Origin of the sequence: Microbacterium lacus (assembly GCF_039531105.1) — a bacterium.
Taxonomy (GTDB): Bacteria; Actinomycetota; Actinomycetes; order Actinomycetales; family Microbacteriaceae; genus Microbacterium; species Microbacterium lacus.
Genome location: NZ_BAAAPK010000001.1, coordinates 171,700 through 284,494, shown reverse-complemented (window position 1 = coordinate 284,494; position 112,795 = coordinate 171,700). Strand labels below are relative to the sequence as shown.

The 112,795-nt window shown below is 67.0% G+C and carries 115 protein-coding genes and 1 pseudogene (1 of these 116 cut by a window edge); 64 read left to right on the top strand and 52 right to left on the bottom strand.

The genetic code is table 11. The features are described from left to right. The 4 genes from ABD197_RS01360 to ABD197_RS01345 all read right to left on the bottom strand — a co-directional run. A protein-coding gene (locus ABD197_RS01360) for an SDR family oxidoreductase (RefSeq protein ID WP_344050821.1) crosses the window boundary here: on the bottom strand, positions 1–541 show its 5' portion. 215 nt of this gene lie to the left of the window's left edge; only the first 541 of its 756 coding nucleotides appear in the window; its start codon is at positions 539–541; the stop codon falls past the left edge of the window. 76 nt (positions 542–617) lie between these two features. After that, on the bottom strand, positions 618–1,496 hold the full coding sequence (sigJ, locus tag ABD197_RS01355; RefSeq protein WP_344050819.1) for an RNA polymerase sigma factor SigJ: 879 nt from the start codon (positions 1,494–1,496) through the stop codon (positions 618–620). 20 nt (positions 1,497–1,516) lie between these two features. Beyond that, positions 1,517–2,728 (bottom strand): MFS transporter, encoded by a 1,212-nt coding sequence (locus ABD197_RS01350; RefSeq protein ID WP_344050817.1) that lies wholly within the window; start codon positions 2,726–2,728, stop codon positions 1,517–1,519. Positions 2,729–2,756: 28 nt separating this feature from the next. Further along, positions 2,757–3,086, bottom strand: coding sequence for a hypothetical protein (locus ABD197_RS01345; RefSeq protein ID WP_344050816.1), 330 nt, complete (start codon positions 3,084–3,086; stop codon positions 2,757–2,759). Between the two features lie 230 nt (positions 3,087–3,316). Here ABD197_RS01345 and ABD197_RS01340 point away from each other — a divergent pair, with 230 nt between their 5' ends. From ABD197_RS01340 to helR, 3 genes are all read left to right on the top strand, one after another. Further along, positions 3,317–3,739: a YciI family protein gene (locus tag ABD197_RS01340; RefSeq protein WP_344050815.1), complete on the top strand. Its 423-nt coding sequence runs from the start codon at positions 3,317–3,319 to the stop codon at positions 3,737–3,739. 7 nt (positions 3,740–3,746) lie between these two features. After that, positions 3,747–4,994 (top strand): RNA polymerase sigma factor, encoded by a 1,248-nt coding sequence (locus ABD197_RS01335; RefSeq protein WP_344050814.1) that lies wholly within the window; start codon positions 3,747–3,749, stop codon positions 4,992–4,994. 112 nt (positions 4,995–5,106) lie between these two features. After that, positions 5,107–7,323 carry an RNA polymerase recycling motor ATPase HelR gene (gene helR, locus ABD197_RS01330; protein WP_344050812.1) on the top strand — a complete coding sequence of 739 codons (2,217 nt, stop codon included), beginning with the start codon at positions 5,107–5,109 and terminating at the stop codon, positions 7,321–7,323. A gap of 3 nt (positions 7,324–7,326) precedes the next feature. Here the strand turns inward: helR and ABD197_RS01325 are convergent, their stop codons facing one another. Then, positions 7,327–7,908 (bottom strand): N-acetyltransferase, encoded by a 582-nt coding sequence (locus ABD197_RS01325; protein ID WP_344050810.1) that lies wholly within the window; start codon positions 7,906–7,908, stop codon positions 7,327–7,329. Between the two features lie 207 nt (positions 7,909–8,115). Between ABD197_RS01325 and ABD197_RS01320 the strand changes: the two genes are divergently transcribed. The 5 genes from ABD197_RS01320 to ABD197_RS01300 all read left to right on the top strand — a co-directional run bounded on the left by ABD197_RS01320 (position 8,116) and on the right by ABD197_RS01300 (position 12,771). Next, on the top strand, positions 8,116–9,135 hold the full coding sequence (locus ABD197_RS01320; RefSeq protein WP_344050808.1) for a TerC family protein: 1,020 nt from the start codon (positions 8,116–8,118) through the stop codon (positions 9,133–9,135). 222 nt (positions 9,136–9,357) lie between these two features. Next, complete coding sequence (locus ABD197_RS01315) at positions 9,358–10,644, top strand: hemolysin family protein (protein WP_344050806.1); 1,287 nt, start codon at positions 9,358–9,360, stop codon at positions 10,642–10,644. Between the two features lie 170 nt (positions 10,645–10,814). Then, positions 10,815–11,576 carry a hypothetical protein gene (locus ABD197_RS01310; RefSeq protein WP_344050804.1) on the top strand — a complete coding sequence of 254 codons (762 nt, stop codon included), beginning with the start codon at positions 10,815–10,817 and terminating at the stop codon, positions 11,574–11,576. Positions 11,577–11,581: 5 nt separating this feature from the next. After that, positions 11,582–12,343, top strand: coding sequence for a YqjF family protein (locus tag ABD197_RS01305; protein ID WP_344050802.1), 762 nt, complete (start codon positions 11,582–11,584; stop codon positions 12,341–12,343). Then, positions 12,340–12,771 carry an SRPBCC family protein gene (locus ABD197_RS01300; protein WP_344050800.1) on the top strand — a complete coding sequence of 144 codons (432 nt, stop codon included), beginning with the start codon at positions 12,340–12,342 and terminating at the stop codon, positions 12,769–12,771. Before ABD197_RS01305 ends, ABD197_RS01300 begins: the two co-directional genes overlap by 4 nt. On the opposite strand, the gene ABD197_RS01295 is transcribed toward ABD197_RS01300, so the two are convergent. Then, positions 12,768–13,805 carry a zinc-binding dehydrogenase gene (locus ABD197_RS01295; RefSeq protein ID WP_344050797.1) on the bottom strand — a complete coding sequence of 346 codons (1,038 nt, stop codon included), beginning with the start codon at positions 13,803–13,805 and terminating at the stop codon, positions 12,768–12,770. The two genes, ABD197_RS01300 and ABD197_RS01295, sit on opposite strands and share 4 nt — an antisense overlap. Positions 13,806–13,877: 72 nt before the next feature. Between ABD197_RS01295 and ABD197_RS01290 the strand changes: the two genes are divergently transcribed. After that, complete coding sequence (locus ABD197_RS01290; protein WP_344050795.1) at positions 13,878–15,272, top strand: GMC family oxidoreductase; 1,395 nt, start codon at positions 13,878–13,880, stop codon at positions 15,270–15,272. 82 nt (positions 15,273–15,354) lie between these two features. Here the strand turns inward: ABD197_RS01290 and ABD197_RS01285 are convergent, their stop codons facing one another. Next, on the bottom strand, positions 15,355–16,596 hold the full coding sequence (locus ABD197_RS01285; RefSeq protein WP_344050793.1) for an NAD(P)/FAD-dependent oxidoreductase: 1,242 nt from the start codon (positions 16,594–16,596) through the stop codon (positions 15,355–15,357). A 56-nt stretch (positions 16,597–16,652) separates the two neighbouring features. Between ABD197_RS01285 and ABD197_RS01280 the strand changes: the two genes are divergently transcribed. The 3 genes from ABD197_RS01280 to ABD197_RS01270 all read left to right on the top strand — a co-directional run bounded on the left by ABD197_RS01280 (position 16,653) and on the right by ABD197_RS01270 (position 18,329). Then, positions 16,653–17,240, top strand: a complete 588-nt coding sequence (locus ABD197_RS01280; RefSeq protein WP_344050790.1) for a uridine kinase family protein — start codon at positions 16,653–16,655, stop codon at positions 17,238–17,240. An 82-nt stretch (positions 17,241–17,322) separates the two neighbouring features. After that, positions 17,323–18,000 carry an acyl-CoA synthetase gene (locus tag ABD197_RS01275; RefSeq protein ID WP_344050788.1) on the top strand — a complete coding sequence of 226 codons (678 nt, stop codon included), beginning with the start codon at positions 17,323–17,325 and terminating at the stop codon, positions 17,998–18,000. Next, positions 17,997–18,329, top strand: coding sequence for an amino acid transporter (locus ABD197_RS01270; RefSeq protein WP_344050786.1), 333 nt, complete (start codon positions 17,997–17,999; stop codon positions 18,327–18,329). Before ABD197_RS01275 ends, ABD197_RS01270 begins: the two co-directional genes overlap by 4 nt. Before the next feature lie 33 nt (positions 18,330–18,362). Here ABD197_RS01270 and purB read toward each other — a convergent pair whose 3' ends face one another. Further along, positions 18,363–19,751: an adenylosuccinate lyase gene (purB, locus tag ABD197_RS01265; protein ID WP_344050784.1), complete on the bottom strand. Its 1,389-nt coding sequence runs from the start codon at positions 19,749–19,751 to the stop codon at positions 18,363–18,365. Positions 19,752–19,904: 153 nt separating this feature from the next. Between purB and ABD197_RS01260 the strand changes: the two genes are divergently transcribed. Next, positions 19,905–22,592 (top strand): ExeM/NucH family extracellular endonuclease, encoded by a 2,688-nt coding sequence (locus tag ABD197_RS01260; RefSeq protein WP_344050781.1) that lies wholly within the window; start codon positions 19,905–19,907, stop codon positions 22,590–22,592. Positions 22,593–22,608: 16 nt separating this feature from the next. Here the strand turns inward: ABD197_RS01260 and ABD197_RS01255 are convergent, their stop codons facing one another. Next, positions 22,609–23,118 (bottom strand): low molecular weight protein-tyrosine-phosphatase, encoded by a 510-nt coding sequence (locus ABD197_RS01255; protein ID WP_344050779.1) that lies wholly within the window; start codon positions 23,116–23,118, stop codon positions 22,609–22,611. Positions 23,119–23,232: 114 nt separating this feature from the next. On the opposite strand from ABD197_RS01255, the gene ABD197_RS01250 reads away from it, so the two are divergent. Next, positions 23,233–23,544, top strand: coding sequence for a hypothetical protein (locus ABD197_RS01250; RefSeq protein ID WP_344050777.1), 312 nt, complete (start codon positions 23,233–23,235; stop codon positions 23,542–23,544). Continuing rightward, positions 23,541–24,902, top strand: a complete 1,362-nt coding sequence (locus ABD197_RS01245) for a hypothetical protein (protein ID WP_344050775.1) — start codon at positions 23,541–23,543, stop codon at positions 24,900–24,902. Before ABD197_RS01250 ends, ABD197_RS01245 begins: the two co-directional genes overlap by 4 nt. On the opposite strand, the gene ABD197_RS01240 is transcribed toward ABD197_RS01245, so the two are convergent. After that, the gene (locus ABD197_RS01240; RefSeq protein WP_344050773.1) at positions 24,874–25,266 is read right to left on the bottom strand and encodes a phage holin family protein; all 393 of its coding nucleotides are present in this window, start codon (positions 25,264–25,266) and stop codon (positions 24,874–24,876) included. The genes ABD197_RS01245 and ABD197_RS01240 overlap by 29 nt on opposite strands. A gap of 52 nt (positions 25,267–25,318) precedes the next feature. On the opposite strand from ABD197_RS01240, the gene ABD197_RS01235 reads away from it, so the two are divergent. From ABD197_RS01235 to ABD197_RS01145, 19 genes are all read left to right on the top strand, one after another. Next, the gene (locus ABD197_RS01235) at positions 25,319–26,431 is read left to right on the top strand and encodes a histidinol-phosphate transaminase (protein ID WP_344050771.1); all 1,113 of its coding nucleotides are present in this window, start codon (positions 25,319–25,321) and stop codon (positions 26,429–26,431) included. A 5-nt stretch (positions 26,432–26,436) separates the two neighbouring features. Beyond that, complete coding sequence (locus tag ABD197_RS01230) at positions 26,437–27,588, top strand: thiamine pyrophosphate-dependent dehydrogenase E1 component subunit alpha (RefSeq protein ID WP_344050769.1); 1,152 nt, start codon at positions 26,437–26,439, stop codon at positions 27,586–27,588. Further along, positions 27,585–28,571 (top strand): alpha-ketoacid dehydrogenase subunit beta, encoded by a 987-nt coding sequence (locus ABD197_RS01225; RefSeq protein ID WP_344050767.1) that lies wholly within the window; start codon positions 27,585–27,587, stop codon positions 28,569–28,571. Before ABD197_RS01230 ends, ABD197_RS01225 begins: the two co-directional genes overlap by 4 nt. Before the next feature lie 113 nt (positions 28,572–28,684). Continuing rightward, positions 28,685–30,037, top strand: a complete 1,353-nt coding sequence (locus tag ABD197_RS01220; protein ID WP_344050765.1) for a dihydrolipoamide acetyltransferase family protein — start codon at positions 28,685–28,687, stop codon at positions 30,035–30,037. Positions 30,038–30,214: 177 nt separating this feature from the next. Further along, positions 30,215–30,979, top strand: a complete 765-nt coding sequence (locus ABD197_RS01215; protein WP_344050763.1) for a cation-transporting ATPase — start codon at positions 30,215–30,217, stop codon at positions 30,977–30,979. Between the two features lie 34 nt (positions 30,980–31,013). Continuing rightward, complete coding sequence (locus tag ABD197_RS01210; RefSeq protein ID WP_344050761.1) at positions 31,014–31,676, top strand: DUF2461 domain-containing protein; 663 nt, start codon at positions 31,014–31,016, stop codon at positions 31,674–31,676. Between the two features lie 124 nt (positions 31,677–31,800). Then, the gene (locus tag ABD197_RS01205; RefSeq protein WP_344050759.1) at positions 31,801–32,787 is read left to right on the top strand and encodes a metal ABC transporter substrate-binding protein; all 987 of its coding nucleotides are present in this window, start codon (positions 31,801–31,803) and stop codon (positions 32,785–32,787) included. Beyond that, on the top strand, positions 32,784–33,626 hold the full coding sequence (locus ABD197_RS01200) for a metal ABC transporter ATP-binding protein (protein ID WP_344050757.1): 843 nt from the start codon (positions 32,784–32,786) through the stop codon (positions 33,624–33,626). Before ABD197_RS01205 ends, ABD197_RS01200 begins: the two co-directional genes overlap by 4 nt. Beyond that, positions 33,623–34,513, top strand: a complete 891-nt coding sequence (locus ABD197_RS01195; RefSeq protein WP_344050755.1) for a metal ABC transporter permease — start codon at positions 33,623–33,625, stop codon at positions 34,511–34,513. Before ABD197_RS01200 ends, ABD197_RS01195 begins: the two co-directional genes overlap by 4 nt. Positions 34,514–34,609: 96 nt before the next feature. Then, positions 34,610–35,020, top strand: coding sequence for a Fur family transcriptional regulator (locus ABD197_RS01190; protein WP_344050753.1), 411 nt, complete (start codon positions 34,610–34,612; stop codon positions 35,018–35,020). Then, positions 35,007–36,029, top strand: a complete 1,023-nt coding sequence (locus ABD197_RS01185) for a permease (protein WP_425560991.1) — start codon at positions 35,007–35,009, stop codon at positions 36,027–36,029. Before ABD197_RS01190 ends, ABD197_RS01185 begins: the two co-directional genes overlap by 14 nt. Before the next feature lie 10 nt (positions 36,030–36,039). Next, the gene (locus ABD197_RS01180; RefSeq protein ID WP_344050751.1) at positions 36,040–36,801 is read left to right on the top strand and encodes a TIGR03943 family putative permease subunit; all 762 of its coding nucleotides are present in this window, start codon (positions 36,040–36,042) and stop codon (positions 36,799–36,801) included. Continuing rightward, complete coding sequence (locus tag ABD197_RS01175; protein ID WP_344050749.1) at positions 36,791–38,197, top strand: hypothetical protein; 1,407 nt, start codon at positions 36,791–36,793, stop codon at positions 38,195–38,197. The genes ABD197_RS01180 and ABD197_RS01175 overlap by 11 nt, the downstream gene beginning before the upstream one ends. After that, positions 38,194–38,880, top strand: a complete 687-nt coding sequence (locus ABD197_RS01170) for a DNA-3-methyladenine glycosylase (protein ID WP_344050747.1) — start codon at positions 38,194–38,196, stop codon at positions 38,878–38,880. The genes ABD197_RS01175 and ABD197_RS01170 overlap by 4 nt, the downstream gene beginning before the upstream one ends. Positions 38,881–39,022: 142 nt before the next feature. Beyond that, positions 39,023–39,259 (top strand): 50S ribosomal protein L28, encoded by a 237-nt coding sequence (rpmB, locus tag ABD197_RS01165; RefSeq protein WP_344050745.1) that lies wholly within the window; start codon positions 39,023–39,025, stop codon positions 39,257–39,259. Continuing rightward, the gene (gene rpmG, locus ABD197_RS01160) at positions 39,259–39,429 is read left to right on the top strand and encodes a 50S ribosomal protein L33 (RefSeq protein ID WP_018173550.1); all 171 of its coding nucleotides are present in this window, start codon (positions 39,259–39,261) and stop codon (positions 39,427–39,429) included. The genes rpmB and rpmG overlap by 1 nt, the downstream gene beginning before the upstream one ends. Positions 39,430–39,433: 4 nt before the next feature. Next, the gene (gene rpsN / locus ABD197_RS01155; RefSeq protein ID WP_344050743.1) at positions 39,434–39,739 is read left to right on the top strand and encodes a 30S ribosomal protein S14; all 306 of its coding nucleotides are present in this window, start codon (positions 39,434–39,436) and stop codon (positions 39,737–39,739) included. 266 nt (positions 39,740–40,005) lie between these two features. After that, the gene (locus ABD197_RS01150) at positions 40,006–40,293 is read left to right on the top strand and encodes an HU family DNA-binding protein (RefSeq protein ID WP_344050741.1); all 288 of its coding nucleotides are present in this window, start codon (positions 40,006–40,008) and stop codon (positions 40,291–40,293) included. 157 nt (positions 40,294–40,450) lie between these two features. Beyond that, entirely contained in the window at positions 40,451–42,457 is a 2,007-nt protein-coding gene (locus tag ABD197_RS01145; RefSeq protein WP_425561025.1) for a bifunctional copper resistance protein CopD/cytochrome c oxidase assembly protein, read from the top strand. A gap of 9 nt (positions 42,458–42,466) precedes the next feature. On the opposite strand, the gene ABD197_RS01140 is transcribed toward ABD197_RS01145, so the two are convergent. Beyond that, positions 42,467–43,513, bottom strand: a complete 1,047-nt coding sequence (locus tag ABD197_RS01140) for a BTB/POZ domain-containing protein (protein ID WP_344050739.1) — start codon at positions 43,511–43,513, stop codon at positions 42,467–42,469. A 112-nt stretch (positions 43,514–43,625) separates the two neighbouring features. Between ABD197_RS01140 and ABD197_RS01135 the strand changes: the two genes are divergently transcribed. From ABD197_RS01135 to ABD197_RS01125, 3 genes are all read left to right on the top strand, one after another. Next, positions 43,626–44,984 (top strand): ATP-dependent DNA helicase, encoded by a 1,359-nt coding sequence (locus tag ABD197_RS01135; protein WP_344050737.1) that lies wholly within the window; start codon positions 43,626–43,628, stop codon positions 44,982–44,984. Positions 44,985–45,085: 101 nt separating this feature from the next. Beyond that, a complete protein-coding gene (locus tag ABD197_RS01130) occupies positions 45,086–46,372 on the top strand; it encodes a serine hydrolase domain-containing protein (RefSeq protein ID WP_344050735.1) in 1,287 nt (428 codons plus the stop codon). A 10-nt stretch (positions 46,373–46,382) separates the two neighbouring features. Next, positions 46,383–47,258: an EamA family transporter gene (locus ABD197_RS01125; protein WP_344050733.1), complete on the top strand. Its 876-nt coding sequence runs from the start codon at positions 46,383–46,385 to the stop codon at positions 47,256–47,258. Positions 47,259–47,263: 5 nt separating this feature from the next. Here the strand turns inward: ABD197_RS01125 and ABD197_RS01120 are convergent, their stop codons facing one another. The 4 genes from ABD197_RS01120 to ABD197_RS01105 all read right to left on the bottom strand — a co-directional run bounded on the left by ABD197_RS01120 (position 47,264) and on the right by ABD197_RS01105 (position 51,381). Further along, positions 47,264–48,310 carry a helix-turn-helix domain-containing protein gene (locus ABD197_RS01120; RefSeq protein ID WP_344050731.1) on the bottom strand — a complete coding sequence of 349 codons (1,047 nt, stop codon included), beginning with the start codon at positions 48,308–48,310 and terminating at the stop codon, positions 47,264–47,266. 66 nt (positions 48,311–48,376) lie between these two features. Further along, positions 48,377–49,348 carry an alpha/beta hydrolase gene (locus ABD197_RS01115; RefSeq protein WP_344050729.1) on the bottom strand — a complete coding sequence of 324 codons (972 nt, stop codon included), beginning with the start codon at positions 49,346–49,348 and terminating at the stop codon, positions 48,377–48,379. 128 nt (positions 49,349–49,476) lie between these two features. Continuing rightward, positions 49,477–50,043, bottom strand: coding sequence for a peptidase M23 (locus tag ABD197_RS01110; RefSeq protein ID WP_344050727.1), 567 nt, complete (start codon positions 50,041–50,043; stop codon positions 49,477–49,479). A gap of 759 nt (positions 50,044–50,802) precedes the next feature. Continuing rightward, positions 50,803–51,381, bottom strand: coding sequence for a hypothetical protein (locus tag ABD197_RS01105; protein ID WP_344050725.1), 579 nt, complete (start codon positions 51,379–51,381; stop codon positions 50,803–50,805). 134 nt (positions 51,382–51,515) lie between these two features. Here ABD197_RS01105 and ABD197_RS01100 point away from each other — a divergent pair, with 134 nt between their 5' ends. From ABD197_RS01100 to ABD197_RS01080, 5 genes are read left to right on the top strand one after another with little or no spacing between them, the layout of a single operon-like run. Continuing rightward, complete coding sequence (locus ABD197_RS01100; RefSeq protein ID WP_344050723.1) at positions 51,516–52,181, top strand: AAA family ATPase; 666 nt, start codon at positions 51,516–51,518, stop codon at positions 52,179–52,181. Continuing rightward, entirely contained in the window at positions 52,178–52,600 is a 423-nt protein-coding gene (locus tag ABD197_RS01095; RefSeq protein ID WP_344050721.1) for a hypothetical protein, read from the top strand. Before ABD197_RS01100 ends, ABD197_RS01095 begins: the two co-directional genes overlap by 4 nt. After that, entirely contained in the window at positions 52,597–53,628 is a 1,032-nt protein-coding gene (locus tag ABD197_RS01090; RefSeq protein WP_344050719.1) for a hypothetical protein, read from the top strand. The genes ABD197_RS01095 and ABD197_RS01090 overlap by 4 nt, the downstream gene beginning before the upstream one ends. Next, positions 53,625–53,924, top strand: coding sequence for a hypothetical protein (locus ABD197_RS01085; RefSeq protein ID WP_344050716.1), 300 nt, complete (start codon positions 53,625–53,627; stop codon positions 53,922–53,924). Before ABD197_RS01090 ends, ABD197_RS01085 begins: the two co-directional genes overlap by 4 nt. A gap of 3 nt (positions 53,925–53,927) precedes the next feature. Beyond that, positions 53,928–54,179: a hypothetical protein gene (locus ABD197_RS01080; RefSeq protein ID WP_344050714.1), complete on the top strand. Its 252-nt coding sequence runs from the start codon at positions 53,928–53,930 to the stop codon at positions 54,177–54,179. A gap of 46 nt (positions 54,180–54,225) precedes the next feature. Here ABD197_RS01080 and ABD197_RS01075 read toward each other — a convergent pair whose 3' ends face one another. The 3 genes from ABD197_RS01075 to ABD197_RS01065 are packed head-to-tail and all read right to left on the bottom strand — an operon-like array spanning position 54,226 to position 56,025. After that, positions 54,226–54,780 carry a recombinase family protein gene (locus ABD197_RS01075; protein WP_344050712.1) on the bottom strand — a complete coding sequence of 185 codons (555 nt, stop codon included), beginning with the start codon at positions 54,778–54,780 and terminating at the stop codon, positions 54,226–54,228. Continuing rightward, the gene (locus tag ABD197_RS01070) at positions 54,777–55,778 is read right to left on the bottom strand and encodes a zeta toxin family protein (protein WP_344050710.1); all 1,002 of its coding nucleotides are present in this window, start codon (positions 55,776–55,778) and stop codon (positions 54,777–54,779) included. The genes ABD197_RS01075 and ABD197_RS01070 overlap by 4 nt, the downstream gene beginning before the upstream one ends. A gap of 1 nt (position 55,779) precedes the next feature. Further along, a complete protein-coding gene (locus ABD197_RS01065) occupies positions 55,780–56,025 on the bottom strand; it encodes a hypothetical protein (RefSeq protein ID WP_344050709.1) in 246 nt (81 codons plus the stop codon). 434 nt (positions 56,026–56,459) lie between these two features. Here ABD197_RS01065 and ABD197_RS01060 point away from each other — a divergent pair, with 434 nt between their 5' ends. The 5 genes from ABD197_RS01060 (at position 56,460) to ABD197_RS01040 (ending at position 59,635) form a co-directional block, all read left to right on the top strand. Further along, the gene (locus tag ABD197_RS01060; RefSeq protein WP_344050707.1) at positions 56,460–56,636 is read left to right on the top strand and encodes a YegP family protein; all 177 of its coding nucleotides are present in this window, start codon (positions 56,460–56,462) and stop codon (positions 56,634–56,636) included. A 384-nt stretch (positions 56,637–57,020) separates the two neighbouring features. Further along, positions 57,021–57,572 carry a hypothetical protein gene (locus ABD197_RS01055; protein WP_344050705.1) on the top strand — a complete coding sequence of 184 codons (552 nt, stop codon included), beginning with the start codon at positions 57,021–57,023 and terminating at the stop codon, positions 57,570–57,572. A 464-nt stretch (positions 57,573–58,036) separates the two neighbouring features. Next, entirely contained in the window at positions 58,037–58,363 is a 327-nt protein-coding gene (locus ABD197_RS01050) for a hypothetical protein (RefSeq protein ID WP_344050703.1), read from the top strand. Positions 58,364–58,505: 142 nt separating this feature from the next. Next, positions 58,506–59,105, top strand: a complete 600-nt coding sequence (locus ABD197_RS01045) for a hypothetical protein (RefSeq protein ID WP_344050701.1) — start codon at positions 58,506–58,508, stop codon at positions 59,103–59,105. After that, a complete protein-coding gene (locus ABD197_RS01040) occupies positions 59,105–59,635 on the top strand; it encodes an RNA polymerase sigma factor (RefSeq protein ID WP_344050699.1) in 531 nt (176 codons plus the stop codon). The genes ABD197_RS01045 and ABD197_RS01040 overlap by 1 nt, the downstream gene beginning before the upstream one ends. A 537-nt stretch (positions 59,636–60,172) precedes the next feature. Here the strand turns inward: ABD197_RS01040 and ABD197_RS01035 are convergent. The 15 genes from ABD197_RS01035 to ABD197_RS00965 form a co-directional block, all read right to left on the bottom strand. Beyond that, positions 60,173–62,236: an amidase gene (locus ABD197_RS01035; protein ID WP_344050698.1), complete on the bottom strand. Its 2,064-nt coding sequence runs from the start codon at positions 62,234–62,236 to the stop codon at positions 60,173–60,175. Beyond that, a complete protein-coding gene (gene fgd / locus ABD197_RS01030) occupies positions 62,233–63,252 on the bottom strand; it encodes a glucose-6-phosphate dehydrogenase (coenzyme-F420) (RefSeq protein WP_344050695.1) in 1,020 nt (339 codons plus the stop codon). The genes ABD197_RS01035 and fgd overlap by 4 nt, the downstream gene beginning before the upstream one ends. Positions 63,253–63,268: 16 nt before the next feature. Further along, on the bottom strand, positions 63,269–64,777 hold the full coding sequence (locus ABD197_RS01025; RefSeq protein ID WP_344050693.1) for a CoA-acylating methylmalonate-semialdehyde dehydrogenase: 1,509 nt from the start codon (positions 64,775–64,777) through the stop codon (positions 63,269–63,271). Between the two features lie 84 nt (positions 64,778–64,861). Further along, positions 64,862–66,190 (bottom strand): aspartate aminotransferase family protein, encoded by a 1,329-nt coding sequence (locus tag ABD197_RS01020; protein WP_344055770.1) that lies wholly within the window; start codon positions 66,188–66,190, stop codon positions 64,862–64,864. 4 nt (positions 66,191–66,194) lie between these two features. Beyond that, a complete protein-coding gene (locus ABD197_RS01015; protein WP_344050690.1) occupies positions 66,195–67,223 on the bottom strand; it encodes a TIGR03842 family LLM class F420-dependent oxidoreductase in 1,029 nt (342 codons plus the stop codon). A gap of 71 nt (positions 67,224–67,294) precedes the next feature. After that, the gene (locus ABD197_RS01010; protein ID WP_344050687.1) at positions 67,295–68,095 is read right to left on the bottom strand and encodes a ribokinase; all 801 of its coding nucleotides are present in this window, start codon (positions 68,093–68,095) and stop codon (positions 67,295–67,297) included. A 205-nt stretch (positions 68,096–68,300) separates the two neighbouring features. Next, positions 68,301–69,737, bottom strand: coding sequence for a dihydropyrimidinase (hydA, locus tag ABD197_RS01005; protein ID WP_344050685.1), 1,437 nt, complete (start codon positions 69,735–69,737; stop codon positions 68,301–68,303). 77 nt (positions 69,738–69,814) lie between these two features. Continuing rightward, complete coding sequence (locus ABD197_RS01000; protein WP_344050683.1) at positions 69,815–70,579, bottom strand: carbohydrate ABC transporter permease; 765 nt, start codon at positions 70,577–70,579, stop codon at positions 69,815–69,817. A 57-nt stretch (positions 70,580–70,636) separates the two neighbouring features. Continuing rightward, positions 70,637–71,560, bottom strand: coding sequence for a carbohydrate ABC transporter permease (locus tag ABD197_RS00995; RefSeq protein ID WP_344050682.1), 924 nt, complete (start codon positions 71,558–71,560; stop codon positions 70,637–70,639). Positions 71,561–71,575: 15 nt separating this feature from the next. Next, positions 71,576–72,901 (bottom strand): ABC transporter substrate-binding protein, encoded by a 1,326-nt coding sequence (locus tag ABD197_RS00990; RefSeq protein WP_344050680.1) that lies wholly within the window; start codon positions 72,899–72,901, stop codon positions 71,576–71,578. A 221-nt stretch (positions 72,902–73,122) separates the two neighbouring features. After that, positions 73,123–74,025: a LysR family transcriptional regulator gene (locus tag ABD197_RS00985; protein ID WP_344050678.1), complete on the bottom strand. Its 903-nt coding sequence runs from the start codon at positions 74,023–74,025 to the stop codon at positions 73,123–73,125. 71 nt (positions 74,026–74,096) lie between these two features. Continuing rightward, the gene (locus ABD197_RS00980; RefSeq protein ID WP_344050676.1) at positions 74,097–75,020 is read right to left on the bottom strand and encodes a pseudouridine-5'-phosphate glycosidase; all 924 of its coding nucleotides are present in this window, start codon (positions 75,018–75,020) and stop codon (positions 74,097–74,099) included. Positions 75,021–75,055: 35 nt separating this feature from the next. Continuing rightward, positions 75,056–75,862 carry an AIR synthase related protein gene (locus ABD197_RS00975; protein WP_344050674.1) on the bottom strand — a complete coding sequence of 269 codons (807 nt, stop codon included), beginning with the start codon at positions 75,860–75,862 and terminating at the stop codon, positions 75,056–75,058. A gap of 70 nt (positions 75,863–75,932) precedes the next feature. After that, on the bottom strand, positions 75,933–76,814 hold the full coding sequence (locus ABD197_RS00970) for an eIF2B alpha/beta/delta subunit family protein (protein ID WP_344050672.1): 882 nt from the start codon (positions 76,812–76,814) through the stop codon (positions 75,933–75,935). A 98-nt stretch (positions 76,815–76,912) separates the two neighbouring features. Next, a complete protein-coding gene (locus ABD197_RS00965) occupies positions 76,913–77,887 on the bottom strand; it encodes a nucleoside hydrolase (protein ID WP_344050671.1) in 975 nt (324 codons plus the stop codon). Positions 77,888–78,358: 471 nt separating this feature from the next. Here ABD197_RS00965 and ABD197_RS00960 point away from each other — a divergent pair, with 471 nt between their 5' ends. After that, entirely contained in the window at positions 78,359–78,955 is a 597-nt protein-coding gene (locus ABD197_RS00960) for a recombinase family protein (protein WP_344050670.1), read from the top strand. A 235-nt stretch (positions 78,956–79,190) separates the two neighbouring features. Here ABD197_RS00960 and ABD197_RS00955 read toward each other — a convergent pair whose 3' ends face one another. Continuing rightward, positions 79,191–81,434 carry a hypothetical protein gene (locus ABD197_RS00955; protein ID WP_344050669.1) on the bottom strand — a complete coding sequence of 748 codons (2,244 nt, stop codon included), beginning with the start codon at positions 81,432–81,434 and terminating at the stop codon, positions 79,191–79,193. A gap of 629 nt (positions 81,435–82,063) precedes the next feature. Between ABD197_RS00955 and ABD197_RS00950 the strand changes: the two genes are divergently transcribed. Next, complete coding sequence (locus ABD197_RS00950; RefSeq protein WP_344050668.1) at positions 82,064–82,441, top strand: hypothetical protein; 378 nt, start codon at positions 82,064–82,066, stop codon at positions 82,439–82,441. 143 nt (positions 82,442–82,584) lie between these two features. On the opposite strand, the gene ABD197_RS00945 is transcribed toward ABD197_RS00950, so the two are convergent. Then, complete coding sequence (locus ABD197_RS00945; RefSeq protein WP_344050666.1) at positions 82,585–82,941, bottom strand: hypothetical protein; 357 nt, start codon at positions 82,939–82,941, stop codon at positions 82,585–82,587. A 45-nt stretch (positions 82,942–82,986) separates the two neighbouring features. Next, on the bottom strand, positions 82,987–83,109 hold the full coding sequence (locus tag ABD197_RS00940) for a hypothetical protein (protein ID WP_344050664.1): 123 nt from the start codon (positions 83,107–83,109) through the stop codon (positions 82,987–82,989). Positions 83,110–83,239: 130 nt separating this feature from the next. Between ABD197_RS00940 and ABD197_RS00935 the strand changes: the two genes are divergently transcribed. The 3 genes from ABD197_RS00935 (at position 83,240) to ABD197_RS00925 (ending at position 85,836) form a co-directional block, all read left to right on the top strand. Beyond that, complete coding sequence (locus tag ABD197_RS00935; RefSeq protein ID WP_344050662.1) at positions 83,240–83,644, top strand: DUF6869 domain-containing protein; 405 nt, start codon at positions 83,240–83,242, stop codon at positions 83,642–83,644. A 559-nt stretch (positions 83,645–84,203) separates the two neighbouring features. Further along, positions 84,204–84,431, top strand: a complete 228-nt coding sequence (locus ABD197_RS00930) for a hypothetical protein (RefSeq protein WP_344050660.1) — start codon at positions 84,204–84,206, stop codon at positions 84,429–84,431. 193 nt (positions 84,432–84,624) lie between these two features. Then, positions 84,625–85,836, top strand: a complete 1,212-nt coding sequence (locus ABD197_RS00925) for an STAS-like domain-containing protein (protein ID WP_344050659.1) — start codon at positions 84,625–84,627, stop codon at positions 85,834–85,836. 329 nt (positions 85,837–86,165) lie between these two features. Here the strand turns inward: ABD197_RS00925 and ABD197_RS00920 are convergent, their stop codons facing one another. From ABD197_RS00920 to ABD197_RS00905, 4 genes are all read right to left on the bottom strand, one after another. After that, on the bottom strand, positions 86,166–87,659 hold the full coding sequence (locus tag ABD197_RS00920) for a GH39 family glycosyl hydrolase (protein WP_344050657.1): 1,494 nt from the start codon (positions 87,657–87,659) through the stop codon (positions 86,166–86,168). Positions 87,660–87,698: 39 nt separating this feature from the next. After that, the gene (locus ABD197_RS00915; protein WP_344050655.1) at positions 87,699–88,862 is read right to left on the bottom strand and encodes an FAD-dependent monooxygenase; all 1,164 of its coding nucleotides are present in this window, start codon (positions 88,860–88,862) and stop codon (positions 87,699–87,701) included. Positions 88,863–88,973: 111 nt separating this feature from the next. Then, positions 88,974–90,275, bottom strand: a complete 1,302-nt coding sequence (locus ABD197_RS00910) for a C-glycoside deglycosidase beta subunit domain-containing protein (protein WP_344050653.1) — start codon at positions 90,273–90,275, stop codon at positions 88,974–88,976. 117 nt (positions 90,276–90,392) lie between these two features. After that, complete coding sequence (locus ABD197_RS00905) at positions 90,393–91,175, bottom strand: nuclear transport factor 2 family protein (RefSeq protein WP_344050652.1); 783 nt, start codon at positions 91,173–91,175, stop codon at positions 90,393–90,395. A 144-nt stretch (positions 91,176–91,319) separates the two neighbouring features. Between ABD197_RS00905 and ABD197_RS00900 the strand changes: the two genes are divergently transcribed. Together ABD197_RS00900 and ABD197_RS00895 are read left to right on the top strand one after the other, a co-directional pair. Further along, on the top strand, positions 91,320–91,880 hold the full coding sequence (locus ABD197_RS00900) for a TetR/AcrR family transcriptional regulator (protein ID WP_344050650.1): 561 nt from the start codon (positions 91,320–91,322) through the stop codon (positions 91,878–91,880). A 582-nt stretch (positions 91,881–92,462) separates the two neighbouring features. Continuing rightward, positions 92,463–93,446: a helix-turn-helix domain-containing protein gene (locus ABD197_RS00895; protein ID WP_344050648.1), complete on the top strand. Its 984-nt coding sequence runs from the start codon at positions 92,463–92,465 to the stop codon at positions 93,444–93,446. 118 nt (positions 93,447–93,564) lie between these two features. Here ABD197_RS00895 and ABD197_RS00890 read toward each other — a convergent pair whose 3' ends face one another. Continuing rightward, positions 93,565–94,530 (bottom strand): alpha/beta hydrolase, encoded by a 966-nt coding sequence (locus tag ABD197_RS00890; RefSeq protein ID WP_344050646.1) that lies wholly within the window; start codon positions 94,528–94,530, stop codon positions 93,565–93,567. Between the two features lie 719 nt (positions 94,531–95,249). On the opposite strand from ABD197_RS00890, the gene ABD197_RS00885 reads away from it, so the two are divergent. Then, a complete protein-coding gene (locus ABD197_RS00885; protein WP_344050644.1) occupies positions 95,250–96,056 on the top strand; it encodes a thermonuclease family protein in 807 nt (268 codons plus the stop codon). A gap of 119 nt (positions 96,057–96,175) precedes the next feature. On the opposite strand, the gene ABD197_RS00880 is transcribed toward ABD197_RS00885, so the two are convergent. After that, complete coding sequence (locus tag ABD197_RS00880) at positions 96,176–97,087, bottom strand: hypothetical protein (RefSeq protein WP_344050642.1); 912 nt, start codon at positions 97,085–97,087, stop codon at positions 96,176–96,178. 314 nt (positions 97,088–97,401) lie between these two features. On the opposite strand from ABD197_RS00880, the gene ABD197_RS00875 reads away from it, so the two are divergent. From ABD197_RS00875 to ABD197_RS00865, 3 genes are read left to right on the top strand one after another with little or no spacing between them, the layout of a single operon-like run. Next, positions 97,402–98,022: a hypothetical protein gene (locus ABD197_RS00875; RefSeq protein WP_344050640.1), complete on the top strand. Its 621-nt coding sequence runs from the start codon at positions 97,402–97,404 to the stop codon at positions 98,020–98,022. Further along, positions 98,003–98,317: a hypothetical protein gene (locus ABD197_RS00870; RefSeq protein ID WP_344050638.1), complete on the top strand. Its 315-nt coding sequence runs from the start codon at positions 98,003–98,005 to the stop codon at positions 98,315–98,317. The genes ABD197_RS00875 and ABD197_RS00870 overlap by 20 nt, the downstream gene beginning before the upstream one ends. Continuing rightward, positions 98,314–98,988, top strand: coding sequence for a hypothetical protein (locus ABD197_RS00865; RefSeq protein WP_344050636.1), 675 nt, complete (start codon positions 98,314–98,316; stop codon positions 98,986–98,988). The genes ABD197_RS00870 and ABD197_RS00865 overlap by 4 nt, the downstream gene beginning before the upstream one ends. Positions 98,989–99,288: 300 nt before the next feature. Here the strand turns inward: ABD197_RS00865 and ABD197_RS00860 are convergent, their stop codons facing one another. The 3 genes from ABD197_RS00860 to ABD197_RS00850 form a co-directional block, all read right to left on the bottom strand. Continuing rightward, complete coding sequence (locus ABD197_RS00860) at positions 99,289–100,008, bottom strand: potassium channel family protein (RefSeq protein ID WP_344050634.1); 720 nt, start codon at positions 100,006–100,008, stop codon at positions 99,289–99,291. 299 nt (positions 100,009–100,307) lie between these two features. Beyond that, positions 100,308–100,598, bottom strand: coding sequence for a helix-turn-helix domain-containing protein (locus ABD197_RS00855; RefSeq protein ID WP_344055769.1), 291 nt, complete (start codon positions 100,596–100,598; stop codon positions 100,308–100,310). Between the two features lie 520 nt (positions 100,599–101,118). Further along, entirely contained in the window at positions 101,119–101,829 is a 711-nt protein-coding gene (locus ABD197_RS00850) for a hypothetical protein (RefSeq protein WP_344050632.1), read from the bottom strand. Positions 101,830–102,145: 316 nt separating this feature from the next. Here ABD197_RS00850 and ABD197_RS00845 point away from each other — a divergent pair, with 316 nt between their 5' ends. Continuing rightward, on the top strand, positions 102,146–102,523 hold the full coding sequence (locus tag ABD197_RS00845) for a hypothetical protein (RefSeq protein WP_344050630.1): 378 nt from the start codon (positions 102,146–102,148) through the stop codon (positions 102,521–102,523). Positions 102,524–102,838: 315 nt separating this feature from the next. Here ABD197_RS00845 and ABD197_RS00840 read toward each other — a convergent pair whose 3' ends face one another. After that, positions 102,839–103,855 (bottom strand): hypothetical protein, encoded by a 1,017-nt coding sequence (locus ABD197_RS00840; protein ID WP_344050628.1) that lies wholly within the window; start codon positions 103,853–103,855, stop codon positions 102,839–102,841. Between the two features lie 103 nt (positions 103,856–103,958). On the opposite strand from ABD197_RS00840, the gene ABD197_RS00835 reads away from it, so the two are divergent. Next, a complete protein-coding gene (locus ABD197_RS00835; protein ID WP_344050626.1) occupies positions 103,959–104,258 on the top strand; it encodes a hypothetical protein in 300 nt (99 codons plus the stop codon). Positions 104,259–104,494: 236 nt separating this feature from the next. Here ABD197_RS00835 and ABD197_RS00830 read toward each other — a convergent pair whose 3' ends face one another. The 3 genes from ABD197_RS00830 to ABD197_RS00820 all read right to left on the bottom strand — a co-directional run bounded on the left by ABD197_RS00830 (position 104,495) and on the right by ABD197_RS00820 (position 107,266). After that, positions 104,495–105,367 carry a hypothetical protein gene (locus ABD197_RS00830; RefSeq protein WP_344050624.1) on the bottom strand — a complete coding sequence of 291 codons (873 nt, stop codon included), beginning with the start codon at positions 105,365–105,367 and terminating at the stop codon, positions 104,495–104,497. A gap of 202 nt (positions 105,368–105,569) precedes the next feature. Continuing rightward, a complete protein-coding gene (locus ABD197_RS00825) occupies positions 105,570–106,475 on the bottom strand; it encodes a hypothetical protein (RefSeq protein WP_344050622.1) in 906 nt (301 codons plus the stop codon). 146 nt (positions 106,476–106,621) lie between these two features. Then, positions 106,622–107,266, bottom strand: a complete 645-nt coding sequence (locus tag ABD197_RS00820; protein WP_344050619.1) for a hypothetical protein — start codon at positions 107,264–107,266, stop codon at positions 106,622–106,624. 312 nt (positions 107,267–107,578) lie between these two features. Between ABD197_RS00820 and ABD197_RS00815 the strand changes: the two genes are divergently transcribed. Further along, positions 107,579–107,845, top strand: a complete 267-nt coding sequence (locus ABD197_RS00815) for a hypothetical protein (protein WP_344050617.1) — start codon at positions 107,579–107,581, stop codon at positions 107,843–107,845. A 45-nt stretch (positions 107,846–107,890) separates the two neighbouring features. Here the strand turns inward: ABD197_RS00815 and ABD197_RS00810 are convergent, their stop codons facing one another. After that, complete coding sequence (locus tag ABD197_RS00810) at positions 107,891–108,316, bottom strand: DUF4279 domain-containing protein (RefSeq protein ID WP_344050616.1); 426 nt, start codon at positions 108,314–108,316, stop codon at positions 107,891–107,893. 165 nt (positions 108,317–108,481) lie between these two features. Between ABD197_RS00810 and ABD197_RS00805 the strand changes: the two genes are divergently transcribed. From ABD197_RS00805 to ABD197_RS00790, 3 genes and pseudogenes are all read left to right on the top strand, one after another. After that, a complete protein-coding gene (locus ABD197_RS00805; RefSeq protein ID WP_344050614.1) occupies positions 108,482–109,312 on the top strand; it encodes a hypothetical protein in 831 nt (276 codons plus the stop codon). A gap of 248 nt (positions 109,313–109,560) precedes the next feature. Next, positions 109,561–110,477: pseudogene (locus tag ABD197_RS16695) on the top strand (DUF3800 domain-containing protein). Between the two features lie 88 nt (positions 110,478–110,565). Continuing rightward, positions 110,566–110,703 (top strand): hypothetical protein, encoded by a 138-nt coding sequence (locus ABD197_RS00790; protein ID WP_344050612.1) that lies wholly within the window; start codon positions 110,566–110,568, stop codon positions 110,701–110,703. A 365-nt stretch (positions 110,704–111,068) separates the two neighbouring features. On the opposite strand, the gene ABD197_RS00785 is transcribed toward ABD197_RS00790, so the two are convergent. Both ABD197_RS00785 and ABD197_RS00780 read right to left on the bottom strand, forming a co-directional pair. Continuing rightward, positions 111,069–111,575, bottom strand: a complete 507-nt coding sequence (locus ABD197_RS00785; protein ID WP_344050610.1) for an RNA polymerase sigma factor — start codon at positions 111,573–111,575, stop codon at positions 111,069–111,071. After that, positions 111,572–112,222 (bottom strand): hypothetical protein, encoded by a 651-nt coding sequence (locus ABD197_RS00780; protein WP_344050608.1) that lies wholly within the window; start codon positions 112,220–112,222, stop codon positions 111,572–111,574. The genes ABD197_RS00785 and ABD197_RS00780 overlap by 4 nt, the downstream gene beginning before the upstream one ends. Between the last annotated feature and the right edge of the window lie 573 nt (positions 112,223–112,795).

Here is a 112,795-nt window from a genome sequence, read left to right as displayed (position 1 = left end):
TCGCCCGCCCCCGCGGCGCACCCTCGGCGAGCATGACCAGGTGCTCGGCGACCTCGCGCGCGGCGACGGGTCGCGTGAGCGTCTTCGGCACGATGGTCAGCGGGCCGAGCGTGGTCTGGCGCGCGATCTGCTGCGCGAACTCGTGGAACTGGCTCGTGCGCGCGATCGTGTGCGGCACGGCGGATGCCGCCACCAGGCGCTCCTGCGCGAGCTTGCCCGCGTAGTAGGACGTGTCGATCCCGTCGATGCCCACGATCGAGAGGGTGATGTGATGACCGGTGCCGGCACGCGCTCCGGCGTCGAGGAGCTGCGTGGTGCTCCGCTCGAAGAAGGCGACCGCCTTCCGGGTCGACAGTGTGGTCGCGTTCACCGTATCGATCACGGCATCCGCTCCCCGGAGGCCCGCGTCCAGACCCTGTCCCGTCAGCACGTCGACCCCGACGCTGCGTGACAGCACCACCACCTCGTGTCCGCGTCCGCGAGCCGTCTCGACGACATGGCGGCCGACGGTGCCGGTTCCTCCGGCGACGGCGATTCTCATGCTGCTCCTCCTGAGGCGACGGGACCCTCCCGAACCACCTCACTGATCTGACGACGCAGCGCTGCGAAATGTGAGGTCAGTCGGCTTCGAGTGGCATCCATGCGGTGAGCTTTCGCGGATCCATGACGATCCACACGTCGGTGATCCGCGCATCCTCGACGTGGAACGCCGTGATGCCGACCAAGGTGTCCCCGGCCAGCATCCCGTACGCGAGACCGTCGGCAGTGCGAAGCTCCTCGAATCGGATGTCGGGCTGCTTCTGCAGCACGCCCAGTAGGTACCGCGCGACCCGGTCCGACCCCCGCACGACATTGGGTGCCACGCGCACCACGTCGCCACCGTCCGCGCGGGCCTCGACCTCGGGGGCGAGGGTCCGCAGCAGTGCGGTGATATCACCCTCCCGCGCCGCGACCTGGAACGCGCGCACCACGTCCTCGTGCTCGCCGGGCTCGACGACTCGCGTGCGTCCGGCCCGGACGCGACGACGCGCCGCGGTGGCGAGCTGCCGGGCTGCCGGCGCGGAGCGTCCGATGATCTCGGCGACCTCCGCGAAGGGCACGGCGAAGACATCGTGCAGCACGAAGGCGACGCGCTCCAAGGGAGTCATCGACTCGAGCACCAGGAGCAGCGCCGTGTTCACCTCATCGTCGCGCACCGCGTGCTCCAGAGGGTCCGCCGGCGTCCCTTCGGCGAACAACCCGGCCGGTACCGGCTCGGGCAACCACTGCCCCGACGACTGCTCCCGGCGCGCGTGCGCCGACCCGATCAGGTCCAGAGCGATGCGGGAGGCGACATGGGTGAGCCAGGCGGCGGGAACCCGGATGGCGTTGCGCTCTCGATCATCGAGTCGGTACCAGCGGATATAGGTCTCCTGGACGATGTCCTCGGCGTCCGCCAGCGTCCCCGTCATCCGGTAGGCGAGGGAGAGGAGTCGTCGACGCTCGTGGACAGCCACGTCGGAAGGCTCGGATGCGTTCATTCGGCCGACGCTCCGGACCGATGGCGCAGAGGAGAGAGGCTGAGCGCGACCGCCGCGAGGGCGAACACGACCGTGACGCCCGCCAGGACGGGTGCCTCGCCGACCGCGCCGGCGAGGACGCCGGCGAGCAGCGCGCCGACAGCCGCCAGAGTGCGGTTCGCCGATCGTCGGAACGCGTTGGTGCGCCCGAGCAGCTCGTCAGGAGTCTCCCTCTGCCAGAAGCCCATCTCGTGGGCGTTCTCCACGCCGGCAGCGAGGCCCTGAACGGCGAGTCCCGTGAAGAGGAGAGGCAGCGCGATCGGGGTCGTCGGCGCCACCAGAACGAGCAGCCAGGCGAGCGGATACGCCCAACGAGAGAAGATCACGGCGCGACCGGAACCGAGCCGGCGCCCGACCGCGGGGGCCAGGGACGCGCCGACCAGACTCGCGAGACCGAAAACCGTGAACAGCAGACCGAAAGCGAACGGGGAGAGTCCGAGGGTGCGCAGCGCCAACAACGACAGCACGGTCAGGGCCGCACCGTTCGCGAGGAACCACATGTGGGTGGACACGGCGAGCGGCGTCAGCGTGGGGTGGCGGTAGGCGAAGCGCAAGCCTTCGCCGATCTCGGTCCAGAGCTTGCGCCGCGGCGCGCTCGCGCGCGGCTCGGTCACCTTCACCCCGGCGACGAGCACCGCTTCGATCAGGTAGCTCACGGCATCCACGGCGATCGCGATCGGGGCGCCGAGCAGACCCACCAGGCCGCCGCCCAGGGTCGGGCCGAGAGTCTGGGCGGCGGCATCCGTCTGGTCCAGACGCGCGTTCGCCGTGACCAGGTCCTCTCGGCGGACGAGCCGGGGGAGCAGCGACTGCGTGGCCGCGAAGCCGAACACCGAGAACGACCCGAAGGCGAGCAGAGCGAGCACGAGCATCCAGATCTGCAGCACACCGGTGAGCCACAGCACCACGATCGCGCCGAGTGAGAGCGCGCGGCCGACGCTCGCCCAGATGAGCGTCTGCGTGCGCCTCCACCGGTCGACGTAGACGCCGGCGAACGGGCCGAGGAGACCGTAGGGCAGGAACTGCGCGGCGCTCACGAGGCCCACCTGCAGCGGCGAAGCACCCAGCACCTGAACGACGAGCACCGGCATGGCCACCGCAGTGACCGCGGTGCCGAACGAGCTGGTCGCCGCTGCCGCCCAGTACCGCGCGAACGCCCCGGTCTTCACCCTCCGTGCTCGTCTCCCCGCGAGACGGTCATGTGGACGGGCCGATGAAGATCGCCGCGATCGGCAGCAGGAGCAGGATGCCGAGCACGCCGCCGACGATCGACAGCACGAACCGCGTGCCGCGGCGCACCGCGACGATCACACCGATGATCGCGAGGACGAGGGCGATGACACCGGCGACGCCGAGCACGGGGATCAGGATGATGCCGAGCCACCAGATCGCATTCATCTCGGGGATCAGCCCGATGAGGAAAACCAGGAGCGACGGTACGAGCGCCAGGCTCGCGACGACGATCGCGATCAGGCCGAGGACGTCGAGGCGGCGCTTCTGCACGGGGGCGGCCGGGGGCGTCGTCATGTCGGTGAACTCCTCTGCGGCGCGGGCTTGCTCTGCGATCCTATGGGCGGGAGGCGGCGCGCTGGCAGGAGGAAAGCTCGGCTCCGAACCCCGCGCGCAGGTTCTCCTGACAGCGCCGCAAGAAATCTTCAGGGCCGATGTCGATTCCGCCCCACGCCGATCGACGCAATAGTGAGAGGGCGAACAAGAGCCCTCGGAGCGAAGCGCAGAGGCGCTGAGAAGGAGTCGAAATGAAGCACATGCTGATCATGCGGGCGACGCAGGAAGCCGTGGACAACTACGAGAACATGGACTTCGAGGCCGTCATCAACGCGATGGGCGCGTACAACGAGGCCCTGATGAAAGCCGGCGTCATGGTCGGCGGTGACGGCCTCGCGCCTGAGCCGGGCTACGTCGTGGAGTTCACCGCGGAGGAGCCCGTCGTCAGTGACGGCCCCTACGGCGAGGTGCACGAGCTGTTCAACGGCTTCTGGATCCTGCAGACCTCGACCGCCGAGGAGGCGCTCGAGTGGGCCAAGCGCTGCCCGCTCGGACCCGGCAACAAGCTCGAAGTGCGTCGCGTGACCGACGAGTCCGACTTCGCGGACTACGCGGACAACGAGTACATCCAGAAGGAGAAGGAGTGGCGCGCCGAGGAGGCCGCCAAGGCGTGACCTCGGCATGACCGACGAGACCCGCCGCGAGGTCGAGGCCGTCTGGCGCATCGAAGGCATCCGGATCGTCGCATCCGTCGCCAAGATGACCGGCGATCTCGGCCTCGCCGAGGACGTCGCGCACGATGCCGTACTCGAGGCGCTGCGCGCGTGGCCCGCCACAGGTGTCCCGAGCAATCCGGGCGCCTGGCTGACCGCGGTCGCCAAGCGCCGCGCGATCGACTCGTGGCGCCGGCGCGGCGCGCTGGATGACCGGTACCGGCAGATCGCGCACTCGCTGGACGCGGCATCCGACGACGAATGGATGCCGATCGACGACGACGTGCTCCGCCTCGTCTTCACCGCGTGTCACCCCGTCCTCTCGCGCGAATCGCAGGTCGCGCTGACGCTCCGGGTCGTGGCGGGGCTGTCGACCGACGAGATCGCGCGCATGATGCTCACGAGCGTCCCGACCGTGCAGGCGCGCATCACCCGGGCGAAGAAGTCGCTCGCGGCGGCGAATGTGCCGTTCGAGACGCCGGATCCGTCGGAGTGGAAGGCGCGGCTGACGGCGGTGCTGGGCGTGATCTATCTCGTCTTTACCGAGGGCTATGCCGCGACCGGGGGCGACCGGTGGGTGCGGCCGGATCTCGCCGACGAGGCGATCCGCCTCGGCCGAACGGTATCCGTGCTGCTGCCCCACGAACCCGAACCGCTCGCGCTGGTCGCGCTCATGGAATTCCAGCGCTCGCGGTTCGCCGCGCGTGAGGAGCGCGACGGCACACCGGTGCTCCTGGCAGACCAGGACCGCCGCCGCTGGGACCACGGCCAGATCGCGCGCGCGAACCTGCTGCTCGCCCGCGCCGACGCCGCCGCGGCTGCGCGTCATGTCGGTCGCGGCGCCTACGCGCTGCAGGCGGCGATCGCGCAGTGCCACGCGATCGCGCCGAGCGTGCAGGAGACCGACTGGGCGCGGATCGTGCTGCTGTACGACGTCCTCGGCCGCATCGCGCCGAACCCGATCGTGGAGCTCAACCGTGCGGTCGCGGTGTCGATGGCGTCGGGCCCGGCAGAAGCCCTGGCGATCGTCGACGCTCTCGAGCAGTCCGGCGCGCTGCCGGGCTCGCACCTCGTGCCGAGCGTGCGCGGCGAACTGCTCTCGCGACTCGGTCGCGCGGACGAGGCCCGGTCGGAGCTGCTGACGGCTGCGGCGCTCACCGCGAACGAGGCCCAGCGGCAGGTGCTCACCGCGAAAGCAGACGCCCTGCGCGGGTGACCTGTCCTCCCTCTCCATTATCCCGCGAGGAGGGGGGCTTGCGGCAAGACCCCCTCCTCGCGCGAGAATCGCAGGTCGCGCGGGTAATCCGCGCGCCAGACAAGGGGGCCGGATGCCGCATTCCACCGAGACCGACGAGATCTTCGCCCTGCCGCCCCGGCTGCATGCCAAGGCGACCGATGCGCTGATCGGAGACGATCGGAGGCACTTCGCCCACGTCGCAGCCGCCCTTGCCCAGACCCGCGCGGACGCGGAGGTCCGGCTCGCCGCGGCGCGTCGGGCGCCTGCCGGCTCCGGACAGCGGGCACTCGAGCGCGACCTCGACGTGCAGCGACTCAGCGCACGCGCGCGGGTGCTCGGCCGCTTCGGCGTCGACGTGTGCATCGGCAAGATGGTCGATGTCGAGGGTCGCGCCTCGTACATCGGCCGGTTCGGCCTGGCCGATGACGACGAGGACCGGCTGCTGACGGATTGGCGGGCGCCGGCATCCGAGCCGTTCTTCGCCGCGAGCGCGCTGCACCCCATGGGGCTTGCGCTGCGCCGCCGCTACCGATGGAGCGGCGGGCGCATCGTCGACTACTGGGACGAGGTGTTCGCAGCGGACGGCGTCGATCACTCGGCGGCGCTGGACGACGAGTCGGCCTTCATCGCGAGCCTCGGAGCGAGTCGGTCGGCGAAGATGCGCGATGTGCTCGCGACGATCCAGACCGATCAGGACGCGATCATCCGGGCGGGCGCCCGCGGTGCGCGCGTCGTCGACGGCGGTCCCGGGACGGGCAAGACCGTCGTCGCCCTGCACCGGGCGGCGTACCTGCTGTACGCGGATCCGACGCTCGCCGGCGCGGGCGGTCTGCTGTTCGTCGGGCCGCACCGGCCGTATGTCGACTACGTCGACGACGTGCTGCCGGGCCTCGGGGAGGACGGTGCCCTCGTATGCGCGATCCGCGATCTCGTGCCGGACGCGGGTCCGGTCGGACGCGAGGAGGATCCGGCCGTACGGAGGGCGAAGGAGAGTGCCGTGCTGGTCGACGGGATCGAGGCGGCGGTGCGGCTGTGGCAGCGGCCGCCCGGTCGTACACTCGCGATCGACACCGCCTGGGGCGATGTCGTCATCGGTCCCGCGGAGTGGGCGGAGATCTTCGAGGCCGATGACGGCGCCGCGCACAACACCGTCCGCGCGCAGGCGTGGGAGCGGCTGATCGACCTGCTCACGGAGCGCGTCGACGACCTCGCAACGCCTGCCGACGACCGGTGGAGCGACGGATGGGGCGACGCGTCGAGGCCTCGGGAGCGCGACTTCGACGCGTACGGACGGGATGCCGGGCAGGAGGAGTCCGTGCGCGAGGCGCTCGAGAGCGACGAGGCGATACGTGCGGCGTTCGACCGGATGTGGCCGCTGCTGGACCCGGACGCGCTGCTGCGGGGACTCCTGTCGTCGGCCGACATGCTGCGACGATGCGCGTCCGGATTCGGGGAGGCCGGCATCCGCGCGCTCGTCGACGCACCGGCGGCGTGGACCGACGTCGACGGACCGCTGCGGGATGCCGCCCGCTTCGCCGTCGGAGACCCGCGGGCGCACGTGCGGGCGGAGCGGGCGCGGCGCGAGGCGGCTGCGGAGGAGCGCGTGCGGGCGGACGTCATCGGCGATCTGATCGCCGCCGACGACGGCGACCTGAGGATCATGTCGATGCTGCGCGGGCAGGATCTGCGCCGGACGCTCGCCCGTCGTGACGCGGCGCCCGATGACGTGCTCGCCGGGCCGTTCGGGCACATCGTGGTCGATGAGGCGCAGGAGCTCACCGAGGCGCAGTGGCGAATGGTGCTGCGGCGGTGTCCGTCGCGGAGCCTCACGATCGTGGGCGACCGGGCACAGGCGCGCGCGGGCTTCGCCGAGTCGTGGACCGAGCGTCTGTCGCGCATCGGCGTCGACCGGGTCACGGTGTCCACGCTCGGGGTGAACTACCGCACCCCCGAAGAGGTGATGGAGGTCGCGGGGCCGGTCATCCGCGCCGCGCTGCCGGACGCGAACGTGCCGGTCTCGATCCGCCGGACGGGGGTGCCGGTGCGGCGCGCTCGCCGCGACGAGCTGTCGGCCATCCTCGACGCGTGGGAGGAGCGGTCGCCGGACGGCACGGCGGTCGTGATCGGGGATGCCGACGCCTCACCGCGCGAACGGGTGCGCGTGCTCACGCCCGAGCTGGTCAAGGGCCTCGAGTTCGATCTCGTCGTGCTCGTGGATCCGGAGTCGTTCGGCCCGGGTCTGACCGGCGCGGTCGACCGGTACGTGTCGATGACGCGCGCGACCCAGCAGCTCGTGCTGCTGTCCTGACCGTCAGGCGAACGCGACGTACGGGCCGGGCTTGTCGGGTTCGATGAACCGGAAGGCCGGCGTCAGGCCCGCCCGTTCGAGGAGTCCGACCTGGTGGGTGAAGAGCTCGTTGGTCACGAACACCGTCCGCGCCGCCTTCCACTCGTCGCGGAACCACGGCCGCAGCGCTGCGAGCAGCCGTGCGTCCGTCCCGGTCGCGGCGCGGGTCGCCCGGACCCAGAAGTAGACGACGGCATCCTGCACGAGCCACATCTCTCCGGTCAGCGGGGTGACCGTCGCCTGCGCGAGGAAAGACGCCGTCGGGGCGAAGACGTAGACGCATCCCAGGCACTCGGAGTCCGACGGATCGACGACCGTGAACGTGAAGGCGCGGCCCTCGGCGTGCCGGCGCTCGAGGTCGACGAGGTCCTCACGGTTCGCCTCGACGGTGAAGTCCTCCGCGGGCCAGCTCGACTGCTCCCACACGCGCAGATCGGTGCGCGTCTCCATCACCGCCGCGTGGTCGCGCGCGGCGTCCGCGGCGGTGATCGGGCGCAGGGCGAACTCTTCGGTCGCCAAGGATCTCGGGACGAGCGGGAACGGCATCCGACCACCCTCGCACGTTCGGCACTCAGACGGTTCTCAGGAAGAGGCCCATTCGGGCGCATAGAATCGTCGCACCAAGGGGAGTACTCCGACACGGCCGGCTCGTCATTACGGATGCGATCGCATCCCGGGCCCCCGGTCCTCGATCTCGAGGATGGAGAAGACCTTGGCGCTGAATCGTCAACGCCAAGGATGGGAACCCCTGCTGTGAACGTCACTCCGCTCGTCTGGATCATCACGATCGCGGTCACGATCGCCTTCTTCGTCTACGAGTTCTACGCGCACGTCCGCAAGCCCCACGAGCCGTCCATCGGCGAATCGGCGCGCTGGTCAGCCTTCTACATCGGCCTCGCGCTGCTGTTCGGCGTGGGCATCGGCATGGTCTCCGGCTGGACCTACGGCGGCGAGTACTTCGCCGGCTACCTGACCGAGAAGGCCCTGTCGATCGACAACCTCTTCGTCTTCCTGATCGTCATGGCCGGCTTCGCCGTGCCGAAGATCTATCAGCAGAAGGTGCTGATGATCGGCATCGTGATCGCGCTCATCATGCGCGGTGCGTTCATCGCCGTCGGTGCCGCACTCATCGAGAACTTCTCCTGGGTGTTCTGGATCTTCGGCGGTCTGCTGCTGTTCCTCGCCTACCGCCAGGCGTTCGCGCACGGCGAGTCCGACCCCGCGAACGGCAAGTTCATGCGGTTCGTGCGGCGCCACCTGCCGGTCAGCGACGAGTACAACGGTGACAAGCTCACCGTCGTGAAGGACGGCCGCCGCTTCGTCACGCCGATGCTCCTCGTGATCGTCGCGATCGGCTTCGTCGACCTGATCTTCGCCGTCGACTCGATCCCCGCGATCTACGGACTCACGAACGAGGCGTACATCGTGTTCACCGCGAACGCCTTCGCTCTCATGGGGCTGCGCCAGCTGTTCTTCCTCATCGGCGGGCTGCTCGAGCGCCTCGTGTACCTCGCACAGGGACTCGCGGTCATCCTCGCCTTCATCGGCGTGAAGCTGCTCATCCACGCGCTGCACAAGAACGAGCTGCCGTTCATCAACGGCGGGGAGCCCTGGAAGGTCATCCCCGAGATCCCGATCTGGGTTTCGCTCCTGTTCATCGCCGGCACGATCGCGGTCGCAACCGTCGCGAGCCTGATCAAGACCCGCAAGGACCGCATCCGCGAGCCCGAAGAGGTCACCGAGCAGATCGCCGAAGCGCGCGACCCGCGCTAGCCGTCTGCAGAACTCCACGGATTCGAGCCGTCCGAGCCGGATCGCGCCGCAGATCGGCGCCGACGCTACCGGATCCGTGGAGTTCTGCATCCCTTCCCCACCCACCCCGTTCACCGCCCAAGGAGACCCCGTGAACACCGCGCGCCGAACCGACGCGTCCGCAGATCCCGATAGACCCGGTGCCGGGATGACCCCCGGCACCACCGGATCGGAGCATGACCGATGACCGCCGACCTGCTGTGGAACATCGGCCTGGTGATCCTGTTCGTCCTGATCGGCGGCGTCTTCGCCGCGACCGAGATGGCCCTCGTGACGCTGCGCGAGAGCCAGATCAACGCGATCTCGGCCCGCGGTCGCCGGGGCCGGAAGGTCGCGGATCTGGCCCGCAACCCCAACACGTTCCTCTCGGCGGTGCAGATCGGCGTGACCGTCGCCGGGTTCGCCTCGGCGGCGTACGGCGCGACCTCGATCGCGCCGTCCGTCGCGCCGCTGTTCGTCTGGCTCGGCGCCGCGGAGCCGCTGGCGCTGACCCTCGCGACCCTCGTGCTCACCCTGGTGATCGCCTACCTCTCGCTCGTGCTCGGCGAGCTCGTCCCCAAGCGCCTCGCGATCCAGCGCAACGCGCAGTTCGCGTACGCGATCGCGCCGGTGCTCGACGGCTTCGCCACCGTCATGAAGCCGGTCATCTGGCTGCTGTCGGTGTCCACGAACGCGCTCGTGCGCCTGCTCGGCGGCGATCCGCACAAGACCGCCGACGAGATGAGCGACGAGGAGATCCGCGACATCGTCGCGAGCCACCAGGGTCTTCCGGAGGACGAGCGCCGCATCCTCGATGACGTCCTGTCCCTCCGCGGCCGTCAGATCAGCGAGGTCATGCGACCGCGCCCGGAGGTCGTCGCGCTCGACGAGACCGCCACGATCGCCGACGCCCTGGTGCAGGTGCGCGATCTGCCGTTCTCGCGGTTCCCGGTGTCGGATCGCTCGATCGACGACATCACCGGTTTCGTCCACGTGCGCGATCTCTTCGAAGCGGACGACCCGGGCGAGCCGATCCAGCGGATCGCGCGGCCGATCGCGTACGTGCCGGCGACCGCGCGCGTGCTGCCCACACTGACCCGCCTGCGTGCCGGCGGACATCAGATCGCCGTCGTCGTCGACGAATACGGCGGCACCGACGGCATCGTGACGCTCGAGGACCTCGTGGAGGAGGTGGTCGGCGAGATCTTCGACGAGTACGACACCGCCGCCGACCCGGCGACCTCCGGCGGCGAGGTGGACGGACGGTTGAACCTGCAGGACTTCGAAGAGCTCACCGGCCTCCAGCTGCCGCGCGGCGCGTCCGACACGATCGCGGGCTTCGTCGTGGAGCAGCTCGGACGGCTCGCCGTCGTCGGCGACACGATCGAGGTCGAGGGCGGGACGATCCAGGTGACCGAGCTGGATCGGCGCCGCATCGCCGCCGTGCGGGTGGCGCACCGGGCTCCGGTCGCCGAGGACGCCGCCGGCTGACCCAGCCCGCGTGTGCGCAACTCCTCAGATCTCGGCCGATGCAGGTGGATTCCGGCTGTCCAGCCTCTTCTGCGTCGCGCTCCGAGGAGTTGTGCACGGCCGCGCGCGCTGACCCGGGCGACCGGCAGTCTGGGTACGCTCGAAACCCACGCCGCGCACGAGGAGGCCGGATGACCCGCACGCTCCGGACGGACGCCGTGACCGCCGTCGTGCTCGCGGTCACCGCCGTCGCCGTGCTCGTCGTCGGACAGGGGAAGCCCTGGCTCGCGCTTCCGGTGACCGCGACCTTCGCGCGCCCGCCCGAAGCGCCGGTGCGCTCGTCTGCGGAGCTCGCGCTCGCCGGGGCATCGGTCCCGGTCGCCGACGTCCAGCTGCCCGTCGCCGTCGCCGTCCTCCTGCTCTTCCTCGCGGCGATGCGGCTGCTCTCGCTCGTCCCGACGGTCCGCATCCGACGCGGGCGGGCGAGGGATGCCGACCACCACGCGTCCCGCTGGATCGAGTACTCGCAGGTGGGCGGCGTCGCCACGTTCCTGGTCGCCCAGCTCAACGGCATCACCGAGGTGACCTCGCTCGTGCCGCTCTACGCACTCGGCGCGACCGGTGGGCTCTTGCTGTCGCTGCACGACCGGCGGACCGCGACCGCACGCGCGGGCCTCTGGGCCTTCGGCTTCGGGTCCGCCGTCGCCGTGGTGCCGTGGGGCGTGATCGCGTTCGCGCAGATCGGCGGGACGATCGTCGGCGTGGGGGTCGGCATCCCGACCCGGATCATCACGATCGCGGCCCTGCTCGCGATCGCGGCGGTGTGGGTGGGGGTGTGGGCCCTCGGACGGGGCGAGCGCTCGCCCGAGGTCGGCGGGCGCGTCGACCGGATGCTGGCCCTCACGATTCCGCTCGCGCCGCTCGTCCTGACCGTCGCGGTGCTGGTCGGGTGACGGCGATGACGCTCAGCTCGGACGCCCCGGCCCTGGCCGGGCGTGCGGTGATCGCGCAGCGGTGGAGCGGCGCGGTGTTCGTGCACTGGCGCGTGCCGCCGGAGACGGTGGAGAGGATGCTGCCGCACGGGGTGCGCCCGGACACGTTCGACGGGTCCGCGTGGGTCGGGCTCGTGCCGTTCGTGCTGTCGGACTTCCGTTTCCTGCCGCTCCCTCCTGTGCCGCTCCTCGGCACGTTCGCCGAGATCAACGTCCGCACGTACGGCATCGATGATGCCGGGCGACGGAGTGTCGTCTTCCGCACGCTCGAGGCCGAGCACCTGCTCCCCGTGCTGGCGGCGCGTGTCCTGTTCGGCCTGCCGTACCGCTGGGCGCGCATCGGCGTGCGTGCGAGCGATGACGTGATCGAATACCGGTCGCGCCGTCGCCGCGTCGACGGGCGCGCGACCGGCCCCGGCACCCGCATCGCCGTCCGGGTGGGTGACACCCCTGTCGACACCCCGCTCTCGCGCTTTCTGACCGCCCGCTGGGGCTTCCACGAGACGCACCTCGGTCGCACGCGGTGGGCGGCGAACGAGCACCCGGCGTGGCCTCTCGTGGATGCCGACCTCCTCGCCCTCTCCGACGACCTCGTCTTCGACGCCGGGTTCGGCGAACTCGCCGGCAGGGCACCCGATTCGGTGCTGGCGATGCCGGCCCGGCACCCGGGTTTCCTCACGAGCTTCGCCGCGCCCGTCATCGTCCCGACCTCGAAAGGACACCGATGATCACCGTCGTCGAGACCGTGCAGATCGCCCACCCCGCCGAAGGGGTGTTCGCCTTCATCGCCGAGCCCACCAACCGGCCGCGATGGGACGAGACCGTCGTGTCGGAGGAACTGACCTCGGATCCTCCGCTGCGCGCCGGCAGCACGCTGCGCTCGCAGCTGCGGGCGATGGGACGGGAGGTGGAGTTCCACTGGCGCGTCACGGCGTACGAGCCGCCGCGGCTCATGTCCTTCGTGAGCACCGAGGGGCCGCTGGAGACGTCGCTGGTGCTCCAGCTGGCGGCGTCCGAGCAGACGACGCTGCTGACGGCGACGATCGAGGCGACCCCGTCGGGGATGATGCGGCTGTTCGAACCGGTGATCGGCGAGGGCGTGCGCAACAACCTCGCGACCGGGCTGGAGCGGATGAAGGCGCTGCTGGAGGCCTAGAGCACGATCACCGTCGTACCCGCTGCGGTCGACGGCGCGGACATCGCGACGAGCGCGGCGGGGGCCTCATCGAGGGTGATCGTGCGCCCAAGAAGGGCGGCAGGATCGAGGATGCCGCGCGCGATCTCATCGAGCATCGCCGGGTACTCGTGCGCGGACATGCCGTGGCTGCCGAGCAGTTCGAGTTCGAGCGCCAGGATGCGGCCGAGGTCGACCGCGGGGTCGGCGTCCCGGCCGGCGAGGAGCCCGACCTGGACGTGCCGACCGCCGGGGCGCAGGCAGCCGAGCCCGTGCCGCACGAGCTCGGCGCGGCCGATCGCCTCGATCACGACGTGGGCGCCGCCCGAGGTCGCCGAGCGGAGGCGCTCGTCGAGGCCGGGTGCTGCGGCCTGCAGGAGCTCCGCCGCTCCGAGGCGCCCGGCGAGCTCGAGCGCCGCCGGAGACACGTCGACCGCGACGACACGTGCGCCGCGGGCGCGGGCGACGAGGATCGCCGCGAGACCGACGCCGCCGCATCCGAAGACCACGACCTCCTCGCCGGGCGCCACCCGCGCGCGGTTCGACACCGCGCGATAGGCGGTGGCGAAGCGACAGCCGAGTCCTGCGGCGGTCGCGTCGTCGATCTCATCCGGCACCGCGACGAGGTTGACGTCGGCGTGGTGCACGACGACGCGCTCGGCGAAGGATCCGTCGCGGTCGAAACCCGCCTGGGTCTGCTGCGGACAGATGCTCTGACGGCCCTCGAGGCAGGTCGGGCACGTGCCGCACGCGTTCACGAACGGCGCGGTGACGCGCGCGCCCGGAGCCCAGTCCCGGACGTCCGCGCCGACGGACTCGACGACGCCGACGTATTCGTGTCCCGGAATATGGGGGAGGGCGACCGTCGAGTCGTGCCCCTGCCAGGCGTGCCAGTCGCTGCGGCACACGCCCGTCGCCGTCACGCGGATCACCGCCCCGTGCGCGGGAGGCGTGGGGTCGGCGACCTCGACGACGACGGGGGTCTCGGTGAAGGTCGAGAAGCGGACGGCTCGCATCCGGTCATCCTCGCACGGCTCGCGCGGGCGTCGCGGTCGGTCGGAGTCGCCCCGATCGGGCATCATGGCACGGTGGATGCTGAACTGCCGCGCGTGGTCGTGGTCGGTGCCGGCAGTGCAGGGTGTGTGCTGGCGGCGCGAATCGCCGATCGCTACGACGTCACGCTGATCGAGGCGGGCCGACCCGTGACGGCGGGACGCGCCGACCGGGCGCTCGACGCCGCGGTCGCGCACCCCGAGACCTGGGCGCTGCCCGCGCGACTCACCGACGACATCGCGGGCCGGGCGCGGCCCGGGCGCGCGGTCGGCGGGTCGTCCGTGGTCAACGGCGGGTACTGGCTGCTTCCCGATGCTGTCGACCTGGAGGCGTGGCATGACGCGGGCGGCGACGCATGGGATCCCGATCGGGTGCGGGCGGTGATGCGCGACCTCGGCGACCGGATGCAGGCCCACCCGTCGCCGGCGACGCACCCGGTCGCGCGTGCGTTCGCCGATGCGGCGGGCGGAAGCGCAGTGGCTGTGCCGACCACGATCGTCGGCGGTGCCCCCCGGACGGCGGCCGAGGCCTTCCTCGATGACCGCGTGCACGTGCGCAGCGACTGCCGGGTTCTGCGGGTCGTGTTCGCGGACGGCCGCGCGGTCGGCGTCGAGGTCGCGGACGCCGACGGCGAGCTGTCGGTGATCGACGCCGATGAGGTCGTGCTGTGCGCGGGCGCCTTCGGCACGGCGCGCCTGCTGCTCGCGTCCGGCCTCGGTCCCGCCGGAATGCTGCAGGTCGACTCGGTGGCCGACCTGCCGGGTGTGGGCACCGGGTTCAGCGATCACCCCACGGTGTGGGTCGAGTGGATGCCGCGCCCCGGCGCCCCCGTTCCAGGCCCGCGTCCCGAGGACGAGCACGGAGCGTTCCCGGTCGCGCTGCGGATCGGCGCGGACGGGGGCGCGGGGGACGCGCTCGAGATCCTCGCCTGCACGCAGCCGCCCGCCCCCGAGCCGGATGCCCGCACGCTCGGGCTCATCGTCGGGCTGCAGCGCCCCCGCTCGCGCGGGACGGTGCGTCCGGCATCCGCTCACCCGCTCGCCGCACCCGCGATCGCGTACCACTACCTCGAGGACGAGGCTGATCGGGCCGCGTTGCGGTTCGGAGTGCGCCGCGCGGTTGGGATCCTCGCCGCGCCGGCGTTCGCCGAGCTCGTGGAGGAGCTCGCCGACCTCGATCCGGCCACTCTGGACGACGATGCTCTGCTGGACGCGTGGATCGTCCGGCACCTGGGCAGCGCCGCGCACACGTGCGGCACCGCGCCGATGGGCGCCGCGGACGACCCGCTTGCGGTCGTGGACGGCGCCGGGCGGGTCCGGGGTGTGCCGGGTCTGCGCATCGCCGACGCGTCCGTGCTCCCCGTCGTGCCCTCGTGCGGGCCGGTCGCCGCAGTGATGGCCGTCGGCGCGATCGTCGCCGACCAGATGTAGCCCCCTGCCGCGCGCGAGAGGGCACGAATGCACCTCTCGCACGGCGTGTTGCCCTACAAAGGTGCCCTCTCGCGGGGAGCAGTCAGGCGCGGAGCGCGGCGAGCACTCGGTGCGCGACCCGGTCGCCCGAGACGAGGGCGCCCTGGATCGACGCGGTGTCCCGGTGGTCGCCGGCCACGAAGACACCCGGGGCGAGGCGGGCCGGCGAGGTCACCCGCAGCGGCGGATCCTGCGCGGGCAGGGCGTCGGGGATGTCGTCCCGGCGCAGCAGCCGCCAGTCGGCGACGCTCCGCCCCCAGATGAACGCGAGGTGCCGGCGCACTTCCGGCTCGGTCGCGCCGGGCATCAGGCAGGTCGCCTCGATCAGGTGCATGCCGGTCGGCGCATACGACGGCGCAGTGCGGGTCATCACCACCGTGTTCACGACGGGCCCGGACCGTACCCCGTCGACGCTGAGGAGAGCGGATGCCGAGGGCGGCGCCTCCGCTGCGAACCACCACGTCTGCAGGCCGCGGGTCCGCGGCCGCGGCACGTCGAGCAGGTCGGACACGGCATCCGGCCCCACCGCGACGACGACTGCCCGGGCCGTGCGAGGGTCCCCGCCGTCCACCGACACCTCGACACCGCCCGGCTGGGCTCGGACGCCGTCCACCCGGCGATCGAGGCGGATGCCGCCCCCCGCCGCCCGCACGGCCTCGGCGAGCTGATCCGGCAGAGCGCGGATCCCCCGAGCCGGTACTCCGGGCCGGCCGAGGACGAACATCCGCACCAGGAGCTGCGCGAACGCGTCCGACGTCGCGCCGGAGTCGTCCGCGAGGACACCCGCGAGGAACGGCTCGAGCACTTCTGCGCGCAGCGCTCCGCGGAGCCCCGCGCGGTCCCACCCCTCGCGCAGCGACCGATCTGTCCCGCGGAGCGCCGAACGCGGGCGCAGCAGCACCGGGGCGATCCAGCGGGCCAGGGCGGCGGCATCCGGCACGCTCACCAGGCCACTGCGCAGGGTCGGCACCACGCGCCCGGGATGGCGCAGAGGGTGGTGCAGCTCAGTCACCCCGTGCGCGCGGCGCACGCGCACCCCGACCGGGAAGGACCGCATCTCCAGCGCATCGACGTCGACCCAGCGCCGGACCGCCGGATAGGCGGGGTTCAGCACCTGGAAGCCGCGGTCGAGCAGGAAGCCGTCGACGCGGTCGGTGCGCTGCCGACCGCCCACGTCGTCGGACCGCTCGAGCACCACGACGTCGACGCCCGCGGCGGCGAGCCGGACCGCGCAGCGAAGCCCCGCGAGCCCGGCACCGACGACGATCACCTCGTGTGCGTGCATGATGCTCACCATATGCCCGCACCGGCACATGCGGCCCGGCCTGGCAGGATGGTCCGATGCCCGACCACGACATCGTCGCCGCGATCACCGACGCGGCGCGCACGTCGGACCTCGAGGGTGTGCGGCTCATCGGGATCGACGGGCCGTCCGGCGCGGGCAAGTCCACCATCGCGCGCGCGGTCGCGCACGAACTGGACGCCCCGATCGTCGAGATCGACGACTTCGTCTCGTGGGGGAACTTCGCGGGCTGGTGGCCGAGATTCGACGCCGAGGTCGTCGAACCGCTTCTGGCCGGCCGCACGGCGCGATATCGGGTGCGCGACTGGCAGGGCGACGAGTTCGGCGACGGCCTCGCCGGATGGAAGAGCGTCGAGCCGGCGCCGTTCGTGATCTTCGAGGGCGTGACGTGCACGCGTCGCGCGGTCGCGGACCGGCTCGCGGTGCGGGTGTGGGTCGACGCGCCCGCCGATGAGCGGATGCGGCGCGGCATCGCCCGCGACGGAGAGAGCCACCGTCACCTGTGGGAGCGGTGGATGCCGGAGGAGGCCGCGTTCTTCGCCGCCGACGGCACAGCCGCGCGCGCGGACGTCGTCGTGGACGGCACCGCGGGCGCCCGTGCCGCCGACGGCACCCGCCGGACCTGACGCCGCCGGCACCGGCTGCCGGGTGCACCGCACGCCGTAGACTGGACGGCGTTCCCACACCCGCTCCGCAGCAGGAGATCCCGTGACGAAACCGTCCGCCACCCGCAGTTTCGAACTGCGCCACGTGCAGCTCGCACGTGCGGCGTTCGCGGCGATCGCGGCGATCATGGTGACCTTCTCCTCCGACCACTCCGCCGTGATCGGCCTGTCGATCTTCAGCGGCTTCGCGCTCGCGACAGGCCTCGTCCTCATCGCGGCCGGCTGGCTCGTCTACACGGTCGACACGCGCTGGCCGTCGGTGGCGGCCGGTTCGCTCTCGGTCATCGCGGGCCTCGCGGCCGGCGTCGCGCAGTTGCGCACCGACGCGATGTTCTTCGTGATCCTCATCTCCTGGGCGCTGCTGACCGGGTTGATCGAGGCGATCGTCGGTGCGCGCGGCCTGCGGGAGGCGAAGGCTCTGCCGAAGACGGCTGCCGCCCGCACGGCATCCCGCGACGGCATGACGGTCGGCATCCTGACCCTCGTCCTCGGCGTCGCGCTCATGTTCGTGCCCGGATTCCCGGCACTGCAGTACACGATCACCGAAGCCGATCAGACGTTCACGCTCACCGCGATCATCATCGGGGTCGGCCTGTTCGGCGGCTACGCGGCGATCCTCGCCGTGTACCTCGCGATCGCGGGACTCTCCCCGCGCCGCGCGGTCGATGCCGTCGACGCCGAGCCGCTTCCCGCCCCCGAACACGAGAGGGGCTCGGCATGACCGACGACAAGCCCACCCGCCGCGACCTCATGAAGCCCGTCCAGCTGCTCGGCCTGGCGTTCGGCTCGGCGCTGTTCGCCGGGATCGTCACGCTGGTCTCGATGGGCTTCTTCCAGCAGCGTGGCCCCGAGCAGGCGCCCGCCGCGCTTCAGCTCGCCCTGATCGTCGCCGGCATCACGTTCATCGTCGTGCTCGTGATGGTCGCCCTCATGCTCCTGGCGGTGGACCCGGCGCAGGTGAAGAAGCAGATCGACACTCCGGTGCTGCTGCCGAAGGACAAGCCGGCCGACGGCACGGGCCCGGACGCCGCAGGTTCGACGAAGCGCTGAGTCGCCCGTCCTCCTCGCGAGCCCGGCCCGGCCTCAGCGCGCTGCGACTTCGTCGACCAGCGCCGAGGCCAGGCCCGTATAGGTCGCGGGGGTCAGCGCGAGCAGGCGCTCCTTCGCGGCATCCCCGATGTCGAGGCCCCGGACGAATTCCGCGAGCTCCGGCCCGCCGACACGGCGGCCGCGCGTGAGGTCCTTCAGCAGCGCGTACGGGTCGGTGATCTGCGAGCGGCCGGCGGCGATCTCGGCGCGGACGACGGTCTGGATCGCTTCGGCGAGCACCTCCCAGTTGCCGTCGAGGTCGGCATCCAGCACCGGCTGCGCGAGGGCGATCTCGCCGAGGCCGCGCTGGAGGTTGTCCAGGGCGAGGAGCGAGTGGCCCAGGCCCACGCCGATGTTGCGCTGCGTCGTGGAGTCGGTGAGGTCGCGCTGCAGGCGCGAGGTCACGAGCGTCGCGGCGAGCGTCGCGAGCAGCCCGCCCGAGATCTCGAGGTTGGCCTCGGCGTTCTCGAAGCGGATCGGGTTGATCTTGTGCGGCATCGTCGAGGATCCGGTGGCGCCGGCGACCGGGATCTGCGAGAAGTAGCCGAGGGAGATGTAGGTCCACACATCCGTCGCGAGGTTGTGCAGGATGCCGCCCGCATGGCGCACGCGGTCGTAGAGCTCCACCTGCCAATCGTGCGATTCGATCTGGGTGGTCAGGACGTTGAATCCGATGCCGAGGCCCTCGATGAAGAGGCGCGACAGCTCGGGCCAGTCGACGTCGGGCTCGGCGGACAGGTGCGCCGACCATGTTCCGGTGGCCCCGGAGAACTTCGCCAGATACTCGGATGCCGCCACCTGCGCCGCGACGCGCTCGAGGCGCCAGACGAAGACCGCGAGCTCCTTGCCCATCGTGGTCGGAGTCGCGGGCTGGCCGTGCGTGCGGGAGAGCATCGCGGCGTCGCGGTGCTGCTCGGCCAGGCGACGGAGCGTGTCGATCACACCCTGCAGCTTCGGCAGCCACACCCGGGTCACGGCACGCTGGACCGTCAGGGCGTAGGAGGCGGAGTTGATGTCCTCGCTCGTGCACGCGAAGTGCGTGAGCTCGGCGATCCCGTCGAGTCCGAGGGCGGACAGCCGGTCGCGGACGAGGTATTCGACGGCCTTCACGTCGTGGCGCGTGACAGCTTCCTTCTCGGCGAGCCAGTCGATCTCGGCCTGCCCGAAGTCGCGGTAGAGCCCACGCAGGCTCTCCTTCTCGGCATCCGTCAGCGGGGACGTGCCGAACAGCGAGCGGTCCGTGAGCGCGATGAGCCACTCGACCTCGACCTCGACGCGGGCCTGGTTCAGGCCCGCCTCGGAGAGGTACTCGGAGAGGGCGCCCACGGCACCGGCGTACCGGCCGTCGAGCGGGCTGAGCGGCTGCGGAGGGAGGGAGGTCACGAAAGGCGATCCTACCGGGCGGGCCCCCGCGCGCCCCGGGCGGTGTTCACCCGGTGGTCACCCGACGGTCCGCGAAGAGGGGGTTTCGCATGTCGGCGCTCGCACGTAGCCTGGGCGCGTATCCGATATCCCCCCATCGATCGGAGTGCCTTCGTGCGCCGTCCCACCGTTGTCTCGGCATCCACCGCCCTCGTCCTCGCCCTCGCGGGATCCCTCGCCGCCGCGCCCGCCACCGCGGCGACCGGGGGAGTCGTGATCAACGAGTTCTCCGCCAGCACCGCCGGCACCGACGTCGAGTACGTCGAACTCCTCGCCCCGCCGGGCACCGACCTGTCCGGCTACCGCGTGCTGGAGATCGAAGGCGATTCCCCCGTCTTCGGCGTCGTCGACGAGGTCATCTCCTTCCCCGCTCCGGACGCGTCCGGCAGATCCCTCACCTCGCTGCCCGCGAACGCGCTGGAGAACGGCACGCTCAGCCTGCTGCTGGTGACCGGCGCGATCCCCGCGCTGAACGTCGATCTCGACGCCGACGACGACGGCACGATCGACGCGGCGTTCGGTCTCACGGTCGTGGACGCGATCGCCGTGAACGACGGCGGCGCCGGCGACCGCACGTACGGCGGCACCACTCTCACCCAGGGCTACGACGGGCTGTCCTTCACTCCCGGCGGCGCGTCGCGCATCCCGGACGGCACCGACACCGATGACACGTCGGACTGGGTGCGCAACGACTTCGACCTCGCCGGCATCCCGGGCTCCGCCGGCACGCTCGTCGCGGGTGAGGCACTGAACACCCCCGGCGGCGCGAACGCGACCTTCGTCGACCCCGGCCCGCAGCCCGGTGACGCGGACTGCGACGCCGAGACCGTCACGATCGGCTCCGTGCAGGGCAGCGGCGACACCTCGCCCGTGGTCGGGCAGGTCGTCCGTGTGGAGGGCGTCGTCGTCGGCGACTTCCAGTCCGCGGGCGGGCTCACCGGGTACTTCATCCAGGATGCCGGTGACGGCGATCCCGCCACGTCCGACGGTGTCTTCATCTATGCACCCGGTGCCGCCACCGATGTGTCCACGGGAGACGTGGTGAACGTCGCCGGCACGGTGAGCGAATTCGCCTCCGCCGGCGGGTCGCTCACGGAGATCACCGTGGGCGGGGTGGAGGTCTGCGCGACCGGCGCCGCGCTGCCGGCGCCCACGGCGCTCACCCTCCCGGCCGACGCGGGCGCCCGTGAGGCCCTCGAGGGCATGGCGGTCACGCTCCCGCAGTCGCTGTCGATCCTCGAGTACTTCGAGTACAGCCGGTTCGGCAGCGTCGAGGTCGGCCTCACGCGGCAGATGCAGCCGACCGCGGTGTTCGAGCCCGGCTCGGCCGAGGCGACCGCGCTCGCCGCGCAGAACGCCCTCGAGCGCATCACGCTCGACGACGGCCTGGGCACGCAGAACCCCGATCCGCTCCGCCACCCCGACGGCGCCGAGTTCACCCTGGCGAACTCGTTCCGCGGCGGCGACCTGCTCACCGGCATCACCGGAGTGCTGGACTACCGCTTCGGCGGATGGGCGATCCAGCCGACCGGCGCCGCCGAGTACACGGCCGCCAACCCGCGCGGCGGCGTGCCGGAGGTCGGCGGCGAGGTGACGGTCGCGAGCTTCAACGTGCTGAACTACTTCACGACCCTCGGCGACCGCGGTGCGAACACCGCGGCGGAGTTCGAGCGCCAGCAGGCGAAGATCGTCAGCGCGATCACCCAGATCGACGCGGACATCACCGGGCTCATCGAGATCGAGAACAACGGGACGGCGGTCGCCGCCCTCGTGGACGCGCTCAACGCCGTCGCCGGCGCGGGCACGTACGCGTTCATCCCGACCGGAGTGGTCGGCACGGACGCGATCACCACGGCGCTCATCTACCAGCCTGCTGCCGTGCAGCCGCAGGGCGACGTCGCGGTGCTCACCTCGGCGATCGACCCGCGGTTCCGAGACAACAACCGGCCGGCGCTCGCGCAGACCTTCGCGCAGGTCGGGGGAAGCGAGCCGGTCACCGTCGTCGTGAACCACTTCAAGTCGAAGGGATCGGACTGCAACGCGCTGGGCGACCCCGACCTCGGTGACGGCGCGGGCAACTGCAACATCACCCGCACGCTGGCCGCGACCGCGCTCGCGGACTGGCTCGCGGGCGACCCGACCGGTCAGGGCGCCGGCCGCGAGCTCATCATCGGCGACCTGAACTCGTACGACAAGGAAGACCCGATCGACGCACTCCGCGATGCGGGCTTCACCGACATGGTCGCGCAGTTCCAGGGTGAGAACGCGTACTCGTATGTCTTCGACGGTCAGCTCGGGTATCTCGATTACGCGCTGGCCGGCACGTCGCTCGCCGAGGACGTCACCGGTGCCGAGCACTGGCTGATCAACGCGGACGAGCCGACGGTGCTCGACTACAACACCGAGTTCAAATCGGCCGATCAGGTCGCCGAGCTGTACGCGCCCGATGCGTACCGCTCGAGCGACCACGACCCGGTCGTCGTGGGCCTTGACCTCACGCTGCCCGACACGACACCCCCGACGCTCGAACTCACCGCGTCTCCGGATTCGGTGTGGCCGCCGAACAGCAAGCCGCGCCAGGTGACGATCTCGGTCGATGCGGCGGATGACTCCGGCGATGTGAGCGTGGAGCTCGTCTCGGCGGTCGCGGCCGGAAACCGCAAGGCGGCCGTGACGCAGCTGAGCGACACGCGGTTCACGGTCATCGCCGCACACCGCTCGGTGTACACCTTCACCTACCGCGCGACCGACGCCGCCGGCAACGCCACGACCGAGACGGTCACGGTCCGCGTCGAGAAGTAGCCGCGGGTGCCGGCGGTCAGCCCTTCACGGGGCGGATCGCCGGCTCCAGCTGCCGGAAGAGTGCGGTGCTGCCGCGCTCGATCATCTCCAGCACGTCGTCGAACATGGCGGGGCCCGCGTAGTAAGGGTCGGGCACGTCGAGGGTGAGTCCGCCCTGCTCGAAGGACATGAGCAGCGCGATCTTGTCGGCGTCGGCATCCGTCCTCGCCCACCCGCGGAGAATGCGCTCATGGCTGCGGTCGAGCGCGACCACGAGGTCGTTGCGCGCGAAATCCGCGTGCGTGAACTGCTTCGCGCGGTGCCTGGTGCCGTCGTAGCCGTGCCGGTCGAGCGCGTCGATCGTGCGCTGATCGGCTCGTTCGCCGACGTGCCAGTCCCCGGTGCCGGCGCTCGTCGATGCCACCCGGTCGCTGAGTCCGGCCGCGTCGGCGAGCGACCGGAAGACGACCTCCGCCATCGGCGAGCGGCAGATGTTGCCGGTGCAGACGAAGACGACGTGGAAGGGCTCCACGGCGCGAACGGTCATCCACCCATTCTGCGACCGGGAGGCGGTTCCTGCACAACGCGGTCATGACACCCGTTGTCCCCAATCGCGCCGAGCGCGTCGTGTGCGGCTCGCGAGGCCGGTCAGACTCCTTCCATGGCGAGCCCCTTCGACGCAGCTCTGACGGCGGCCGACGCCGGCGCGTGGGCCCGAGCTCTCGAGGCGTTGTCGAGCGCCGAGAGACGCCTCGATGACGCAGTCCGTCGGCTCGACACCATCGCGGTCGGCGCCGTGCAGGCGGCCGAGCGCACGAGATGGCAGACGGATGCCGCCACCCGGTTCTTCGCCGCCGCCGACGCGTGGCGCCGCGCCGTGGCCGTCCTGCCGAGCGAGGTGGCCGCCGCGCGCGATGAAACGGTCCGCGCGCGCCTGCGCATCGAGTCCCGCGTCTGGACGGGACTGGAGTGAGCGACGACCTCGACATCCGCGGCGGAGGCCCGGTCGCTGTGGACACGGTGTCGCTCCGGGATGCGAGCGCCGCGTTCGCCGTCCTCGCCGCCGACCTCGACGAGATCGCGACATCGGTCGCGGCGGCGGGGCGGGCGCTGTGGGACGTTTCGACGGCGATCTGGGGTCCGGCGGAGACCGTCGAGGGCGCCCGCCGCCTCATCGCGGCCGCCGTCGATCAGGGGAACGGCATCGTCCGTGAGCTCCGCTTCGCCGCCGACGTGTACGAGCTCATCGAGCTGCGGGCGGAGCGCGCCGTGGCGGCGGCCGCGGACGATGCGGCCCGCGTCGCTCAGCTCGACGCGCGCATCGGCGGGCTGCTCCGAGCTGACCCGGACGTGGATGGATCCGCTCGCCGGGAGGTCCTCGCGCACGGTGCCTTCTGGCCGGCCGAGCTCGCCCGCCAGGCGCCGGGTGCACTGTGGTGGTTGGCTCCCGGTTTCGGCTCCGTCGCCGCCGGGGTCACCTGGACCGTGCTCCAGGGCATAGGGGCGACCCGGGCGGGCGCCGTTGCGTCCACCGCGCGCCTCCGTGGTGCTGCGGAGCCCGTCGTCGTGTCGGCCCTCGCGCGTCCCGCTCCCGTGCATGCGCCGGTCTCGCTCGCGGATGCGGCGGCACGGATGCCGTCGGGGCAGAGCCGCATCCGGGTCGAGCGCTACGAGATGGCGGACGGCTCCCGTCAGTTCGCCGTCTACGTGACCGGAACCCGCACGATCGCCCCGGGCACGACGGAGCCGTTCGACATGGCGTCGAACGTCGAGCTCTACAGCGGAGAGCGCTCGGCTTCGTACGACGCCACGCTCGCGGCGTTGCGCGACGCCGGTGCGCACCCCGGTGACATCGTGCACGCGTTCGGACACTCGCAGGGCGCCATGGTGACCGCATACCTGGCCGTGGAGAGCGGCTACGACACCGCGACCCTCGTCTCGTTCGGCTCGCCGGTCGAGGCGGATGTCGACGCCGGGACGCTCAGCGTGACGCTCCGCCACCGCGACGACCCCGTGACCGCGCTCGCCGGCGGCGGAAACGCGCCCGTCGGCGCACCCGGGAGCTTCGTCGCCGAACGCACCGCTGATCCCGCAGGTGGCGTGCACGACTTCGGGATCCCGGGGCACGGGATCGACACCTACGCGCACACGGCGCGGCTGCTCGACGACTCCGCGGATCCGCGGATGGATGCCGTGCGCGAGGTCTTCGCAGGGCTCGCGGGAGCGGCATCCGCCGAGGTGATCGAGTATGCGGCCGTGCGCGTCCCGGCCGTCCCGGCACCGGAGCCGGGACCGGCGGCGATCAGTCCCGGCGCTTCGGGCGCAGGATGATGCCGAAGATCCAGTTGATGAGCGAGATGATGATCGCCGCGACGACGCCCCACCAGAAGTCCTCGACGCGCAGGCCCCAGCTCCAGAAGCCCGTGATCCACGCGGTCAGCCACAACAGGAACGCGTTGATGATCAGGCCGATCAGACCGAGCGTGAGGATGTAGATCGGGAACGCCAGGATCTTTATCACCGTGCCGATCACGGTGTTCACCAGGGCGAAGATCGCGGCGACTACGAGCAGGGTGATCACGAACTGCAGCGTCTCGCCCGGCGGGAATGCGATCACCGAGACCTGAAGCGCCGGGATGAGGGTGACGACCCAGATCGCGAACGCGTTGACGACGACACGGATGAGGAAACCCATGGCGGTCAGTCTGCCACGATGGCCACGAGATGCCAGGCCTACAATCGGCAGGGTGACCGACGCCCCCGAGATCCCCGTCCGGATCCGCCCCGAGATCGCCGCGCTCCCGGCCTACAGGCAGGGAAAGCAGGCCGCGGCCGACGCGTTCAAGCTCTCCAGCAACGAGAACCCCTTCGACCCGCTGCCCGGCGTCCTCGAGGCCGTGCATGCCGCCTCGGAGCTGAACCGGTATCCCGACGCCACCGCTTCCCGGCTGCGCGCCCGACTCGCCGAGCGCTTCGGCGTGGGCGACGATGCGGTGCACATCGCCGCCGGCAGCGTGTCGATCCTCGCCCAGCTCATCCTCGCAACCTCCGGTCCAGGGGACGAGATCGTCTTCGCATGGCGCTCGTTCGAGGCCTACCCCGGTCTCGCGATCGTCGCCGGTGCGACGCCGGTGCAGGTGCCGCTCACGGAGGATGCCCGGCATGACCTGCCCGCGATGGCCGCGGCCATCACCGGGCGCACCCGCGCGATCATCGTGTGCACCCCCAACAACCCGACCGGCCCGATCGTCACACAGGCCGAGTTCGATGCGTTCGCCGATGCCGTTCCCGACGATGTCCTGATCATCCTCGACGAGGCGTACGCGGAGTTCGTGACGCGGCCGGACTCCGTGGACGGGCTGAAGGTGCTCGGCGGCGAAGGCCGGGCGAACGTCGTGGTGCTCCGAACCTTCTCGAAGGCATTCGGGCTCGCGGGGCTCCGCGTCGGCTATGCGATCGGCCACCCGCGGATCCTCGACGCCGCGCGCAGCACGAGCATCCCGCTCTCGGTCACGGCGCACGCGGAGGAGGCGGCGCTGGCGAGCCTCGACCGCGAGGAGGAGCTCCTGCAGCGCGTGCGCGTGCTCGCGGAGCGCCGCGACCGGCTCGCCGCCGCCCTGCGCGCGATCGGCTGGAAGATCCCCGACGCCCAGGGGAACTTCGTGTGGCTCCCCGCCGGACGCGAGACGCTCGAGATCGCCGAGGCGTTCAGCGCGGCGGGTCTCATCGTGCGCCCGTTCGCCGGCGACGGTCTGCGGATCAGTGTGGGCGAAGAGGACTCTGTCGAGAAGGTCCTATGGATCGCGGCATCCGTTGTGAAGGACCTCCCAGAGGACCACTCGGGGCGCGGGCTAGCGTAGGCAGGGTGACTGTGCCCGAGAACGCCGTGCCGGATTCCGCAGCGCCCGATCTCGTGCGCGTCCTCGCCGCGGACGGATCCCTCGCGCCGACCCCGGCCGCCGAGCGCTACCTCGAGATCATCGACGCGCTGACGGATGCCGACCTCGAGGGCTTCTACCGCGACATGTCCGTGATCCGGGCCTTCGACCAGCAGGCGACCAACCTGCAGCGCCAGGGCCAGCTCGCGCTCTGGCCCCCGAGCTTCGGGCAGGAGGCGGCGCAGGTCGGATCCGCCCGGGCGGCTCGCGCGCAGGACCACTTGTTCCCCTCGTACCGCGAGCACGTCGTCTGCACGATCCGGGGCGTGGATCCGGTCGACATCATCCGCGTGATGCGCGGGCTCACGCACGGCGGGTGGAACCCGTACGACCCGAAGAACGGCAACACGCACATCTACACGCTCGTGCTCGGCTCGCAGACGCTGCACGCGACGGGCCTGGCGATGGGCCTCGTCTTCGACGGCAAGTCGGGATCGGGCGACCCCGAGCGCGACGAAGCCGTCATCGTCTACTACGGCGACGGCGCGTCCAGCCAGGGCGACGTGCACGAGGCGATGGTGTTCGCCGCGAGCTACCGCACCCCCGAGGTGTTCTTCCTGCAGAACAACCAGTGGGCGATCTCGGTGCCGGTCGCGACCCAGTCGCGGTCACCGCTGTACCGCCGGGGTGAGGGGTACAGCATCCCGAGCGTGCAGCTCGACGGCAACGACGTGCTCGCAAGCTACGCCGTGACCCGCGTCGCCCTCGACGAGGCTCGTGCCGGTGGCGGCCCGCGGGCGATCGAGGCGATGACGTACCGCATGGGCGCGCACACCACGAGCGACGACCCCACGAAGTACCGCACCTCGGACGAGGAGGACTCGTGGGCCCGCCGTGACCCGATCTCGCGGATGCGCGCCTACCTGCGGGGACGGGGCGCGTCGGACGCGTTCTTCGCCGAGGTCGAGGCGGAGGGCGCCGCGGTCGCGGAGGACGCGCGCGTCCGGACGGTCGAACTCGGCGGGATCCCCACCGACCTCATGTTCGACCACGTGTACAGCGAGGAGCATCCGCTCATCGATCAGCAGAAGGCGTGGCTCGCCGACTACGAGTCCTCGTTCGAAGGCGGTGCCGCGTGACCGGGCAGCTCGAGACCCTGCCCTTCAGCCGCGCGCTCAACGCCGGGCTCCGCCGCGCGATGAGCGAGGACGACCGGGTCCTGCTCATGGGCGAGGACATCGGCAAGCTCGGCGGGGTGTTCCGTGTCACGGAAGGGCTGCAAGCCGAGTTCGGCGAGCAGCGGGTGCTGGACACCCCCCTCGCGGAATCCGGGATCGTCGGCACCGCGATCGGTCTCGCGATGGGCGGCTTCCGCCCCGTCGTGGAGATCCAGTTCGACGGGTTCGTCTTCCCCGCGTTCGATCAGATCACCTCGCAGCTGGCGAAGATCACGAACCGCCACGAGGGCGCTGTGAGCATGCCCGTCGTGATCCGCATCCCGTACGGCGGGCACATCGGCGCGGTGGAGCACCACCAGGAGAGTCCCGAGGTCTACTTCGCGCACACGCCCGGCCTCCGGGTCGTGAGCCCGTCGACCCCGAACGACGCGTACTGGATGATCCAGGATGCGATCGCGTCGAAGGACCCCGTCGTGTTCCTCGAGCCCAAGAGCCGGTACTGGCAGAAGGGCGAGGTCGACACCACCGCCCGCGCGCTGCCGCTGCACGCGAGCCGGCTCGTCCGCCGCGGCACCGACGTCACGCTCGTCGGCCACGGCGCGATGGTGGCGACGCTCCTGCAGGCCGCGGCACTCGCCGAATCCGAGGGCACGTCGTGCGAGGTGATCGATCTGCGCTCGCTGTCGCCGGTCGACTACGGCCCGATCCTGGACTCGGTCCGTCGTACGGGGCGCATGGTCTACGCGCAGGAGGCGCCCGGGTTCGCCTCCGTCGGCTCCGAGGTCGCCGCGACCGTGATGGAGAAGGCGTTCTACGCACTCGAGGCGCCCGTGCTGCGGGTCTCGGGCTTCGACGCCCCGTTTCCCCCGGCCAAGCTCGAGGGCGCCTACCTCCCGGATGCGGACCGCATTCTGGAGGCCGTCGACCGCACCCTGGCGTACTGACCGATGCCCTACCCCGCGAAACTGCAACATCACGCCGAGACCAAGGGGAATCCCCGAGGTCTCGGCCCTCGGATGCAGTCTCACGGTACGAAGAAGGTGCGAGAGGATCGAACATGAGCACCCAGACCTTCCTTCTCCCCGACGTCGGCGAAGGCCTGACCGAGGCCGAGATCGTGTCGTGGCGGGTCGCGCCCGGTGACACCGTCGCCGTGAACGACGTGCTGGTCGAGATCGAGACCGCGAAGTCGCTCGTCGAGCTGCCCTCGCCGTTCGCCGGCGTCGTCGGCGATCTCCTGGCCGACGAGGGCGCCACCGTGAACGTCGGCGCCGCGATCATCACGATCGCGGGCGCCGATGCCGCCGCACCTCCCGCGACCGCGGGTCAGAGTGAGCACGGTGAGCCGCACGAGCCGGACGGCGGCGGCTCGGTCCTGGTCGGCTACGGAAGTGCCGGCCACGTGCAGTCCCGGCGCCGCAAGCCCGCCGAGCGTCCGGTTCGCGCGTCGGTCGGCGTGGTCGCCAAGCCCCCGATCCGCAAGCTCGCCCGCGACCTCGGCGTCGACCTCGCCGACGTCACCCCGAGCGGCGCGGCCGGCGAGGTCACGCGCGACGACGTCATGAAGCACGCGTCGCAGGCGAGCGTCTTCCGCAACATCCAGACGCCCGAGTGGGGTGCCGTGCGGGAGGAGACGATCCCGGTTCCGGCGACGGATGCCGCGGCATCCGTCCCCGCGACGCCCGAGCCGCAGGCACCGGCGGCCGATGACCGCGAGGAGTCGATCCCGGTGCGCGGTGTCCGCAAGGCGACGGCGAGCGCGATGACCAGCAGTGCGTACTCCGCACCGCACGTGTCGGTGTGGGTCGATGTCGACGCCTCGCGCACGATGGAGCTCGTGAAGCGGCTGAAGACCTCACCGGACTTCGCCGACGTCAAGGTCTCGCCGCTGCTCATCATGGCCCGCGCGGTCATCTGGGCGGTGCGCCGCACCCCCATGGTGAACGCGGCGTGGGTCGACGGCGAGGACGGAGCGTCGATCCGCGTGCGCCACTACGTGAACCTCGGCATCGCGGCGGCGACTCCGCGGGGCCTGCTCGTCCCCAACATCAAGGACGCGCAGGATCTCAACACGCGCGAGCTCGCCCGGGCGCTGGAGAAGCTGACCCTCACGGCGCGGGACGGCAAGACGAGCCCCGCCGACCAGCAGGGTGGCACGATCACGATCACGAACATCGGTGTCTTCGGCGTCGATGCGGGCACCCCGATCATCAACCCGGGCGAGGTCGGCATCATCGCGCTCGGCGCGATCCGGCAGAAGCCGTGGGTCGTCGACGGGGAGATCCGTCCGCGGTGGGTCACGACGGTCTCCGGTTCATTCGATCACCGCGTCGTCGACGGCGACGGCATCTCGCGCTTCGTCGCCGACGTCGCCTCGGTCCTCGAGGAGCCCGCGCTGCTGCTGGACTGATGACGGATTCAGCCGATTCATAGCGACGACGGCATACGATCGTCTCATCAAGGGGAGTACTCCCGACGCGGTGAAGCCGTCATCACGGATGCGACCAGCATCCCGGCTCGCCGGCCCGGATTCCGGGTGGAGGAGACCTTGGCATCACCCGATCGCCAACGTCTCGAAAGGCCCCTCATGAGCACCTTCAACCGTCTGTTCGACCTCGCCGGCAAGGCCCTGGGCGACAAGACCCGCACATCCGCCGGTTCCAGGGGAGCCGCATCCACCGACTGGCGTTCGATGGTCCAGAAGGCCGCCGACTCGCTCACGGGTGAGAAGCGTCCCGTCTCGACCACGCCGCCGCCGGCTCCTGGGTCGCCCGCCGCGACGACGGGTTCGAATGCCGCGATGACGGATGCCGACCGCGCGGCGATCGCCCGGTACGACTACCTGATGCAGACCGCCGACCCGCAGCAGATCGAGCGCATCCACCGCGATGCGTTCGCGCGGCTCACGCCCGCCCAGCGTGCCGAGGTGCAGGCGCGGATGAACGCCGAGCTGCCGTCCTACGAGCAGCCGCGCTCGGCGGACCCGGCCGATCTCGCTCGCGCCGCCGCCCGGACCGAGGCCATGCAGCCGGGAAGCATGCGCGGCCTCCTCGGTCGCGCCGGCGGTAAAGCCGGACTCGTGGGTGCGGGTGCTGCCGCGGGCGGTGTGCTCGGACTCGTCGCGGGCGGCGCGATCGCGAGTGCGGTCGCGCTTCCGCTCCTCGCGCAGGCCGCGTCGTTCGGCGTGGACTTCGAGTCGATGGCGGCGGGCATCGACCCCGAGGCGCTCGTGGGCGACGGGCTCGGCGCGGTCGGCGAACAGGTCTCGGGCCTCGGTGAGCACGTCACCGGATTCGGCGAGGGGCTGTCCGACTTCGGCATCCCGGGTCTGGGCGACCTCTTCGGACGCTGATCCGCCGCTGATTTCCGGAGACTACGATCGCCGCATGGCTTTCGGAGGACTGCATCCCGACGCTCCCGTGTTCTTCCGCGATCTCGCGGTGAACAACACGAAAGCGTGGTGGACGGCGAACAACGAGCGCTACCTCGCGCACGTCCGCGGTCCGTTCGAGGAGCTCGCGATGCAGCTCGAACCCGAGTTCGGCGATGTGAAGATCTTCCGCCCGTATCGCGATGTGCGCTTCAGCGCCGACAAGACGCCGTACAAGACGCACATCGGGATGGTCTCCCGCGCGCCGATCGCGCACTATCTCCAGCTGAGCGAGCACGGTCTCTTGATCGGGGGCGGCGTGTACGACGTCCCGCCCGCGGCGCTCGCTCGGTTCCGCGAGATCGTCGATCATGACCGGCTGTCGGCGGAGCTCGATGCCGTGCTCGCACAGATGGATGCCGCGCACCTCGCGCCGATGACGGACGACGCGCTGCGCACGGCGCCCCGCGGCTACCCGGTCGATCATCCGCGCATCGATCTGCTGCGCCTGAAGCACCTCGCGGTCGGGGTCGAGGAGGAGCTCGCCGACTGGATGTGGACGCCGGACGCGTTCGACATCATCAGCGACACGTGGCGCTCGGTGTCGGTGTGGTGCACCTGGGTCGCCGAGAACCTCGGAGACCTGGTGATCCGGCCCGAGCGCTCCCGCCGCCCCTGACTGCCGCTCGCGAGAGGGCAGAAATGGAGGGTCTCAGCGGCGTGTCGCCCTACATTCGTGCCCTCTCGCGGAGGAGCCGGCGGGCGGGTTTGAGAACGATTATCAATAACGATAGTCTGGGGTCATGACGACCCCGCGCCGAATGCTTCCCGTGCTCGCCCTGTCCGCTCTGGTCCTCGCGGGGTGCGCGACCGGGACGGATGCCGCGTCCACGGACGACGGCACGCTGCAGGTCGTGGCCTCCACGAACGTCTACGGCCAGATCGCCGAGGAGATCGGCGGAGACCTGATCGACGTGGCCGCGATCGTGAACTCGGCCGCACAGGACCCGCACTCGTTCGAGGCCACGGCCCAGGATCAGCTGACCGTCTCGAAGGCCGATCTCATCATCGAGAACGGCGGCGGCTACGACGGCTTCATCGACTCGCTCATCGAGGCGACCGGCACGGAGGCGCCGGTGATCACCGCGGTGGAGTTCTCCCACGACTGGCCCGAGAACGCCGGGCACGAGGAGTCGTCGGCCCCGGAGGGCAGCGCGGCGCCCGAGGAGGACGCCCACGGCGACCACGACCACGCCCACGTCGAGGGCTTCAACGAGCACGTCTGGTACGACCTGCACACGATCGAGCACGTCGCCGAAGCGATCTCCGAGGAGCTCTCCGCCCTGCAGCCGGCGGACGCCGCCACCTTCCAGGACAACGCCGCGACCTTCGTCGCCGGCATCGCGGACCTCGAAGCCGGCCTGTCCGACATCGACGCCGCGCACGCGGGCGACGGCGTCTTCGTCACCGAGCCGGTGCCGGTCTACCTGACCGCCGCCGCGGGACTGGAGAACCTCACTCCCGAGGCGTTCAGCGAAGCCGTCGAGGAGGGGCAGGACGTCCCGCCCGCGACGCTGCTCGAGGCGCTCGACCTCGTCAGGGACGGCAGCGTCCGCGTCGTGATCGTCAACAGCCAGACCGGTGGTGCGGAGACGACGCAGATCTCCGACGAGGCCGAGGGACTCGGCATCCCGGTCATCGCGTTTTCGGAAACGCTCCCCGAGGGCCAGACTTACCTCTCGTGGATGCAGGAGAACATCGCCGCGCTGGCGGGCGCGCTGGCCGCGTGAGCGGCACCGCCGACTTCAGCGGCGCTGTCCTGCAGATCCGCGGGGCGGCGCTGCGGCGCGAGGGCCGCGAGCTGTGGGCGGGGCTGGACCTCGACGTGCAGCCCGGCGAGCTCGTCGCGGTCCTCGGGCCCAGCGGTTCGGGCAAGACCACGCTGCTGCGTTCCATCCTCGGCCTCGAACCCCTCAGTGCGGGCACGATCACGGTCGACGGACGCCCGGTGCACGGGCCCGGAAACCGTACGATCGGCTATATCCCGCAGTCCCGCCCGCTGCCGCGTGACACCGCCCTGCGCGGCCGCGACCTCATCGCGCTCGGCGTGAACGGCCACCGGTTCGGTCTGCCGATCCCGCGGCGAGCGGATGCCGCACGCGTGGCGACGCTCGTCGACGAAGTCGGCGCCGCCGCGTTCGCCGACCGCCCGATCGGCATCCTCTCCGGCGGTGAGCAGCAGCGTCTGCGCGTCGGGCAGGCGCTCGCGGACGACCCCGCGCTCCTGCTGTGCGACGAGCCGCTCACGAGTCTGGACCTCGCGAACCAGCAGGCCGTGATCGGGCTGATCGACCGGCACCGCCGGGAGCGCGACGCGGGCGTGCTGCTCGTGACGCACGACATCAACCCGCTGCTCGGCAAGGTCGACCGCATCCTGTACATCGCGAACGGGCGCTTCACGCTCGGGACGCCGGGCGAGGTCCTGCGCTCGGATGTCCTCACCGACCTCTACGGTGCCCACGTCTTCGTCCTGCGCGCCGGCGACCGGCTCGTGGTGGTCGGCGCGCCGGACGCGGAGGCCTCGCACCACCACCACGACTCGCACCACGAGGGCGGGGCGCACGCATGAACTGGGACGACATCGGCACCGCGATGTTCGGAGGGCTGCCCGTCTACGGCGAGATCCTCGCGCTCGTGTCGAACTCGGTGTGGGCGGGAGCGATCCTGGGTCTGGTCGGGGGGCTCGTCGGCGTCTTCGTGATCCAGCGGGACATGGCCTTCGCCGTGCACGGGATCAGTGAACTCTCCTTCGCGGGCGCCGCGGCCGCGCTCCTGATCGGCGTGGACGTCGTCACCGGCTCGATCGTCGGCTCGCTCATCGCCGCCGCCCTCATCGGCTGGCTGGGCGCCCGGGCGCGCGACCGCAACTCGATCATCGGCGTCCTCATGCCGTTCGGTCTGGGCCTCGGAATCCTGTTCCTCTCGCTCTACAACGGGCGCAGCGCGAACCGCTTCAGTCTCCTGACGGGTCAGATCGTCTCCGTGCAGACCGGGCAGCTGGGCTGGCTCATCGGCATCAGCCTGGTCGTGCTGCTCGGCATCCTGTTCATCTGGCGTCCGCTGCGGTTCGACTCGCTCGATCCGCAGTCCGCCGCGGCGCGCGGCGTGCCGACCACCGCGATCTCGCTCGGCTTCATGCTGCTGCTCGGCCTGATCGTCGCCGTCGCGGTGCACATCATCGGGGCGCTCCTGGTGATGGCGCTCCTGGTCACCCCCGCGGCCGCGGCCATGCGGGTCGCGACCGGGCCGCTGTCGGTGCCGCTGCTCTCGGCGGCGTTCGGCTTCGTCTCGGCGGTGGGCGGGATCCTGCTCGCGATCGCCGGGACCCTGCCGGTGAGCCCGTACATCACGACGATCTCGTTCCTCATCTACGTCGTCTGCCGGGTGATCGGCGCACGCCGGGGCCGGGTGACGCGGTCGAAGCCCGGGGCGAAATCGACACTTGCGGCCGCGTGAGCTACCCGGGCCCGCGAAATCCCCCCGGCGTTTCACCGAGCGCGGCAGCCACCCCCTCCCGGCTCCCGCTCAGAGCCGCTCGGTAGACTCGCCGGCATGGCTCAGCGCAACACCTGGCAGCGCGATCGCGTGCGCGAGGCGCTCGCCGACGCTCCGGGGTTCGTGAGTGCCCAGTCGCTGCACGCGACCCTGCGCGACGAGAACACCGGCATCGGGCTGGCCACCGTCTACCGCGCGCTCGCCGGTCTCGCGGCTCAAGGCGAGGCCGATTCCCTGCAGAGTCCCGAGGGTGAGGCCCTCTACCGCGCCTGCTCCACCTCGGGACACCACCACCACCTGATCTGCCGCTCGTGCGGTCTCACGGTCGAGATCGAGGCGACCGACGTCGAGCAGTGGGCGCGGGCGACGGCAGAGCGCAACGGCTTCACCCAGGCCGAGCACATCGTCGACATCTTCGGCCTCTGCGCGGCGTGCACGGCCGCCGCGAGCGAGCGTGACGCGGACTGAGAGCCGCCCGGTCGCCGCGCCGCGGCGGACGGGACGCACCCTGGTCGCCGTCGCGATCGGGGTCGCGGTCATCGCCGCGCTGTTCGTGATCGACGCGGTCGCCCCGACGCTCTTCCCCGCCTCCCTGCCCACCCGCGCGCAGGACGGGCTGACGCTCGCGGTCAGCGTCCTGATCGAGTCGCTCCCGTTCGTCGCGCTCGGCGTCGTGCTCTCGATCGTCGTGCAGGTGTGGGTGCCACCCGGAGCGATCGAACGGTGGATGCCGCGCCGGGCGTGGGCGCGCCGCATGGTGCTCTCGCTCCTCGGCATGCTCATCCCGGTGTGCGAGTGCGGCAACGTCCCGTTCGCCCGCGGGCTCCTCATGCGCGGGTTCACCGTCCCGGAGACCCTCACGTTCCTGATCGCCGCGCCGATCGTGAATCCCATCGTGATCATCACGACGAACCAGGCGTTCGGCTTCAGCGACGGCATCCTGATCGCCCGTCTGCTCGGCGGGTACGCGATCGCGAACCTGATCGGCTGGCTCTACAGCCGCCACCCCGACCCGGACGCCCTGCTGACGGACCGGTTCCGCGACACGTGCGAGCTCGTGCTCGACGAGCCCGGCGGACGCGGCCGCCGCAGCCTCGCCCAGTTCGTGATCGAGCTGCGCGCCGTGATGCCGGCCCTCGTGATCGGATCGGCGCTCGCCGGCGCGGTGCAGGTGCTCATTCCGCGCGAGGCGCTCCTGGCGATCGGATCGAACCCGGCACTGTCGATCGTGGCGATGATGGCGCTCGCGATGGTCGTGTCGATCTGCTCGAACGTCGACGCGTTCTTCGCGCTGTCGTTCGCGTCGACCTTCACTCCGGGCTCGATCGTCGCGTTCCTGCTCGTCGGACCCCTCGTGGACATCAAGATGCTCGCGCTCATGCGCACGACCTTCACGACCCGCACCCTCGCGGGGCTCGTGGTGATCGTGGTGCTCTCGGCGTTCGCGATCGGGTCGGTGGTGAACCTCCTTGCGTAAGGCGGGCTTCGTGGGCACGAGGTGGCTGGGCGTGGGGCTGGCCGCGCTCCTGGCGGTGTTCACGATCGGCCTCGCCCTGACCGGACGCCTCGCGCTGTACATCAACCCGGACTCGGCCTGGTTCGCGGTCGGCATGGCGGTCCTCGTGCTCGTCGGTGCGGCGCTGAGCTTCGCGCTGCCGCTCGGGGCCGAAGCCGACCACGGGCACGACCACGGCGATCATCCCGAGTCCGACACGCACACGCACGAACACGCGCACCCGGCACACCCCGTCGCCTTCGCGGCCACGGTGGCCGGCGGCGTCGCGGCGTCCGGCGTCGTGGTGCTCACGCTGCTCCTGCCGCCGGCGTCGCTGTCGGCCGAGCTCGCGATGTCTCGCGACGTCGGGGCTCCGCCGCTGTTCGCGGGGGCGGATGCCGTCACCCTGGCTTCGACCGGCGACACGGCGTCGTTCGGGGTGGGGGAGTGGGCCACCGTGTTCGCCACCGCGACGAACCCCGACGCGTTCGACGGCGACACCGTGACCCTGACCGGCTTCGTCACTCCCGCCGAGGGGGGGAGCGGATTCGACCTCACCCGTCTGGTGATCACGCACTGCGTGATCGACGCGCAGCCGGCGAGCGTCCCCGTGACCGCGAGCACCGCGGACTTCGACACCGGACAGTGGGTCACGATCACCGGGACGATCCGCTCGACGACGGCCGGGGGCCTGGAGGTCGACGCCACCGCCGTCGACCCGATCGACGAGCCGTCCGACCCGTATGAGTACTGACACGCGCGCCGGCCGTGCGCGCAAGCGGCGCGGGCGGGTGTTCCTCGGCACGTTCGCGATCGTCGCGGCGGCCCTCGCCGCGATCGGGCTCGTCGGCGCGGCCGCCGGCGTCGCGCAGGGGCCGCGGGTCTCGGGCGTGCAGGTGGATCCGGCCGCCGCGGTGGCGGCATCCGGATCACGTCTGATCGTCACCACGTCGCAGTCCCTCGCCGAGGTCGACCCCGCGCAGGTGACCGTCAGTCCCGCGACGCCGTTCACCGTGGACACATCGGGCCGGAGCGTCGGCGTGCGGTTCACGCTGCCGCTCTTCGACGACACCGAGTACACCGTGACCTTCCGGGACATCGAGGGCCGCGGCGGCGGGCCGGCGGCGACGTTCACGCAGACGTTCCAGACGCCGTCGACCCACGTCTACCTGCTGCAGCGGACCTCGAGCGGCGACACGATCTTCCGCACCGACCTCACCGGCGAGGAAGCCGTGCCGGTCTTCCGCAACGACCACATCGAGGACTTCCGCGCGACCTCGAGCCACCTGGTCGTCTCGGTGCTCGACGGCGACGAGTCCGCCCTGATCGTCACGGATCTCGACGGCGGCTCCGAGCGCGAGCTGCCGCTGCCCGGTGACGGCTTCGTCTCGAATCTGCAGAGCGCCGACCGCGGCGAGCTCATCGGCTACACGTTCTCGGACGCCGATCTGGGCGCGGGAGGCGGCCTGGAGAGCGCCCTGTTCACGGCCTCGCTCAAGGAGAGCGAAGCGGATGCCGATCCCACGCCCGTGGCCGTCACCGGCGCCGATGAGCGGGTCGCGGAGTGGCGCTTCGTGCCCGACACCGACAGCATCCTGCTGCTGTCCTTCGACGGATCGCTGCTGCTGACCGGTTCGTCGGGCGAAGGTGCCACCGCGCTCGGCGACGCGCTCGCGATCGAGGGGATCGCGCGCGGTTCGTCCGAGGCGATCGTCGCGCGGTTCGAGGGCATGAAGGTCATCGACCTCGCCGACGCATCCGAGACCGACCTCGTCGCCCCCGACGCCGATCTCGGGCTCCGCGGAGCGATCACGCCGATCCCCGGGGGCGGCACCGTCCGCGTCGGGGCCCCGACGGACGACGCCGGTCTTCCGGTGAGCACGACGGTCGCCGCGGTGGACGCCGACGGGGCCACGACCGAGCTCATGGACCTCCCCGCGGGTGATGTCGTCCTGCAGACGTGCGTGTCGCCGAGCGGTCGGTATGCCGCCGTCCTGGTCGCACCCGACATCGTGCAGAATCCCTACGACCGGTACCGCCTCCCCCTGCCGGGCGAACTCGAGTCGCGGATCGTCGAGATCGGCACCGGCAAGAGCGTCGTCACCCTCGCCGGGTTCGACATGTCCTGGTGCCAGGTGCCGCCCGGATGACCGAGGCACTGCGTCCCGTCACCCGTGCGGATGTCGCCGCGCTGCCGCTCGAGGTCGCCCCGAGGCTTCTCGGCGGAGTCCTGGAGACGCGGGTCGACGGGGTCCGGGTCGCCGTGCGGATCACCGAGGTCGAGGCGTACCACGGACTCGGGACGGGTCCGGTGCCCGACCCCGGCTCTCACGCCCGCATGGGCCCCACCCCGCGCAACGCGACGATGTGGGGCGAACCCGGTCACCTCTACGTGTACTTGAGTCACGGCATCCACTCGTGCGTGAACGTGGTGTGCGGACCGGTGGACGTCGCCGGGGGGATCCTGCTGCGCGCCGGCGAGGTCATCTCGGGGACGGATGCCGCACGTCGGCGCCGCCCGGCGGCGACCCGCGACCGCGACCTCGCGCGCGGCCCCGGTCGCCTGGGCGCCGCGGTGGGATTGCGGCATCCGGTCCACGACGGCATCGACGCCGTGACCGGTCGCGAGCAGGCCGGCGCGACGGCGTGCCTGTCGGTCCCCGTCGTTCCTGTCTCGGAGATCTCCACCGGTCCGAGGGTGGGTGTCGCCGGCCACGCCGGCACGAGCGCCTTTCCGTGGCGCTTCTGGATCGCGGGGGATCCGACCGTCTCGGCGTTCCGGTGGGGGAGGGGAGCGGCGGGTCAGGCCGGGATCGCCCCCGTGCTAGACTGACTCTTTGTCTGCGCGCACTCCAGCACGCAGTTCGTACCCTTCCTCCTTCTGCGGCCCTCATCGGCCGCGTTCGGCGTGGGGGTGCAGACAAGGGATCTTGGGTGGGACCGTCCGGTCCCACGGTATTCAGGAGGAGAGAACCATGGCAGCAGTGTGCCAGGTGACCGGAGCGGTTCCCGGCTTCGGTCACAGCATTTCGCACTCGCACCGCCGGACGAAGCGCCGCTTCGACCCCAACGTGCAGAAGAAGACGTATTACGTGCCGTCGCTGGGCCGCAACATCAAGCTCAACGTCTCGGCCAAGGGCATCAAGGTGATCGACGCACGCGGCATCGAGTCCGTCGTCCGTGACCTGCAGGCGAAGGGTGTGAAGCTCTAATGGCCAAGAAGGCTCAGGACGTCCGTCCGATCATCAAGCTGCGTTCGACCGCGGGCACGGGGTACACCTACGTGACGCGCAAGAACCGCCGCAACAACCCCGACCGCATCGTGCTGAAGAAGTACGACCCGGTCATCCGCAAGCACGTCGACTTCCGAGAGGAGCGCTGATCACATGGCCAAGAAGAGCAAGATCGCGCGCAACGAGCAGCGCAAGGTGGTCGTCGACCGCTACGCGACGAAGCGCGCCGAACTGAAGAAGGCCCTCGTCGACCCGACGAGCACCGACGAGCAGCGCGAGGCCGCTCGTATCGGCCTGCAGAAGCTGCCCCGCAACGCGTCGCCCGTGCGTCTGCGTTCGCGCGACGTCATCGACGGCCGCCCGCGCGGTGTGCTCACGAAGTTCGGCATCTCGCGTGTCCGCTTCCGCGACATGGCGCACCGTGGCGAGCTGCCCGGCGTGACCAAGTCCAGCTGGTAAGCACCCGCTTTCCGCCCGAAGGCCCGGCGTTCCTCGGAACGCCGGGCCTTCGGCATCCCCGGAAGAGCGGGATGCTGTCACACCAGTCACAGGAGTCACATCAGTCACAGCGACACGCCGGTCGGCTACGTCAAGCGGGGCGCAAATCCGCGGAATTCCGCGGAACGTGGGTATATTCGGGACCGGTCTACACGACCAGCCGGAGGCATCCGTCTCCGGTCCGAGCAATGACAGGCGGCATCCTCGCCGCCTCGGAGGACAACCACATGGCTGACAAGTCCATCACCAAGACCGAACTCGTCGCGAGCATCGCCAGCGCGACGGGCCAGAGCCAGGCCGCTGTGTCGGGTGTGCTCGACTCCCTCTTCTCCACGGTCTCCGAGGCCGTCGCCAAGGGCAGCAAGGTCTCGATCCCGGGTTGGATCTCGTTCGAGCAGGTCGAGACCTCCGCTCGCACGGGCCGCAACCCCCAGACCGGCGCCGAGATCAAGATCCCGGCCGGCAAGCGCGTCAAGGTCACCGCGGGTTCGAAGCTCAAGGCCGCCGTCAAGTAATCCGACGTTCTTCCAGAAGGGGGATGCCGCACCCGCGGCATCCCCCTTCTGCATGCCCGCCGCCCACTCGGCTCTCGGGTCCGCGCTCAGGCCGGGAGCCTAGGCTGGACGGGTGACCTCCACCCCGACTCTCCGCGAGGCCGGCGCGCGCCGCGGACTGCCGGCGGACCGGGCCACGGCACTGCGCATCGCCGGACCGGCGATCCTCGCGGTCGCGGCCGTCGCGGCCCTGATCTGGGGCCTCATCGTCGGCGGTGGCGCCGCGCCGCTCGTGATCGGCGATCCGGGTCCGCTCGTGCGCTGGGGTCTGCCGACCGCGACGCTCGCGGTCAACCTCTCCGCCGCCGGCATGGTGGGCGCGCTCGTGGTCGCTCTGTTCAGCCTCAGGGCCGGCGACCGGTCATTCGACGCGGCGCTGGACACGGCATCCGTCTCCGCGGCGATCTTCACGCTCGCCGCGGCGACCACGGGCTTCTTCACGTTCATCAACGCGTTCAATCCGGCGGTCGGCCTCGGCCCCGAGTTCGGCGCCCAGCTCGGACGGTTCCTCGTCGAGACCGAGGGCGGTCGCACCTGGCTGCTCACCGCGATCGCCGGCGCCGCGATCACGGTGCTCGCGTTCGCCGTGCGCTCGTGGACGCCGACCCTGTTCGTGGCGATCCTCGCGATCGCGGCCATGGTGCCGATGGGCACGCAAGGCCACTCGGGTGAGGAGGCGAACCACAACGCCGCCGTCATGGCGATCATCCTGCACATCATCGCCGCCGCCGTCTGGCTCGGCGGGCTCGTGCTGCTCGTCGTGATCCGCCCGATCCTCGAGCGCGAGCACGGCCGCGACGGCATCGCCGCAGCGCTCTCGCGGTACTCCAGCATCGCTCTCGCCGCGTTCGTCGTCGTCGCGGTGTCGGGAACCGTGCGGGCGAGCATCGGCGTCGGCGCCTGGGAGAACCTGGCCTCGCCGTACGGCGCGATCCTGCTGGTCAAGGTGGGCGCGCTCATCGCCCTCGGCATCCTCGGCGCCTGGTACCGCAAGCGCATGATCGGCCGGCTCGCGGCGGCGGATGCCGCCTCGCGGCTCTTCTGGGGACTCGTCGTGCTCGAGCTGGCGTTCATGGGGATCGCGAGCGGCGCCGCCGCGGCGCTCGGTCGCACCGCGCCCCCGACGACCTCCGCGCTTCCGGAAGTGCGAACCCCCGCCGAGTACCTGACCGGTGCGGCGCTGCCTCCCGAGCTCACGCTCGAACGCTGGTTCACGTCGTGGAACGTCGACCTGCTGTGGGCGTTCGCCGCCGGATTCGGGATCTTCCTCTATCTCGCGGGCGTATGGAGGCTGCGCCGCCGCGGCGACGCGTGGCCTCTCTTCCGCACGATCCTGTGGGTCGCCGGTCTCGCCCTGCTGTTCTGGGTGACATGCGGCCCCGTGAACGCGTACCAGGACTACCTGTTCAGCGTGCACATGGTCGGACACATGCTGCTGACGATGGCGATCCCGCTGCTCCTGGTGGCCGGGGCGCCCGTCACGCTGGCAGCGCGCGCGATCCACAAGCGCACCGACGGCACGCGCGGCGGCCGCGAGTGGATCCTGTGGGCCGTGCACTCCCCGGTCGCCCGTGTCCTTACCAACCCGTTCGTCGCGGCGGGCCTGTTCGTCGGGTCGCTGTGGGTCTTCTACTTCACCGACCTGTTCCGGTGGTCGCTCTACGACCACCTCGGGCACGAATGGATGACCGCGCACTTCCTCATCACGGGATACCTGTTCGTGCTGACCCTGATCGGCATCGACCCGGTGCCGTACCGGCTGCCGTACGCCGGACGCCTCGTGCTCCTGATCGCGGTCATGGCGATCCACGCGTTCTTCGGCATCGCGATCATGAGCCAGTCCGGTCTCATGGTCGCCGAGTGGTTCGGCGCGATGGGCAGGATGTGGGGGCCGACCCCGCTCGAGGACCAGTACATCGGCGGCGGCGTCGCCTGGTCGATCGGCGAACTCCCCACCCTCATCCTCGCGGTGACCGTCGCGATCCAGTGGAGCCGCAGCGACGACCGCGCGCAGAAGCGGGCGGACCGCCACGCCGACCGCACCGGCGATGCCGAGCTGGAGGCCTACAACGCCCAGCTCGCGGCGCTCGCGGAGCGAGACGCGCAGGACGCGCAACGTCGGTAGCCCCCGACCTCAGCTGGGTCCGCCGATCGTGATCGACGCCGTGCCGTCGGGGAGGACGGCGATCGTCCCGGTCACGAGGAACGGCACGTCTTCGGAGACATCCTCCACCGAGCCGTCGAAGAGCGAGCGGATGCCGACATCGATGTGCGCGACCGCCTCGGCAGGCGGGATCCGCCAGTCGGCACCCTCGGGCACGACCGTCACAATCGGCTGGGTGAGGATCGACCACACCGGCGGCTCGGTGATGCGGTCCTGCACGACGTAGCCGAACGGGCACGCCGTGGGCTGCAGCACCTGCTGGGTCGCGCACGCGGTGAGGTACTCCTCGACCCGCTGCTGCACGATCGCGACGAACTCCGGCGTGGGCTGGGCCTGCAGATCGACCGGGACCTTCGCGAGCGGGCTGTCGGAGAGGACGGCGACGCCCGGGGTGGCGGAGATCGGACTGTCGACCGAGACGGAGTAGATGCCCGGCGAGAAGACGAGGAGCGACACGGGAGCAGAGGGGTCGGCATCCGTCCCCTCCGGGGAGACCTGGCGCTTGTCCAGCGCGAAGCCGTTCACCTCGAACGTCATCGAGCCCTTCACTGCGACGTCCATGAGCGCAAGGGGGCTGCGCGCGAACGTCCAGGTCGGGGCGACGCCGATCCATCCGTCGCGGGCGACTTCGAACGTCGTCGACCCGGCGTAGGCGCCCGCGCGGTAGGTGGTGGTGATCAGGACCGTGCCGTCCTCGCGGACCGTTTCCGGACCGATCTGCACGTCGGTCAGCGTCGCGAGAGCCGCGGAGCGCAGCAGGGCGTCGGATGCCGATGCCGGCAGCCCGGCGGCTTCGAGCTCGGCCGAGTCCACGGCGACGCCCGGAACGGTCAACGCGTCGGCGGCGTGGCCGGCGGAGAGGAGATCGAGGTAGCGCTGGACGAAGGCGGTGGGGCTGTAGAACTCGCGGTAGATCGCGGCGGCACCGGCCGAGATCGCGGCGATCAGCAGCACACCGATGATCGCGAGCAGGGTCAGATCGACGCCGAGGCGGCGGCGTCCGTTCGTCGTCTGCACGCCCCCAGTCTAAGAAGGCCGGCTGCGACGATCACGGATGCCGTCATCCGCCGTCGCGCGGGGACTGTGCACGGCGTGCCCCCGTGCGGCGGCGGGTCGTTAGCATGAATCAGTGAACACGCCGCCGCTCTCCGCCGAGCAGGAGGCTCTTTTCCGCCTGATCGAGGACACCCGCGAGCACGTGTTCGTCACGGGCCGCGCCGGCACCGGCAAGTCCACGCTCCTGCAGCACCTCGCCTGGAACACGTCGAAGCAGATCGCGGTCTGCGCGCCGACCGGCGTGGCCGCCCTCAACGTGGAGGGGCAGACGATCCACTCGCTGTTCCGCCTGCCGATCGGACTGATCGCGAACGGGCAGATCGATCAGACCGACGCGACGCGCAAGATCCTCAACGCGATCGACACGCTCGTGATCGACGAGATCTCGATGGTCAACGCCGACTTGATGGACGGTATCGACCGGTCGCTGCGGCAGGCGCGCGGGCGTCGTGCCGAGCCTTTCGGCGGCGTGCAGATCGTCATGTTCGGCGATCCGTATCAGCTCGCGCCGGTGCCGCCGCGGGGGGACGAGGCGCGCTACATCAGCGACCACTACCGGTCGTTCTGGTTCTTCGACGCGAAAGTGTGGGTCGGCAGCGTCGGCGGCGACGGGCTGATGGACATCGGCGCGTACGGGGCCGACCTCAACATCCGCGAACTCGTGGACATCCACCGGCAGGCGGACCCGGCGTTCAAGGCGATGCTCAACGCCGTGCGCTACGGACGCGTGACGGCCGACATCGCGCAGATCCTGAACGACACCGGGGCCCGCACACCGCCCGACCCCGCCGACGGGGAACACCCCGTGATCACGCTCGCGACCCGCAACGACATCGTCAACAGCATCAACCGGAGGCACCTGGGCGAACTGGTCGGGCGCGAGCAGACCGCGTCGGCCGAGATCAGCGGTGACTTCGGGCGCGGGGACGCGTCCTACCCGGCCGATGTCGACCTCAAGCTCAAGGTCGGCGCCCAGGTCATGTTCCTGCGCAACGACACCGGATCCTTCGGCGAGCCGCCGCGCTGGGTCAACGGGACGATCGGAACGGTCGTGCGGATCGCCGGCGGAACGGTGCGGGTCGAGGTCGACGGGCAGCAGTTCGACGTCGAACCGGCGGTGTGGGAGAGATTCCGCTACGCCTACGACCCCGGCTCCAAGCAGCTCACCCGCGAGATCGTGGCCGAATTCACCCAGTTCCCCCTCCGCCTCGCGTGGGCCGTGACGATCCACAAGAGCCAGGGCAAGACGTACGACCGCGCCGTCGTCGACCTCGGGTCGGGCGCGTTCGCCCCCGGACAGACCTATGTCGCGCTCTCCCGACTCACCTCGCTCGACGGCCTCTACCTCAGCAGGCCGCTGCGCCCGAGCGACATCCGCGTCGACCCCGACGTGCAGCGCTTCATGGCCGGCGTCCACGCCTCGGCGTCGTGACGGCCCGCCGCAGGCTGAAAGCTCGCATACACCACGGCGGGCAGTGAGGGAAGCGCGGCATCCGTGTGTTTGAATTCAATGCAGCTATCTGGGGGTGAAGGATGCGGGTTCGACCCACACGAGGACGTGTCGCGCTCGCCGTCGCGGCGATCGCCGCGCTCACCCTGTCGATCGCGGGCTGCACCGCCGATGAGAAGGTGACGCTCGATCTGCCGCCCCAGGTCGATGCCGCCTTCCCCGAGGAGACGGCGCAGCAGCTGCAGGACGCGATCGCTCAGGCGATGACGGCATCGGGCTCCTCGGGCGCGATCGTGGGGGTCTGGGCGCCGTGGAGCGGGTCGCTCGTCACCGGCGTCGGCGTCGAATCGGCGACGAGTTCGAAGCCGGTCACCGACGACATGCAGTTCCGGGCGGCGCAGGTCACGCGGGCCATGACGTGCGACGTGCTGTACTCCGTCGCCGATGAAGGTCTCGTGCGGCTGAAGGACCCGGTGTCGAAGTGGGTTTCGGGCTTCCCCGACCTCTCGGATGTGACCCTCGGCGAGCTGTGCGACGGAACGTCCGGCATCGGGTCGTACAGCAGCCAGCTCTCCGGCCTGTTCCTGGCCAACCCGGCGCGGGTGTGGAACCCGCGCGAGCTCGCGAGCTATGGCGTCGGCCAGCCTCGTCAAGGCGAGCCGGGTGCCGCCTACCGTGACTCCGATGCCGGCTACGTGCTTCTCGGCCTCGCGCTCGAGCGCGCGACCGGCAAGAGCGCCGCGCAGCTTCTGCAGGACTACGTGGCCGAGCCGTTGGATCTGACCGCGACGCGGCTGCCCGGCGGGAAGGCCGCCGCCCCCTCGCCGTCGGGGCCCGTGCTGAAGGGTCACCACTCCTCGCCCGGCGCGGACGGGGCGATGAACTGCACCGAGCCGACGGACATCACGACGCTGTCCGCGAGCATCGGCTACACCGATGCCGGCGTGGTCACCGACATCCGCGACCTCGGCCGGTACGCGCAGGCGCTCGCGACCGGCGCGCTGCTGCCGGAGGGCGTCGACCGCATCGAGAACCCGCTGCCGGTCTACGGCGGGGCGCCGTCCTGGTACACGGCGGACGGCGGAACGCTGCAGGCCGGCACACTCATCGGGCAGTTCGGCTCGGTGCCCGGCTATGCCACCGCCGCGTTCTCCGACCCGTCGTCGGGCCTGACCGTCGCGGTCGTGCTGAACAATTCCGGTGGTGGCGGCGGCTTCGCCGAATACCTCGCGTGGGAGCTCGCGGCGATCGCCTCGAAGGCGCCCGCCTCCGGCGGCGCGACCGCGCCCGACGCGGGGCTCCCGTGGACCGCTCAGCAGTACCACGACCAGATCGCCGCCGCCGCGATCTGCGCCGCGCCCGCGGCGTGACCTCGCGGCGGTGACCATCCGCTCGGGGACGACGCCCGCGATCGCGCTCGTCGTGGTGGGCCTGGCCTGCCAAGAGGTCGGGGCAGCGCTCGCGGTCCTGCTCTTCCCCGAGGTCGGCCCGCTCGGCATGGTGATGCTGCGGCTCGTCTTCTCCGCGGTCCTCCTGTTTCTCATCGCCCGGCCCGGTCTGCGTGGACACACGCGCGACGGCTGGCTCGCCGTGCTCGGCTTCGGCCTGGTCCTCGCGCTCATGAACGCTCTGTTCTACCTCGCGCTCGCCCGTCTTCCGCTCGGAGTGACCGTCACGATCGAAGTGCTCGGTCCGCTCGTGCTCTCGATCGTCGCGAGCAAGCGGCGCTCGGCGTGGCTGTGGGCGCTCCTGGCCTTTGCGGGAGTCGTCGCGCTCGCCGGCGGTGGCTGGGACCGGCTCGATCCGCTCGGCGTCCTCTTCGCCCTGGGTGCCGCGGCGAGCTGGGCGTTCTACATCCTCGCCTCCGCCCGGGTCGGGCGTGAGTTCCGCGGACTCGACGGCCTCGCCCTCGCGATGACCGCCGGAGCGCTCATCGCGCTGCCGTTCGGCATCCTCACCGCCGGATCCGCGCTCCTGCGCCCCGACCTGCTCGCGCTCGGCGCGGCGGTCGCGGTGCTGTCCTCCACGATCCCGTACGCGCTCGAGCTCATCGCCCTGCGGCGACTGCCGGCCGCGGTGTTCGCGATCCTGATGAGCCTGTCACCGGCGACCGCGGCCCTGGCGGGCTGGCTGCTGCTGCGTCAGGACCTGACGTTGCTGGAGGTCTGCGGGATCGCGCTCGTGATCACGGCGAGCATCGGCGCGGTGCGGGCCTCGTCGCGCGCGGCGGCGCGGCAGCAGGAGCCGCTCGCGTAGCCGGCTCAGTCGAAGCGGCTCGTCGCGAGGCGGTAGAGGGCCAGGGCGAGCGAGAGACGCACCTTCCCGCGCGGGGAGCGGATGTCGAAGCCGAGGACGTCGGAGTACTGACCTGCGCGGGCCTGGACGGTCGAGTGGTGGAGACCCGTCTCGACGCTTGCCGCGCGGAGGCTCTCGGTCGTGGCGATCGCATCGAGCAGCGCGGCAGCACCGGGGTGCGCGGCGACGAGATCGGACAGCGCCGCGGCGTCCGGCATCGTGTGCGGTGCCTCGTCCGCGACCCGTGCCAGCGGGAGCAGCGCACCGAGCTCGGCGGCGTCGACGACGGGTTCGCGCGGCGAGGACAGACGCAGCGCGACGAGCGCGGACGCCCACGATTCGGGCAGCGAAGCGGGCGCGGTCGGGATGCCGATCCCCGTGCGCGGCTGCCGCTGTCTCTTGTCCCCGTCGCGCGCGTCGTCGCAGTCGGCCGTGCCGTCGCTGTCGGCGGCGAGCATGGCGCGCACCGGACCGTAGGGGGTTCCGACCACGACGACGGGCACTCGGCCGGTGGGGACGGCGGGATCGGCATCCGGAGTCGCGACGATGCGGTAGCGCGCCCGCACGTCCACGTGGAGCCGCTTCGCGGCATCCGAGCGGGCCTCCGCGGAAGCCTGGTCGTCGATGATCGTCTGAAGGGCGCGGCGGGACGCCGCTGCCGGGGACGTGCGCTCGTAGGCGATCCCCGCGGCGATCGCGAGGCGCTCGAGGATCATCTCATCGTTCGCGTGCGCGGGGCCCGTCCGCTCGATCCAGACGAAGCCGCCGTCCTCTAACGAGCGCGACGGCCATTCGCCGGGGGGAGCCACCGCGCGGGTGCCGGTGGCGTCGACACGCATGGTCTTGCCGCCGACCGTCTGTCCCGCGGCACAGCCGCTCAGGATCGCGGCGCCCCGCAGCAGCACTTCGGTGGTGGCATGGCCGTTGACGAGCGCGTCGAAGTACGCGATGACCTTGAGTGTTTCGGTGGCCTCGGCGTCAACCGCTGTGAGGCGCCCTACGAGTTCCTGCATCTTCGCCGCCGCCTCGAGTGGACTTCTGCCCCACCCTAGCCCGAGGCGGGTGGGGCAGAAGGGGGCTCACACGCCGAGGGTACGGCGGAGCCAGTCCAGGCGCGCCGCGCGGGCGCGGAGCGACAGGGCCGCCTGGGGGGCCATCGCGTCGAAGCCGTGGAAGCCGCCCGGCCAGACGTGCAGTTCGGCGATGCCGCCCTGCTCCCAGATCCTCACGGCGTAGGCGACGTCCTCGTCGCGGAACACCTCGGCGCTCGCGACATCGATGAAGGCGGGCGGCAGGTTCGTGAGGTCGGTCGCGCGTGCCGGGGCGGCGTAGATCGAGACGGCATCCGTCTTGCGGCGGTCGCCGAGCAGGGCGTCCCAGCCGGTGTCGTTGCTGCCGCGATCCCACACGCCGAACCCGTCGACCTGGTGGCTGGACGCCGTCTCGTTGCGGTCGTCGAGCATCGGGTAGATGAGCAGCTGTCCGGCCAGCGCAGGTCCGCCGAGGTCGCGCGCCGTGAGGGTGACGCCCGCGGCGAGCCCGCCGCCGGCGCTGGCGCCGCCGATCACGATCCGGTCCGGGTCGATACCGAGCTCGTCGGCGTGCGCCGCGGTCCACACCAGACCCGCGTAGCAGTCGTCCACGGGCGCGGGGTCGGGGTTCTCCGGCGCGAGCCGGTACTCGACCGACACCACGACGGCATCGAGCTCCACGACCCAGTTCAGGTACTCCTCGGCGCCGGTGAAGCGGTCGCCGAGGATCATCCCGCCGCCGTGGGTGTGGAAGATGCCCGGGCCCGGCGCGACGTGGTCGGTGCGCGTGAAGATCGACAGCGTGATGTCGGGTGCACCAGCGGGACCGGGCACGCGGCGCTCCTCGTGCCGGATCGGTCGATCGCCGATGAGCTCGTCGATCGGCGTCGCGAGCAGACCGCCCTGGCGCATCGGCGCGATCATCTCCGGCGTGAGCGTCGGGGGAAGCATCTCGCCGAGCGCGGCCAGGACCGCGCCGAGCTCCACGTCGAACGGCGGAGCGGGGTGGGTGTGCGTCATGTGGACCTCCGTTGGTCGGGGGTCACGGCGTCGTGACCTGACTCCATGATCGGCTCGGCGAGGGGTGGGGTGAACCGCCACGGGGGCGCAGATCCGGTTCGCGGTGCCGCCAGGTGGCGGGTTGCCGCTCAGGTGCAACGCGATGCGAGGCCCGCATCCGTCGTCGTGATCTCGTCGACCACTGCGACGGCCGCCGGCCAGAAGCGCGCGTAGTGCTGAGGATCGTCGTTGACCTGCGTGCGGTGGGCGACGAGCGTCGGCTCGAGAGCGTCGCGCTCGGGCTGGGGGACGCTCTCGGCCATCGCGTTGTAGAACAGGGTGGCGGCGGTCGGCGGATCTAAGCGCTGCTCGCGCGTTCCCCAGTCGTCCTGCTGCTGGAAGAGGCCGATCGACGTGGTCGGTGAGCCGTCGGGATTGCGGACGCCGCTGGTCTCCCAGTCGCCGTAGGGGAGGTTGCGGAGCGACGACTCGCCCATCGCGGTCATGACGGCGATCGTCTGGTCCCGGGTCGACATGCCCAGACCCGCGCCCACCGAGATGATCGTGGACGCGTTGCACAGCTGCTCGGCGTCGAACGCGGCCACCGGACCGGTCGACCGGGCCCCATCTGAGAACGCGCCGCCGATGAGCGCGACGAGAGCGGCGATCAGCACGGCGACGATCGCCGTCCCCACCAGGCTCGCACGGCGCGTCATCCCGCCATCGTGTCACCGGTCGCTGGGAGGGGCGTGGGCGTGCCTGGCTCGCGGCACGCCGTCGTCCTCGCGGCACGTGGTGCCCGGGGGGCCGGGAGGCGCGGCGCGGGCCGAGAGACCCTGGGGGCGGTGGGGCCCGCCCGGGGCGGATCGTTTCGGACGGCATCACCACGAATGCCCCGCTGCACCGACTTCGTCGGCACATCGGGGCATTGGAGGGGATGACGGGAATCGAACCCGCGCTATCAGCTTGGGAAGCTGTATCCCCGCTAGGCATTCATGCGATAAAACCGCGGCATTACAGGGATGAGTGCTGCGTTTGGTGGCGCGGTATACACATTGGTGTACACATAGCTGTGGCGTGATGTGCAATCGCCGCAAGCCGCCGGTCCGCGCGATTCATGCCCTCTAGCGGCCTCCGTAGTGCGCCTCGCATGCGGAAGAGCCCTGGACTCTTCGCGATCGGAATGTCAACGCCATGGGCCGACGCGTGGTCCGTGCTTGGCGTTCATCTGCGCAGTCGAGATCGTCGAGCTGCGTTACGAAACGGGCAAATGTCCCGGGTGAGTGGGCAGGGCTTCGACGAATCGTTCGAGTTCCGACACAGCGTAAAGAGGCTTCGTGCCAGAAAAATGAGGCGTGATTTCGCCCAGACGGACGTGGTGCCGTAGTCGCGACGGACTGATACCAAGAGCGGCCGCGGCGGTCGCATGGTCGACGGCCACGATAGTCGGAGCGGACACTGGCGTGCTCAGAACGCTAGTCATCGGCCGGCCTCCCTACGTTCGACTGCATACCTTCGAGTCGACCCGCGCTGCGGGCTTGTCCGATCCAGTACGACGCCGTTCGTTCGGGGATGCCGAGTTCGAGGGCGATCAGTTTCGCGGGTGGTGTGTCGGAGAGGGCAGATGTGCCGTAGAGGATCTCGATGACGTCCCACCGCGCATCCTTCACGCCGCGGCGTGTGACGGCGTCTGCCATCCACGGCGGAATGATTCGCCCCTCGCTGGTGGTGAGGTCGGCCACGCTGATCCAGGGGGAGTCGGTCGTGTCTTCGAGGCGCACGGTGATGCAGTGAGGGACGGCTGCCCGCACGATGGCTTGCGGCGCGGTGTGCAGAAGTCGGTAGTCATCGAAGTCGTCGCGGACGGCACGGTTCAGGACCGTGACGACGATGTATCGCCCGCGTTCGGAGTTGTAGCGGGCTTCGAGGGTCGTTTCGACACCGGTCTCGTCTCCGCTTGAGGTGGCGAGGAAGCCGGGAGCGATCCGCAGAGAGGCGCCCAGAGGCTGGGAGATCGCGGAGGAGGTCATGGGCTGGCCGTCGATGGTCTTCACGTCTACCCTCACCTCTCCATTTTGCGTTACTCAGTCCGTGTTCTGCAGAATGTCTTGACTCTCAATCTTGCTTAGGCGTTTACTTCTGTCAAGGTCCAATCAAGATCTGCAATTCGGAAGAGCGGGAGTTCGGCATGAAGATGATCGCGGTGGCGAACCAGAAAGGTGGCGTCGGGAAGACGACGGTCACGATGCAGCTTGGTGCGGCGCTGTCCCGACGCCACCGGGTGCTGGTGGTGGACGTGGATCGTCAGCAGTCGACGGTGTGGTGGGCGGAGAACATGCGGGACCGGCTGCCGTTCGATTTCGCCGGTAGTCAGAACCCCCAGATGCTGAGCCGTCTGCACGAGTTGCGGATCGAGTATGACTTCGTTCTCGTGGACACGCCGGGAAGCCTCGAGGACACCGCGGTCCTAGAGACCGTGCTGGACGCGGCCGACTTCGCGGTGATCCCGATGACGCCGGAGCCGCTGGCGGTGGAGCCGACACTGCGGACGATCGGCCGGCTGATCGATCCCCGGCACCTCCGCCACGCCGTGCTGCTGAACCGGATCGATGCGCGGAACCCCGCACAGCTGCACCGGTGGCAGGAACTCCTGGACACCACCCTCGGCATCCCTCGCTTCGACACGTACTTGCGGCAGTACAAAGCCCACGCCGACGCCCCCATCCTGGGCCAGCTGGTCACGACGTTCCGCGACAACCAACGCACCGCCGGAACGATCGGCGACGTTACCCGTGTGGGCTACGAGATGACCGCTCAGTTCGCCCCGGCAACCGCGGCGAGGATGTTCCGATGAGCAGGATCGATCTTGCCGGCAGTCTTAAGGACGCCCGCGCCCGCGCGAATGCTGACACACCCGATGTGCAGCGCGATCTGCCGAAGTTTGCTCGCCTGGAGCGCAAGGACACCCGGATTCGGGCCGATCAGACGGCCGCGCTGACCGCCCTCGCGAAGACGCTGATGCGCCGGCGCAGGGTGAGGACGGAACGGATCACGGAGAACACGCTGATCCGCGTTGCGATCGACCTGCTCCTCGCGCACGCGGACCGGCTGCATGGGTCCAGCGAACACGAACTCCGGAAGTCCGCGATCGCCGCAGTTCCGCCGTGGACTTCCGGACTACCGGGCTCCGCAACGTCGGATGTGCCTGAGCCCGGGACTCCCGAACTCCCGCACCACCGAGCTTCCGACCACGCGGATAAGAGTGCGTGGTGAACGCCGAGGACGCGGACGACGCCGCCGGGAAGGGATCGGGAGTTGAGCCGGGTGTCGCGCGGCGAGAGGCGATGAGACGGTGGCGGGAACAGAACGCGGACCGTGTCCGGGCGTACCGGAAGCAGTGGCGTGCCGAGCATCCCGAACGTCACAGAGAATTGAACCGGGAGACACAGAAGCGTGCGCGAGAGCGCGAGCAGCAAAGGCGCCGGACGAGGGAGCGTCAGCGGGCGTACTACGAGGCCAATGCGGAGAAGCGCCGAGCCAACACGCGGCAGTGGCGCGCGGCGCGGATGGCGGAGGACCCCGAGGGATTTCGCGCTGCGGAGACGGCTCGGCGCCGTGAATGGTGGGCGAGCCGTCCTCCGGAGGTTCGGGCAAGGATTGCGCGGGAGGCGCGGGACAAGGCATTCCCTGAAGACACCCGTGAGCGCGGCAGGGATTACTACCACCGCAACGCGGACCGACTCAACACGGAGCGCCGTGCGTTCCTCAAGGAGCACCCGGAGAAGCGCCGCGAGTACCAGTACCGGTGGCTGGAAAAGAATCGCAAACGTGAAGCGGCCGGCCTGCCCGTGCCCGCCCGGCACCGCACGACCAAGCAGGAACGCCAGTCCAACCATGCCGTCGCGGATGAGTTCTTCCTCCGCCAATACACCGCTGCGCAGATCCAGGGGATGCGAAACGGACCTCCCACCCCGCCGGCCCTGATCGCCGCCTTCCACCGGGACAGCGCACGGGCTCGGGCAGCCCACCAACTCGCCGAGGACACTCTCCTCCAGTACAGGCTCGCCGAGGAGCTCAAGACGCGGCAACCCACCGCTGAAGAGCAGAGATGGTTGATCAGGCGTGAACGGCAGGCAGAACATGAGCGCCGACAGGCGGAGGACGCACGCCTCGACGAGATCGGCCGTGCCGTGAACGAACGACTCCGGCACGCGGGCAACGTCCGCCGCGCGCATCACAAAGACCCGGCGGCACCGCACCCGATGCTGCACAACCCGAACGGACCAGGACTGAACCGATGACCCGCACCGCCCACCCTGCAGGCGCCATGATGGGAGCCACCATGATCGATCGCACCGACACCGAAGCAACCCTCTACCGGGTGGCCGTGTCCGCGTTCACCTACTACCCCGGCAAAGAGGACACCGAGACCGGATACCGGGTGGACGAGGACATCGACTGGTGCGCCGCACCGCTTCGAAACCTGCCGCCCGAGCTCCTCACCCAGATTCGCGAGAGAATCCGAACGGTCATCACCGACCCTCTCGCCGACCGTCGCGCCTTCATCGACGACCTTGGGGCCCTCGCCAGCACCTGAAGGATGTCGCAGCCAACCGTCACACTGGTTGTCGAAGGGGCGGAGGTGATCCCGATGAGTGAGCTATCGATGCTCGTTGTCGTCGTGAGTTCTGTCGCCGCGGTGCTCTTGCTGCCGACGCTCGCGGTCTGCGTGGTACGCGGGCGGCTCGCCGCCAGCCTCCGTCTGCTGTCAGCGATCGCAGTCCTCACCGTTGTCGGTTTCGTGGCGGCAACGTTGTCCGCGGACCCAACGAGCTACCTCGCCACGCTGTAGACGAGAGCGGTTGCGAGCCGTCGGCGTGCTACGCGTCGATCGAGTCCTAGGAGGCCCTGAGCGCGCGCTGGACGGCGCTCGTGCTGACCCCGAGCACACGGGCAATGTGACTGAACGACCGGTCATGGTTACGCAGTTCACGAGCGATCGCGATTCGCTCTTCGGTCATCACCGACGGTCGTCCCGGATGCCGCCCCTGCGCGGACGCCGACACCATCCCGGCACGAGTTTCCACGCCTCGCAGGCGCCGCTGCAGGTGCTGTAACGCGAGCAACACCTCACCTGGACCGGCCGGGATTTCCGCGGTCGTGCACAGTGCCGGCTCGGACAGTGACCGGAACACCACCCCGCGGTCAGTCAAGTCCGCAACCGTGCTGACGAGGTGAGCCAGATTGGGGGAGAGTCGGTCAGAGCTGACCACAAGCAGCTCATCGCGCCGGGCCAGTGATGCGAGACACTGGGCGAGTCCCGGCCGGTCTCTGGGCTTGTCTGACGCCACATCGGTGAACACCTGCACCGCCCCCGCGCGCTCCAGCTCTGCAACATCGCCGGCCGCACCCGCGCCGTCGATCTCGCGGGTGTACCCAACGATCCGGCTCACCGGTCCAGCCCTGCGCGGTTCGGACTGACAGGAGCCACGGACGGCGCGGCGATGTCTCCGGGACGCTCGATCGCGAGCCCGCGCCGGAGAAGAACGAGGTCCGCGGCGACGTTCCGTTCGATCCCCGCCGCAGCGATCGATCCCGCGGGCACCGGTAGGGCCGGAATCACCTCCCGCAGGGCGACTTCATGGAGCTCGACCAGCGCCACCACCACCGGCCGAGGTAGATTACGTCGGGACTTCGCGAAGTCAGTCACCCGCCGAAGCTCACTCAGCCACTGCGCCGCCTCCAGGCTCGACCGCCGTCCAGATTCGGCAACCCCCACAGCGTCCCTGACGCCTGGAAAACCTGTCTCCGGAACTTCACCGGGCACGTCGAAAACCGATGCACCGCTGTGCCCGAAGACCGAGACGCGACCCACCGCACTGGGCTGCTCCAAAGCAGCCGCCAGCCCGTATAAACCATCTCGGTCACGGTCCACCGCGTCGCGACCGGCAAACACGCTCGCGATGCCGGCTCGCAATTCTGAAAGGTGCCGGGACACGGCCGCAAGGACGCTGTCTGACCGACGTGCCGCGCACAACACCACCCTGACTTCGAACCCGTCATCGCGGAACCGCCGAGCAAGCCCCAGCGTCGCCTGCGACGTGAAGGACCCCTCCAGCAGAATCGAGCGGCGATGCTCACGCGCGAAAGCCAGACTGGAACGCACCCACTCCGCGGCAGCGGCTTGCACGACCTGCATCGCGTCAGGGCCCGGGTTGGCGGCCGCGGGGTGCATCGCGCGGAGCTCGTCGCCATTGATGACGGCGATATCCCGCCCGTGCTCCGCGACCAGCCGTCCCGTGGCTGCCGCGGTCGTCACCCCCGCCGGTCGGCGCACCAGGACCAGCGCTGGCGTAGTAGCGACGGCGGCACGCATCGGAAAGAGCAGCGACATCACGTCCGCTGATGACGGAGCGGCCGTCGATTCCACAACGTTCGTTGAGTCCGCCATCTCAACCGCTCAGTTCCGCTATTCGCGCACGGAAACGAGAGGCGAGCGCATCGATCGCCCGCCTATCGAACCCGTCGACGCTCACCGCATCGCGGCGGATCCCCGCCAATTCCTCCGCTCGGGCGTCGGCCGACTTTCCGTCGCCCGAAGGCACGCGCAAGAGCAGCCCGCACAGCCGCGCGGCGTCGGCACGCATCTGGTCGTACGCGGTCGCGTCGCTCACGCGCCACGCGCTCACCTGCGCCACATCGGCCTCCCCGCTGGAAGTCTAACGAGGTGAACCGAAATGGTGAGACCACAATTTCGACACAGGTCTCTTGCTGGCCGCACAACATGCGCGGGGAGCCACGCAAGATGCGCACGCGCAGGTGTCCGCGCAAGGGGGTGTGCTCCGACGGCAAGAGGATAGCGGCCGGCGCCTGCTCCGTTCCCGGCGATCGCTATTTGCAGACTCCGCTCTCCGCTTCGCTTCGAGCTGCGCTTAGCAACCACTCCCTCCGGGCACTACGCAGACCCCGCCCACTCGATGGCTGATTGTCGAAGCGATGCCCCATCATGAGCCGGATTAGGCATCGAGGATTCTGGCCGCTTGGGAGTTGGAGTGCCGCGACCTCGACCGTTGCGTTCGCCGCCGCCGTCGGCCATGATGAGCCCGTCAGCGACGACAGAAGGGGCAGAAGCATGGCCGGGAAGTACGAGCTCTACACCGATGCCAGTGGCAAGTATCGATTCCGCCTGAAAGCCGCTAATGGCCAGATCATCGCTTCCAGCGAGGCGTACGAGTCCAAAGCGTCAGCTCAACACGGCATCGCATCCGTCAAAGCAAACGCCGACTCAGAGACCGTCGACCTCACCTGATGCGGCGGCGGACGACCTCAGCTCGTCTCCCGCCCGCCTCGACGGTACGGAACCGATAACGACTATCCGGCATGCCCGGCACACAAAACCGGACCCGCCCGCGTTGTACAGAACACTCCCACACTCCACGCAACGCGGTTGCTGCGCGTCATCGAGAAAGTCCACGCGAAGATCGTACGTCGTCGACCTTGAACCCCGCCGCTCGACTATTCAAGCGAGCAGGGTAACTCGCCGCGACGCAGGCATCCGTATAACGCCAGCCGAAACTGCGGCCTCGCTCGGGGCCAACCGCCCCCACAGCACTGTTCTCCATCGATCCCAGGGCGGCGAGTCACGCCCCTACGCGGTCGATCTCGGGTGCAACCTGGGTGAGAGGGAGCGATTGTGAATATCGAGGTCTACGACGTCAGCAAAGAACGCGTCGATCTCGGCGACCACATCACACTCCCGAGATCCTGGAGCGCACGAGTAGCCGGTGAGCACGGCGTGCCCGGCACGATAACGGCGCGAGTCGAATGGGACCCGGCTCTCAGCCGCACCGCGGTCGTCTCTCTCGGTGTCGAGCGCGAATCCGAGGGTTTAGAGATTTCTAGCCGCATCCTCCGCGAAGTTCGGGCGCATTCGATAATGTCGGCATCCGCCCTAGAGGTTGTCACCATCGACGTCGGCGAGGACCCCACCCACGAACGAATGCACGTACACGAATTCCTGGCGCGCATGCAGGCGGAGCAGGTCGACACGATGCTTGCCGCGACCGCGATTTACCGCGTCGCTACCGCAGCGAGCTACCCGCCACTGAAGCTCGTCGCCGAAACTCTCAAAGTCAGCAGAAGCACCGCGACACGACTCATGAGCCGTGCCCGCGACGTCGGCCTCGCGGGGAACCCTCACGCAAGGGCGCCACGCCCAGGGAGCACCGTCTCCGCGATCAAATAAAGCTGTTGCGTGTATACGGGTTTCCCCCTCCGCTTACTGTTCATCCCTCAGTCCGCTTGGACCCAACAGCTGATCCGTAAGGGGCGCCTCAAGGCGAACGCTTGGCGGGCGGGTCTTGCGGGACTCACCTACTTCCGGGCGGGCCGCGGGCCTGTGCGGGTCGATCCATCTGCGCCAGAGAACCGCTCAGCGACCGTTCATCGCGCGCGCAGGACCGACGTCTTGCCAACGCAATGCTCTCGAAGCCTCCGCGGGGGAGAGGTCGGGTATGTGATCCGGGAGGTACGTTTCTCGTCATGGATTCGAATCGCCGCTACTGGAGAGTCGCCGCAATCTGCGGCCTCGCGTTTGTGGCCTTGGCGGCGACCGGCTGCGGTGAGCGAGCACCCGAGTCGCGGCCGCAGCCGCCCGCCCAATGGGATGGGTCGGACATTTCGCAGCCCCCCGAGCCTGAGGATCGAGCCATGTCGCTGCTGCTCCTTCCCGACGGGAAGGCAACCCTCGTGAACGTACCGGGGGGACAGTGGACGCGGACGGACAGCGGAATCTGCTGGAACGAGACGGATGAGGTCTACTCCGGAGACGCTACCTGGACCTTCTTTGCGGAACAGGGCATCGAGGTCAAGTTCGAGGACTCCGAGGTGATCTTCTGGGCTTGGCCAGGGAAGTTCGGCAGTTACGACTGGAGTGAGTTGCGGATGTTCAGCTGCTCTGGAGACAAGGAGTGGGGGATGGCGCTCTCGTGCGGCTCGGCGGGGCTTGACGATCTTCCGCCATGCAAGCGGTCCTGACCGCTGAGGGCACGACACCAAGGTCTCGCAACGGGACCGGCTTGCGGGTCGACGACCCAATCTTGATCTGTGGGTGTTGGACAGTTCTTCGGACTGCGGACATGTACTGAGCGAATGATGTCCTCAGCGAAGGGTTTCCGCCATGAATGACGATGAGCTCGGAATACATATCCGGGATGCCGCACCGCAGGTGACGGTGCCCACAGGGTTGGCGTCGCATCGAGCGCAGATCCTCGCCGAGGCGCGTGGTCGGCGTGGCCGGCGGCTTCGGATGTGGGCTGCCGGTGTGGCGGCATCTGCGGTGTTGGTGGGAGGCGGCTCGGTCGCGATGGCCGGCGGCGGCAATGAGACGCCGTGGGGATGGGTCGCCGACAACGTGTTCTCCATCGGCCGCACGGACGGGTCGGCGTGCTTCCAGGGCATCGTCGTCACCTGGGCGGGCCTGGCCGAAGACGACCCGCTCGTGCAGGACGCGAAAGCGATCGTGAGCGGCATCGATCTGAGCAGTCTTGACACCACCGCGGAGGAGGCGGAGATCCGGGCTGAGCTCGCGGCATCGGAGCCAGTCGAACACCTGGACGGGCAGGTGAAGCGCATCGAGATGAGCGATGCGGAGATCACGCAGAAGGCGATCCACCAGCTCGTCGCCGAGCAGCTGTGGGCGGGGCTCGGCGACCGCGTGTACGACATGGAACCCGGTCGGGAAGTGAGCCTCTCCAGCCAGACAAGCGACTGCAGCTGATGGGTTCGGTGACGACGCGGACGTCCGCGTTCGACGAGCTGATACGCCGGAACGAAGACGACCTCTCCCGCTATTTCCAGCGCCGCCTGCTCAACAGCGCAGACGCCGCCGAAGCGTTCGGAGAGTTGCTGCTGACCGCGTGGAAGCTCCGACGGAGAATTCCCGCCGACCCCACGGAAGCGCGGATGTGGATGTTCGCGACCGCGCGGAACGTCATGTTGAACTCGCGGCGTACTGCCGCCAGACGTTCAGCGGCCGTGCAACGGCTCGCCGACGAGATGCGCACGATCGCGCCGACGTTTGCAACAGACGACGTCTCCACGGAACTGCGAGAGGCGATCGCGGCACTGCCTGCCGACGACGCCGAACTCGTACGACTCGTCTACTGGGACGGATTACGGTCCCACGAAGCGGCAACGGTGCTCGACATCAACCCGTCGACAGCGAGATCCCGCCTCGCCAATGTGAAACAGCAACTCCGAGCCACGCTGGGCGACGGCGATACGGAGTCCCGGCCACCGCGCGACTGACCGTCGAACGCAGAGGGATCCTTTCGCGGTCGGCACGCTTCGACTGCGAGCTTGGCTGGCGGAGAGGTAATGCTCGTGAGCTACGGCGAACGCTGAGAAGAATGCGACGCCGCCCACGACAGCGGATGCCGCAAGTGTCAGCACACCCCACCCCCAGCCAAATCCTTCGGACATTGACCGCACCTTCGAAATGATGGCGACCGCGACAGAGCCGACGAGGGCAAGAGCTACAGCGCCCCAGGCGAGATAGCGGCCCGAGTAGTCAACGGCCTGCTCGGTTGGCGTTGCAGGCCACGGAATATCGCCTTCGCGGTGCCAAGCAGAAAGCCGCCCGCAGCGAGCAGAAGAGCTGACAAAGTCACCGTCGCAGTCATTGACAACCACGGGCCATGAACTTGACCGAGCTCCGCGCTCTCGGCGGCTTTAGGGACCAGCGCGAATTGTCCACCCCGAGCCCCATAAGAGCGGACTGTCGGCTCCTTAAATGTCCACATTGCAGAGGTACTAGCGCCGCCAGGAATATCCATCTGAGCTCGGTCATCGATCGGGTTTCCTCGCGGTGTCACCCGGCTTCCTTCGATCTGGCAGCGCGACGAACGAAAGCTTTGCCGCATGTCGGCCAGCGGTCGTGACAATTAACATCTCGTTCGCTGAGCGTGGGCGGGATAGTGAGACGCGGCCACGGAAGACCGTCTCCTCGCCGCTGTCCGGGCGGAGGATGTGGCCGTCGGCCCAGACGTGCGTCGGGAAGGACGCGCCCTCTAAAAGACGCACCTCAACCTCCCACGATCGGCCAACCGCTTCGATAGTGATCGATTCGGGCTCCGCTGCCTTATCATCCCCATCTCTGTCCTCGAGGGCATCTGGAGTGCCGGGATCGATCTGGTTCGACGGGAGCGTCGGGGTTAGAAACGCAGGCTGACGTCTATGTGTCGCCTTCTCATACGCGGAGGCGTGGTCGAGGAGGAGGTCGTCGCTGTATGCCGGGCCCGCGAAGGTAACTCCGACGGGCATTTGAATGTCTCCCATGCATCCCATGGGGACAGTGACGGTGGGGATGCCGAGGTGCCGGATGACCCGGTTGCCGTTTGAGTAGACGACGCCGTTTCGAGAGGCTGCCTCCAGACTCTCGGGTCGGTCGAACAGGTCGGCCCGACCCACGTCGCCGGCGGCAGGAAATGCGATCAGATCCAAATCCTCTGCCTGCATCCATTCTTCGAAGTCGATCCGGCGAGCCTCTTCTAATCCGCGCAGGAGATGGTCGAGGCCTGCAACGGCGTCGTAGTCGGCTGGCACTCCCTGCTTGACAAGCTCTGCGAGTCGCTGCCAATCGAAACCTCCCCTGGCCCGGGTGATCCAAACCGGGACGGGGGCGTCCTCCGCTGGGAAGACTGTGTCGCCGTCGATGTCGGCCCAACTGTCAAGGCTGGGGTCGCCGTTATCACGCAGGAACGAATCGAGTGCCATGGCGGTCACAGTGCCGCCCTCAAGGGCACGCCAGTTCTTCGGGACGAGTCCGCGTTCCGCGAGGCCACGTGCACCAGGACGGTCCTCTTCGTAGTTCGAAACGGCGGGGAAATCGACCTTGATCACTTCGGCGCCGAGCGCGCGGAGATCCTCGGCAGCGCGGTCCCAGAGCGCGCGTACCGAGGGGCGTATGACAGGCGGGTCGAGAGATTCTCGGTCTTCGCCGATGTACATCCGTGGCACGCCAATTCGCAGACCATCGAGACGCTCGGGCCGCGGGCGTGCCACCGGGTGCGGGATGACGTCTTCTGGCGCGGGCAGTGTCACGGCGGTCTGCTGCCGCCAGATGTCGCCCGTCGTGTCGGGGTCGGTCACGGCGAGCACGTCGAGGAGTAAGAGGAGGTCGTCGACGGTGCGGGTGTGCGGCACGACGACGTCGCAGGTGGGTCGCAGCGGCCAATTGCCACGGATGGAGAGCACGCCACGGGAGGGCGTGTAGGCGACGAGGCCGTTGTTCGAGGCTGGCGCTCGACCTGACGAGACCGTCTCCTCCGCCATACCGAACGCGCAGAAGCTGGCCGCGGTAGCGGTGCCCGAGCCATTCGATGACCCGGATCCATAAGCAGCCGTCAGATAATCCGGATGGTAGGGGCTCCGCGCATACCCGTAAACGCCGGGTTGCATGCCCCCCGCCGCCATCGGCGGCATGTTCGTCTTGCCAAGCAAGACTGCTCCTGCCGCGCGCAGTTGTTGCACTGTCGCGGCGTCCTCCGAGGCTACCAACTCGGCCAGAGCGGGGCTACCTGAAGCGACGGAGAGACCCCTTGCCTTATAGCTGTCCTTGATCGTGAAGGGGATTCCTTCCAGCGGACCCGCTCGGCCAGCGCGGCGTCTGGCATCGGAGGCTGCGGCTTGTTCGATGCAAGTGGGGTCTAACACGGCGATCGAGTGTAGGCAGAGCCCGGTGCGGTCGTAGTAGGCGATCCGATTGAGGTATGCGACTACCAGTTCCACGCTTGTCACCTCGCCCCGCTCGAGGAGGCGAAGCATGTCCGCGACGCCTAGCTCGACGACGTCATGAATACGCGCGCCCGCTTCTCCCATCGGCGCGCCGGCGACATGCGAGCCGGTCATGCAAGAGCCCTCAAGCGGGGGGCGAGATCGCGCTGGAATAGCTCCAGGAAGCGCCGCTGATCCTGACCAGGAGCGTGGAACACAAGATGATTCAGGCCCGCGTCCACGTACTGCGCGATCTGTGCGGCAACCTCGTCAGGGTCGGCACCCACGATCCAGCGTGACGCGATCTGCTCGATGGGGAGCGCATCCGCCGCTTCTTCCATTTCGACCGGATCGGTGATGTCGTGCTTCTGCTCTTTCGACAGCGCCAGCGGAGCCCAGAACCGTGTGTTCTGCAGCGCCATGTCGTAATCGCTGTCGTAGGACAACTTGATTTCGATCATTCGATCGATGTCGTCGAACGAACGCTGGACCTTCGAGGCACCTTCTCGAACAGCCGGGATTAGATCGTCCGTGTACAGGGACATGCCCTTGCCCGAGGTGCAGATGAAACCATCTCCTGCCCGACCCGCATACCGGGCCACGACTGGCCCGCCGGCCGCAACGTAGACCGGGATGGGGGTAGCGGGGCGGTCGTATATGGACGCGTCGTGGGTCGAGTAGTACTCGCCATCGAAGTTCACGCGGTCCTCGGTCCAGAGCGCTCGCATCAATGAAATCGCTTCACGCAGCCGCGCAAACCGTTCCTTGAATTCTGGCCAGGTCTGCTCACCGGCCCCCCGGAATCCGGTCGCGATCTCGTTCAGGGCCTCACCAGTACCAACGCCGAGGAAGATCCGGTTGGGGAAGAGCTCACCTAGCGTGGCAAACGCCTGTGCGAGCACCGCGGGGTTGTAGCGAAACGTCGGCGTCATGACGCTGGTGCCGATGCGGATTGACGTGGTCCGCTCACCCACCGCTGCCATCCACGCCAAAGAGAACGGAGCGTGCCCGCCCTCGTGTCGCCACGGCTGGAAGTGGTCGGAGACGGCGACGGACTCCATTCCGTGCGCCTCGGCAGCAACGGCAATCTCCACCAACTCTCGGGGAGCGAACTGCTCAGCACTGGCCTTGTATCCAAGTCGAAGCGTCATAGTCCGGTGTTGCTCCTCAGTTCTGTGGGAAGCCGAGGTTGATGCCGCCGTGGGAGGCGGGGTCGAGCCAGCGGCTGGTGACGGCTTTCTCGCGGGTAAAGAAGTCGAAGCCGTGCACACCGTAGGCTTTGGCGTCGCCGAACAGGCTCTTCTTCCATCCACCGAACGAGTGGTAGGCCACCGGCACTGGAATCGGCACGTTGATGCCGATCATCCCGACCTGAACCTCGTTTTGGAAACGGCGGGCGGCGCCGCCGTCGTTGGTAAAGATGGCGGTGCCATTGCCGAACTCGCCGCTATTGATGAGCGCGAGGCCCTCTTCGTAGGTCTTCACGCGCACTATCGAGAGCACTGGGCCAAAGATCTCCTCGGTGTATGCGCGTGAAGTCGTCGGGACCACGTCCAGCAGGGTGGGGCCGAAGAAGAACCCCTCCTCGTGGCCGTCGACGGTGTACCCGCGACCGTCGACGACGACGCGGGCGCCGTCAGCTTCGGCGATATCCACGTACGAAGCGACCCTGTCGCGGTGCGCTTCGGAGATGAGGGGCCCCATATCAGGCTCGTTCTCGGAGGAGCCATTGCCGATGCGCAGCTTGGCGATGCGATTGGTGATTTTTTCGATCAGCTCGCCGGCGACGGGCTCGACGGCTAGGACAACAGAGATCGCCATGCAGCGTTCGCCAGCGGCGCCGAAGCCCGCGTTGACGGCGGAGTCGGCGACGAGGTCGAGGTCGGCATCGGGCAGGACGAGCATGTGGTTTTTTGCCCCGCCGAGAGCTTGGACTCGCTTGCCGTTCTTCGATGCGGTTTCGTAGATGTACTGCGCGATGGGGGTGGAGCCCACGAAGGAGATGGACTGCACCTCGGGGTGCTTCAGCAGCCCATCGACCGCCTCTTTGTCGCCCTGCAGGACGTTGAACACACCGTCGGGGAGTCCGGCCTCTTTCCAGAGCTGTGCGATCCAGATCGCGGCGGAGGGATCCTTCTCGCTGGGCTTGAGCACGACGGTGTTGCCGGCCGCAATTGCGATGGGGAAGAACCACATCGGCACCATCACAGGGAAGTTGAAGGGTGAGATGATTCCCACCACCCCAAGGGGCTGCTTGAGGGAATACACGTCGACGCCAGTAGAAACGTTCTCCGAATAGCCACCCTTGATGAGGTGCGGGAAGCCGGTGGCCAGCTCTACGACTTCGAGGCCCCGCTGGATCTCTCCGAGAGCATCGGAAACCACCTTCCCGTGCTCGCCGGTGACGATCTCGGCCAGCTCCTTCTTCCGCTCATACAGCAGCTCGCGAAAACGGAACACGATCATCTGCCGGCGGGCAATGGACAGGTCCCGCCAGTCGGGGAAGGCCTTGGCCGCAGAGACGATGGCCGCGTCGATCTCGGCATGGTCGGCTAAAGCCACACGCGTGGTCTCGACGCCCCGGGCAGGGTCATAGACGGGCGCAGTGCGGCCGCTCTGAGAGGCCACGGAGGCGCCGTCGATCCAGTGGCCGATGGTCAGTGTCTGGGAGGTCATGCGTTTTCCGAACGGGTTTGTGGGCTGGTGAGTGTCAGAGAAGTCGCGCGCTCAGTTAGGGATGCGGCGGACGGCACCGGAATGTCAGCCGCTTTCGAAGGCGGCGAGGGCCTCGTCGAAGATCGCGAGGGCGCGGGTGACCTCGTCGTCGGTGACTACACACGGCGGCACGACGTGAATGCGGTTGTCGACAATGAAAGGCAGCAGTCCGCGGGCGAGAAGGTCAGCCTTCAATACACCGATCGCGGAGGCTGGCAGCGGCTCCCGCGTCTGGGTGTCGGCCACCAGGTCGAGGGCCCAGAACACGCCGAGCCCGCGGACCTCACCGATCGTCGGGTGCTTGTCAGTCAGCTCCGCGAGGCCCGGCGCGAGCAGGTCGGAGCCGATGCGGGCGGCGTGCTCGATGACACCTTCTGATTCCATCGCATCGAGAGCACCCACAATCGACGCCATGGCCAGCGGGTGGCCCGAGTAGGTGAGTCCGCCTGGGAACACCTCGTCGTCGAATCGCTCGGCGATCGCCGGCGAGATGATCACACCGCCTGTGGGTACGTAGCCAGAGTTGACACCCTTGGCGAACGTGATCAGGTCGGGGGTCACGAGGTCGCCGTTTTCGGCGAGGGCTTGGAACGCAAACCACCCGCCCGTGCGGCCGAAGCCCGCCATGACCTCGTCGAAGATGAGGACGATACCGTGTGCGTCGGCCAGCGCCCGCACTCCGGCGAGGTAGCCAGGCGGGGGCACGAGCACCCCGGCGGTGCCGGGCACGGTCTCGATAAGGATCGCCGCGATCGACCCGGCTCCCTCGGCTTGGATTACCCGGCGGAGGTGGTGCAGGGCGCGCTGGCCCTCCTCCTCCGCGCTGGATGACCAGAACTCCGAGCGGTACGCGAAGGGACCGAAGAAGTGAGCGTGACCGCGCGAGTACTCGTTGGGGATGCGTCGCCAGTCACCGGTCGCGACGATCGCTGCGCCGGTGTTGCCGTGGTAGGAGCGGTACATGGAAAGCACCTTGTCGCGTCCTGTGTATAGACGGGCCATGCGGATCGCGTTCTCGTTCGCATCTGCTCCGCCGTTGGTGAAGAAGACCTTCGTGAACCCGTCGCCGGCCCGGGCCAGGATGCGCTCGGCCGCCTCTCCCCTGGTCAGATTGGCGAAAGCCGGCCCCACCGTTGTTAGCACGTCGGCCTGCTTTTTGATGGCGGCGATCACAGCGGGATGCTGGTGCCCGATATTGGTGTTGACGAGCATGCTCGAAAAGTCGAGGTATTCGTGCCCCTCGAAGTCCCAGACCGTCGATCCAGACCCGCCGGCGATAGCCATCGGCTTGAGCGTCCCCTGCGCAGACCAGGAGTGGAAGACGCGAGCGATGTCGAGGTCGGCGACGGCTTGATTGCTGATCTGATGGGTCATGGGGTCAGGCCTTTGCGGTGATGTAATCGCGGAGAGCGGGGATGATGGTTTCGCCGTAGACGCGAAGGGTCTCTTCCTTGTTGTCGTGGTCGAGGTACCCAGCGAACTGCGTGACACCAAGCGCTTTCAGTTCGGCCAGCTTGGCCTCGTGCTCGTCGGGGGTTCCGATGATGCAGAAGCGCTCTACGACCTCATCGGGGACGAAGTCGACGTGGGTGTTCCCAGACTTCCCGTGCTCGTTGTAGTCGTAGCTCTGGCGACCGGCGATATAGTCGGTCAGCGCTGCGGGGACGTCGCTGCCGGTGCCGTACTTGGCGACGATGTCGGCGACGTGGTTGCCGACCATCCCTCCGAACCACCGGCATTGTTCGATCGCGTGTGCTCGCGAATTTGGGGTGCCGTCCGTGACGTACATCGGGCCTGCAACGCAGATCTTGACGTCTTCGGGGTTGCGGCCGGCGTTCTCAGCAGCAGTTCGTACCGTCGAGATCATCCACTTGGCGATGTCGAGGTCGGCGCATTGCAGGATGAAGCCGTCTCCCACTTCGCCCGCGACCTTCAGCGCGAGGGGTCCGTAGGCGGCAACCCACACGTCCAGACTTGAGTTGCGGCTCCAGGGGAACCGAATCTGAGATCCGTTGATCTCCACAGCCCGAGAATTGGCGAGCTCCCGGATTACGTGGATGGACTCGCGGAGTTCTTTCAGCGTGGTCGGCTTGCCATTGGTGACCCTGACGGCGGAGTCGCCACGGCCGATCCCGCAGATTGTCCTGTTGCCAAAGCAGGCGTTCAGGGTTGCGAACGTGGAAGCAGTGACGGTCCAATCCCGAGTGGCCGGGTTGGTCACCATCGTGCCGACCTTGATCTGCGTGGTGTTGCTGAGGATCTGGGAATACACGACGTAGGGCTCGTGCCAGAGGATGTGGGAGTCGTAGGTCCAGAAGTAGTCGAAGCCATACTCCTCCGCCCGCTTAGCTAGAGAGACGATGCGCGGAGCGGGTGGGTTGACTTGCACGACGACACCAAAGTCCACCGGTGTCTCCTTCCTGGTAGTGCGAGCAAGGTCCCCTTGTGGACGGGTCGCTCGACGTGTCGATGTGGCGGTCAGAGCCGCCAGGGCTGGGCGCCCTCATGCTGCACAGCTACCGCGCTAGCATTTAGGGCGGTCTCTAGGGCTCTGTGCCTGGACTGTCCGGCGGCGGTGGCAGCAACGAGGGCGCCTGCGAAAGCGTCGCCTGCGCCCGTGGTATCCACAACGGTGACGGGGCGCGGCATTGCGATCTCGTCTCCCCAGGTCACTGCTCCAGCCCCCCGGGTGATGCACATATCCTGCACCCCCTCCAGCTGTGCGGCTTCGATCTCATTGACGATCACTAGGTCGCACTGAAGTGCGAGTTCGTGCGCCTCTGGGATTATCGGAGATGCGTTCAATGCGACCTTGGCGCCTCGAGCGTGAGCCTCCGTGATCACGGCTTGCACCGTGGCGCGAGGGGTCTCGAGTTGCACCAGGACCCAGGGGGTGTCGCCGAGGTGGAATCGGGCCGAGTCGGGGTCCAGGAGGCTGTTGGCGCCCGGGATGACGATGATGGAGTTCTCTCCCCGGTCGTCGACTGTGATAATTGCTTCGCCGGACGGGCCCGGCACGATGACGCTGTCACGGGTGTTGACGCCTCGATCGTTGAGGCGGGTGCGATAGGTCTCGCCGGCTTGGTCGTCGCCGAAGGCCGCTACTAGGCGTGTGGGCACACCGGATGCTGCGGCGGCCGCTGCCTGATTGGCGCCTTTCCCCCCCGGTCGGCGCTCGATGCCGCGGCCCAGCACCGTCTGCCCGGGCGCGGGGGGGGAGGCGACTTTGATGACGGTGTCGATATTGGCGGAGCCGACAACGGTGAGCAGCTCAGTCATTTCTTGCCATCCCGTGATGTTGCTTCGTCTTTGGGGCAACGGACAAAGATGTGACCGCTGGGAGGACGCTCATGCTGCCGACGATTGTGCCGATGCCGACACTGCGAGCGTCTGGTGAGCGCAGCAGCAATCGCGATGGCGATGGCGATGGCGAATGCATCATCAATGCCAGGATCAGTCAGGAAAGGTGGCACAGTAATTACCATCAAATGAGGTATTGACTCAGGCCGCGCTTGAAGTACTTGCCGTCGCCCTTGGCGCCGAGATACCGGTCGCCGTCGACGATGACCTTGCCGCGCGAAAGCACGGTGTCGACGTGTCCGTCGATCTCGAAGCCCTCCCACGCGGAGTAGTCCATGTTCATATGGTGGGTCTCGTTGACGCCGATGGATGTATGGCCGTGGGGGTCGTAAACCACGATGTCTCCGTCCGCCCCGGGCTGGATCACGCCCTTCTTGCCGTACATGCCGAACATGCGCGCAGGGGTTGTCGATGTGATTTCTACCCAGCGCTCCAGGGTGATCTGCTCAGCCACGACACCTTGGTACATGAGGTCCATCCGGTGCTCGACCGAGCCGACGCCGTTGGGGATCTTCGAGAAGTCCCCGATCCCCATGTCCTTCTGCCCCTTCATGCAGAACGGGCAATGGTCGGTGGAGACCATCTGGATGTCGTTGGTGCGCAAGCTTTGCCACATGTAGTGCTGGTGGCCCTCGTGCTTCGAGCGCAGCGGCGTGGAACACACCCACTTTGCGCCCTCAAAGTTTCCCCATTCCTCACTAGACGCGCCGAGCTGGTCTTCTAGTGACAGGTATAGGTACTGCGGGCACGTCTCGCCGAAGACGTTCATCCCCCGGTCGCGGGCGGCGGCGATCTGCTGGACGGCCTGCTTTGCCGAGACGTGCACGACGTACAGCGGCGCTCCGGTGATGTCTGCAAGCATGATAGCCCGATGAGTGGCCTCCTCCTCAGCCTGCCATGGCCGAGAGGTACCGTGAAAAAACGGCAAGGTGTTACCGGCGTCAAGCGCCTGGTTGACAAGCACGTCTATCACCGCGCCGTTCTCAGCGTGCATCATCATCATTGCGCCGTTTTTGGCGCCCTTCTGAAACGCCCGCAGGATTTGGCCGTCGTCCGAGAGAAACACACCCTTATAGGCCATAAAGAGCTTGAAGCTCGTAACGCCCTCTGCGACCAGCTCGTCCATCGCGACCAGGCTGGAGTCCTGAACGTCGGAAAGGATCTGGTGGAAGCCGTAGTCGATCGCGCACTCGCCGGCAGCCTTTTCATGCCACGCCGCGTAGCGGTCAAGAGGATTTTCGTCGGGGTATTGCACCACGAAGTCAACAATCGAGGTCGTGCCGCCCCAGGCTGCCGCGCGGGTGCCGGTCTCGAACGTGTCGGAGGCTTCGGTGCCGCCGAACGGCATCTGCATGTGCGTGTGCGCATCGATGCCACCCGGGATCACGTACTTACCAGTCGCGTTGACGACGGTGTCGACGGATGCCGTCAGGTCGTGCCCGAGTAGCGTCGAGCCCGGTGCCAGCACGGCGGCGATTCTTTCGCCGTCGATCAGAACGTCAGCCTGGGCAGTGCCGGTGGCATTAACGACCTTGCCGCCGGTGATAAGTGTCGTTGACATTGTTGGACTTCAGAGGACGGCGGCCGTGCCGCATACGGTCGCCGTCACGCAGATCCTGCGCCGCCCAGGGGTGATGGTCATTCCTTAACCGCTCCTTGCAGTAATCCGCGGAAGAAGGTCCGCTGGGTGATGACGTAGATGAGGACCGCGGGCAGCGCCACGACGACGGACGCGGCCGCAAGAGAAGGGATGTCCGTGAGGTACTGGCCCTGGAAGCTCGCGAGCCCCAGCGACACCGTGGTTATGTCGCCATAGGCGGCCATCACCAGTGGCACCAGGTACTCGTTCCACGACGACAGGAACGTCAGCATCATGAGCGTCGTGATCGCTGGTCGCGCGAGCGGTATCAGGATCGTGACGAGGATGCGGAACGATGACGCCCCGTCGAGCCTTGCCGCTTCGATGAGCGACCGCGGGATCGAGGCGAAGAACGCCTGCATCCAGAACACCCCAAAGCCGAGGTACATCGCTGCTTCGGGAATGATGATCGCCCAGTACGTGCCGAGGATGCCGAGCGCCTGAAACTGCAGGTAGAGGGGTACCACCAGCACGACGTATGGCGTGACGATGCCGATGAGGAATAGATAGTAGAACCAGCGCGAGCCTGGGAAGCGCATCGTGCCAAATGCATAGCCCGCGCTGATTGAGCAGACCGTCACGATGAATACGACGCCCGCCGTGATGAGGGTGTTATCCAGGAAGGCCGAGCCGAAGCCGCCGTTGACCCACGCGCTGCCGAAGGATTCGAGCGTGAAGGGGTCCGGCCACTGGAAGCCGGCTACCGGCGTGTTCGGCGCGTTAAAGGACGTGATCGCGACCACGACCAGCGGCGCGACGGTCACGAGCGAGAGGAACCCGAGGAATCCATAGCGGAGGGCGGAGAAATTGCGTGTGGTCATTCAGTCCTCCCGTGAGATGCGCGTGATACCAAGCGAGATCGCCATCACGATAAGGCCGAGGAGGAGCGCCAGCGCGGAAGCGCTGCCCAACTGGGTCACTACGAAGGCACGCTCGTATACGAGGGTTGCGACCACTTGTGTCGCGCCACCGGGGCCACCTCGGGTTGTCACCCAGATGAGCCCGAAGTTGTTGAGAGACACTGTGAATGTGAGGACTGCGGCCACGACGATCACACGCCGGAGGCTGGGAACCGTAACGGCGAAGAACTCCCGTACCGGGCCCGCACCGTCGACCGCCGCAGCGTCGTAGAGCTCGTGGTCGATGTTCTGTGCCGCCGAAAGGAAGAGCACCATGCACAGCCCCGACATGAGCCACGCACCAATCGCGCCTTGGGCGGGCAACGCCCACACGAAGTCACCAAGCCATACCCGGGTGAGCCCGCCGAGCCCGACCAGCCGCAGGAGCTGGTTGACGGGACCATCCGCCGCAAGCAGCCACTGCCATGCGACGCCTACCACAACGATCGACAGCACCTGCGGCAGAAAGAGCAGTACCCGCCAGGTGCCGGTGAAGCGGAGTGGGTAACGGGCTATTACTCCCGTAAGCACGAGGCCCAGGCAGATGGGGATCGCGGAATAGAACGCGACGAGAAAGAAGGAGTGGGCAAACGCCTGCAGGACGAGAGGGTCGGTGACCGCGTCGAGGTAGTTATCGAATCCGACGAATGTCGCTTGCGTGATACCGTCCCAGCGCCAGAGCGAGATATACGCGCCGTAGCCAAGCGGAACGAGGATGCCGAAGACGAACAGCGCGAGCGGAGGTGCGATGTAAACGAGTCCGACCTTCTGGGTCGTGACCCCGCTATGCCGCCGACGACGGGGAGACAACACGATAGCCTCCCCGTCTGTGCGAAACGAGTGCATGGTGTGGCGGTCGCCCTAGGACGATTTCCGAGTCTGCTGGAACGATTCCCAATCGCTCTGCACAAGATTCGTGTACTGCTCTGGCGTCGACTGGCCAGCCGCCATCTTTTGGAGTTCGGTGGGCAGCAGCGTTGTGAACTGAGGGGCTGCCCAGTCGAGGAACGGGAAGGTACCGGGGCCGGCCTGCGTATGGTCGATGAGGTCGAGCACCGAGGCCGACGTGGGCCCGCTGGCCAGGTCGGACGATGAGACGAGGCCGCCAGGTACGCCCCATCCATTCGTGTACAGGAAGTCGCTCGTCTCTGCACTCAGGAAGAAGTCAAGGAACGCCGCGGCGACGTCCGGGTGCTGCGTTTTCGAGCTGATCACAAGAGGGGTGGAAAGTCCGCCACCCACCGGCGACGAGCTGGAGCTACCTGGCAGCAGGAAGACTCCGCCGTCGTCGCCCAGGTTGCTGTCCACGCCGCCGGCCATCCAGCTGCCGGAGATGTAGTACATGCTCTCGCCGTTGAGGAAGAGGCCCGCGGCGTCGGAATCGGACGTGCCGGAGGCGCCGTCCTGGAAATAGCCTGCGCCTTGCCAGTCCTGAATCTTCTGGGCAGCGGTGACGTTGGCCGGATCGGAGAATGAGCCGGAGGCGCCGTATACCCAGTCGTTGACCTCCTTCGCGTCGGCGGCAAAGGAGCCCCACAGCGCCATGTTGGTGTGGATGTAGGTGCTCGATTGTGCGATCGCGGTTATTCCGGCGGCCTTCGCTCCCGATAGTGTCGACTCGAACTCAGCAAGGGACGTTGGTGGCGCGTCGAAGCCGGCCTTGGCGAGCAAGCTCTTGTTGTAGAAGACGCCGATCACATTGCTCTGTTCTGGAACGCCGAAGAGGGCGCCGGAACCCCATTGGTTCCCCTTGCCCGTGTCGAAACGGAACACGTCAAGCGCTGCATCCGAACCAACTCGGCTCGGCCAGTCGTAAAGCTTCGAGTAATCGTCGAGCGGCAGCAGAAGGTCTGCCCTGACGAAGTCGTAAAAGCCTTGGCCGTAGCCCGTCGTAGTGAGCATCATTACATCCGGTGGTGTCGGGGACGATGCCTTGAGCGCGATCGAGCTGGTGTGTGAGTTGTAGTCGGTCGTGTCTCGCTCAATCGTTACGTTCGGGTACTTCGCCTCGAACTGAGCGATGACATCTGCGAATACTTCTCCCGTGCCTGACGTACCCCAGCCGTCGGCAATCGTCAGGGTGACGTCCTTAGTCGTGTCGAATCCGGCACTTGCCTCTCCACTCGCCGATGGGCCCGCCGTGCCCGAGCCTGGTGCGCAGGCCGCCAGGCAAAGGGCAAGACTCACCGCCCCGGCTCCGGTGATCAGGACCCTCCGGGAGGGCCGGCCGGGCGAAGTGGAACTCTGTGACTGCACTGTCTTGCTCCTCTATTCGGCAGGCGTCGCGACGACGCGGTCATCGAATGCTGATCCCGATGACTGCGATCATGCTGTCACGCGTCCGTAATGCCGGTCCAAGACGAACACGATGCCTGCGATAAGACATCGGTTATGGCAGCCGAACCCGATTACCACGCCGAGATGGCGCGCCCGACCTGCTCCGCACTGATCCGAATCTGGTCGAGCTCACGGCGGTTGTCGCCCGCACGACAGATCAGTGTGAGAGGTAGAGTCCAGCGGCTCTCTTCGATAGGGAGGAAGGTCACCTCGGGGCGCGGCAGCGATGCCGCCGAGCGCGGTAACAGGCTGAAAGTCTGCTGATCATCGAGAAGGTAAGTGCGCGGTGTGATACGGCGGGACTCCTTAACCCCTCGGAGGCCGACGTCCGCCTCGCTGCAGATATCAAGGATCATGTCGTAGTAGTCGGGCGCCGATGCACGCGGCCAGATCAGCAGCGACGAGCCGCTGAGCTCGCTGAGGCGCACGGACGGCCGCCCCGCAAGCGGGTGCCCCGTGGCCACGGCAACGCACAGCGGCTCGTCAGCGATGTGCGCCACCACGAGACGCGGGTCGCTGGTCGGACAGTGCGCGAACCCGACATCGTAAGCGCCGACGCTGATCGCGGGCCCAACGGCGCCAGTGTCGAGTTCGTGCTCCTCAATATCGGCCGCCGTCAGCACCCTCTCGAGGAGTGACAGCAGTGACGGCATGAAAATGTTGGCGAGGCTCGGGCTATACGCGACACGAATCGTACCGCGCCCGCTCGCCGCGATCTCGCGTGCGTTGGCGACGCCTTGGTCGAACATCGCGAGTGCCCCCTCGACGCTGCGCAGCAGCGCTTCGCCTGCTGGAGTGGGCGTAAGTCCGCGCGGGCCTCGATCGAAGAGGACTACGCCAATCTCTCGCTCGAGGCGCCGAATGTCTTGTGAGAGCGACGGCTGCGAAATGAACAGCCGGGCTGCGGCACGGCCAACGTGGCCTTCTTGGCTGACTGCGACGAATGCTCGCAGCAGTCGTAGGCTCACGTTCATCCGGGTGCCTCGGGTGGGCGCATGTCCGAGATTGTAGTGAGCCTTCTGTCGCCGTCAGCTGACGTGGGCAGTCATGAGAGCGCCGCTGCGCGCGCAATCTGCGCGCCAAGCCTGGCATTCGAGCGGTACACGTCGATATTTACGCGCAGGCTTTCGCCCTTGGTGGCGCGCTGTATGTAGTCGAGCAGGAATGGTGTGGTGGCGTTGCCGGCGATGCCACCGGCCGCCGCCCTTGCCCAGGCCTCCCCGATCACGCGGGCGTGCTCGTCCGGGTCGAGCTGCTTCTCGCGCGAGATCGGGTTGGCAACCAGCACAGCGGAGGAGAGCCCGAAGTCCACTTGTGCGCGGAGGACGGCCGCCACTTCTTCGGGTGCGTCGACAGCGTACTCGATCCATGAGCCTGACTCGGTGACGTAAAAGCCCGGGTACGCGTTCGTGCCGAAGCCGAGAACGGTGATGTTGAGTGTCTCGAGCCGCTCAAGAGTTGCGGGGATGTCGAGGATTGATTTGACTCCCGCGCTCACGATGACGATTGGCACACCCGCGAGAGTTGTGAGGTCGGCACTCTCGTCAAATGTCTCGCTCGCGCCCTGGTGTACGCCGCCGAGGCCGCCGGTCGAGAAGACGCGGATACCGGCGTGGTGCGCGAGGAACGCGGTCGCCGCGACGGTCGTTCCCCCACTCAGGCGTTTCGCGGCAACGACCGCGAGATCGCGCTGACTCACTTTGACCACCTCGGTCTCGTTCGAGAGCTGGTGAATCTGCTCGTTGCTGAGGCCAACGACGGCCGTTCCGGCGACGATGCCGATTGTCGCGGGCACCGCGCCCTCCTGGCGGACAATGTCTTCCGCTTCAAGAGCGACTTCTTCGTTTATTGGTCGGGGAAGCCCATGGGTGAAGATCGTGGACTCTAGCGCGACGACCGGCCTGCCGGCCGCCGTCGCCTCCGCGATCTCATCGGAAACCACGATCGCGGATGCGTGTGCAGTGGACATATGACTCCTTGTCTTGACGCGCCGGCGGCGCGAGGTCATTCTTCGGTGGAGCGAACGCTCCCGACGAGTTCGAGGGGAAGGGCGAGCGACCTGAGCCCGTCGGCACGCTCAGGGTCGCACGCGACGAGGAAACACGTGCTCGCCCCGGCAGACGCCCCCAGGTCGGTGTCGACGTCGTCGCGGAGCTGCACGCCCGCGTTCGCCGTGCGCGCGAGTTCAAGCGCCTCGAACCGGATGCCATGGCTCCCGACGGGGAGCACCTCGTGAACGCCCGGCAGCCGTGTCGCCGCGGCGACGTGGACCGCGGATGCCGTGCTTCCGTCCCGCTCGGCGTACGCATCGACGCCGATGCCCGAGCGGCGGCGCCCGACCACCCACAGCTCGTCTCCGGGACGGGCGGTGCCGACACGCAGCGCCGCTGTGTCGAGCACGCCCATGACGGTAATCCCGACGCCTGTCTGCCTGGTGGGCATGTTCGACTCGTCAGACCCCGTAATCATCACCTCCAGGCCAGCCTCGTCGACGATGTCCTTGATTCCCTGGAGAATCCGGACGCCCGTGACCAGTAGGTCGCAGCACAAGTTGTCGACGATGAGGAACGGGGTCGCGCCGACAGCAAGAACCTCCATGAGCGGTACCTTGGCAACGCTATAGCCGGTGATGCGAGGGTCCTGTTTGAGGTGATCAGCGGGAAGGTCGCCGATTGAGGCGTTCGAGTCGCACGCGATCACGAGCGACCGAGATCCGAGGTCGACTATCACGAGGTCGCGCAATCGGGTGACCGTAAGTCCGAGACCGCTCCACGACTGCGGTCCGACTAGTCCCGAAAGGATCTCGCTCACGTTCATCGTTGTTCCTCCTCCGTCGCCGCGACGACTATCACCGCGGGTGACCCATCATTGTCGCCGTGGGTTACCCTCCGATAGTCGCGTGCGCGAGCTCTGACGGCGCGAGTCGTCCCTTGTCGGTGAGGTAGGCCGTTACAAGGTCGGCGGGGGTGACCTCGAAGAACTGGTTCGTGATGTGCACGCGCCCGGAGACGGCCATCTCCCAGCCCTCATGCATCTCCTCGGACGGCCGCTGCTCCATCGCGACGTCGGCGGGATCGCCCTCGTAGAGCTTGGAGACCTCACTGACGACGTAGAGGGGGACACCATAGTGGCGGCAGGCGAGGGCGAGCGGCAGCGTGCCGGTCTTGTTCGCAAACGATCCGTCAGCGAACAAGGCGTCGGCACCCACGATCGCGAGATCGGCGCGGCTGGCCGCGACGCCCACTGCTGCGTCGCTGTATCCGACGAACTCGACGGGAAGATCCGAGAGGGCCGTCACGACACGCCTCGACTCGCGATACGGACGAGACTCGGTGAAAGCAAACGTGAGCTCAGGCGTGCTCTGGCCGGCCCGCCGGAGGACGTTGATAAGTGAGCCGCTAAAGGAGTGGAACAGCACGGTGTTCCCCGGAGCGATAACGTCACCGGCATGTGCGGCGATCAACTTGATCGCCTGCTCGGACTCCGCGATGAACTCGGCCATCGCAGAGATGACTGACTCTGCGCCATCGTCGACGCGACTCCACGCGATGTCGGAGACGGTGCGCACGCTGGTCATCGAGGGCTTGGTCGCGATCAGCCAGTTGGTGGTCTCGCTGAGCACCGCGCGTAGCGTCGCCGCATCGCTCGGCTTCTGCGCCTGAAGGGTCAGGATGATCACCTCGGCCGCAGCGCGTCCAAACGCGCTACCCCCCGGCACAGTGTTCTCGGCGATGGCGATGCGAACTTCTTCGAGGCGGTCCACGGGCGTTCCTTTCTTTGGGGTGATGTCCCGCGACCGAGCCTCACATGTGCTCAAGACCCCCGTCCAAGACGAAGAACCGTGTAGCGATAACGCGTTTGTTATCGCGACACGGGGCCGTCTGGCGCGGGCTCGCGAGACGAGAAGGCATTGAGCAGCTGCGCCATCAGTCGCACGGGGCTCGCATCGACCGCTACACGCGCGTTCGGTTTCCTTCCAGTGCGGTGGTGCAAATCGATCACGCTGCGCCCGACGGTGAGGCGGCCCTGGGTTTCGACGTCAACATGCGCTTCGACGGTCGTGAGCAGCCGCCGATCTAGCAGGGCCGCGACACATACTGCGTCGTGCACGGGCGCCGTCCCTCGCTCCGCCATCGGCTGCGAGTCATCATGGCCGACGATGCGCTGCTCCACGAGCTGCGCCGACGCGATGCCGGCAGGGGTCCCAGCCGCCCGCAGCCGTGAGCAGTCATCGCGACTAAGGAGCGCTCGGTGTGTCGCGTCGAGCGGCACGAGCAGCAGATCCGAAAATCCTGCGGAAAGGACCTCCGCCGCGGCCTCCGGATCGGCCCAGAGGTTGAATTCGGCGGCGGCGGTGACGTTCGACACGGCATGCCCCCCTCCCATGACAACAATCGTGTCGATCGCGTGCGTCATGGGCGGGAATGACCGGACGGCACGAGCGACATTCGTGAGCGGGCCGGTAGCGACGAGCGTGAATCGCGATCCGTCGGCCAGATGTCGTCGAGCTTCGGTGATCAGGAAGTCTGTCGCGGAGGCGTCCTCCGGCGGACCGGATGCCGGGGGCAGATCGAGATACGTCCCGTGCATCTCGAACCCGGTGAGTTGTGCCTTGGGCACGGGAAAGTCGTCACGCTCGAGAGGACGAGCGGCTCCCTCGTACACCGGCACGTCGGACCTGCCGATGAGCTGCAGCACGCGGCGCGTGTTCTCTGTAACCACGTCAACGGGGACGTTCCCTCTCACTGTCGTCACAGCGGCCAGCTCGAGTTCGGCGCTAAGGCCCGCGAGCATGATCGCGACGGCATCGTCGGTGCCGGTGTCGCAGTCGAGCACTACGCGTCGAGCCATGGTGTCTCTTCTCGCCGGAGATGCCGGCTTTGGGTCGGACGTGCTGGATTACCGCTTCTTCTGAGACAACCAGTGCCACCGGGCTGCGGTCCAGGATGCTTTCAAGGCTGACGATAGGCCGCAACTTATAAGCTCCGGCAGGAAGAGCGCGCCTCGCGTGACAACGCTCGGGTCAGTGACATCGCCCGACGCGGACTTGACGCAGTCCGCCGCCGCGACATTCGGCTCAGAGCACCCCGAGACAAGAACTGATCGAGCCCGCTCAAGAAGTCCACGATCGGTGGTCCACGCACGGGTCGTTCGAACGACGCGCAGTGTCGGCAGGATCCGCGATTAGCCATCCAATGCGGGCGCCTCATCGAGCTATAGACGCCCACTTCGTTTCGCCGCCTGTCCACGGTGGTGCTGAGGTCACAGCCTCTAGTCGGCTCGGCTGCGCAAGAGAAGTCTTCGGGCATGAATGAACTACTGATCGGATACGCTCGCGTGTCCACATACGAACAAGACCTGACCGCCCAACGAATCGCCCTCGAGCACCTTGGGGTCGACCCCGCCTACATCTTCACTGACCATGGGCTGACCGGCACCAACCGGGCACGACCCGGCCTTCGTGAAGCACTGGCTGCCTGCCGAAACGGCGACACGCTCGTGGTGGCGAAGCTGGATCGGCTGGCTCGTTCGCTTCGCGATGCGAAGGACATCGTCGACGAGCTGACGGCGAAGCACGTCAAGCTGAGCATCGGTGGTTCGGTGCACGATCCACTCGATCCGGTGGGCAGGCTTCTCTTCAACGTCCTTGCGATGGTCGCCGAATTCGAGTCCGATCTGATCCGAGCTCGAACCCGCGAGGGGATGCAGGTGGCAAAGGCCAAGGGTCGGCTTCGCGGGAAGCAGCCGAAACTATCCATGCCTCAGCAACGTCATTTGATGGAACTGCACAACGCCGGTACTCACTCAACGGCCGAGCTCGCCGAGCTGTTCAACGTTGCCCGCTCCACGATCTACAGGACCATCGAGCGACAGAATCGGACTGTGGGGAGCGGCCGGCCCTAGCCGGGTGACGCTACGGCCGGTGGCGCGCTGGCGGACCGGCTTGCGGGCGGGTTGGGCGCCGCATGAGAACCGGGCCAGGTAGCCCGAAATGGCTTTATGCAAGCACGGAGGCGGCTGGCGCTGAGCCAAACCACGGCGGTCCCGCAGACCACAGCGCACAGACGTTCCAAATTCATTCAGACAATGCGGCGAAAGACAGCGGGTCGAAAGTGCCAGACGTCGAAATCGAAGGCACTCAGTCCGACCGAGAGACTGCGTCTTCAGTTGGGCCAGCGGGTGGCGAAACGCGGATCGTTTCAGTCTGACCCACCGTGGCTCGAATTTCCGGGAGGGTCGCATACTCTCCCCCGAGCAGGGCACCTATCAGCATGACAACCAGCACAATCACCGAAATCACGATTAGCGCAATTGTCGAAGCGTCTACTTGAGGAGCCCATGAGAAGACAGGGATCTGTCTAAACCAGTCGTTGTAGATGTTGATTGCCGCGCGGAGGCCGAGGAATGTGCCTGGCGGCGCCACAAAGAGGAAGACAAGCGCAAATGGAAGTACCTTCAGCAACCCGAAGAGGGGATGCTTTCGGTCACGCTTCCAAGCAATATCGTTGACCCAAATGTTCCAGACGCCGCCGACGAGACCGGCAAGGATCGCATAGAGGACAAGAGAGACCGCGCTCAACGTGACGAGGGGCCACAGACTGGAGCTTTCGAGAGTCGCGACAATGAATGACCACACGGCGCTTCCGCTCGTGATGTCTTTCATGTCATCAGGGGTCGCAAGCCAAGGAATCCACGCAATTATCAGCGGCGCGCTCGCTACCGATGCAATGAACGCTAGCAACCTGAGTAGAACAAGCAGTCGTACCGCGCGCGCGTGATCGTTGGAGAGTCTCCTGGCTTCGGTCACTCGCCCCGTCTCATCCTCCAGGATCACACTCCTGGCGATCGGATCAATGACCTGAGCGATGTTCTTGGCGTACGCGATGTGGTCGCTGATCACTGATCCAAGATTTTGCACCCGCCTCTCCTCGGGCCCGGGTTGAAGTTTGTACTTCTTGATCATCTCGATTCGCGCGTCCGGTAAGAGCCGGTCAATAGTCTTCTGCCCTGCCTTCAACTGCTTCGCCACTGAACGCTTCGCCGTCTTGCGCACTTGGGCATGAGCAAATGACATTGAAAGAGCGGCGTAGGTCTCCATGAATCGAAGCTTGGAAGGATCAATCCCGAACTCTTGGTTCGCTACCTTCAGCCACGCAATGGATAGTCGCTGACTACATGCGTCGACAGCATTCCAGCGCGCCGTGCTACGCCGAAAGCCCTTCAGCCCGCGAGGCGAGATTGGCCCCGCAGGAACGGGGTCGAAACCAGCCCAAATATTTGTCCAGCGAGTTGCGCTTCGCCGTTGCCACGCAACCACAGGGTCCGGCGTCACTTCCTGCGAGCCCTGCCAACCCACACCCGCTAAGAGGTCGACAGCACCTCCGACGGTTACAAGATGATCGACTCTAATGTCTATAGAGCCGAGGAGGGCCCGAGCGCTGATCGCTGCTCCCTGCGAATGCGCTATGACGATCGTTCGCTTTGCGCAGCGATTAGCATGCCGCACCTCGTCGCGAACACAATTCATCATCGCTTCCGCTCGCACGGGCTGGTCGGTCCACACCGCCGCGTCGCCGATGAAATCTGTCAGCAGCAGGACCGCGCCACGTAGCCAGCGGCTTAGGCCAGGGATACGCACGAGAACTACAAGGAGGAAGGTTAGAAGCACGGCTATCGCAGGCAGAATCCAACCAACGATCACCAGAGCAACTGCGCCCACTAGTGACATGACGAGTGCAAATAGCGCACCGGCGTAGATGAAGATCATTTCCGCATATAGCCGGAAGATGGAATATGGACGCACTGCCATGATGCGTGGCGCCGCATCCTCAACTCCCCGCGTGCGCCCGAAGGCCACGAAAGGGACAGCAACCGGCCGGACCAGTTCACGACCCATGGATCGCCACGTGCCGAGAGAGTTACGCAGTAGCAGCATGGCAAGTCGTAGCGCTGCCCTAAATCCGTTTCGAACGACCCACCCTGGCAAGCTCTTCGCGGATGGTGGCAGGAATGAGTCTGCCCAGCGCGCCTCAGTAAAAATGATGTCGCGAGTTCCGCTCGGCTGGTCTAGGCGCACGACGACTCGGGCCTCATCGCGAGTACTCCCGGCTATACGTGAGTCCGTGATCTGCGTAGCGCCACCCGAATGCCGCATCAAATAGTCAAGTCTTCTGGTGAGCGGTTCACACCATTCGAGCAGCGTCTCGGACCGTAGTTGTCGGCCGATCCCGTGAACCAAAACGACCGCAGTGTCGAACTGCGTCTCGTGGGTGTCCGCAATACCCTCTAGCGTGAGACCAGCGCCGATCAACCCTGCGTCGACTTCACTGTCGTTAGTTTCGCGTGGGCCCGAAACGCCAACGCTGGACGATTGCTCGCTCACGCTGGTCAGTCTGTCGCAAACAAGACGGACGGTCCATGAGGTCCCACCATCGATCGAACTCACGCCGAGTTGTTGCCAGGACCAGTGCGGCACAGCTGTAGAGCGTCATCGCCCCACATCCACTCACCTGTCACGAGTGGACTCTGCCCGCAGAAGCCTTTCAGGTCTTCGAGGACTGACGACTTGATCATCTCGTGGACGAGTTGGTACAGCCCGGCGAATGCGAGGGTCGAACGGATCGCTTCCGGCTCTAGTTTCGCCTTCAGTCGGGCACTCCATCCTTGAGGGTCTTCGTCGTAGCTTACGGCGCCAGGATCTCACTTCCAGCGCTGTTCATGGGCATCAGCGGTATGCGCTCCGATCACCGATGACGCTGCAGGGTCCCGGAAGATCATCACTCCTGGGCCGTCGTGGGACCCACAGTCCGGTCCATTCCCATCTGCATCGCGTTAGGCGTTCGGAGCGGTAGCGCTACGGGCATGGCTCGCATCGGGATCCCAATAGCACGCGCTGACCACCGTGCGCGTCGGACCGCTTGCGAGCAACGCCCGGTTATGGATCCTCTTGCGAGGTCGATCCGTGGACTGCGGTGGTGGTGATTGGGTGCCGGCTCAGTGCGGTGTCCCCGCGTGTATCGTCAAGCCGATGTCAAAAGACCTCGCACAGACGACGAAGCGCTCGCGGGCAATGATCATGCTGTTTGGCCGCCGCACCGCGATGCCGGCAGCACCGCGCACCTCCAGCCTCCGGTCAGCCGGATGACTCTCGGGTGCTTATTCATGTTGCTCTGGTCGCTCTTCGCCATTGGGATGGGCATCGTGTTCGTCAAGAAGGCGTCGTCGATCGGCGACATGATGTGGACTCGGAACGAGAGCCTTACTCGGCACTCGCGACTGCTGGCGATGCCGCGGAGTTACTACCTCTGGCTTTGTCGTATCGGGGGCGCAATCTTCGTGCTCATCGGCCTCGTTATCGCGTTGCTGACGGTGCTGGGCATCGCCCCGTAGCTCGAGGTCGCACTGGTGAGCGGCTGACGCCTGTTCGGAAGCGGGTCCTCATCCTCGAGAGGTTCGGCCGCATAGGCGGATCCTTCTCTGGCTCATCGAGCGGGTTGTTGCCCGTCGCAGCGGCGGATTCGGTCGCGAGTTGGTCAGGTTGCAACCGGCGGTGTCGCCCGACGGTGACGGCGCGTGAGATCGACGGCACCGATCGTGAGGACGGCGAAGAGCGCGAGGAAACTGGTCAGATACAGGGGGCGGGCCCACGGGGAGTAGTCGGCGCCACTGATCATGTAGGTGTCAGCGAGGCCCATCCCGGCTCCGAATGACGCGATGAAATATGCCGGCGCTCCGAACGCCAGCAACACGAGGTAGCCGAACACTGCGGCCAAGGGAGTCGCGTCGGGGCGGACGACGATGAGCACGAACAAGATGATCGCGAGGCCGATTCCAAGGCCCAGGATACCTGCCGTTATGGGCGTGTTCAGTGACTCGCCGACCGCGGCCATGTCTGCGTGGATCTGATCGAGCCTTCTGCCCGGGGCCGCGGCAAGCTAGTTGAGGACAAGAATTTGGAACGCGGCCAACGCGGCGTATGCGGTGACGAGGACCATGCCGACGGCTGCGAAGACGACGGCGATGCGATGCTCGGTGCTTCTGTTCCGCGAATGGGTCATCCATTGAGTGTCGTACCTCGGAGTCGCAAGTGCCATCGGTCGCTCCGGCGACAGACGTCCGATAGTGGATCCTGATGGAATCGGGCGTCATGTCCGTCCGGACGGCTCCGTGCGCTGACACGATTGCGTCGTGGAACAAGTCGACGAAATCCACCGGTGGAGCCCCCGGCAGATAGCGGACGCTTGGATCGCCAAGTGGGCTGATGGGACAGGTCTCGACGAGACCGATCCGATACCCGACCTTGATCACGACTTTGAGCTGATGCGGCACCCGACGATCGTGCTTGATGCCATCGTTGAGGTCGTCAACGCCGTCGATGACGACCCAGACGACAAGTACTTTGCCGTCCTGGCGGCTGGCCCCCTCGAGGACCTACTGAAGAACCACGGACCGGTGATCATAGATAGGGTCATCCACTTGGCCGACGCGCGGTGGCAGTTCCGCAAGCTGCTGGCCGGCGTCTGGTGGGGTGAGGGCGACGTCGACCCAGAGGTCGCCAGTCTCATCGAGGCGCACCGAGGTCCGCTTTGGTGAGACCGCACGTAGAGGGATCCCATCTAGGACAACATCTGTCGCGGTGACGGACCGGCATTCGAACACCTTGAGTCGGCACTTGGCGTCCGGTGCACGGGTGACCACTGGCTTCAAGTTCGACGACTATTTCGTATCGCGGAACATAATCACGGTGTCCACGGACTACCTGAACACGGAGTGGAACGCGTTCTGAGCCTCAACGACACCTGGGTGCGGTGTAGGCCCCCACAAAGTTCGTTGGAGCCACGGTCGAACGCCACGCCGTCCTTTTCAGCGCCCCAGCCATCGGTCGGCATAGTCGGTGCTTTGTGAACCAACGAAGACGGCGCGCGCAAGAATTCGATAATCATCCACGGCGTGGAAGTCATCCCATACGATCGCAGTAAGGCCCGGATCCTCGAAAGGTGAGTACGACGAGGGCGATCTGGACGAGTCCGATCTAAGTGGGAACGGCGGTGGGGGCAACGAGGACTGGGAGCACTTCGCCGACCTCTACGACGCGGCTAGTCCCTCCACGAACCCCAACCGGCTGCTCGTCGCCGCGTACTGGGTTCAGTACATGGAAGGCAAGACGGCATTCGGCTCGCTGGAGCTGAACAAGATGCTCAAAGACCTCGGGCACGGCGTGACCGACACGGCACACGTGATGGGTGCACTAATCAGCCAGAAGCCTTCGCTGATCCTCCAACTCAAGAAGTCAGGCAAGTCTCGTCAGGCCCGCAAGACATACAAAGTCACCGCCGCAGGCAAGAAGGCCGTCGAGCAATTGATCGCGAATGGCGCTTGACCCAAAGGACGCGTTCAGCGCCCGGGTCGCAGCGGGCATCGATCACTGAAGGCTCCCTCATCGAGACGATTGGTGACGATCGTGCGACCAGTTTTCGTTGAGGGATCGACTACGACTCGCGGTTCTTCCGATCTCGCAGGCGTCGGCGGTGAGAGATACAGTCGGATCTCAATGACTGCGGAGGACGGGATCGATGGCTCTACACGCACAGGTGTCGCGCATCTACGACCTTCGTGAGACTACGACTCTTGATTTCATTAGGGCGATTCGCAATGTGCCGGCCGACGACAAGCTCGAACTTGATGCCTCGAATGTGGCGGGCATTTACCCAGACGGCGCGGTATCTTTCGCTGCCGCCTACCAGCACTTCCGAGACAAGGGTGTCAACGTGTCAGTCGGTGCTCAATCGGCCGACCTACAGCGGACCCACGTTTTTGAGCCCATGACGATTGACCGCTTCGTCCGGTACGAGACACACCTCACGCACAACGTTTGGATGTACCGAAGCGAGGAAGAGGCTCAGAAAATCGCGGACAAGTTCGTCGAGGCTCTCGTGGATCAGGTGCGCTGCGAGAATGGCGTGGTCGACACCTTCAACTGGTGCTTGTACGAAGTGATGGACAATGTGTTCCAGCACAGCGGTGCCGAAGCTGGCTTCGTAATGATGCAGCTTCATAAGAGCACCCGGCAGTGCGTCATTGCGATTGGCGATAGCGGCGGGGGCATTCAGCGCTCACTTGCCCTTTCTCCACACGAGGGAGTCGACCGCTCTAAAGTCCGCGACGCCCGCAGTGCAATCGAGTACGCCGTCCAGCAAGGGGTGACGAGCAAGGGGAAGCTGAATCAAGGCAACGGCCTCTACGGGCTCGCGAGAGCATCGGAGATTAATGGAGGGCGTCTCCGGATCGTCTCCGGCCGCGGAACTTGGTCCAATGATCCGGATAGTCCCGGATCAAATGACCTCAATCGCCCGTTGCTCGATGCCTCAGACAATCACGCCACGCTTGTCGACTGGCGGCTGCACTGTGCTGCTCCAGTGAGGATCGAGGACGCACTCGGTGGTCGGACCGCTGGCGGGAGCTTCCTCGAAGCAATCGAGGCTCCAGAGGGGTACCACCGCGTGGGTGTACTTGAGATCGAGGAGGCCCTGGGTTCACGAGCAAAAGGCGCAGAAGTGCGGACGCGTTTGAACAACTACCTCGTCGCTGGTGCAGACATGATCGTCATGGACTTCTCGGGAGTGGGTGTCATCTCATCCAGCTTTGCCGATGAGGTACTAGGAAAACTGGCTGTCGAGCTGGGCGAGCTTGAGTTTCGGCGTCGCGTGTTCGTGGACTCGGCCTCTCCCACAAATCGTGGCCTGATCGAACGTGCCATCGCTCTCAGAATTGAGTCCGGCATGTAGCAGTGTCGGGCGAGCCGACAGACCTCACCTCGGTGCCACAGCGCAGGTAGCGCCGACGTCCACGCCGGCGGAGGGGTTGATCCGGTTGCGCATCGCCCAGATGTCGGACCGCGACCGCGGCCCAAGCCTACGGTTCACGGCACGATTCGCTCTCGCAAGCTATTCAAACGAGGCTCTGGCCAACAATCTGAACACATCGTCCCGTTGGCGATTGCCGTTCGACGGCCGCTCAACGAGACGGGTGTCGTCAAGCTAGTTGCCGCTACCCGCTCAGGGATTCCTCACCGAACACGCATGGCCAATAGGTTCAGCCTGCATCGAACTGTCGGCTACCGCCAGTCCGACCAGCGCGCCTGGAGCTCCACGAGATACACCGACTGAGGTGCGAGGTCGAGGTCGAGCTGTATGTCGCCGGCGTCGGACACCCGTGCGTCGTGTGGGCCCTCGACTGCCCCGGTCGTCGAGGTGCGCGTGACGCTTACCGTTCGCCCAGGCCAGGGAAGGTTGCGGATGTCGATGCGGGCGGATGCTACTCCGGCGGACGCGAGTTCAGACCGTTGCGGCGGCAGGGTGAGGCCCAGCTCGATGCGCTCAGCGCCGATGGGGATGCGGAATGTGAAGCGATCTTCCGTCCTTTCGATCAGCGCCACGTCGGGGGCGACGTAGTTGGCCAGGAGCACGCGGACGACATCTCCGTCCCGACTGGCCGCGCAGGCGAGACCCGATTCATCCCCACCCGTGACCGCGAGGCGGTGACCCGTGAGTGCTCGTCCGGCGAGGGCGAGGGCGCGGGACCGTTCGTCGGGATCGTCGTCCGCCGTTCCGACGCCGCCCGGGTCGAGGATGCCGTAGTGCGGGTCTCGGCCACTGTCGGCGCGGAAGAAGAACGCGTGGTCGATGACGGTGTCCTGCAGGTAGATCGCCGTCGCTGCCTGGAAGGCGCCCTTCTCCGCCGCTGGCGCGGTGCTGCTGGGAACGGCGAGATAGTTCCAGTAGCAGAGCGTCAGGTCGGTGTTGGTGAATCCGTGGTGGTCGAGCAGCGCACGCAGTTCGGCGGACACGTAGCGGTAGTCGAGGGGATCGCGACTCCCGTCCGTGAACCAGAGGAAGGAGAAGAAGTCCAGCGGCAGGTCGTTTTCGCGCACGAATTCGAGGAAGCCCTCCCGGTACGGTGCATCGGCCTCGAGGGGGAAGGCGAGAGCCGGACCGCCGACCGTCAGTGACGGGTCGACGCGGCGCACCGCCTCGCAGAACGCCCGGTACATGGCGTAGAACTCCTCGGGCCGCCCCGCGAAGTGCAGGGGTCCGAAGTCGGGCTGATCCCCGAACTCGTAGATGCGGATGGGCGTCGACGGCCCGCCCGCCCATCCTTGCGAGTAGTGGCGCACGATGTGCTCCACGACGCGTCCGTAGGCGTCGATGTCCTGTGCGGGGAGCTTGTTGGAGGGGATCGAGCTGGCCAGCGTGAACATGACTTCGGCACCGGCCGAGTGCACCGACTCGACCCACTCGTCCGTCGCTGCGAAGTTGTAGCTCGCGGGATCGTCGACAGGGGCGTCCCAGTCGGGGAACAGGCTTGTCGGGTTGTTGCGGGTGTCGAGCCGTGAGACCCAGTCAAACGACCGGACGACCGTGACCCCCGCGTCGCGCCACAGTGGCGTCATGTCCGGGAACTGCGGGTAACCGGCGACCGGCCCGGGGATGCCTCCGACGCCGTTCAGCGGCCGGAAGGTACTCTCCTCACCGGCGTCGACGACGAGCACTCGGGTGGGGGAAGCCAGCGCAGGAGCGCCGGCAGGGGACGATTCGTCGGTTCGCGACACGAGCTTCTCCTTGAGAGTGAGGGGGCGGGTTTCAGCCGCTCAGTACGGCATCCGCAGAAGGCGGTTCGCGTATTCGTTCGCGATCGGCTCGTCGCGGCGGAGGTGCTCGATGCGATCGCGGTACGCCTCCGGCGTCACGGAGTCGAACTCCTCGAGCATCGACTCGATCGAGCGGTCGTGGACCGCGCGGACGCGCGGCAGGCGACGCTTCATGAAGTTGAGCTGGGCATCGAGCAGAGACTGATCCTTCGCGAGCTCCTGAGCGAGGACGACTCCGTCTTCGATGCTCATGGCGGCTCCCGACCCCAGGTACGGAGTCATGGTGTGTGCTGCGTCGCCCATGATCATCACGCGGCCGCGGAACCACGGGTACGGTACCCACACGGTCGAGTAGGGCGTGTAGGCGACATTCTCGGCGTGAAGGAGGTCCTCCAGTGCGTCGGCTAGGAACTCGGATCCTCCCGTGAGGGCGACCGCGCGATCGTGCATAATTTGGGCCATGTAGTCCGTGTCGTACCGGGGGCGCCCCTCCTCGGCCACCGTGAGGACCATGTACATCGTGTCCTCCGACAGCGGCGTGAGCATGATCTTGCCGCCGTAGCCTTGGCAGATGATCGGCTGCATGATCTTGCGTCGATTCGGAAGCCCCGCACGCCACGCCACGCCGCCTACCGGGCGGGGAGCGTACTTCTCGCCGAAGTAGTCGCGGCGAATCTGCGAGTTGAGGCCATCGAAGCCGAGGACGAGGTCGTACTCGTCCTGGTCGCCACTGCTGAAAGTGACCACCGCCTTGTCGTCATCCTGCGTCAGATCGGTGACGGTCGTGCTCATACGGAAGGTGCAGCCGTTGTCGAGGGCGTGTTGTGTGGCCAGCTCGAGGAAAGCGACCCGCGACATCGTCACGCAGCCCGGAAGGCCTTCGTCCTGCGACCCATAGCTCATGGTGCTGAGCAGATTTCCCTCGGCGTCATAGTTGTCGATCCCCGGCGCGGGGTGGCCCATCGCGAGGCATTTGTCCAGCAGGCCAATGTCGCGTACCGCTCGGAGGCCGTTGATGCGGAGGCCGAAGCCGACGCCGGCGACGCTGATCTCTGGCTTGTCGTCGATGACCTCGACCCGAGCACCGATCTGGGCCAAGGCGGTGGCGGTGGTCAGGCCGCCGATACCGGCACCGACGATCAGGACCTTCAGCGGCTCTGACATGACGTACTCCTTTCTGAGAACCGTCCGGACGAAGAGCCCGAGGACGGGAAGGCATTACTGATCAGAACGACGGCTCTGACATGAGATGTTCAAGCGGGAACAAGGACGGTCTCAGAGTTTGTCGGCGACCTGGCGCATGAGGGAGTGCTGGCGGCGGACCTGTTCGATCGAGCGCCAGGGCTCGCGTTCGCCTTCGTATTCGCTGGAGAGGTAGCCGGTGTAGCCGGCGTCGCGGATCGCGCGCAGCACCGGTTCCCAGGGGATCTGCTGGTCTTCGAGGGTCTCGTCGATGTCGTGGAACTTCGCCTGGATGAACACGACGTGCTCGGCGACGTGGGCGAAGTCGGCCGGGTCGACCCCGATGCCGTCCAGGAACGCCGGGCGCCGGCCGGGCAGCTCGCCGGGCTTGAGCGGGATCGGGCGGTCCTGGAAGATGCCGGTGTCGATCAGGATGCCGAAGTGCTTGGTCCCGGTGCGCGTGATGAATTCGATGTACTCGTCGACGACCTCGTGCTTGATCGGGGTGGGCGAGTGGATCTCGGGGCAGATGATCACGTCGAGCTCTTCGGCCAGCGGCAGGGACTGCTCGACGACCTCGGTCCAGATCGGGTGCGGGACCAGGTCGCTGGAGACGACGCCGATCTTCGGGCGGACGAACCGGAACCCGAGCCGCTTCGCGAGCCGCAGGTCGCGCTGGAGCTGCTGCGCGCCCTCCTCGACGGTCATGTCGCGGCCGTTCGGGCCGCTGGAGTGCAGCCGGGTGTCGATCCAGGAGCCGTAGTTCGTGGGCTCGAGGCCGTACTTCTCGAGCAGGCGGAACCAGTCATTCACCCACTCCTGCGACGGGTTCGGGTAGTTCGGGATGTGACCCTCACCGAGGATCTCGATGCCGGTCGCACCGATGTCGGCAATGCCGGCCATCGCGGTTTCGAGGTCGAGCACCGTGCCGTAGTCGCCCATGAAGCTGTAGAGACTCACGCCGTATTTGAACGGAGCACCGTCGGCCTCGGGCGAGAGTGTCACGTGCTTGGTGACCTGGTAGCGGCTGGGCTGGTGCTCGGTCGGGATGTACGACATCCGCAACCGCAGATCGATCGACACCTCATGTATCCCGTCCGGGAGGCCGCCAGGGAGGGGGACGGTGATGACCGCGGCATCCTCCAACGGCCACCGCAGATCCTCGCTCTCCCACAACTCCGCAAGCGTGTGCGTCTGACCCTGCAGGGTCCATAGCGGCACGTCAGCCGCCACGTCGACAATCCCGGGGATGCTTACCCCGATGCCGTCAATCAGGCTTGCGGCCATCCCGCGGTACGACGGCATCCGCACCCGGAACTGGAAGCCCGTGATCTCCCCGCCCTCCCGGACGTTACGGAAACCGACAGATTGGATGAGGTCACGTTCGAGCAGCATCAGTGTCATTCCTTCGATGAGTAAATGGGGTGAGCATGAGCGATCGCGCTGATGCTCACCCCACTGGTTAGTCGTGGTCAGTCTGGGTGGAGCTCAGGGAACTTCGCGGGGAGTGGTTCAGGCGAAGGTGTCGGTAAATCGGTCGTGGGCGACCGGCGGGACGGGCTCGAGCTTCTGCACCGTCTGGGGGCTGTAGGGGTGGTTCTTGTCGGGCGCGGGCTCGTCGGCGGGCGGCATGAAGACGGGCTTGCCGTCGTCGCCGAAGTACATCAGGTCGAGGTCGAAGGCGCCCTGGTTCTTCAGACCGAAGCTGACCCAGTTCTCCTCGAACGGCGCACGGGCCAGCTCGTAGCAGCGGAACTTCCAGAACTTCCACTCCCCGTCCTGCTTGAGGAAGTCAATGGCGTACTTGCACCAGACCCAGTGCGCCCAGACCTTCTTGCCGAGCACCTCTTCGGGCGAGTACATGTCAGGGAACGCCTCGGCGACCTTCGGGTCGGTCAGCCCGGACTCGGTGCCGGCCATCATCCACACGCCCTTCGCGGTCTCGCCGTCGGCGGCGACCTCGATCACGGGGGTCGTGGTCGCGTGCAGGATCAGCTTGCCCTCCGGGTGCGGACGACCGCGGTGGTAGTCGGTCACGCTCTGCCACGTCGTGTACTGGCCAGCGTTGGTGTAGCGAGCGCGGATTCCCTCCGTGCCCTCCTTCACCCACAGCGGGATGATCTGCTCGTCCTCGAACGCGTTGTGCAGCCACATGTAGCGGTTGAACAGGTTCTCGACCTGGCCGCGGTCCTCCGCGCGCTGCGCGAGGGCGCGCGCAGCGCCGACCTCATCACGCAGACGGGCGAGTTCGGCGGTGATCTCCTCGAGAGATGCCGCAGTGGTGGTGTCGGACACGGTGAAGCTCCTTTGCATAGCGGTTGTCAACGCGGCGACGATAACACGAATACCTACTTTGTCGTAAGTATTCGTTTGTGGTTAGGTGAGAGCGTGTCAACGGGAAGCGGGTACGCTCCGGGACGCGCTCGGCATAAGCAGATCTTGGTCGAGGCGACCCGCGCTTTCGGTCGCGCAGGCTTCGATGGCGTCACGCTGCAGGAGATAGCCGACGCCTGCGGGATCTCCCGACAGGGGCTTCTCCACCATTTCCGGAGCAAGGAAGACCTCCTCATGGCGCTGCTACGCCAACGAGATGAGACCGATCAGGAACTGTTCCAGCGTGTGCTGAGGGAGTCCGGCTCGCCCTTCCAGGCGATCGTCGCCGTAGTGCGGGCAAATGCGGCCGCCCCCGGGATAACGGCCATGTTCACGCAACTCGCCGCAGAGGCGATCCGTCCCGAGCATCCTGCTCATGACTTCTTCCACGAGGTTTACACACGGATCCATCAGGACCTCCGCGTGACCTTGACCGACATGCAGCAACGAGGAACCCTGGTCGCCAGCATCGACACCGACCAGCTCGCATCCGGCCTCATCGCTCTACGCGACGGCCTCGCGCTTCAGCTCTTCCTTCGATCAGAAACGCAAAGTGCTGACGAGATGACAGGCACACTCGAAACGATGTTCAACCTCCTCGTCACGCAAAGCTCAAAACGCGCCTGAGCGTTCCGTCCAGACAACCAAGCCCGTCTGGCTCACGATAGTCACGTCAAGCCGAGAACCATTCAGTAAGGGGCCTGCTCGTGGGCAGCCCGGAAAGAGCGCAGGGGACCTTGGACAGTCGTGCGGGCGACTGCGAAAACTGACAGCCGGATCACCCGTGGCTCAAAGGACTGCAACGCCGCGATTCCCACAAGCTCCGCCTGATGAAGCTGCCCGCTCACCTACCTCAGCCCGGACCTCAACGATCCGGTCGACGACTCCTCCTAGTGCGAGACGATTGTTGACAATCTCGCGACCGTTGCCCGCTGAGGGATCCTCCAGCGCACAAACTGCATTGGCGCTCGTGTCCATGGCGCAAGAACAGCAGGCCGCTTTTGATGCGCTTTCGATGGTGTCGTTCGCAGATAGGTTGATGCGGCGCATTATTGGTAGGGATGTCGCAAACTACTTGGCGAAGCCCGTTAATCTGCAGGCCGCGAATGGACAAGCGGAGCCCCACTCAGATGACGCGCGTCGAATTTGACAGAGTCGACGCCGCGTCGTCCGCCGACTGAACCATCGACAAGACGCAACGGTGCGGACATGCAGGAATTGATCGGAAGGCTGACGGAACTTGATCCGGAGGCGACGGAGACACTTCGGGTGGTCACGTACTTCGATGCGCTAATGGCTGCTGGACTCGGGGTCGAGGCGATCGTGCGCGCAGCCGCGGCGATGGCAGGAGTGCCGGCGGGAGCGCGCACGCCGCGCCGCTTCGCGCGATTCACTCCGGACGGGCGTCGGCTCCACGCGGATCCGGCTGTGCAGGGCAACCAGGCTATCGAGTCGATGGAGGTCCAGGTGTGGATCGAGCGCGTTGGTGAGGCGCGGCCCAACGACGCAATGCTCTTGGAGCGATTCGCGGTCGCCGCGGTGACCGCCTCGCGGCGTGATTCGCCTACACGATCGTCTGTGGACGTCGCGATCGACCCGACGAGGAGCGCGCAGGAGCGTGAGTCGGCGCTGGGACGTGTAGGCCTCGCACCCGGGACGATGGTGAGGGTCTTGCTGACGCCGGCGGGCGTCACTGACAAGTTGCCGATCTCCACCACTACCCTCACCTCGGCCGGCGTTCTGAGCGTTTTCGTCGCTCGAGACAGGGAGACGGTGGAAGTATCGCGCTGCGGCGTCGGCGTTCGCGTTCGCGCGGACCAACTCCCTACCTCGCTTCGCACGGCTGAGCTCGCGTTTCGGCTCACGGATGACGACACTCCTGTTGTGGATGCGGAGTCCCTAGGCATCCTCCTCACCGCCGCGGCGGAGCTGCTTGAAGCTAGTCCGCCGCCTCCCGATGTCACGGCCCTGGCGCAGCTTGACGATCGCCAACGCGACGTCCTGCACGCGCTGGTCGGTTCGGAGAGCGTGCGCGCTGCAGCCGCCTCGCTGCACATGCACCACTCGACGATGCAAGCGCGTCAGCAGGCGTTCGAGTCGCAGCTCGGGTATGACCCGCGTTCGCCAATTGGGCGAACGCGCTACGAGCTTGCCCGCCTCGTGCTCCGGCTGCGGGGCACCGGGGCGGGATGACCGGTCCCGGCTGACGCGGCACCGCCCCACAGCGAATTCTGTCGGGCGGTGCCGTATTTGTCGTGCGGACGGCTTCGCGCTAAGCCTGCCCTCCAGCGAGCCGGGCGGATCGGTCTCGTCAGACGCCCAGTAGGCGGGCAACCCAGCTGTCGCGGGCGGCCGCGGATGCGATCGACAGGGCTGCGTGCGGTGCGAAGCCCTCGAAGCCGTGGAATCCGCCTGACCAGATATGCAACTCCGCGGAACCACCGGCGGCCCAAATGCGCGATGCGTAGTCGACGGCCTCGTCACGGAACACTTCGGCGGAGCCCGCGTCGATGAAGGTCGGCGGCAGGCCCGAGAGATCGGCAGCGCGTGCGGGCGCGGCATAGATCGAAACGTCATCGCCGGCGCGGCGGTCGCCGAGCAGCGCGGTCCAACCCATGACGTTCGATCCACGATCCCAGACGCCGATCCCGTCAATCTGTTTGCTCGACGTCGTGGTGTCGCGGTCGTCGATCATCGGGCACATGAGCACCTGCCCGATCAGGGTGCCGCCGATCCCTCGATCCCGGGCCAACAGCGTCGTTCCGGCGGCGAGCCCGCCCCCAGCGCTGCCGCCGAAGACCAGCAGCCTGTCGTGGTCGACGCCGACCTCATCGGCATGTTCGACCAACCACTGCAGGCCGGCGAAGCAATCTTCAACCGGGATCGGGTCCGGATGCTCGGGCGCTAGACGGTACTCGACGGTCACGACGACTGCGTCATGCTCGACCGCCCAAGGCAGGCAAAAGTGGATGCCCGCGAACCGGTCACCCGAAACCATTCCGCCGCCATGAATGTAGTAAATGCCCGGGCCGGCATGCTCGTGATTGCGCGGCGTGAGAATGCTTATATCGATATCAGCGCCGCCATGCCCAGAGATCGTCAGGTCGCGCCGGTCAACGCCGTATTCGTCCAAGAGCTCATCCACGGGCTTCATCCCCGGGAAGCCCTGACGCAATATCGGGATCATCTCGACGGTCTGGGTTGCGGGGAAGTTCGCGATTGAGAGGGCCGCGCCCAATTCGGCGTCGAACGGGGGAGCGGGGATAGTCGTTGTCATGTGTTCCTCCAAGGGCCACAGCGTGTGTCATCCCCAGCGTGCTTGGGCGCCGAGCCATGATCAACCGCCATTCGTCACCGCTTTGTGGCCGGAACCGCTCAGACGGCGGTGCGGTCGCCGCTCTGTTCCCGGTGGGTCGGGTGCGCCGAAACATCAGTCCAGTAAGTCGTTGCGATAAAACATGAAGTGGAGCTCGCCGCAGGCATGCGTTCGCTATTGCCCCAGCTTCGGCGCGCAGCCGGAGCCAGGATCACGACGCGATAGGCGTGGCCAACTGAGAGTTTCTCAGACTGCACGCGGCTGGGCGCCGGGCACGCGGTTGGCAGTCGCTGATCGTTCCAAGTCGGAGATGAAGCAGGCTGGAACGGCCCCTCGCCTTCTTGCGGGCGTGTTGTATTTGGTGGTGGCGATGATGCGGGTGCGGTCGACGTATCCCACTGTGGCTGTTGTGACGCGTTGATTGGCTTGCCTGAGGACGACTCGGCGGCGCAGTCCGATACAGGTAGGGTCTACTCAATCGGGGAACACCGTCCCCAGCATCTTGGGGGATGAGCATGCCGAAGTCGACCGCGCCACTTGACGGACTCACGCCTCCGCCCGCAGGCGGGCCTCGACCGGCGAAGCGACGTCTACCCACGTGGGCGTGGATCGTCATTGCAGCAGTTGTCTTCGGCTTCGCTGTGCTCCTGTCGCCGATCTTTGCTGTCTTATTCCTTGTCGTGCTCATCACGGGGATCGTCGGCCTTGTGCGCAACAAGCCGACCTGGCTGCGGTTACGAAGCCGCAAGGTCGCGACCTGGGTGACCGCGGTCGCCGCCGTGGGATTCCTGATGACAGGTAGCCTCGCGAACGTCGTGCTCACGCGGTCCCCGGAGACCGAGGCCAGAGAGTTCGTCTCCATCCCGACGACCTCCGCCTCAGCCACGCCCACCCCGACGCCCACACCGACGGACGTTGCGGTGACCCTCGTCGCAGTGGTCGACGGCGACACCATCGACACCAGCGGAGGCACCGTGCGCCTCATCGGAATCGACTCGCCTGAGGAAGGAGCATGGGGATACGCAGAAGCATCCGCGGAACTCGCCGCCTTCCTCGCAACCGGGCCAATCACGCTCGTGTCCGTCGATGGCCGCGACGACACCGACCAGTACGGCCGGCTGCTTCGGTACGTCAGAGTCGGCGGTCAGGACGCCGGTTCCCACATGCTCAGCACAGGGCGGGCGATCGCCCGATATGACGGCCGCGACGGCTACGGCACCCACCCTCTCCAGTCGGAGTACATCGGCCTGGATGGTGTGCACGAGATGCCCGCTCAGCCCGCGCCGGAGCCGGACCCCGCGCCGGCCGAGCCCGCGCCCGCCGAACCGGTGCCGTTCGTCGAACCGGCCGCACCAGCTACTGACCCGCAGTTCCGCACCTGCGGCGAGGCCAACGACAACGGCTACGGCGACTACCAGGCCGGGGTGGACCCTGAATACAACTGGTATCAGGATCGCGACAACGACGGCTGGGTCTGCGAAAGGTAGCCATCCGTTCCCGCATGCGGATCCCTATGCGTGCATTGCACGCTCACGGCACGTCGCGGGCGCGACTCATAGCCTGTACGTGACGGACGCTCACCTCCGCGTCAGCCGATCGATTCCGACTAGCGCCGGTAGTCGGCTCGATCTCCGCTTGTTTGCTTCCGGGTCCTGAGGACGGTGAGCGCCTGGCGGAACTGGATGACAGCGGCGATGACAGCTGAGGAGACGGTGTCGGTCGTGCTGGTCATCAGCACATTCACCGTGCCGTCGCTGTTGTCTCGCTCCTCCGTCATTGCGAGAGTGCTCACAGCGCGCATCAAAGATGGGTGAGTGAGTCCGCTGATCTGCATCCAGACGAGCACCCCGTGCCATCGGGCAAGTCCTGCGGCCTCTGTCGCGTCGCCGACGATATCTGCAAACCCTACTCGCCGCCCACCGACCGGAGAGGTGATCCCGATTCGGCTGGCGCACTCCGCAATTTGTCCGCTGTGCTTCTTTCTCCATGCGGTCAGCTGTCGACGCTGCTCGCTGAGCTTGGAGCGTGAGATTCCAATCAGGTCCGGCGCTTCGTCCGCCAATTCGAACGCGTAGTTCCGCAGCGAGGTCTCCTCGAAAAGCTCCCTCGCGGCGTTCCGCAGATGACGTGCCACGCGCTCTCGCGGATCGTCCGGAGCAAGCACCCAGTGAGCGAGGGCGCCGGCCTCGAGCGCGGATCTCGCAAGTGGGTAGCTTGCGACGAACGGGAGCGGATCCGCGGCGTCCTCACGGTGGATCTGGTGGAGCATCCGTAGGTTGTCGGACGCGAAGTTCAGTGAGTAGTTCACACCCGACGACAAGTGGCGCCACGCCGTGAACTCGTCATCCAGTGCCAGTTGAGAGTCCGCTAGCCGCTCGCTGTCACTCAACTTCTGCCACGACTCGAGCAGCAGGGGAATCTGTCGGATGCGCCGCCGGAAGTCGGCGATTTTCCGTAGCTCCTGGGGATCCTCGACCGATTCGGAGCGAAAGCCGTAGTTGCCTCGGTCGTCGGTCACCCCAAGAGAGTAGAGCCGACCGCGGACAGGCGACTCTCTCCAGTCGGGGGAGTCGGGCGCCACTCGGAGGGCTTCGTGCGTTCGTGACGCCAAGGCGATCCTGGAACGGACGGGGCGCTTGGACGAAGCGCTGGCGAAGGGCAGTCCGCTCGGCTCTCGACGTCTCAAGGCGGGTAAAGTCACTTCAGTCGGTCAGATGTCGATGAGGCTGACTACATTCGCCGCGTGAATCAGCTCTGCTCGGTCGCGAACTGGCGCGGGCCCGGAGGCTTCACGCGTATCGTGTATCGTCGCGAAGGTGATGGGGGCATGAGATGACGCGCCTTGCGCCGTTGTTCAAGGTTGAGTCGTTCCGCAATACGGTCCGGGAGCTTCTCGACCTGAGCGATGAGCAGTTTGCTGCCTTCCGCGATGGTGCGATGGCCGAGCTGACAGCCACGTTCAGTAACGAGCCCGTTCAGTCCAGCGATCAAGTCGGAAAGCGCGCGCTTGGCATTTTGTACGAAGCCGCGGTTCGAGACGGCATTGACGGCGTAGAAGCTGAGCTCCGGGCAGCGTTCCCCGACGAGGATGCACGAATAGTTCGACTGATTGCGGCCATAAACCCAGGCCCGGACGATACGACTCGAATCAAGGGCATCGAAGAGCGCGACGGCTACCTCCCCATTCTGACGAGTCACCGTCTCGCACTTGATCTACGCGTGACGGATGCGGCAGATGACACCGTGGTTGCGACGCCATTTGTTACGGTCCGAATGGAGTTTGATTCACCGGTTTCTGGTGGTGTCAGTGCCGTCGTGTTCCAACTGAATCTTGCAGAACTTGAGCCACTGGAACGGGCATTGGCAGCGGTTCGGGCGCGCGCCGGGAGGCTGGTCGCGGCGTCGGCCGACATGAGTATTCCGGGGTGGGGCCATGGACTTCCTACTGAGTGAGTCCACAAACGCCGTCGCGGAGCAGGCGGATATGTGGGGCGGAGAGTTCTGGGCAGCTCTCCTGTCGCTGCTCACGGCTGCCGTAGTGGCGTTCGGCCCCGGGCTCGCCCGCAAAATATTCCCACAGGACAACACGACTGCTGAGATTGCTAAGTCGTCAACAGCTACCGTAGCCAGTGTCCTGGAATCCACGCTGGCGATGGTCCGAGAAGACGTGGCCCACGTGCGCACGAAAACGGACGAGAATAGTGGCAAGCTCGATGCGCTTCTTGCGATAGGGAAGGGAAAGCGATGACGGGACTGGAGTACGTGCTTATCGGCGCAGTACTTTTCGTTCTGGCGACGAGCATCGTTATGGTCGTGCGTCAGCGCCGCGCTGAGTTGATTGCCGAGCGGCAGGCTGCTCATTCCCTTCAGCGGATGGCTGCTGCGCTGCAGGGGTTGCAGAGCGAGTTGAGTCGAGCCTACGAGAAGCCGCAGCCCGCGACGGATCTTGATGTGTCTCCTCTGCGGGTCGCGCAGGATGGTCCGATACCTCTGCAATCTGAGCTAGAGCGGGCAGTGCGAGACCACGAAATTCTCCACGTCCGTCTCATGCTTGATCGGGCAGGCGCTGCCGATCTGGCTGCCCAGCGTGTCTCACTGGAGTGGACTCGCACCGCGGCCCAGCGCATGCTCGCGGCAAATCATGAAGCCGGTTCGGTCGTGGATTTGTGGGAGTACGTCACGCGCGACGCTGGCGACGGACCCAGCTATACAGATTTGATGGGCTCGACGTTCGATGATGCTGTGGTGCATGCCACCCAGGTCGGAGTGATGCCGAATGATCAGGCGGACGTGTTTCGGGAATGGGCTGCGTCGACGCGCGCGATAAAGCGCACGCCACGTGGCGGCAAGCGCCCTCTTAACGAGGATGTGCGGGACCACCCATACATCCACGCGGTAGAGCGGGAAGCGGTCGGATAGTCCTCAATCTGGCACCGGTTCCGGATACGAGACCAGCTACGGCGCACGCCGGGGTCGAACCGATCGCCAACGTCGACTGGCGTGCCGATGCGCCCGCGACGCCGCTGTCCAACGTGACGGGTCTGTCCGCGCAGGTGAGGCAGCGGACGGTCCTCGATTCACGTTGGTAAACCGCCTCTGCGCCCGCGGGCAGGGGGGTGGCGCGGAGTCGGCAGGTGTCGGCGTAGCGCAGCCGCATGCGTCTGTCACCGGACCCCGGTTCGCGCGTCACGGCTCGACGCTAGCAGGGCGAACACGCCGTCAACCGGCGGGGCGGAGTCCTCTGACAAGGTCTTTGAGCTCACTAATCTCGAGACGGAGCTGCTCCACCTGCTCTTCGGTGGCGTGAACGGTCTTGGTGTTCTGGTCCGCGACGCGTTCCACGATCCAGGAGGCAAGAGTCGCGGTGACGACACCGATCAGCGCGAGCCCACCGATCATAAGTCCGACCGCGGTGATCCTTCCGGTCAGGGTGATCGGGTAGAAGTCGCCGTAGCCGACGGTGGTGATGGTGACAAACGCCCACCAGATTGCGTCGGGGAAGGTTTTGATGTCCCCGATGCCCCTCTCGGCGTCAAAGACCGCCAAGCTGGCGATGAGCACGGTCAGTACGGTGGCACCCACGGTGTAGATGACAACGCGTCCGCGAAGCATGTTGCCGGTGTTGCGTCCGATGAGGGCGAGGACGGTCAGGAACCGCATCAGCCGCAGCGGGCGCAGCATCGGCAGGACGACGATCGCGAGGTCCAGCAGGTGCCGGTAGAACCACCGCCACCGGCTCTCGGTGATGACCAGGCGGGTGAGGTAGTCGATCACGAACACCGCCCACGTGACGTAGAGGAGCAGCTCGCATGCGACGCTGAGCAACCCGTCCGGTCGAGCGATGATCTGGGTCGCGTAGGCGATGAGGAAGAGGATGGCGGCGATGGTCAGCGGCCACTCGGCCGCCTTGTCCCATCTCGCGAGACGTGGTCCATACATCCCGCGATTATCCCAACGCCCCCGCAAACTCCCGGGCCGTATGCCCTCGCTGGGAATGCGACCTTGACGGAGGGCTGACCGCACGCGAGTCCGTCGCCAATGTTGCCCGACCCGCAGGGCGAATCCCGAGCTGGCTCCCGGCGCTCCTCGCCCACACGCTCCACCACAACACGATCCCCCGCCTCACGGATTGACGCCGTTCACATCGCGCGTCAGCCGAGATCTCCAACACGCCCGAGGCAACCTCTGACTCCCTCAGGCGTCCCGCCTGCGATCCGGTATCGGGACTCCTCGCGCCGCTACCGCGTGTTGACGTTCGAGGCCTCAGCGCGCGCGACGATCAAGGACGGAGTCACATCCATGGCAGCGCACAACCGGGCGAGGGAACGAATCGGAATGTCGCGCTTGCCGTTGAGGTAGTGCAGCACCGCTGATTTGGACAGACCAGTCGCCGTGACGAGAAAAGCGACCGTGACATTGGTCCGCGCGCGCTGGGCGCGCAACTCACCGGCGACCGCGTCTGCAAAGTCGTCGATTGAATTGAGCATCGCACCATGCTGGCAGATCCAGTGGTCAGGGTTCGCCGGCATGTCAGCCACGTGGCCGATCCTTAACGGCCCGTCACCGTAAACATGCTCTTCGAGGGACTACCGCTGCGCGGAGGAGAAAAATTAGCCAGGGTAAAGGAGACGTGGCGGACGATCTTGGACGAAGTTCCCAGCGTGTCCCCGCACGAGCTGGTCGTCTGTCGGTACGTCATCACGGACCTGGTTGATGACCTGCGGGACGCCGCAGATCCTTGAAGTGACACGTCGCATCCGCACTGTTCGAGCGCACGCCTCAACTCATGCTGCTCACCGTGGGGCATTGGATCGGCGCGGGCAAGTATCTGCCGACGCCTCCGCGGCCCAAGTGAAGACCGAGCCGAAGTACTCGCCCGGCCACTGATTGGCGGCGACCTCTTGTTGTTCGCCGATGGTGCCGTGGACGAACTACTTCGCGCCGTTGGGAGAGTTCACGCAGGATTCGTTCGATAGCCGACACGCGTTCGAGACGGATATAAACGCCCATCTTGCGAAAGTGCTGGCTTACGTTTTCCAAGGCAATCTGTCAGTCGAGCTCGGTTCGCGGAAGCGTTGACCAGGCGCTGATTCGATCCCGTCGAACCCAAGTTGCTACGTGGTCAATGTATTCAAAATCTGCCGTCCGCATGGCTGCCGAGGCGCCAACGTCGTCGAGATCGAATCGCACCTTCAACATCCCAGGGCGCCAGCTTTCCATTAAGACCAACTGGTTCTTCAGTTGGGGGGGCAGATCGGTATTGCCCGACCGAACCCAGTCCCGTCCGAGCTTGCGGGTTTCCCGGAACCGTTGTCTCTGGAAGGCGCGTGCTAACCCGAGAGCGATCGAGGCTGCACCGACCGAGTCCAGCACCACACCGCCGAACGCCAGCAGATCCTCAAGCGTGAGGACGTAAAGCTCCTCATACGGACCAGTGCCTGAATGACGGAGGACGAAGGAGCTGGAGCGCAAGACACGCTCGAGATCTCCGAGTGTCCACGTTGGATCGATGTTCAAGAAGACTGCGCGGTCGCCATCCCTTACGTCCTCCGGTCGGAGGACGAAAGGGGCGAACCCGCCCAAGGCGTATGCCTCGTGAGCGGCGGGCGCATCCATCGAGAGCAGCCCCGCATCAGTGAGCGCGATCACGAGTTGATCAAAAGCGCTCTCCGACCGTCTACCGAACACGTTGATGACCGTGTCATTCCCGGCTCCATTTCGCCATGTGAGCTGGATAAGGATGCTCTCCTCGTTCACCATTCCTCCGAGAAGTTATCGACTTTCGTCCCAGGTTGTGACGAAGATACGGTTCATCCGAGCTACTGCTCAGCTGGGCGACATCGCCGGGTTTTATGTCGCGACTGCCGGAAGCACACGAACATCTAAGCACTGGGCAGGTGGCGGGAATATCGCCGCTCGGCCTGACCTCACTGGCGGTGGCGCGTGCCGTGCTGAGGCCGGTCGCTCATCCCTCTGCGAGCCGCGGCCGAATCACGGACCTCAGCGGGCGGCATGCATCCGTCCGAAGATCCCTACGCTGCCGCGACTCAGGGTGCGTCGACACACGGCGGCTGACATGATGAGCACCATGCGCCCGAACGGCAAAGAAGCCAAGACCTACCAGGATCTGATGCAGTTGCTCCCGGACGTCGCGAGAATCTTGATCTGGTGGACTCACGACGAAGACGGCGTGCCGGGCTTCGCCGAGCGGATCCAGCTGTGGGGCCACGACGGTCAGCAGCTCGTCGAAGCCACCGCTGACGAGGTCGAGGGGCTACCGGATTTCCGCCAGCGCGGGCCAGCCGAGAAACACGCGTTGCAGGAGCGCCTTGCCGCGGTGTTCGCGATCCTTGACTGGGCGGACGCGTTCGCGCTGGACGAGGGTCCAGACGGCGCTTCGCTGCTGGAGCTGCCGAGCGCCTCGCACGTCGGCGACGCGCCGCCTGCGTATTAGACGGCCGAGTGATGGATCTCATCGCCGCGGAGCGGCTGCTGCGCCACGCGAGCTCAGAGAGCAGGTAGATCGATACGACGTAGGAGCGGCGGTCGACCCGTACTCCACTGATCGGTGTACGGACGGCCAGTGTCGGTGGCTGCCGGGAACCGAAGGGCGACGTTATGCCTTCTCACTCAACCGTAATCGTGCACTGCGCGAAGGGGGGACCGAGCGATCGGATAGCGCTGCGATTTACGGCGCCTTCGCGCCCTCGGACGCTGAGTGCTCGGCGGCGCCAATCAGGGAGTGTGCTGTCTTGCCGGCCGCGAGTGCTCAGGTCCCGTCCGCCCTGTCGGCGAAGAGGGCCTCCAACCGAGCGATGTGCCGTATCGAGTTGTTGCGTCGAATCCTGGTGACACGTTCGTCGCGCTCAGAGTTCGCGGCAACCGCTTGAGCGCTGGCGAGCATCAGTGCCTGGACATTCTCGTAGAGGTCGTCTCGGACGAGTCCTTCAAAATTGCTGGAATCCAACGGCAGAGCCGTGCCACCCCGAGTCATGCCGGCACCTAGCGGTTCGATCGTGTTCATGAAGGTGCTGAGGTGCTTATCCGCTGTTATGAACACCACAGGTTCGGGCACGCCGCCGTAGAGGGGGAAGGAGACAGCCAGGCGCGTGTAGGTGAGGTCGAAGCTGGTGTTCCAGATCGCATCCAGAGTCTTCCTCAACCCGCTTTCGGCTCTCAACTTCATGATGTTGAGAGCGAGGTCTTGTCCGTTGCGCGTACCGGCGAGCAGAAGGATGGCAAGCATCATTTCTCTTGATCCTCGGCAGCGAATCTCACCGGCGACTCTCTCTACTCGACGGAGTGCGCGCATTGGAATCGGGTCGCTTAGGTACAGCCAGTAAGCCTGCGCGACAAGCGCGTAGGAAGGGAGCAGGTAGTTGTCGACTACGACGTGGAAAAGGCCCTCGACACGCTTGTCCCGCTCACGCTCTATGTCGATGACGACCGGACGAACGTCCTCACCGGCAACCCAGCGACGCAGGAGATCGCGATTCTCGTTGAGTAGGGATAGAGCGTGTGCTGAGCGCCGATGAAAGGTGGAGTAGTCGGTCTCCGTGGTCACGCGCCTGAGGTTGCCTTCGGCTGCGCCCAAGCCCGCCATCGCGAGGACTTCAGACTCTCCTAAACGGTCTAGTAGGTCAGACATCCGCTCGCGCGTTGCTTCGTCCCGGAAGTCTGAGCCTCGGCGCGCGATCGAATCAAGGGAGGCGGTTACATTTGCGTCGAGCATTGCAGAGCCGATGGACGCGGTCGCTCGCGGAAAGTAGGTGTACTGGTGAGTCATCGTTCCTTCCATCTTTGGCCCGCGCTTGCGACTTCGAGTGAGACGATCTCAGAGCCGCGGGCGATCGAGCCGCACCTGCACACCAGACGCTAGCCTGCGCCGCATGACGAGTTTCAACGGATTCCGTGAGAACGACCGGTACGCACTCACTGAAGAGGAACAAGCAGAAGTCGACCGCCTCATCGAAATGTGGAAAGACCTCCAGCGCGAAGACGCCGAGGCGAAGGTGCGCCAGCTTGCCCGTCAGATGATGGCCCTTTCCGCCCTGCTGAATGACGATGACAGGCGGCAAGGTCGAATCCCCTCAGAGACTGAAGAGGGTTCAGCGTCCACGGTGAGGCATTACGCGCAACAGATTCACCGGAAGCTCACCCGCCCTGCGGATGCCGAGGGTGCGGGCTGAGGCAACGACAGCGAGACAGCCACCGCGCTGGTCATCCGAAGGCGGTGTTGGGTCGTTGTGAACGACGGTGTGAATTCGTCGTCGCCGTGTTCAGCGCTGCGGACTCTCGCTTGATCGGGTGGTGCCGGATGGCGGTCTCGTTAGGCGGTCGCTTCGCGGGCGCCGCACAGTCGCGATGCCGGCCGGCCGGAGGTCGATGAGCCACGTGACTGCCGCGCCTGTATTTGTGATTGCTCTCACGCGTCCACTCTGAAGACGGGAAGGCCGACGTCCCGCAGAGCACCTGGGAGGCGATCGAGCCACGCTTCCATTGCGCCGGCGAGGGCGTCCAATCCACTCTCGCACTCCGCCATAAGCAGCATCACGTCAGGCGGCTCGTAGTCATTGAGCGATCCGATCTCCATAGAGCGAGAGGAGCCATCAATTTTCCAAGGGCTTCGTGAGGCCACTCCACCGCTTACACTCTGTGGCCGCCACCGGTGGTAGGCCTGGCCGCGCCGTTCATCGAGGGCGTTCCATCGGACGTCCTCCTTCAGACGTCGGACGATATGGGCGAGCTCGAGTACGTCACGCCCACCGGACGCAACAGCGGCATCAAGTGCGGCCTGAACAGACTTTGCACTGAGCGGCGGCCACATCTCTTTGAGATCGACGAACGGAGGGAATCCTTGCGCAGCGTTGAATCGACCATTTAGGAGAGCTGCCGCGGTCGGGTGTAGCAGCAGAACCCGAAGGGTGATGTTGATCAGCGCGTGGCCGGTCGAAAGAGCGTACGACGCTTGCGTCTCGATGAGCGCCCGGGCGGGCATTGTCTCGACTTGCGCCGGGCCCACCAACCACCGGCGCGCGTCTAATCCGAAGGTCGCACTCAGGCCGATTTGCTCGCCTGCTGCGGCGATGCGACCGATGATTTCGGTGGGTCGCCCCTCCGCGTGACCATTGATCGCCGCATGCATCTCGGCAGCGTCGGCGTGAGCGCCCATAAGTTGCCAGTCCTTCGAGATCTCGAAGAGCCTCTCATCCCGGACCGTTGGTTCAACTGGGCGATCGACGAACAGAGTCCGCATCCACGCGGCGCCTACATGGTCAGCGGCTTCGTTTGTGGTCACCCTGCCAGCATGCACCCCGAGAGCGTCGTCTTGTCGGGATGAAGTGCGCAGTCGGATCTCTCCTCCGAGCGCTCGTCACGCCATGCTCGACAATCGTCTCGCTGCGTGGCGGCCTGCCCAACCTCCGCGGCGCGCTGATGACGTCGACCCAAATCCGAGTTGCTACCACCACTGACGCCGATGCGCACATTTCCGCTTCGCGCTAGCCGACTTGAGTCGGTGCTGCCACCTCTCGCGGAGGCTTCTGGGAGCTGCCCATGCTCTCGCCCGACCAGAACGCGCTCGGTGCAACGTCGATGATCGGATCGTCCGCGAATGGGTCCTCCATCATCGGGAGGGCGCTGAGATCGACTCGGCGCGCGGTTCGGCTCGACCAGAGCAGGCTACCGGGCATCGTGAGGGCGCTCGCCGACAGCTGCCATGGGAGTGCCACCACCGCGCCGACGAGCGTTCCGACCTGAATCTCGCATAGATGGGTCAAGGCGCCAGTCAACCGGGAGACCTGCGATGGATTCATCCGCGAGGACATGGTGTGCATGCTCATTATCGAGCCCTGCTTCCAGTTCAGATCGGGTTCACGAGTCCGATAGAGCGAGATCGCGACGTTGTCAGGAGTGCGAAATTGTGTCTGGTGTCGCCGTGTATCGTGCCACAGCAGGCGGTAGGGCTGGGAGACATTGATGATGATCGCCGTCTTTGCGAACCACCGTGAGAGCATCGCGGCGTCCGCGCCGTCGATCACTGACTTGTGACCGAGCAAATATGTCCGCGCATCGGTTTCGAGTTGTGACATCCACCCGTTGTTGCACGTCGCGCACACGCCTCCGGCGACGAGCGCATTGCCTGCGAATGGACCACGGCGACTGCCTACCTGCGCGCCATTCCCGATCGACGTGTAGCGTACCGGCTCGAACCGCGTCATCTCGGGCGGAAATTCCCTCTGCAACCGTAGCGCGAAGACGTGCTCGCGGGTGCGGTCGCCGGCTGTCGCTCGGCACATCCAGCAGAAGGGCACAGTCTCCAGCACTCGGTCGGAAGATCGCCGAGCGCCGCGCATCACGTTCCGGTCGTAGCCTCGCAATTCGCGGACGCGGTACGTGGTGGGCATGAATTTCACGCTACAGAACGGTCGCCCCGCTCGATCGCAAGCCGGTCGGCACGAGGGCGGTGCGCGCTTGAGGCCCGTGGGGTGCCGGTTGAACCGCGTTCGGTTGCCGGTCGTGCACCGGACGGGATCCTGCGCCAAGGATCTCCTCATCTCCCAGGTGATGGCCGTGGCGATCCGCGAAGTCCTCGCCGAACAAGCGAGATGAAGCCAAAGACGGTGCCCAGTGTCGGCGGGTTGCCCGCGTCGGAATCGTCGAAGTCACTGGCGGTGTACTCCTTGCGAGACACCGTTGTGACGCTGAAGATCGCCGAAACAGCAGTGACCTCGATCACGAGTCTGCCGTTTCTCTCTGACAGGATGTCCATCAACGCGGCCGATCGGCGCGGAGGTGCGGTCCTCGTCAAGTGACGGCGCCAATGCACCTCCCTCAGAAACAGTTGAGGCGATGCGGTCCATCTCTGCTCGTCACCTAGCCGCCGGACTTTCGACCAGTGATCGCGCGACAGAGGAACGGGAACGCTGGTGGTCTTGCCGGGCGTCCCGAATTTGACATATGCGGACAACCGCAGATCCGTTAGTTCCAAGAGCCGGCTGCGCGGTCGGACGCGGACGCCGTAACGCAGGCTTCCGTCAGGATTCGTGCTGAGGACGATCGAGTCCGCAAATTCGATGCGGGGCCGTGCGATCAAGAAGACCGTGATGATGCCGAAAACTGTCGCGACCAATCCAACAGCCAGGTCAGCCCCCTTGTCTACGACGAAGGAAACGTCAATCTTCAGCAAGTCGGTCACAAACTGCGAGCGTACCGGTCAGCTGGATGTCAACGAACCGGCGAACTTCGGCGTACAAAGACGCAGATTGCGATAAAGCAGCTCTGCGAACGGGTTGCCGAATTCGTCGCCACTTCGGTTGTGGCTGTGGTTGCGGCGAAGCATCCGCCGCGCACGTCCACGCCTCGTTGTCATAGTGGTGCTTCATGCGGTGGCGCAGGCCGGTCGGCACGAGGGCGGTGCGCGCTTGAGGCCAGTGGGGTGCCGGTTGAACCACGCTCGGTAGCCGGTCGCTGAGCGGGCGCCGTGATCGATCTGGGTCACAATGGGGCCGTGCCGCCCATCGATCAGGGAACGATCCTGCCGAATCTCCTTTTCGGAGTGCTGGCGGTCGGAATCGGTATCGTGGTCGTGCTCAGGCGCCGGTCGTTGTTTCGCTCGACAGTTCGCGACCTCAAGGTAGTGAGTCGGGTTGCGAGCAGAGCGGTCGGGAGAAGTTCTTCGCCCCTTTGGGTCGGCGCCGCTGGCGCCGTGTTCATCGGCGTCGGACTCTTGATGATCGGCGCCGCCCTGGCCGGCCTTGTTCAGCTCGCGGCCTAGAAGAGCTCTCGAGACGCGCGCAGCACGGTCTCTGAGCGCTCTTGTCTACGGGGTCGCCTGATCTTGGACGACCTCGTCCAGGTAGACAGTCCCGCAGACGTCGACGCCAAGAGCCGAGATCTGGGTGACCAGGTCGACGGGAAGAACAAACCCGCCCTGAGAGGAGTCGGAATCGACCGACCACCACACCCGGGCGTCGCAGTCGATGGGAAGGTTACCCACCCGGCCAAACGCGCCGCTGGCGCGTAGGAGAAGCTCGCGCAAAGCGCGGGTGCCCGTCTGGTCGTCTTCAGTGTTGTCGAGCCGCTCGACTTCGAGTGACCAGACGTGGTGTGCGCGCACGCGACCTGAGCGGAGAACCGCGCCTCTGTGTCCTATCTCGCTCGGCTCGAGCGAGAGAATCTCGGAGATAGTGGCGGGTTCCGTATCAGTCGACAGCACCACAAGCGACGCTCGTCCAGATCTGATCATGTGCTGAGCCTATGGCGGCGCCTGCTGACGATGCGGGGACCCGATCGACGATCCCCAAACGAATACGGGGCGGGCTGGGCGCCTGCCCACCCTCGAGCAGCTCAACTGCTGGGTGCGCGGGCGCCGCGGTCGTGAGAACGTCGGCAGCGCTGAGAGGATGACGGCGTGATTTTCTCGGCACCGACCTCTGGCAATGCCTCCTTCATCGAGGTTCTGACCGCGTGGAGCACCCTGGCCGCTGCCGTGGCCACCGCACTCTCCGCCGGATTCATTGCCTGGCAAATCCACCTGACCCGAAAGAGCGTTGAGGCCACCGACAAGACACTAGATATCGCACGGCAGGAGTTCGAACACGGCCGACTGTTGGAGATCGATGCGCAGAAAGCGCGGATTGACGCCGACATGCCTCGGATCTTCATCACCACGTTCGGGCCCCTACCGCAGTCGTATCTCACCGACGAGCCCTACCTCGATGAGTTGGGGCAACCAGATTTCCGGGAGGTACCCCCCTCGCGCGAGATGGTCGTGCCGGCCGACAAGGACCTCCGGATACACACGACGCTGAACGTGAGCATCATGAACGACGGGCCAGGCCGGGTCCGCCTCTGGGTCGATTCGCACTGGGATGCAGAGAACGGTCGCAAGACGATCTTCCTCAGGCCGGGTGAGACCTACCAGTTCGAGATGCGTTGCGTACACACTCTCAGCGAATGGATCGAACGGTATCGAGCACGCCAGGAGGGCAGGTCCACCGACGAGCCGATCGGCATGGTGATCTACGTCTCGCCCGGCGATGTCGGGGCCATCGAGCGTCATCCGATCGTGCAGGGCGGGTCCGTCGTGATGCCCAGTGCCGTGCGCATCGACGGGTGGCACGTAGCCGAAACCTCAGAGTTCGGTTCCGATGGCATCGGCTCGCTCGGCGCGACCGCGATGCCCTTCACCCGCGAGCACTACGCGAGCCGTTCGGAGAACCGAAGACTCGGTGCCGAGTAGTCGAACCTCATTCCAACGTGCCGCCCGCAGGGAGTGGGGTTTGACGGCGTTGGCCCAGAACCAGCCGCGCAGCTCCCCCGCGGACGGAATGTTGGTACTCCTGACATCTCACGACGCTGTAGACCCCTGGTCCTCGCATCAGCTAGTATCGGCAGTGGTAGCTAGGGATGAAACAGTTCCCCGAGCGCCAATCCGAGAAACCCACGCCCCGGCGTGGGTTTCTGCGTTGAGGCGAGATACTTGACGACGTGTTGCTTGCATACATCGACGAGGTTGGCGAGACCGGGGCGTTCGTCAGCCGCGATCACAGCAGGTACAACACAAGCCCCGCATTCGGTTACGCCGGGTTCATCATCCCGGAGTTCAAGGCCCGGCACTTCGGTGGCCTGTTTCAGAACGACAAGAAGGCTCTGTTCGCCAAGGAATTGGCATCAGCCGAGCACCCAGGCCGCTGGGAGAAGAAGGGCGCGGACTTGTTCCGCCCAGAAACCCACCTCAGGTACCCGCCCCAGTTGCGCGTCTTTACCGGCCTCGTTCGTCACGTAGTGCAGCTCGGCGGACGGCTGTTCTACTACGCCGATCAGAAGCCCTTGGGCACACCTCGTCAGGTTGCCCCCTCGGCGGGACCGAGCCCGAGGCACGAGAAACGTCCGCGATGCAGGAGACACTTAATCGCATCGCTCGATACGCGGCTACCAAGAACGCAAACGTCATGGTCATCATCGACCAAATCAACGAGAAGACACGCGCAGAACGACTGCCGAGGATGTACAGCCACATCCTCGGACGTGCAGCAGACTTCCCCGAAATGCGCAGAATCATCGAGCCGCCGATGCATGTCGATAGCAAGCTCAGCGCCAACATCCAGTTTGCGGACTGGGTCGCGGCCTGCGTTACCCGTGCGGTCGACTACCAGCTCATCGACGAGTCTCCGTACAAGTGGGTGACAGACCCGACCACCCTGCCAGATGTTCGCAACGCATTCACGTACGAGTCGAAGCTACGGCTATGGCACAGCAGCGTGAAAGATCCGAACAACCACGAGCTCTTCAAGTCCCATCGAGTGACGCAGCTGAGAGGCGGAGCAGTCGCGGCCGCCACTAGCGACACCATTCCCTGGGAAAAGATCCGTGCCGCGGCCGCACAGGCGAGACGCTCGCACTGAGCGATCCCATCCGGCCACTGGACCACCTCACGCACCTTCAGATCCGGCGGTCCTTTACATCGTCGCCTGAGCACGGGACCATGCACTTATGACCGACCGCAATGTGGCGCAGAGGATCTGGGCCGTCGCCGGTTCGGTGGGTAGCGCGCTGGCGAAGTTCGTGATGTTCCTCGGCGCGGCGCTCAAAGCGGCGGTGCCGGGCGGCGCCCCGCCGCTGCCTTCCTGACACGCCGCAGCCGGACGGCAGATCCGAGTACAGGCCCTAACCACCTACGCCTCAGCACCGCAGAGGGGTGACTGAAGAGACAGGAGCATGGCTCTGAGAGTTGCAATGTGGTCGTTGGTGTTTGCCGGAGTTGTCTTGCTCTGCGTGTCGCTCGTATCTGCGCTGTCGGGGGTCTGGATGGCGGCCGGCTTTCTTTTTTTCGTGGGAGCGGCTGCCTTGTGTCTGGCGTGGGGTTGGTTCCGACCCCGCGTCCGGGCTGCTCAACGTAGCCGCCGATAGGCACGTTCCTGTAGGCCGTTGCGCCGGGCCGCGGCGCGAGCCACTATCGAGCCGTCCGCGAACGGATCCCTTTGCGCGGCTGGAGCTTAGGGATTGGTGACGGATAGCTGGGTGCGTAGGTCTTCCTTCGCCTTTTGGTAGCGGCTGCGCGCTGTCGAGGCGGGGATGCCGGTGACTTGTGCGGCTTCGGCGAGGGTGAGTCGGTCCCAGTGGACGAGCCGAATCAGCTCAGCAAGCTCGGGGTCTAGCCGGGCGACGGCATCTCGGACGTCGGCTCCGGCGTCTGAGGCCGGCACGGTGTTCTCTGGGTGGAGCATGAGTCGTAGCCGGTCGGCCAGTCGCCAACGGCGTCGTTCAGCACGGTCAGCATTGGCGAGGACGTTGCGTGCGACGCCGAACAGCCACATGCGCGCCTCCGTCGCGTCCTCTGGCACGTCCGCCGCTCTCCGCCAGGCTGTGAGCATGGATTCGGCGACCAGGTCGGCGGCGTCGTTCGTTCCGACACGTCGTTCGAAGTAAGCGAGGATATCGACGGCGTTGAACGAGATGACATCAGTCAGATGGGCGGCGAGGTCCTTCTCCGCGCGCGTCACCACTGCATCCCCGGGCAGATGGCCTCGCTCCGCCAGGAGAAGTCGCCAGGATCGACGTCGAGCCCCTGGCGCTGCAGCTGCTCCGCGACGGCCGTCGTCACGGCCGCCGGCACCGCCAGGTAGTACTCGACGTCGGCGCTGGGAGAGCCCTCAGTGCCGTACCCGACCTGAACGTCTTTGCCGTTGACGCGCGCGACCGAGGGTGGGGCGGTGCGCTGTTTCTGAATCTCCGCATCAACGTCGACGATGGCGGCGATGTCCACGCTGCGCAGGTAGACAGCCGTCTCTTCGCTGATCGCGGTCGTGGGCCCCTGCAAGTTCCCGATGACCTGGAACTCACAGTTCACCCCGCTGGGCAGCGTGACACTGAACGAGTCCGGCGATTCCTGCTGCCACCACGGCACCAACCCCCACGTGCTCGCCGCGGCCGCACCCGCCCCACCCGCCAGCACCACGGCTGCGACACCAATCGCGGCGACCCGGGTGAAGCGCCACCGCGCCCGCGCCGGCCGCTGATCAGTGCGAGCAACCACGCTCATCCGAGCGAGCTCATCCTCGATCGCGCCCGTCACCAGCGTGGTCGCCGGGCGCGCGTCATCCAGCAGACCATCGAGCGGATCAATCGGTGCGTTACTGCGCTCCGTCATTGTCACGAATCCTTTCACCCAACCCCGTCACTTCGTACATGTCCGGCACAGCGCCGAACGTCCACGCGAGCGAACATCGACTAGTAAGCAGCGAAGTCGCCGCGCTCGATTGCTACCACCCCGGAGGGAGACAAACAGAGGTAGCGTCGCACGCCAATTGCTGACGGACTCAACCTCAAAGGGGGATCGGTCTACGAGACGGCCGGGAAACGACTACTCGTCGCTGTTGCGCACACCATCAGGGCTTGCTGCGTCGTGCTCGGCTCTCGAGGCGTACGCTCGGCCGCAAGCCGGTCCTCGGACGCGATGTTGTATCTCGCCAGGCGTCGGCCAAGTGGCTAGGCGCAGCGCGATACTTCGCGGCGCTATCTGGCCGACAATGGTCGAGTGACCCTCCGCCGCGATGACCCAAGAAGAGCGACCCGTCGGCGATGGACCTGGCAGAGCGTAGTTCTCGGCCTCGTGCCACGTGTTGGTGATCAAACGCGGATCTTTGGCGGAGTAGTCGGCGCGATTGGCCTTGCCGTGTTGACAGTCGTCGTGGTGATTGCGTTTGCTTTCACCTGGCCTGGA

Bases quoted from the DNA above. Each gene is read 5' to 3' on its own strand.
- ABD197_RS01325 (WP_344050810.1), bottom strand. From the start codon at position 7,908: ATGCCGTTCCCGCTCGTCCCGAGATCCTTGGCGACCGAAGAGTTCGCC.
- rpmB (WP_344050745.1), top strand. From the start codon at position 39,023: ATGGCAGCAGTGTGCCAGGTGACCGGAGCGGTTCCCGGCTTCGGTCAC.
- ABD197_RS01040 (WP_344050699.1), top strand. From the start codon at position 59,105: ATGGGTTCGGTGACGACGCGGACGTCCGCGTTCGACGAGCTGATACGC.
- ABD197_RS01270 (WP_344050786.1), top strand. From the start codon at position 17,997: ATGACCGACGACAAGCCCACCCGCCGCGACCTCATGAAGCCCGTCCAG.
- ABD197_RS01340 (WP_344050815.1), top strand. From the start codon at position 3,317: ATGAAGCACATGCTGATCATGCGGGCGACGCAGGAAGCCGTGGACAAC.
- ABD197_RS01170 (WP_344050747.1), top strand. From the start codon at position 38,194: ATGACCGAGGCACTGCGTCCCGTCACCCGTGCGGATGTCGCCGCGCTG.
- ABD197_RS01035 (WP_344050698.1), bottom strand. From the start codon at position 62,236: ATGACCGGCTCGCATGTCGCCGGCGCGCCGATGGGAGAAGCGGGCGCG.
- ABD197_RS00985 (WP_344050678.1), bottom strand. From the start codon at position 74,025: ATGAACGTGAGCCTACGACTGCTGCGAGCATTCGTCGCAGTCAGCCAA.
- ABD197_RS00890 (WP_344050646.1), bottom strand. From the start codon at position 94,530: ATGACAACGACTATCCCCGCTCCCCCGTTCGACGCCGAATTGGGCGCG.
- ABD197_RS00945 (WP_344050666.1), bottom strand. From the start codon at position 82,941: ATGGCCGCGGTCGGCGAGTCACTGAACACGCCCATAACGGCAGGTATC.
- ABD197_RS01255 (WP_344050779.1), bottom strand. From the start codon at position 23,118: ATGACCGTTCGCGCCGTGGAGCCCTTCCACGTCGTCTTCGTCTGCACC.
- fgd (WP_344050695.1), bottom strand. From the start codon at position 63,252: ATGACGCTTCGACTTGGATACAAGGCCAGTGCTGAGCAGTTCGCTCCC.
- ABD197_RS00980 (WP_344050676.1), bottom strand. From the start codon at position 75,020: ATGTCCACTGCACACGCATCCGCGATCGTGGTTTCCGATGAGATCGCG.
- ABD197_RS01100 (WP_344050723.1), top strand. From the start codon at position 51,516: ATGAAGATGATCGCGGTGGCGAACCAGAAAGGTGGCGTCGGGAAGACG.
- rpmG (WP_018173550.1), top strand. From the start codon at position 39,259: ATGGCCAAGAAGGCTCAGGACGTCCGTCCGATCATCAAGCTGCGTTCG.
- ABD197_RS00860 (WP_344050634.1), bottom strand. From the start codon at position 100,008: ATGTATGGACCACGTCTCGCGAGATGGGACAAGGCGGCCGAGTGGCCG.
- ABD197_RS01070 (WP_344050710.1), bottom strand. From the start codon at position 55,778: ATGGCGGACTCAACGAACGTTGTGGAATCGACGGCCGCTCCGTCATCA.
- ABD197_RS01080 (WP_344050714.1), top strand. From the start codon at position 53,928: ATGTCGCAGCCAACCGTCACACTGGTTGTCGAAGGGGCGGAGGTGATC.
- ABD197_RS01150 (WP_344050741.1), top strand. From the start codon at position 40,006: ATGGCTGACAAGTCCATCACCAAGACCGAACTCGTCGCGAGCATCGCC.
- ABD197_RS00925 (WP_344050659.1), top strand. From the start codon at position 84,625: ATGGCTCTACACGCACAGGTGTCGCGCATCTACGACCTTCGTGAGACT.
- ABD197_RS00915 (WP_344050655.1), bottom strand. From the start codon at position 88,862: ATGTCAGAGCCGCTGAAGGTCCTGATCGTCGGTGCCGGTATCGGCGGC.
- ABD197_RS01060 (WP_344050707.1), top strand. From the start codon at position 56,460: ATGGCCGGGAAGTACGAGCTCTACACCGATGCCAGTGGCAAGTATCGA.
- ABD197_RS00790 (WP_344050612.1), top strand. From the start codon at position 110,566: ATGACCGACCGCAATGTGGCGCAGAGGATCTGGGCCGTCGCCGGTTCG.
- ABD197_RS01205 (WP_344050759.1), top strand. From the start codon at position 31,801: ATGACGACCCCGCGCCGAATGCTTCCCGTGCTCGCCCTGTCCGCTCTG.
- ABD197_RS00875 (WP_344050640.1), top strand. From the start codon at position 97,402: ATGACGCGCCTTGCGCCGTTGTTCAAGGTTGAGTCGTTCCGCAATACG.
- ABD197_RS01250 (WP_344050777.1), top strand. From the start codon at position 23,233: ATGGCGAGCCCCTTCGACGCAGCTCTGACGGCGGCCGACGCCGGCGCG.
- ABD197_RS01045 (WP_344050701.1), top strand. From the start codon at position 58,506: ATGAATGACGATGAGCTCGGAATACATATCCGGGATGCCGCACCGCAG.
- ABD197_RS00845 (WP_344050630.1), top strand. From the start codon at position 102,146: ATGATGAGCACCATGCGCCCGAACGGCAAAGAAGCCAAGACCTACCAG.
- ABD197_RS01175 (WP_344050749.1), top strand. From the start codon at position 36,791: ATGAGTACTGACACGCGCGCCGGCCGTGCGCGCAAGCGGCGCGGGCGG.
- ABD197_RS00940 (WP_344050664.1), bottom strand. From the start codon at position 83,109: ATGACCCATTCGCGGAACAGAAGCACCGAGCATCGCATCGCCGTCGTC.
- ABD197_RS01310 (WP_344050804.1), top strand. From the start codon at position 10,815: ATGACCCGCACGCTCCGGACGGACGCCGTGACCGCCGTCGTGCTCGCG.
- ABD197_RS01295 (WP_344050797.1), bottom strand. From the start codon at position 13,805: ATGCGAGCCGTCCGCTTCTCGACCTTCACCGAGACCCCCGTCGTCGTC.
- ABD197_RS01020 (WP_344055770.1), bottom strand. From the start codon at position 66,190: ATGACCCATCAGATCAGCAATCAAGCCGTCGCCGACCTCGACATCGCT.
- ABD197_RS00930 (WP_344050660.1), top strand. From the start codon at position 84,204: ATGGAAGGCAAGACGGCATTCGGCTCGCTGGAGCTGAACAAGATGCTC.
- ABD197_RS00865 (WP_344050636.1), top strand. From the start codon at position 98,314: ATGACGGGACTGGAGTACGTGCTTATCGGCGCAGTACTTTTCGTTCTG.
- helR (WP_344050812.1), top strand. From the start codon at position 5,107: ATGCCGCATTCCACCGAGACCGACGAGATCTTCGCCCTGCCGCCCCGG.
- ABD197_RS01305 (WP_344050802.1), top strand. From the start codon at position 11,582: ATGACGCTCAGCTCGGACGCCCCGGCCCTGGCCGGGCGTGCGGTGATC.
- ABD197_RS00840 (WP_344050628.1), bottom strand. From the start codon at position 103,855: ATGACTCACCAGTACACCTACTTTCCGCGAGCGACCGCGTCCATCGGC.
- ABD197_RS01010 (WP_344050687.1), bottom strand. From the start codon at position 68,095: ATGACTGAGCTGCTCACCGTTGTCGGCTCCGCCAATATCGACACCGTC.
- ABD197_RS01085 (WP_344050716.1), top strand. From the start codon at position 53,625: ATGACCCGCACCGCCCACCCTGCAGGCGCCATGATGGGAGCCACCATG.
- ABD197_RS01285 (WP_344050793.1), bottom strand. From the start codon at position 16,596: ATGCACGCACACGAGGTGATCGTCGTCGGTGCCGGGCTCGCGGGGCTT.
- ABD197_RS01095 (WP_344050721.1), top strand. From the start codon at position 52,178: ATGAGCAGGATCGATCTTGCCGGCAGTCTTAAGGACGCCCGCGCCCGC.
- ABD197_RS01195 (WP_344050755.1), top strand. From the start codon at position 33,623: ATGAACTGGGACGACATCGGCACCGCGATGTTCGGAGGGCTGCCCGTC.
- ABD197_RS00835 (WP_344050626.1), top strand. From the start codon at position 103,959: ATGACGAGTTTCAACGGATTCCGTGAGAACGACCGGTACGCACTCACT.
- ABD197_RS00850 (WP_344050632.1), bottom strand. From the start codon at position 101,829: ATGGTGAACGAGGAGAGCATCCTTATCCAGCTCACATGGCGAAATGGA.
- ABD197_RS00825 (WP_344050622.1), bottom strand. From the start codon at position 106,475: ATGCCCACCACGTACCGCGTCCGCGAATTGCGAGGCTACGACCGGAAC.
- ABD197_RS01190 (WP_344050753.1), top strand. From the start codon at position 34,610: ATGGCTCAGCGCAACACCTGGCAGCGCGATCGCGTGCGCGAGGCGCTC.
- ABD197_RS01120 (WP_344050731.1), bottom strand. From the start codon at position 48,310: ATGCAGGAACTCGTAGGGCGCCTCACAGCGGTTGACGCCGAGGCCACC.
- ABD197_RS01335 (WP_344050814.1), top strand. From the start codon at position 3,747: ATGACCGACGAGACCCGCCGCGAGGTCGAGGCCGTCTGGCGCATCGAA.
- ABD197_RS00810 (WP_344050616.1), bottom strand. From the start codon at position 108,316: ATGATCAGATCTGGACGAGCGTCGCTTGTGGTGCTGTCGACTGATACG.
- ABD197_RS00995 (WP_344050682.1), bottom strand. From the start codon at position 71,560: ATGCACTCGTTTCGCACAGACGGGGAGGCTATCGTGTTGTCTCCCCGT.
- ABD197_RS01110 (WP_344050727.1), bottom strand. From the start codon at position 50,043: ATGACGCGCCGTGCGAGCCTGGTGGGGACGGCGATCGTCGCCGTGCTG.
- ABD197_RS01300 (WP_344050800.1), top strand. From the start codon at position 12,340: ATGATCACCGTCGTCGAGACCGTGCAGATCGCCCACCCCGCCGAAGGG.
- ABD197_RS01280 (WP_344050790.1), top strand. From the start codon at position 16,653: ATGCCCGACCACGACATCGTCGCCGCGATCACCGACGCGGCGCGCACG.
- ABD197_RS00960 (WP_344050670.1), top strand. From the start codon at position 78,359: ATGAATGAACTACTGATCGGATACGCTCGCGTGTCCACATACGAACAA.
- ABD197_RS00780 (WP_344050608.1), bottom strand. From the start codon at position 112,222: ATGACGGAGCGCAGTAACGCACCGATTGATCCGCTCGATGGTCTGCTG.
- ABD197_RS01115 (WP_344050729.1), bottom strand. From the start codon at position 49,348: ATGACGCACACCCACCCCGCTCCGCCGTTCGACGTGGAGCTCGGCGCG.
- ABD197_RS01315 (WP_344050806.1), top strand. From the start codon at position 9,358: ATGACCGCCGACCTGCTGTGGAACATCGGCCTGGTGATCCTGTTCGTC.
- ABD197_RS00895 (WP_344050648.1), top strand. From the start codon at position 92,463: ATGCAGGAATTGATCGGAAGGCTGACGGAACTTGATCCGGAGGCGACG.
- ABD197_RS01130 (WP_344050735.1), top strand. From the start codon at position 45,086: ATGCGGGTTCGACCCACACGAGGACGTGTCGCGCTCGCCGTCGCGGCG.
- ABD197_RS01215 (WP_344050763.1), top strand. From the start codon at position 30,215: ATGAGCACCTTCAACCGTCTGTTCGACCTCGCCGGCAAGGCCCTGGGC.
- ABD197_RS01050 (WP_344050703.1), top strand. From the start codon at position 58,037: ATGTCGCTGCTGCTCCTTCCCGACGGGAAGGCAACCCTCGTGAACGTA.
- ABD197_RS01220 (WP_344050765.1), top strand. From the start codon at position 28,685: ATGAGCACCCAGACCTTCCTTCTCCCCGACGTCGGCGAAGGCCTGACC.
- ABD197_RS00855 (WP_344055769.1), bottom strand. From the start codon at position 100,598: ATGCCGGCGAACCCTGACCACTGGATCTGCCAGCATGGTGCGATGCTC.
- ABD197_RS00910 (WP_344050653.1), bottom strand. From the start codon at position 90,275: ATGCTGCTCGAACGTGACCTCATCCAATCTGTCGGTTTCCGTAACGTC.
- hydA (WP_344050685.1), bottom strand. From the start codon at position 69,737: ATGTCAACGACACTTATCACCGGCGGCAAGGTCGTTAATGCCACCGGC.
- ABD197_RS01025 (WP_344050693.1), bottom strand. From the start codon at position 64,777: ATGACCTCCCAGACACTGACCATCGGCCACTGGATCGACGGCGCCTCC.
- ABD197_RS01345 (WP_344050816.1), bottom strand. From the start codon at position 3,086: ATGACGACGCCCCCGGCCGCCCCCGTGCAGAAGCGCCGCCTCGACGTC.
- ABD197_RS00870 (WP_344050638.1), top strand. From the start codon at position 98,003: ATGGACTTCCTACTGAGTGAGTCCACAAACGCCGTCGCGGAGCAGGCG.
- ABD197_RS01210 (WP_344050761.1), top strand. From the start codon at position 31,014: ATGGCTTTCGGAGGACTGCATCCCGACGCTCCCGTGTTCTTCCGCGAT.
- ABD197_RS01240 (WP_344050773.1), bottom strand. From the start codon at position 25,266: ATGGGTTTCCTCATCCGTGTCGTCGTCAACGCGTTCGCGATCTGGGTC.
- rpsN (WP_344050743.1), top strand. From the start codon at position 39,434: ATGGCCAAGAAGAGCAAGATCGCGCGCAACGAGCAGCGCAAGGTGGTC.